The 115,343-nt window shown below is 43.8% G+C and carries 89 protein-coding genes, 2 pseudogenes and 2 other annotated features (1 of these 93 running past the window's edge); of the genes and pseudogenes, 35 read left to right on the forward strand and 56 right to left on the reverse strand.

The window, feature by feature from the left end:
* Nucleotides 1-341: 341 nt before the first annotated feature.
* The 3 genes from clpB to rluD all read right to left on the reverse strand — a co-directional run bounded on the left by clpB (nt 342) and on the right by rluD (nt 4,775).
* The gene (clpB, locus tag AB4249_RS03680; RefSeq protein ID WP_065584733.1) at nt 342-2,915 is read right to left on the reverse strand and encodes an ATP-dependent chaperone ClpB; all 2,574 of its coding nucleotides are present in this window, start codon (nt 2,913-2,915) and stop codon (nt 342-344) included.
* 142 nt (nt 2,916-3,057) lie between these two features.
* A complete protein-coding gene (gene pgeF, locus AB4249_RS03685) occupies nt 3,058-3,798 on the reverse strand; it encodes a peptidoglycan editing factor PgeF (RefSeq protein ID WP_372102329.1) in 741 nt (246 codons plus the stop codon).
* A 2-nt stretch (nt 3,799-3,800) separates the two neighbouring features.
* The gene (rluD, locus tag AB4249_RS03690; RefSeq protein ID WP_017059364.1) at nt 3,801-4,775 is read right to left on the reverse strand and encodes a 23S rRNA pseudouridine(1911/1915/1917) synthase RluD; all 975 of its coding nucleotides are present in this window, start codon (nt 4,773-4,775) and stop codon (nt 3,801-3,803) included.
* 137 nt (nt 4,776-4,912) lie between these two features.
* On the opposite strand from rluD, the gene AB4249_RS03695 reads away from it, so the two are divergent.
* The 6 genes from AB4249_RS03695 (at nt 4,913) to yjjX (ending at nt 12,582) form a co-directional block, all read left to right on the forward strand.
* On the forward strand, nt 4,913-5,641 hold the full coding sequence (locus AB4249_RS03695; RefSeq protein WP_017059363.1) for an outer membrane protein assembly factor BamD: 729 nt from the start codon (nt 4,913-4,915) through the stop codon (nt 5,639-5,641).
* A 140-nt stretch (nt 5,642-5,781) separates the two neighbouring features.
* Nucleotides 5,782-7,206 carry a lytic transglycosylase F gene (locus AB4249_RS03700; RefSeq protein WP_346393666.1) on the forward strand — a complete coding sequence of 475 codons (1,425 nt, stop codon included), beginning with the start codon at nt 5,782-5,784 and terminating at the stop codon, nt 7,204-7,206.
* Nucleotides 7,207-7,630: 424 nt separating this feature from the next.
* Nucleotides 7,631-7,966: a ribosome hibernation-promoting factor, HPF/YfiA family gene (hpf, locus tag AB4249_RS03705; protein ID WP_004735034.1), complete on the forward strand. Its 336-nt coding sequence runs from the start codon at nt 7,631-7,633 to the stop codon at nt 7,964-7,966.
* 110 nt (nt 7,967-8,076) lie between these two features.
* Nucleotides 8,077-8,198: a sequence feature (Phe leader region), on the forward strand.
* Nucleotides 8,199-8,210: 12 nt separating this feature from the next.
* A complete protein-coding gene (gene pheA, locus AB4249_RS03710; RefSeq protein ID WP_017059361.1) occupies nt 8,211-9,386 on the forward strand; it encodes a prephenate dehydratase in 1,176 nt (391 codons plus the stop codon).
* Between the two features lie 333 nt (nt 9,387-9,719).
* Nucleotides 9,720-12,098 (forward strand): putative bifunctional diguanylate cyclase/phosphodiesterase, encoded by a 2,379-nt coding sequence (locus AB4249_RS03715; protein WP_372102331.1) that lies wholly within the window; start codon nt 9,720-9,722, stop codon nt 12,096-12,098.
* Nucleotides 12,061-12,582, forward strand: coding sequence for an inosine/xanthosine triphosphatase (gene yjjX, locus AB4249_RS03720; RefSeq protein WP_017059359.1), 522 nt, complete (start codon nt 12,061-12,063; stop codon nt 12,580-12,582). The genes AB4249_RS03715 and yjjX overlap by 38 nt, the downstream gene beginning before the upstream one ends.
* A gap of 128 nt (nt 12,583-12,710) precedes the next feature.
* Here the strand turns inward: yjjX and trpR are convergent, their stop codons facing one another.
* Nucleotides 12,711-13,004: a trp operon repressor gene (trpR, locus tag AB4249_RS03725; RefSeq protein WP_017059358.1), complete on the reverse strand. Its 294-nt coding sequence runs from the start codon at nt 13,002-13,004 to the stop codon at nt 12,711-12,713.
* A 172-nt stretch (nt 13,005-13,176) separates the two neighbouring features.
* Complete coding sequence (gene sltY / locus AB4249_RS03730) at nt 13,177-15,126, reverse strand: murein transglycosylase (protein ID WP_065584730.1); 1,950 nt, start codon at nt 15,124-15,126, stop codon at nt 13,177-13,179.
* A gap of 263 nt (nt 15,127-15,389) precedes the next feature.
* Here sltY and ettA point away from each other — a divergent pair, with 263 nt between their 5' ends.
* From ettA to AB4249_RS03745, 3 genes are all read left to right on the forward strand, one after another.
* A complete protein-coding gene (gene ettA / locus AB4249_RS03735; protein WP_017056147.1) occupies nt 15,390-17,057 on the forward strand; it encodes an energy-dependent translational throttle protein EttA in 1,668 nt (555 codons plus the stop codon).
* Between the two features lie 90 nt (nt 17,058-17,147).
* Entirely contained in the window at nt 17,148-17,516 is a 369-nt protein-coding gene (locus AB4249_RS03740; RefSeq protein WP_372102333.1) for a PilZ domain-containing protein, read from the forward strand.
* Between the two features lie 49 nt (nt 17,517-17,565).
* Nucleotides 17,566-18,597, forward strand: coding sequence for a M23 family metallopeptidase (locus AB4249_RS03745; RefSeq protein ID WP_065584727.1), 1,032 nt, complete (start codon nt 17,566-17,568; stop codon nt 18,595-18,597).
* Nucleotides 18,598-18,726: 129 nt separating this feature from the next.
* On the opposite strand, the gene tyrA is transcribed toward AB4249_RS03745, so the two are convergent.
* From tyrA to AB4249_RS03765, 4 genes are all read right to left on the reverse strand, one after another.
* Nucleotides 18,727-19,854, reverse strand: a complete 1,128-nt coding sequence (tyrA, locus tag AB4249_RS03750) for a bifunctional chorismate mutase/prephenate dehydrogenase (protein WP_017056144.1) — start codon at nt 19,852-19,854, stop codon at nt 18,727-18,729.
* A gap of 117 nt (nt 19,855-19,971) precedes the next feature.
* Nucleotides 19,972-21,045: a 3-deoxy-7-phosphoheptulonate synthase gene (locus tag AB4249_RS03755; RefSeq protein WP_017059354.1), complete on the reverse strand. Its 1,074-nt coding sequence runs from the start codon at nt 21,043-21,045 to the stop codon at nt 19,972-19,974.
* 246 nt (nt 21,046-21,291) lie between these two features.
* Nucleotides 21,292-22,281 (reverse strand): beta-N-acetylhexosaminidase, encoded by a 990-nt coding sequence (nagZ, locus tag AB4249_RS03760; protein ID WP_372102335.1) that lies wholly within the window; start codon nt 22,279-22,281, stop codon nt 21,292-21,294.
* An 11-nt stretch (nt 22,282-22,292) separates the two neighbouring features.
* On the reverse strand, nt 22,293-23,141 hold the full coding sequence (locus AB4249_RS03765) for a MurR/RpiR family transcriptional regulator (RefSeq protein ID WP_229647447.1): 849 nt from the start codon (nt 23,139-23,141) through the stop codon (nt 22,293-22,295).
* Between the two features lie 247 nt (nt 23,142-23,388).
* Between AB4249_RS03765 and AB4249_RS03770 the strand changes: the two genes are divergently transcribed.
* Genes AB4249_RS03770 through murQ form a run of 4 tightly spaced genes read left to right on the forward strand, consistent with a single transcriptional unit; the run spans nt 23,389 to nt 27,944 of the window.
* Nucleotides 23,389-24,981 carry a sodium:solute symporter gene (locus AB4249_RS03770; RefSeq protein WP_229647448.1) on the forward strand — a complete coding sequence of 531 codons (1,593 nt, stop codon included), beginning with the start codon at nt 23,389-23,391 and terminating at the stop codon, nt 24,979-24,981.
* A 3-nt stretch (nt 24,982-24,984) separates the two neighbouring features.
* Entirely contained in the window at nt 24,985-25,869 is an 885-nt protein-coding gene (locus tag AB4249_RS03775) for a BadF/BadG/BcrA/BcrD ATPase family protein (RefSeq protein ID WP_229647449.1), read from the forward strand.
* Nucleotides 25,866-26,978: an anhydro-N-acetylmuramic acid kinase gene (locus AB4249_RS03780; RefSeq protein WP_372102337.1), complete on the forward strand. Its 1,113-nt coding sequence runs from the start codon at nt 25,866-25,868 to the stop codon at nt 26,976-26,978. The genes AB4249_RS03775 and AB4249_RS03780 overlap by 4 nt, the downstream gene beginning before the upstream one ends.
* Before the next feature lie 45 nt (nt 26,979-27,023).
* Nucleotides 27,024-27,944, forward strand: a complete 921-nt coding sequence (murQ, locus tag AB4249_RS03785; protein WP_032545650.1) for an N-acetylmuramic acid 6-phosphate etherase — start codon at nt 27,024-27,026, stop codon at nt 27,942-27,944.
* A gap of 103 nt (nt 27,945-28,047) precedes the next feature.
* On the opposite strand, the gene AB4249_RS03790 is transcribed toward murQ, so the two are convergent.
* The gene (locus AB4249_RS03790) at nt 28,048-28,398 is read right to left on the reverse strand and encodes a DUF2799 domain-containing protein (protein ID WP_065584724.1); all 351 of its coding nucleotides are present in this window, start codon (nt 28,396-28,398) and stop codon (nt 28,048-28,050) included.
* A 354-nt stretch (nt 28,399-28,752) separates the two neighbouring features.
* Here AB4249_RS03790 and AB4249_RS03795 point away from each other — a divergent pair, with 354 nt between their 5' ends.
* From AB4249_RS03795 to btsR, 3 genes are all read left to right on the forward strand, one after another.
* Nucleotides 28,753-30,243 (forward strand): carbon starvation protein A, encoded by a 1,491-nt coding sequence (locus AB4249_RS03795; RefSeq protein WP_017062863.1) that lies wholly within the window; start codon nt 28,753-28,755, stop codon nt 30,241-30,243.
* A gap of 264 nt (nt 30,244-30,507) precedes the next feature.
* A complete protein-coding gene (locus AB4249_RS03800; protein WP_371724419.1) occupies nt 30,508-32,178 on the forward strand; it encodes a LytS/YhcK type 5TM receptor domain-containing protein in 1,671 nt (556 codons plus the stop codon).
* A gap of 105 nt (nt 32,179-32,283) precedes the next feature.
* Nucleotides 32,284-33,015, forward strand: coding sequence for a two-component system response regulator BtsR (gene btsR / locus AB4249_RS03805; protein WP_055319044.1), 732 nt, complete (start codon nt 32,284-32,286; stop codon nt 33,013-33,015).
* Between the two features lie 139 nt (nt 33,016-33,154).
* On the opposite strand, the gene ispH is transcribed toward btsR, so the two are convergent.
* From ispH to murJ, 6 genes are all read right to left on the reverse strand, one after another.
* Entirely contained in the window at nt 33,155-34,111 is a 957-nt protein-coding gene (ispH, locus tag AB4249_RS03810; protein ID WP_029235087.1) for a 4-hydroxy-3-methylbut-2-enyl diphosphate reductase, read from the reverse strand.
* Between the two features lie 156 nt (nt 34,112-34,267).
* Nucleotides 34,268-34,699, reverse strand: a complete 432-nt coding sequence (gene fkpB / locus AB4249_RS03815) for an FKBP-type peptidyl-prolyl cis-trans isomerase (protein WP_102332782.1) — start codon at nt 34,697-34,699, stop codon at nt 34,268-34,270.
* A gap of 149 nt (nt 34,700-34,848) precedes the next feature.
* On the reverse strand, nt 34,849-35,349 hold the full coding sequence (lspA, locus tag AB4249_RS03820; protein ID WP_004739521.1) for a signal peptidase II: 501 nt from the start codon (nt 35,347-35,349) through the stop codon (nt 34,849-34,851).
* A 157-nt stretch (nt 35,350-35,506) separates the two neighbouring features.
* Complete coding sequence (gene ileS / locus AB4249_RS03825; protein WP_017059344.1) at nt 35,507-38,383, reverse strand: isoleucine--tRNA ligase; 2,877 nt, start codon at nt 38,381-38,383, stop codon at nt 35,507-35,509.
* Nucleotides 38,384-38,446: 63 nt separating this feature from the next.
* Complete coding sequence (gene ribF / locus AB4249_RS03830; RefSeq protein WP_017062867.1) at nt 38,447-39,382, reverse strand: bifunctional riboflavin kinase/FAD synthetase; 936 nt, start codon at nt 39,380-39,382, stop codon at nt 38,447-38,449.
* A gap of 70 nt (nt 39,383-39,452) precedes the next feature.
* Nucleotides 39,453-41,015, reverse strand: coding sequence for a murein biosynthesis integral membrane protein MurJ (murJ, locus tag AB4249_RS03835; protein ID WP_032547643.1), 1,563 nt, complete (start codon nt 41,013-41,015; stop codon nt 39,453-39,455).
* 251 nt (nt 41,016-41,266) lie between these two features.
* Here murJ and rpsT point away from each other — a divergent pair, with 251 nt between their 5' ends.
* A complete protein-coding gene (gene rpsT / locus AB4249_RS03840) occupies nt 41,267-41,527 on the forward strand; it encodes a 30S ribosomal protein S20 (protein WP_004739529.1) in 261 nt (86 codons plus the stop codon).
* Nucleotides 41,528-41,804: 277 nt separating this feature from the next.
* Here the strand turns inward: rpsT and AB4249_RS03845 are convergent, their stop codons facing one another.
* The gene (locus tag AB4249_RS03845; protein ID WP_004735028.1) at nt 41,805-42,098 is read right to left on the reverse strand and encodes a metalloregulator ArsR/SmtB family transcription factor; all 294 of its coding nucleotides are present in this window, start codon (nt 42,096-42,098) and stop codon (nt 41,805-41,807) included.
* Nucleotides 42,099-42,198: 100 nt separating this feature from the next.
* A complete protein-coding gene (nhaR, locus tag AB4249_RS03850; protein ID WP_017059341.1) occupies nt 42,199-43,089 on the reverse strand; it encodes a transcriptional activator NhaR in 891 nt (296 codons plus the stop codon).
* Nucleotides 43,090-43,478: 389 nt separating this feature from the next.
* On the opposite strand from nhaR, the gene AB4249_RS03855 reads away from it, so the two are divergent.
* Entirely contained in the window at nt 43,479-44,624 is a 1,146-nt protein-coding gene (locus AB4249_RS03855; protein WP_372102340.1) for a Na/Pi symporter, read from the forward strand.
* A 555-nt stretch (nt 44,625-45,179) separates the two neighbouring features.
* Here the strand turns inward: AB4249_RS03855 and AB4249_RS03860 are convergent.
* From AB4249_RS03860 to rppH, 5 genes are read right to left on the reverse strand one after another with little or no spacing between them, the layout of a single operon-like run.
* A complete protein-coding gene (locus AB4249_RS03860) occupies nt 45,180-46,031 on the reverse strand; it encodes a thymidylate synthase (protein WP_017059339.1) in 852 nt (283 codons plus the stop codon).
* A 9-nt stretch (nt 46,032-46,040) separates the two neighbouring features.
* On the reverse strand, nt 46,041-46,862 hold the full coding sequence (gene lgt, locus AB4249_RS03865) for a prolipoprotein diacylglyceryl transferase (RefSeq protein WP_017059338.1): 822 nt from the start codon (nt 46,860-46,862) through the stop codon (nt 46,041-46,043).
* Between the two features lie 57 nt (nt 46,863-46,919).
* Nucleotides 46,920-47,711, reverse strand: coding sequence for a sulfite exporter TauE/SafE family protein (locus AB4249_RS03870; RefSeq protein ID WP_017059337.1), 792 nt, complete (start codon nt 47,709-47,711; stop codon nt 46,920-46,922).
* A gap of 8 nt (nt 47,712-47,719) precedes the next feature.
* Nucleotides 47,720-49,969: a phosphoenolpyruvate--protein phosphotransferase gene (ptsP, locus tag AB4249_RS03875; protein WP_372102342.1), complete on the reverse strand. Its 2,250-nt coding sequence runs from the start codon at nt 49,967-49,969 to the stop codon at nt 47,720-47,722.
* 2 nt (nt 49,970-49,971) lie between these two features.
* Entirely contained in the window at nt 49,972-50,490 is a 519-nt protein-coding gene (rppH, locus tag AB4249_RS03880; RefSeq protein WP_017059335.1) for an RNA pyrophosphohydrolase, read from the reverse strand.
* Between the two features lie 616 nt (nt 50,491-51,106).
* On the opposite strand from rppH, the gene mutH reads away from it, so the two are divergent.
* Complete coding sequence (gene mutH / locus AB4249_RS03885; RefSeq protein ID WP_102332791.1) at nt 51,107-51,772, forward strand: DNA mismatch repair endonuclease MutH; 666 nt, start codon at nt 51,107-51,109, stop codon at nt 51,770-51,772.
* A gap of 68 nt (nt 51,773-51,840) precedes the next feature.
* Here the strand turns inward: mutH and AB4249_RS03890 are convergent, their stop codons facing one another.
* The 8 genes from AB4249_RS03890 to xerD all read right to left on the reverse strand — a co-directional run bounded on the left by AB4249_RS03890 (nt 51,841) and on the right by xerD (nt 61,294).
* Nucleotides 51,841-52,152, reverse strand: a complete 312-nt coding sequence (locus AB4249_RS03890; RefSeq protein WP_004735016.1) for a DUF6482 family protein — start codon at nt 52,150-52,152, stop codon at nt 51,841-51,843.
* 214 nt (nt 52,153-52,366) lie between these two features.
* A complete protein-coding gene (locus tag AB4249_RS03895) occupies nt 52,367-52,618 on the reverse strand; it encodes a hypothetical protein (protein WP_004735015.1) in 252 nt (83 codons plus the stop codon).
* 567 nt (nt 52,619-53,185) lie between these two features.
* Nucleotides 53,186-54,520, reverse strand: a complete 1,335-nt coding sequence (gene vpsR, locus AB4249_RS03900) for a cyclic-di-GMP-binding transcriptional regulator VpsR (protein WP_017062873.1) — start codon at nt 54,518-54,520, stop codon at nt 53,186-53,188.
* Between the two features lie 271 nt (nt 54,521-54,791).
* On the reverse strand, nt 54,792-56,324 hold the full coding sequence (gene lysS, locus AB4249_RS03905) for a lysine--tRNA ligase (RefSeq protein WP_017059330.1): 1,533 nt from the start codon (nt 56,322-56,324) through the stop codon (nt 54,792-54,794).
* 98 nt (nt 56,325-56,422) lie between these two features.
* A protein-coding gene (gene prfB / locus AB4249_RS03910; protein WP_100208942.1) for a peptide chain release factor 2 occupies nt 56,423-57,521 on the reverse strand; the annotation gives its coding sequence in 2 pieces (ribosomal slippage) (nt 56,423-57,445 and nt 57,447-57,521; 1,098 coding nt in all).
* A gap of 235 nt (nt 57,522-57,756) precedes the next feature.
* Entirely contained in the window at nt 57,757-59,493 is a 1,737-nt protein-coding gene (recJ, locus tag AB4249_RS03915) for a single-stranded-DNA-specific exonuclease RecJ (protein ID WP_017059329.1), read from the reverse strand.
* A gap of 80 nt (nt 59,494-59,573) precedes the next feature.
* On the reverse strand, nt 59,574-60,353 hold the full coding sequence (locus tag AB4249_RS03920; RefSeq protein ID WP_017062874.1) for a thioredoxin fold domain-containing protein: 780 nt from the start codon (nt 60,351-60,353) through the stop codon (nt 59,574-59,576).
* A 26-nt stretch (nt 60,354-60,379) separates the two neighbouring features.
* Nucleotides 60,380-61,294, reverse strand: coding sequence for a site-specific tyrosine recombinase XerD (xerD, locus tag AB4249_RS03925; RefSeq protein WP_017059327.1), 915 nt, complete (start codon nt 61,292-61,294; stop codon nt 60,380-60,382).
* 150 nt (nt 61,295-61,444) lie between these two features.
* Between xerD and fldB the strand changes: the two genes are divergently transcribed.
* Nucleotides 61,445-61,966: a flavodoxin FldB gene (gene fldB / locus AB4249_RS03930; protein ID WP_017062875.1), complete on the forward strand. Its 522-nt coding sequence runs from the start codon at nt 61,445-61,447 to the stop codon at nt 61,964-61,966.
* Nucleotides 61,967-62,112: 146 nt separating this feature from the next.
* Here the strand turns inward: fldB and brnQ are convergent, their stop codons facing one another.
* Nucleotides 62,113-63,426 carry a branched-chain amino acid transport system II carrier protein gene (gene brnQ / locus AB4249_RS03935; protein ID WP_017059325.1) on the reverse strand — a complete coding sequence of 438 codons (1,314 nt, stop codon included), beginning with the start codon at nt 63,424-63,426 and terminating at the stop codon, nt 62,113-62,115.
* A 314-nt stretch (nt 63,427-63,740) separates the two neighbouring features.
* On the opposite strand from brnQ, the gene AB4249_RS03940 reads away from it, so the two are divergent.
* On the forward strand, nt 63,741-64,469 hold the full coding sequence (locus AB4249_RS03940) for a tRNA1(Val) (adenine(37)-N6)-methyltransferase (RefSeq protein WP_372102344.1): 729 nt from the start codon (nt 63,741-63,743) through the stop codon (nt 64,467-64,469).
* A gap of 107 nt (nt 64,470-64,576) precedes the next feature.
* Nucleotides 64,577-65,842, forward strand: coding sequence for an ATP-dependent RNA helicase SrmB (gene srmB / locus AB4249_RS03945; RefSeq protein ID WP_372102346.1), 1,266 nt, complete (start codon nt 64,577-64,579; stop codon nt 65,840-65,842).
* 115 nt (nt 65,843-65,957) lie between these two features.
* On the opposite strand, the gene yaaA is transcribed toward srmB, so the two are convergent.
* Both yaaA and AB4249_RS03955 read right to left on the reverse strand, forming a co-directional pair.
* Nucleotides 65,958-66,734, reverse strand: coding sequence for a peroxide stress protein YaaA (gene yaaA / locus AB4249_RS03950; RefSeq protein WP_017059322.1), 777 nt, complete (start codon nt 66,732-66,734; stop codon nt 65,958-65,960).
* Nucleotides 66,735-66,942: 208 nt separating this feature from the next.
* Nucleotides 66,943-68,370 carry a sodium:alanine symporter family protein gene (locus tag AB4249_RS03955; RefSeq protein WP_032545312.1) on the reverse strand — a complete coding sequence of 476 codons (1,428 nt, stop codon included), beginning with the start codon at nt 68,368-68,370 and terminating at the stop codon, nt 66,943-66,945.
* A 709-nt stretch (nt 68,371-69,079) separates the two neighbouring features.
* Here AB4249_RS03955 and AB4249_RS03960 point away from each other — a divergent pair.
* Entirely contained in the window at nt 69,080-69,268 is a 189-nt protein-coding gene (locus tag AB4249_RS03960) for a DUF3545 family protein (protein WP_017059319.1), read from the forward strand.
* Nucleotides 69,269-69,419: 151 nt separating this feature from the next.
* On the opposite strand, the gene AB4249_RS03965 is transcribed toward AB4249_RS03960, so the two are convergent.
* From AB4249_RS03965 to nfo, 3 genes are all read right to left on the reverse strand, one after another.
* Nucleotides 69,420-69,971, reverse strand: a complete 552-nt coding sequence (locus AB4249_RS03965) for a hemerythrin domain-containing protein (protein ID WP_017070073.1) — start codon at nt 69,969-69,971, stop codon at nt 69,420-69,422.
* 86 nt (nt 69,972-70,057) lie between these two features.
* Complete coding sequence (gene ung, locus AB4249_RS03970; protein ID WP_102428207.1) at nt 70,058-70,738, reverse strand: uracil-DNA glycosylase; 681 nt, start codon at nt 70,736-70,738, stop codon at nt 70,058-70,060.
* 397 nt (nt 70,739-71,135) lie between these two features.
* A complete protein-coding gene (gene nfo, locus AB4249_RS03975; RefSeq protein ID WP_102319761.1) occupies nt 71,136-72,044 on the reverse strand; it encodes a deoxyribonuclease IV in 909 nt (302 codons plus the stop codon).
* 326 nt (nt 72,045-72,370) lie between these two features.
* On the opposite strand from nfo, the pseudogene AB4249_RS03980 reads away from it, so the two are divergent.
* From AB4249_RS03980 to AB4249_RS03990, 3 genes and pseudogenes are all read left to right on the forward strand, one after another.
* Nucleotides 72,371-72,583, forward strand: a pseudogene (locus AB4249_RS03980) (autonomous glycyl radical cofactor GrcA); the annotation flags it as partial.
* Nucleotides 72,584-72,773: 190 nt separating this feature from the next.
* A complete protein-coding gene (grcA, locus tag AB4249_RS03985) occupies nt 72,774-73,151 on the forward strand; it encodes an autonomous glycyl radical cofactor GrcA (RefSeq protein WP_104216215.1) in 378 nt (125 codons plus the stop codon).
* A gap of 309 nt (nt 73,152-73,460) precedes the next feature.
* On the forward strand, nt 73,461-73,709 hold the full coding sequence (locus AB4249_RS03990) for a plasmid replication protein RepB (protein ID WP_104216214.1): 249 nt from the start codon (nt 73,461-73,463) through the stop codon (nt 73,707-73,709).
* Here the strand turns inward: AB4249_RS03990 and AB4249_RS03995 are convergent.
* From AB4249_RS03995 to AB4249_RS04030, 8 genes are all read right to left on the reverse strand, one after another.
* Entirely contained in the window at nt 73,702-74,190 is a 489-nt protein-coding gene (locus AB4249_RS03995; RefSeq protein WP_104216213.1) for a hypothetical protein, read from the reverse strand. The two genes, AB4249_RS03990 and AB4249_RS03995, sit on opposite strands and share 8 nt — an antisense overlap.
* A gap of 8 nt (nt 74,191-74,198) precedes the next feature.
* Nucleotides 74,199-76,367, reverse strand: coding sequence for a site-specific integrase (locus AB4249_RS04000; protein WP_104216212.1), 2,169 nt, complete (start codon nt 76,365-76,367; stop codon nt 74,199-74,201).
* 17 nt (nt 76,368-76,384) lie between these two features.
* Nucleotides 76,385-78,814, reverse strand: coding sequence for a hypothetical protein (locus tag AB4249_RS04005; protein ID WP_104216211.1), 2,430 nt, complete (start codon nt 78,812-78,814; stop codon nt 76,385-76,387).
* The gene (locus AB4249_RS04010; protein WP_136999106.1) at nt 78,801-80,153 is read right to left on the reverse strand and encodes a site-specific integrase; all 1,353 of its coding nucleotides are present in this window, start codon (nt 80,151-80,153) and stop codon (nt 78,801-78,803) included. Before AB4249_RS04010 ends, AB4249_RS04005 begins: the two co-directional genes overlap by 14 nt.
* 899 nt (nt 80,154-81,052) lie before the next feature.
* Nucleotides 81,053-81,778 (reverse strand): Qat anti-phage system TatD family nuclease QatD, encoded by a 726-nt coding sequence (qatD, locus tag AB4249_RS04015; protein WP_104216209.1) that lies wholly within the window; start codon nt 81,776-81,778, stop codon nt 81,053-81,055.
* Nucleotides 81,778-83,109 carry a Qat anti-phage system QueC-like protein QatC gene (gene qatC / locus AB4249_RS04020; protein ID WP_104216208.1) on the reverse strand — a complete coding sequence of 444 codons (1,332 nt, stop codon included), beginning with the start codon at nt 83,107-83,109 and terminating at the stop codon, nt 81,778-81,780. The genes qatD and qatC overlap by 1 nt, the downstream gene beginning before the upstream one ends.
* Nucleotides 83,102-83,944: a hypothetical protein gene (locus AB4249_RS04025; RefSeq protein ID WP_104216207.1), complete on the reverse strand. Its 843-nt coding sequence runs from the start codon at nt 83,942-83,944 to the stop codon at nt 83,102-83,104. The genes qatC and AB4249_RS04025 overlap by 8 nt, the downstream gene beginning before the upstream one ends.
* Nucleotides 83,944-85,707: a P-loop NTPase fold protein gene (locus tag AB4249_RS04030; protein ID WP_104216206.1), complete on the reverse strand. Its 1,764-nt coding sequence runs from the start codon at nt 85,705-85,707 to the stop codon at nt 83,944-83,946. The genes AB4249_RS04025 and AB4249_RS04030 overlap by 1 nt, the downstream gene beginning before the upstream one ends.
* A gap of 679 nt (nt 85,708-86,386) precedes the next feature.
* Here AB4249_RS04030 and AB4249_RS04035 point away from each other — a divergent pair.
* The gene (locus AB4249_RS04035; RefSeq protein WP_104216205.1) at nt 86,387-87,526 is read left to right on the forward strand and encodes a hypothetical protein; all 1,140 of its coding nucleotides are present in this window, start codon (nt 86,387-86,389) and stop codon (nt 87,524-87,526) included.
* Nucleotides 87,527-88,289: 763 nt separating this feature from the next.
* Here the strand turns inward: AB4249_RS04035 and AB4249_RS04040 are convergent.
* Genes AB4249_RS04040 through AB4249_RS04050 form a run of 3 tightly spaced genes read right to left on the reverse strand, consistent with a single transcriptional unit; the run spans nt 88,290 to nt 90,069 of the window.
* Complete coding sequence (locus AB4249_RS04040; protein ID WP_104216228.1) at nt 88,290-89,201, reverse strand: AbiJ-NTD4 domain-containing protein; 912 nt, start codon at nt 89,199-89,201, stop codon at nt 88,290-88,292.
* A gap of 27 nt (nt 89,202-89,228) precedes the next feature.
* Nucleotides 89,229-89,753, reverse strand: a complete 525-nt coding sequence (locus AB4249_RS04045; protein ID WP_104216229.1) for a hypothetical protein — start codon at nt 89,751-89,753, stop codon at nt 89,229-89,231.
* Nucleotides 89,754-89,778: 25 nt separating this feature from the next.
* Entirely contained in the window at nt 89,779-90,069 is a 291-nt protein-coding gene (locus AB4249_RS04050) for a hypothetical protein (RefSeq protein ID WP_104216230.1), read from the reverse strand.
* Between the two features lie 589 nt (nt 90,070-90,658).
* Between AB4249_RS04050 and AB4249_RS04055 the strand changes: the two genes are divergently transcribed.
* Both AB4249_RS04055 and AB4249_RS04060 read left to right on the forward strand, forming a co-directional pair.
* Complete coding sequence (locus tag AB4249_RS04055; RefSeq protein ID WP_133160489.1) at nt 90,659-91,504, forward strand: hypothetical protein; 846 nt, start codon at nt 90,659-90,661, stop codon at nt 91,502-91,504.
* Between the two features lie 96 nt (nt 91,505-91,600).
* Nucleotides 91,601-91,816, forward strand: coding sequence for an autonomous glycyl radical cofactor GrcA (locus tag AB4249_RS04060; protein ID WP_276605512.1), 216 nt, complete (start codon nt 91,601-91,603; stop codon nt 91,814-91,816).
* A gap of 77 nt (nt 91,817-91,893) precedes the next feature.
* Here AB4249_RS04060 and thrC read toward each other — a convergent pair whose 3' ends face one another.
* Genes thrC through thrA form a run of 3 tightly spaced genes read right to left on the reverse strand, consistent with a single transcriptional unit; the run spans nt 91,894 to nt 96,607 of the window.
* A complete protein-coding gene (gene thrC, locus AB4249_RS04065) occupies nt 91,894-93,177 on the reverse strand; it encodes a threonine synthase (RefSeq protein WP_017059314.1) in 1,284 nt (427 codons plus the stop codon).
* Nucleotides 93,174-94,130, reverse strand: a complete 957-nt coding sequence (gene thrB / locus AB4249_RS04070; protein ID WP_372102420.1) for a homoserine kinase — start codon at nt 94,128-94,130, stop codon at nt 93,174-93,176. The genes thrC and thrB overlap by 4 nt, the downstream gene beginning before the upstream one ends.
* A 17-nt stretch (nt 94,131-94,147) precedes the next feature.
* Nucleotides 94,148-96,607, reverse strand: a complete 2,460-nt coding sequence (gene thrA, locus AB4249_RS04075) for a bifunctional aspartate kinase/homoserine dehydrogenase I (RefSeq protein ID WP_372102349.1) — start codon at nt 96,605-96,607, stop codon at nt 94,148-94,150.
* Between the two features lie 29 nt (nt 96,608-96,636).
* Nucleotides 96,637-96,755 (reverse strand) — a sequence feature (Thr leader region).
* 317 nt (nt 96,756-97,072) lie between these two features.
* Between thrA and AB4249_RS04080 the strand changes: the two genes are divergently transcribed.
* Complete coding sequence (locus AB4249_RS04080) at nt 97,073-97,531, forward strand: hypothetical protein (RefSeq protein ID WP_017070076.1); 459 nt, start codon at nt 97,073-97,075, stop codon at nt 97,529-97,531.
* Nucleotides 97,532-97,643: 112 nt separating this feature from the next.
* Here the strand turns inward: AB4249_RS04080 and AB4249_RS04085 are convergent, their stop codons facing one another.
* The gene (locus AB4249_RS04085) at nt 97,644-98,129 is read right to left on the reverse strand and encodes a putative 4-hydroxy-4-methyl-2-oxoglutarate aldolase (RefSeq protein WP_017059310.1); all 486 of its coding nucleotides are present in this window, start codon (nt 98,127-98,129) and stop codon (nt 97,644-97,646) included.
* Nucleotides 98,130-98,176: 47 nt separating this feature from the next.
* Between AB4249_RS04085 and AB4249_RS04090 the strand changes: the two are divergent.
* Together AB4249_RS04090 and arcA are read left to right on the forward strand one after the other, a co-directional pair.
* Nucleotides 98,177-98,278 (forward strand): annotated as a pseudogene (locus tag AB4249_RS04090) (ribonuclease activity regulator protein RraA); the annotation flags it as partial.
* A gap of 429 nt (nt 98,279-98,707) precedes the next feature.
* Nucleotides 98,708-99,424 (forward strand): two-component system response regulator ArcA, encoded by a 717-nt coding sequence (gene arcA / locus AB4249_RS04095; protein WP_004741534.1) that lies wholly within the window; start codon nt 98,708-98,710, stop codon nt 99,422-99,424.
* 136 nt (nt 99,425-99,560) lie between these two features.
* On the opposite strand, the gene AB4249_RS04100 is transcribed toward arcA, so the two are convergent.
* The 4 genes from AB4249_RS04100 to AB4249_RS04115 all read right to left on the reverse strand — a co-directional run bounded on the left by AB4249_RS04100 (nt 99,561) and on the right by AB4249_RS04115 (nt 105,352).
* On the reverse strand, nt 99,561-100,004 hold the full coding sequence (locus AB4249_RS04100) for a hypothetical protein (RefSeq protein WP_372102351.1): 444 nt from the start codon (nt 100,002-100,004) through the stop codon (nt 99,561-99,563).
* Nucleotides 100,005-100,011: 7 nt separating this feature from the next.
* Nucleotides 100,012-102,381: an aerobic respiration two-component sensor histidine kinase ArcB gene (arcB, locus tag AB4249_RS04105; RefSeq protein WP_017062885.1), complete on the reverse strand. Its 2,370-nt coding sequence runs from the start codon at nt 102,379-102,381 to the stop codon at nt 100,012-100,014.
* 174 nt (nt 102,382-102,555) lie between these two features.
* Nucleotides 102,556-104,307 carry a diguanylate cyclase domain-containing protein gene (locus AB4249_RS04110; protein WP_017059307.1) on the reverse strand — a complete coding sequence of 584 codons (1,752 nt, stop codon included), beginning with the start codon at nt 104,305-104,307 and terminating at the stop codon, nt 102,556-102,558.
* A gap of 91 nt (nt 104,308-104,398) precedes the next feature.
* Nucleotides 104,399-105,352 carry a TIGR01212 family radical SAM protein gene (locus tag AB4249_RS04115; RefSeq protein ID WP_372102353.1) on the reverse strand — a complete coding sequence of 318 codons (954 nt, stop codon included), beginning with the start codon at nt 105,350-105,352 and terminating at the stop codon, nt 104,399-104,401.
* Nucleotides 105,353-105,881: 529 nt separating this feature from the next.
* Here AB4249_RS04115 and gltB (AB4249_RS04120) point away from each other — a divergent pair.
* The 3 genes from gltB (AB4249_RS04120) to gltB (AB4249_RS04130) all read left to right on the forward strand — a co-directional run.
* Entirely contained in the window at nt 105,882-110,429 is a 4,548-nt protein-coding gene (gltB, locus tag AB4249_RS04120) for a glutamate synthase large subunit (protein ID WP_017059305.1), read from the forward strand.
* Nucleotides 110,429-111,898, forward strand: a complete 1,470-nt coding sequence (locus tag AB4249_RS04125; RefSeq protein WP_017066517.1) for a glutamate synthase subunit beta — start codon at nt 110,429-110,431, stop codon at nt 111,896-111,898. The genes gltB (AB4249_RS04120) and AB4249_RS04125 overlap by 1 nt, the downstream gene beginning before the upstream one ends.
* Before the next feature lie 428 nt (nt 111,899-112,326).
* On the forward strand, nt 112,327-115,343 hold the 5' portion of the coding sequence (gltB, locus tag AB4249_RS04130; protein ID WP_372102355.1) for a glutamate synthase large subunit. The gene runs 1,447 nt beyond the window's last position; only the first 3,017 of its 4,464 coding nucleotides appear in the window; the start codon lies at nt 112,327-112,329; its stop codon lies beyond the right edge, outside the window.

The raw sequence follows: 115,343 nt of genomic DNA on the forward strand, positions 1-115,343 counted from the left end.
TTAAATTGTTAAAGAGCTTTACTTGTTGAGCCTTCCTTTTAGTAAGGAGCCTCTCGAAGTGGACGGCCATTCTAGCGGATTAGATTCCAGTGTCAAACACTTTTTCCAGCTAATTTTTCAAAGCATCTTAAATGCTTATCACCGTCTTGTTACTCAGTTCAAACCGCTTGGTTATCCTTGGCAACGGAGGCGCATTATAGAGAGAATAATCCTTTGTACAAGGCTAAAAACGAAAAAAAGCCGCCACCGGCGACCGTTCGAACACTATTCACACAAAGCGTTTAAAATAGGTACGATTAAGCCTTAATTTCGGCCAATCGTACCTACCGTTCTTACTTCAACTATTGGTGAGCAATAATGCGGTCGTTGTTTACTAATAGCTGCACTTTCTTATCTGGATTAATTTTTCCTGCCAGTATCGCTTTCGCTAACGGGTTCTCGACACTTTGTTGAATCGCTCTTTTCAAAGGTCGTGCACCATATACTGGATCAAAACCAACTTGAGAAATTAACTTGAGTGCTTTATCCGAAACTTCAAGCTCATAACCATTGTCTTCCATTCTCTTCTTAAGGTGCTCAAGCTGAATAGCGGCTATCGACTGAATGTGCTCTTGACCCAATGGATGGAACACCACGCTTTCATCAACTCGGTTCAAAAACTCAGGACGGAAATGTTTACCTACCACTTCCATCACTTCATTCTTTATTCCTTGGTAGTCGAGCGTATTGAAGTTCTCTTGAATTCTCGAAGAGCCAAGGTTGGATGTCATGATCACTACCGTGTTTCTAAAATCGACTGTACGACCTTGTCCATCAGTTAAGCGTCCATCATCAAGCACCTGCAATAAGATATTGAAAACATCAGGATGCGCTTTCTCTACTTCATCTAGCAAAATCACTGAATAAGGCTTGCGACGCACTGCTTCTGTTAAGTAACCACCTTCTTCATATCCAACGTAACCCGGAGGAGCACCAACCAAACGAGCAACAGAGTGTTTCTCCATAAACTCAGACATGTCGATACGCACCATTGCATCGTCACTATCAAACATGAAGTTCGCGAGTGTTTTACACAACTCCGTTTTACCAACGCCAGTTGGACCAAGGAATAAGAAAGATCCAATCGGCTTGTTTGGATCAGATAAACCTGCACGGCTACGACGAATCGCATTCGATACCACTTCGACTGCTTCCGCTTGGCCAATAACTCGCTTATGTAGAACACCTTCCATTTTAAGAAGCTTCTCTTTCTCGGCTTCTAGCATTTTAGAAACAGGTATGCCTGTTTGCTTCGATAGCACGTCTGCAATTTCTGCATCAGTGACCTTATTACGCAGCAGCGTCATTTCTTGCATTTCAGCTTGAGTCGCAAGATCTAACTGCTTCTCTAATTCTGGGATTCGACCGTATTGCAATTCAGACATTCGGTTAAGATCACCAGCACGTCTCGCAAAATCCATATCCATACGAGCTTGTTCTAGCTCTGACTTGATGTGTTGCGTGCCAGAAAGCGCGGCTTTCTCTGCATTCCACACTTCTTCAAGCTCTGCGAAATCTCGTTCTTTGTCAGAAAGCTCTTCTTGTAATGTTCGAAGGCGTTTTTCACTGGCTTCATCATTTTCATTGGTAAGAGCTTGCTGCTCGATCTTCAATTGAATGATTTTACGCTCGAGCTTATCTAGCGACTCAGGTTTTGAGTCGATCTGCATACGGATACTCGAAGCCGCTTCATCAATCAGATCAATCGCTTTATCCGGCAGTTGACGATCAGAAACGTATCGATGAGATAGTGTTGCTGCAGCCACGATTGCTGGGTCGGTAATTTCTACATGATGATGAAGTTCATAGCGCTCTTTCAAACCACGAAGAATCGCCACCGTGTCTTCAACCGTTGGTTCATCGACAAGCACTTTTTGGAAGCGGCGCTCTAACGCTGGATCTTTCTCTATGTATTGACGGTATTCATCAAGAGTCGTTGCGCCAACACAGTGGAGTTCACCACGAGCCAACGCTGGTTTTAGCATGTTACCGGCATCCATAGAGCCTTCACCTTTACCAGCGCCGACCATAGTATGAATTTCATCGATGAAGAGAATGATATTGCCCTCTTCTTTAGACAATTCATTGAGGACTGACTTCAAACGCTCTTCAAACTCACCACGATATTTAGCGCCAGCTACCAAAGCACCCATGTCTAATGAAAGTACGCGTCGGCCTCTTAAACCTTCTGGCACTTCATTGTTAATAATGCGCTGAGCCAAACCTTCAACGATAGCTGTCTTACCAACACCAGGTTCACCGATAATGACTGGGTTGTTCTTAGTACGACGCTGAAGTACTTGGATAGTACGGCGGATTTCGTCATCTCGGCCAATTACCGGATCCAGCTTGCCTTGCTCCGCTCTTTCAGTCAGATCGATGGTGAACTTCTCTAACGCTTGGCGTCGGTCTTCGGCATTTGGGTCATCAACTTTTTGACCGCCACGAACCTGCTCGATAGCTTGAGATAATTTTTGCTCAGTAAGACCTAGCTCTTTAAGCAGGTTACCTAAAGGGCCTTTATCTTCAATTGCGGCAAGTAGGAAGACTTCCGAAGAAATGTATGTGTCTTGACGCTTTTGTGCGACCTTGTCACATAGGTTGAACAAAGTACCCATTGCATTCGACAGTTGAACATCACCACCGATACCACTTACTTTCGGTACACGGTCTAATATTTCGCTTAGCTTTGAACGCAATTGAACCACATCAATATTCAGCATGGTGAGCAATGGACGAATTGCACTACCATCTTGATTAAGCAAAGACACCATTAGGTGCACAGGCTCTATATATTGGTGATCACGACCTAATGCGAGCGACTGAGCATCAGATATCGCAATTTGGAATTTACTAGTGAATCGATCGAGACGCATGCCAACCTTCCTACTCTTAGATATGTTTATCTTATGGTTAGAAGATGGATACGGTAACGCGGATTTTCAAGGGATAAGAATGAAGAATAGAGCTGTTATAAAAATATAAATGAGCTGGATGACTGGTTGCACTAGTTAAAGGTTACTCTAACCAAATAAAAGTAGCTTGGCGTCCAGTAATACCATCACGACGATAAGAATAGAACGCATCGGCATCAGCGAAGGTACATAGATTAGAGTCTGTCACAGAAGTTACACCAACTTTGTTCAGTCGTTGCGTTGCAAGCTGAGACATATTCGCTAGCCATTTGCCTGGTTCAGCTTTGGCTTCAAATGCGAGCTTAGCTTGAGAGTCAAAACTAACGAAAGCTTCCAACACATCATCGCCTACTTCAAAAGTTTGTTTGCCTATTGCAGGACCAAGCCAAGCAATGATCTTATTCTCTGAACCTAAGTTTGAAAACTTTGCGACGGCATTTTCAAGAATTCCACCAGCAAGACCACGCCAACCAGCATGAACAGCTGCAACTTGAGTGCCTTTGGTATCAGTAAGGATTACAGGTAAGCAATCGGCTGTCATCGCAGAACAAACAACACCTTTAGCTGTGGTAAACGTACCGTCAGCATCAAGAATATCTGCCGTAGGGTGTAAAACCGTAACGACATCTGTTGAGTGAGTTTGATGTAGCCATACCGGAGCGGCAGGCATATTAGCGTGTTGCTTGAGCCAGGCTCTGTTGTTTTCAACAAGCGAAGTATCATCCCCAACATGCGTACCTAGGTTTAATCCTTGATACGCACCAGTAGAAAAACCATCAAAACGTGTCGAAGCAAATGCTTTCACGTTTTTTGGTGCATTCCAGTTAGGGATGATCATCGACATGATTAAATGTCGTCTTCCAAGTTTTCGCGAGCATCAACACGTAACGCTTCAGCCATCACAACCATGTCATTTGGCACAGGAGCGTGGAACTCAACTTCTTCACCTGTAATTGGGTGAACAAATTTAAGCATAACGGCGTGCAGTGCTTGGCGATCAAAAGAACGAATCATTGTTGTTAGTTCTTCAGATGCACCTTTTGGAATACGAGCACGACCACCGTATGCAACGTCACCTAGCAGCGGATGCTGAAGGTATGACATGTGAACACGAATTTGGTGAGTACGACCCGTTTCTAGGCGTAGACGAATACGAGTATGCTCGCGGAAGTGCTCAGCAACACGGTAGTGAGTTACCGCTGGCTTTCCTAATTCATTTACATCCATCAAGGTACGCTTAGTTGCATGACGGCTAATGCCTTTCTCTACCACACCACCAGCGGTCATTTTGCCAATTGCAATTGCTTCATATTCACGAGTAATACGACGCTTAGCAAGAGCACGCACAAGACGAGTTTGAGCTGGAACCGTTTTAGCCACAACCATAAGACCTGTTGTGTCTTTATCAAGACGGTGCACAATACCTGCACGAGGCACTTCTGCAATCTGTGGGTAATGGAAAAGCAATGCGTTTAGTATGGTTCCATCCGGTGTGCCTGCGCCTGGGTGTACAACCAGATCGCGAGGCTTATTGATAACCAATAAGTCATCATCTTCGTAGACAATGTTTAGAGGAATATCTTGTGCTTCCCAGCGCTCTTCATCTGCAAGTTCAGCTTGCAAGATGATCTCTTCACCGCCCAAAACCTTAACGCGCGGCTTTGTAATAACTTCGCCATCCACTTGGATTTTGCCGTCAAGAAGCCACTCTTTAATGCGAGAGCGAGAAAAATCGGTAAATAGTTCAGCGACAGCTTGGTCTAAACGTTGACCTAACTGGCTGCTTTTTACTGTGTCTGTTAATGTGATCTGCTGAGCCATATCGAACTTTTTTAAAAACCGTGAGACTAATACCCATTAGTATGGATAAAATAGAATAATTGCATCATTGTATCTGTTACTGGTTAGAAAGTAACGGAAGCTTACGAAATATTTAATTCAAGGAATCGACGCCTGACATGAAACACCTTACTTTATCGGGTCTATTAGCCGTATCACTCTTGGTTGGTTGTTCAAGTAGTGAAGAGATAGTGCCAGATGTACCACCATCGGTTCTTTACTCTGACGCTCAAGAATCACTGCAGAGCGGTAGCTGGCTTTCAGCAATAGAAAAGCTAGAAGCCCTAGACTCACGTTACCCATTCGGCGCCTATTCTGAGCAAGTACAGCTCGATCTGATTTACGCTTACTACAAAAATGATGACTTGGCACTTGGCCTCGCTACCATTTCACGTTTCCTACGTTTGAACCCAACGCATGAGAAACAAGACTGGGTTCTTTACATGCGCGGCTTAACGCACATGGCGCAAGACCGAAACTTCATGCACGATATTTTTAATATCGACCGTAGTGACCGAGATCCTGAACCAGTGAAACTTGCGTTTGCTGACTTCAAGCGACTACTCGAACGTTTCCCTAGTAGCCCTTATGCTGAAGATGCACAAAAACGCATGTTCGCACTTAAGAACCGCCTAGCAGAGTATGACTTAGCAACCGCTGATTTCTACCTACGCCGCGAAGCTTGGATTGCTGCGATCAACAGAACGCAAGAGCTGCAAAAAACTTACCCAGACACCATTGCTGCGCGTAAGTCTTTAGATATCCAGCTAAAAGCTTATCAACAACTCGGCCTAGATGACGCTGTGTTAAGAACAGAAAAGTTGATTGAGTTAAACCCACTACCTTAATCAAACCTCTTACATCTCAATCCTAAAAGCGCGCTAATTTACTAGCGCGCTTTTTTTCATCTACATATCGCAAACTTGATGGATCGCATAATACACGGTATCTTCAAAAGATAACTTTTAACAAAACATCAACATGGAGTGTGGATGTGAGTAGGTTGTTATTATTTATCTGGATATCGCTATTTAGCCACTTATCCTACGCATTAGAACTGTCTCCATTAAGCAATAAGCCTTACATGGGTGACTTGGATGTGCTCAAAACCAAAGGAACGGTTAGAGTGCTAGTGTCTGCCGATCTTGGTTTCTATTACATCGAGGATGGCAAGCCAAAAGGCATCGTGGCAGAAATGCTCTACCACTTTGAGAAAAGCCTTCGTAAGAAACATCCCTATCTCAATGTTCAAATCATCCCCGTGCAACGAGATGATCTACTTCCCTCTTTAGAGTCTGGCTATGGTGATGTCGCTGTCGCTAACCTAACGATCACCGATAAACGATTACGAACCATCGATTTTTCGGATCCGATGATTAAAGATGGTAAAGAACTCATTATCACAGGGAAAAAGGCCGAACCTATCACCGAAATCAAGCAATTGAGTGGCAAAGAGGTGTGGATACGAGCAAGCTCGAGTTACTTCGAGAGTGTACAAAGAGTTAATAAGGAGCTTAACGAGCTAGGTTTACCACCACTGCATGTCCACTTTATCGAGGAGTCATTACAAGACTACGAGCTGATAGAACTGGTTAACCAAGGTTATATACAAGGCACAATTCTGGATAACCATAAAGCCAAGCTCTGGATCGATGTAATGGAAAACATTCAAGTCCATAACGACTTACCTTTACGAGAAAATGGTCGTATTGCTTGGGCTTTAAGAAAAGACAGCCCTCAACTGAAGAAAGAGATAAACAAATACGTCAAGACCGCACGAACAGGCACCCTGCTTGGGAATGTCATCTACCAGAAATACATCGACAATACTCGCTGGTTAGGCCGAGCACTCAACCCCAATAAAGTAGACCGAGTAGCTAAACTCTCAGATGTCTTTGAAAAGTATTCGAGCAAGTATGAATTTGATCCTTTGATGATGTCAGCTCAAGGTTTCCAAGAATCAGGACTGGATCAGAGCCGGATTTCTCATCGCGGGGCTATTGGTGTGATGCAGGTATTACCGAGTACCGCCAAAGATAAAAACGTCAACATCAAGAACATCCATAAGGTGGATAACAACATCCATGCGGGTGTGAAGTATATGCGCTTTATCAAAGACCGATATTTTGACGACCCGGCAATATCACCCGACAATCAAATCTACTTTACCTTGGCTTCTTACAACGCTGGTCCTGCTAAGATCAGAAAGATGAGGAGCATTGCCAAGCAGAAAGGTTACAACCCAAACATCTGGTTTAAAAACGTAGAAATCATCACTCGCAAATACGTGAGTAAAGAACCCGTAACCTATGTTGCCAACATCAATCGTTACTTCGTAATCTATAAACAATTACAAGCTATCAATGCTATCCGAGAGGACGGCACAGCGAGATTACTGAACACTAACGACTAGGATCGCCTCCATCCCAGAGCTGGGGAGCCAAAGGTATTAGGTAAAGCTAAAAAACACAAAAGCCGCATAAGAATACTTATGCGGCTTTTGTTTATCTAATTCTGAAGAAGTTTATGTAGCGACCTATATTACAAGACCTATATCACAAAACACTATTGAGTAAATTTCAATCAAGCACTTTCCATAGGCTGTAGGACGCCCCTAAAAACTGATTTAATTTTTAGCGAAGCCTTGCCTCCAAGTTATCGTTTTTCATAAGGATAACAAGCATTTTTCGCCAAAAAGATACTAAGACTTGCGTAAGATCACATTTGATTTTAATGCTTATCCCACCCAACCAAAACAAGATTTAGATCACATTCTTTATTCCTAAAAGTCGTAATCTGAAGTTAACCCATGAGGGATACAACAGAGGAAAACTTCTATGAAAATGAACATCACTGGTAAAAACATCGACATTACCTCTGCAATCCGTGATCACATAGAAAGCAAATTTAAAAAGCTAGATAAATGGCAAGTAGACATCATTGGCTGCCAAGCGAGCTTTAGCGAAGAACCAAACAAGAAGAAGAAATTTGAAGCGGTACTAACCGTACCAAAAGGCCAACTTGTTGCTTCATCAATCCATGACGACCTCTACGTAGCGATCAACGAAGTAGAACAAAAACTAGAGCGTCAACTCAACAAGCTACGCCATAAACCAGAAGCGCGCCGCGCTGAAAAGCCTGAAATCGAAGAGCTAGAAGCTGAAGTAGAATAAGGAAAGAGAACAGATTAAAAAATAGCGCCTCAGGGCGCTATTTTTTTGCTTGACGCTCGTAGCTCGCTTGCTTATTGTGTTTAAACATTCATAAAACAATCACTTTTTATGCACACTCAATCTTTGTTTATTTTTGACTTCTTTTTTCTTCCGTAAATCGGAGGCTAAGTCGTTTTAGAAAAACAAGTCAAAAACGAACAAGAAGCCTCCCACACTAGGGAGGCTTTTTTATAAGGACACATTTATGACTGACCGCTCAATTTCACTGGATGATATCCGCCTTCGTCTTAATGATTTAGACGACGAACTCCTGAAGTTACTTTCAGAGCGTCGCAAGCTAAGTATCGAAGTCGCTAAAAGCAAAGTAGAGACATCAAAACCAGTTCGTGATGCAGTACGAGAACAACAACTATTAGTTAAGCTGATCAACAACGGCAAAGATAAATACGAACTTGATGCGCAGTACATTACCAAGCTGTTTCACACCATCATCGAAGATTCCGTTTTACTACAACAGTCATACTTACAAAACCTAGCGAACCCGCAAAGCCGTAAACCATTGGCTCGCGTTGCATTCTTAGGTTCTAAGGGATCGTATTCTCACCTTGCGAGCCGCGAATACTTCAGCCGCAAGAATATGGAATTGATTGAGCTGAACTGTAATCACTTCAAAGAAGTCGCATCAACAGTAGAGTCTGGCCATGCCGACTACGGTGTCCTGCCGATTGAGAACACCAGTTCAGGGTCAATTAACGAGGTCTACGACCTGTTACAGCATACGACTCTATACATTGTTGGCGAACTTTCTCAACCGATTGAGCACTGCCTTGTTGCTAAAAGTGATATCCGTTTAGAAGACATCAAAACACTCTACTCGCACCCACAACCTCATCAACAATGCAGTGAGTTCTTGAGCCGCCTTAAGGGTGTCAACCTTGAGTCTTGCGCAAGCACCGCTGATGCAATGAAAAAAGTTAAAGAATTGGGTGGTAATGACGTAGCTGCTATTGGTAATGCATCGAGCGGTAAGCTTTATGGACTACAGCCAATCCAGAGCAATATTGCAAACCAAACAGAGAACCACACTCGTTTCATCGTTGTGGCGCGTAAGCCTGTTGAAGTATCGACTCAAATACCAGCGAAAACAACGCTCATCATGTCGACATCTCAAGAGGCGGGTTCTTTGGTAGAAACACTACTGATCCTGCAACGCTTAGGCATCAACATGACTAAGCTAGAATCTCGTCCTATCATGGGTAACCCTTGGGAAGAGATGTTCTATGTCGATTTAGAGGCGCATCTGGATTCAGATAATATGCAACAAGCGATAACGGAACTAACAGCCATTACTCGCCACCTTAAGGTGTTGGGTTGCTACCCAAGTGAGAACATCAAAGCGACTCAAGTTAAGTTGTCATAGCTGAAAGTGAGTATCAGCTTTTAGCTAACATAAGTATTTGGCCTACAGCAGGCCAAATACTTAAATCACCCTCTAGTCGAGTACTATTCTCGCTAAGAAAACTCACCCTAGCATGTCTGAAACACAATTCACTTGTTTCGCACATTCGGCACGCTTACTCTCTCCACTACTTGAGCCTTTCTAACAAAAACTCATTAGTGGCTTTTTTTATCAATAAAGACAAAACCTTACCCCCTTCACAGGAAATCATCGAACTACGTATAATTAATAGCGAGTAAGCATTAAGTAACATAAACTTATGCGCTTAATTTATAAATAGTGTTGTCATTAACTATGAAGCTAAGTACTAAAATCTTACTACTAATAGCCCCTGTGATACTGATCAGTACCGCGGCTTCTAGCTATATTATTTATTCGACGCAAAAAAGCAGTTTCATCAAACGCGAAGACAACGCACTTCAACTGAACATGGAAAAACTAGCCGGATACTTTCGCCAATCTCGTTCGTTCCTCAATAGCTACTCTTACACCTTGACCCAGAGTGATATGGTGAAGCGTTATTTTCTCACTGACCAAAATCTATCTCGCGATCTTGAACTGGTCAGTAACCTTCGAGAAGCCATTCATTTCCTGCAAGATGACGATGAAAGCTATACAGGTTTAGCACTTCTTAATGGTGTTCGAAAACTGCGTTATTACGCGGATAATAGCAATGACTCACGCACTCAGATTGACAGTAAGATATTGGAGTATGTTGACCTGCACTATCAAGACACCTTAGCAACATCGAGTACCAACTATATTCAAAACTCCCAAGGCGAAGGGATGTTGGTTCACTATGACAAGGTAGATAGAAAAGCGATTTTCCCAACCGTTAACAATCAACCCGACGATGTGTTCTTTGTTGTTGTCTCTGTCTCTCTCGACAAATTTAATGCGCTGAGAAAACAGATAGAGTTCGACTACCAAACCAGTTTATTCTTCACATCCATAGCGGTTTCTTTGGAAAATGATGTCACCCACTCAGTCAAGCTTGCTCCAGAACTGTACGCCACAGTCGATCCGGCGCAATTCCTATTAGAAAACAAGCTCGATTCAATTTGGAACAAGCTGAGTTTGTCGTTTGCCCTGTCTGCGTTTGTGACTGTCGCTCTTCTACTCAAGCTTCTGTCTCGCACTGTGATTACTCCAATAACGCGGCTCGATCGACAGCTACAGCAAGTCGAAAAAAAACAACGTAAGAACATCGAACGCTTGGGCACTCGTGATGAGCTTGGCCGCCTATCACAGCGTTTTTATGACATGTACCAAGAGTTAGATAACACCTACCAACAGACCAAGCTCTTGGCCGAAAATGATCAGTTAACCCAAATAGCCAATAGGCATCAGTTTCAAACCTTCGTTCAGCAATCGTTGCCAAAACCGAGTTCGAATACCGAAACCTGGGTTCTCTATTTTGACTTGGACAACTTCAAGTTTGTGAACGACAAATACGGACATCAAATCGGCGACTCGATTCTGGTCTCTTTTGCTCAGCGTATTTCAGATATTTGTCGTCACTATAAAGAGGAGTTCGACGCTCATTGTATGCCAGCCCGACTTTCTGGAGACGAGTTCGTTGTCTACATTAACGCTCCTAGTCACCGAGGAAATGTCGCGCATCGATTCTCGAATGATTTACTGACTCCACTGCAAAAAGGTTTTGTCACCGAATCAGGCAGCTTTCCGATCACGGTCAGTATTGGTATTGCGACCTACCCTAATGATGGCAACTCAATCGAGAAGCTACTGTCCAACGCGGATACTGCGATGTACCAAGCCAAGCGTGCCGGTAAAAACCAATTTGCTGACTATTCACGGGATTTAGACAAAGCCATTCAGCGCCAAGCAGACATTGAACGTGCGCTTAGAGGTAAGAATTTTGATGATGAATTCAGGCTCGTTTACATGCCCTACATGGATTCTACCGGGACTGATGTTATTGGCGTTGAGGTGTTATTACGTTGGAATTCAAAGCAACTTGGTTTGGTTCCACCGGATGAGTTCATTCCAATAGCCGAACAAACCGGGCTGTTCGAACATGTTGACCGCTGGGTAATACAGAATGCGTTTGCTTCATTCCATCGACTTCAGACTCAATTTGATCACTCGATTCAATTGTCGATCAACTTATCTTCTGCTGGCATTGAAACCACTCACCTTGCGGGTTTCATTAAAGAACACGCGGAGTTAAATCGAATTCCACCAAGCCTAATCGATTTTGAAATCACTGAAACCTTTTACTCAAACTCAGAAGGCTTCCCATTGCTGAATGAGCTGTCATGCATGGGTTATCGACTGGCGATTGATGACTTTGGCTCCGGTTACACCTCTATCACTCAACTGGTGCAGTATCCAACTCAGAAAATTAAATTGGATAAAGCGTTTTTGGATACCTTAATTGAAACCGATAACCAGAACATCGTAAAACCAGTTATCGGGTTGTGTCATGCTCAGGGGAAAAAGGTCACCGCCGAAGGGATTGAAACTCAAGACATGCACCAGTGGTTACAGGATGCACAGTGCGATATGCTGCAAGGCTATTACTTTGGTAAACCCATGCCACTAGAAGAGTTGAGTGACTGGTACCGACAACATCAACTCAATCTAATCGACAACAAAAAGAATCCGACACATGAAATCTGTAATCATCGCATCGCTGAACCCAGCTAAAATAAACGCCGTTAAAAGTGCGTTCTTATCTGCTTTTCCTGATACTGAATTTGATTTCAAAGGCATCAGCGTCCCTAGTGGTGTCGCCGATCAACCGATGAGCAATGATGAAACCTATCAAGGTGCCGTGAATCGAGTTCACAACGCAACTCAAGCTCAGCCTGATGCAGACTTCTATGTTGGTCTAGAAGCGGGAATAGAAACAAACGTCACCTTTGCCTGGATGGTGATCGAAACGAATGGCCAACGTGGCGAGTCTCGTTCAGCAAGTCTGATGCTGCCACCAGCCGTGCTTGAGAAACTAGAGCATGCAAACGAGTTAGGGGATGTGATGGATGAAGTGTTTGGTACCGACAATATCAAACAGAAAGGTGGTGCCATTGGCCTACTGACACATAACCAATTGTCACGCAGTTCGGTCTATCATCAAGCTTTAATTTTGGCTCTGATCCCATTTGTGAATCCTGAACACTTTCCTATTTAGTATTTGAGGCTTCCTTAAACTTCAAAAGATTCCAAGAACAATCTTCAGAAACAAAAAACGCTAACATCCAGTTAGCGTTTTTTATCGAATTCGTATTCATACTATCGCGTGATAGCTTAATTCCATTATTACTTTAGCAATAGGTCGGCGATCACGACTTTCTCTTGCTCAGATTTGGCCTTTAGCTCATTTGAGCCTCTGGTTATCGTCGCTACGCCTACGCCCAGCATTTGACTCACCTGTCGTTGAGACATATCGCCTTTCATCAGCTCACAGAAGATATTAATTCGAGCAACCAGAGCATCTCGCTCGTCTGGTGTCATCATCATAGTCAACAACAGCTCGTGCTGATCTTTTTCGACAGCCGTCTTTACCAAGTCCATCAGTTGTTGCCAATTATCATATTCAGGTTGTGATGCCATATCTCTACACTTACTTTTAAATTCTGACTTTAAAGAGTCGCTTAACGATTGAAAGCGTTTAACACTTTATACCGAAACACTTGATGCGATCCAATGTAAAAAGGCAGTAAGTGGAAATGGTTAGCACTCACTGCCTTTATTCTTACTCAGTTTCGGGCCAAATGCCGAAGGCTTAGTATTTCGTTTTTGCCTCATGGGGCGCTAAAAACGTCCCTTTCTCACCCAAGATATCTCGATAGTAGGTCTCAAACATCAAGATATTCTGAACGTAGCCACGTGTCTCTTTGAATGGGATCATTTCGATAAATGCAAAGGCATCGAGCTTTTCATCGCTGCGTGAACGCCACTGTTTCACACGGCTAGGTCCAGCATTATAAGCCGCAAACGCAAAGATACGGTTGTCATCATATTGAGCGAGTAAACCATCTAAGTAGTGACTGCCAATCTCAATGTTTTTGCCGACATCATAAAGATCATCGCTGCCCTGATACTTAATCTTATGTTTGTTCGCTGTGTATTGCGCCGTCTTGGGCATAATTTGCATAATGCCACGCGCGCCAACTGGAGAGCGAGCTTCTGAATCCATCGCACTCTCTTGTCTTGCTAAAGACATCAAAGTGATTGGATCGAGATCGTGCTTTTCAGCGTAGAAGTTAAACCACCACTTATGAGCAACAGGGAAGCGCAGCGCAATGTTATCCCACATCTTCGCAGAGATACTCGCTGTTACGGTAAAGTGATTCCAACGCTGTGTCGCAGCGTAAGCGGCAAGCATCTCTTTTTGCTCTTTATCTGCATTGGTCAGTAACCAGCGCCATTCACTTTTCGCTGCCGCAATTTTGTCTCGGTCAATCAGTTCACCAATACGCACCAAAGAGGTGTCGAATGGCTTCACTGTTTCAGCATTGTATTTAAGTGTCGATGTTGGATATTGAACTGGCTTACCTAACTGCTTAGCCGCAGCCACACTGTAGAAATTACGCTGACCCAAGATATCTGACAGTCGCTTATTGCCTTTGTCAGTATCGCCCGTCGCGATTTCAGCTCTGCCCTGCCAATATTGCCAACGAAGCGAAGCCTGATGTTTATCATCCAAGCGCGCTATCCACTCTTTCAAACCCGTCCAATCGGCATGTTGAATTGCTAAGCGAGCACGTCGTTCCAGCAGAACTTGCTTTGATGAACTCGCGAGCATTTTGTCGCGCCACACCATTAACTCTTCAGAGTCGGTGTTGATCAGACGAAACGTTAGGTAATCAGCGAGCTCTTGAGATTTCTCTTTCGAAAACTTCTGAGCCTTGATGACATCATCAAACACCTTTTGAGCACTGCTTGATGATTTCCTTGCTAGCTTCTCGAAAGCAAACTCGGTTTGAGCTTGGTAGAATTCATTCGCTGGATGTTTTTTAGCAAACGCGAGTACATTTTCAGGCTTGTTGTACAACGCCTTCATCTGCTTCGCTTGAGCAATTGACTCATCATGATCCAATTGCTTAATCAGATAGCTCATTAACTTACCGTTACGGCCCTCGAACGCTAGCAGCATTCTATCCAGAATCAGCTCATCAGTTCTTAGCCCAGCTTGATCCCAGCTTTTAAATAAAGGGTCACAAGCGTCATCAACACCATTACCACTCAACCAAAGTTGTTTAGCTCCTTTAAAGGCAAGCTCTTGGTTACCTTGCTCGTAATGCGCTCGATAATAAATACATTGGTATTTTTCACCGACAGGCTCTTTGGTTTGAAACTCAAGGATCGTCTTCCACTGTTTTTGAGAAGCCAATGAGTCCAAATAAGGTGCGCGCATTCGATTGGAGAAAGACAATGCCTTGTTCTCTTCAATGAAAGCATCGACCTCAGCAGGTGTGCGATCACCTAAGCCAATCAGAAAGGCCCGATAATCGGTGTAAGGTGTTAAAGGGTATGTTTGAATTTTGTTACGCAGCGCGGAGTAAGCTTTTAGATCACGGCTGTCTAAAACCTCTTGCGCTTTGTCATAAACGTCACGCTGCATTTCAAGCTCGGATGCATTGCTAGCCATAGCGACCGGAGCCAGTGAAACCGAAGACAAAATTGCCGATGCAGCCACAGCAATTTTCGTATTACCAATGCGGAAAAACATTCGCTCTTTCCTTAGTGCGTGTATGAATACGTGAAGTCTATTTACGCCCGACATCACATCAAATGTAAAGAATTTGAGTGTAAATATTATTAATATTTAACACTTCGCCTCAGAAGCCCATTAAATATAGTTTTAATGACCAATGTGACAATAATAGGTAAGGATTTGTTCAAGAGTGGCTTTTCTGCCCTAGGAGTAACATCTTTGAGGATATTGGTATAAAATAGCAGACAATTTTGAACAATAATTAGGATCGATCGGCAATGGCTGAATACGTATATACCATGTCTCGGGTGAGCAAAACTGTTCCACCTAAGCGTCAAATTCTTAAAGACATTTCTCTTAGCTTTTTTCCTGGCGCTAAAATCGGTGTTTTGGGTCTAAATGGTTCAGGTAAATCGACCCTACTACGTATCATGGCTGGTATTGATACTGATATTGATGGTGAAGCACGTGCACAACAAGGCCTTAAAGTAGGTTATCTACCACAAGAGCCAGTGCTAGACGAATCAAAAACTGTTCGTGAAATCGTAGAAGAAGCGGTTTCTGACGTTGCTGACGCACTTAAGCGTATTGATGCGGTTTACGCAGCTTACGCAGAACCAGATGCAGACTTCGATGCACTGGCAAAAGAGCAAGGCGAACTAGAAGCTCTGATTCAAGCAAAAGACGGTCACAACTTAGAGACTGCTCTAGAGCGTGCTGCTGATGCACTTCGTCTTCCTGAGTGGGATGCGAAAATTGAATTCCTATCAGGTGGTGAGCGTCGTCGTGTTGCTATCTGTCGTCTACTTCTTGAAAAGCCAGACATGCTGCTTCTTGATGAACCAACCAACCACTTGGATGCAGAATCAGTAGCATGGCTTGAGCACTTCCTTGTTGATTACAGTGGTACTGTTGTGGCGATTACCCACGACCGTTACTTCCTAGACAACGCAGCTGGCTGGATTCTAGAACTTGACCGTGGTGAAGGTATCCCATGGGAAGGTAACTACACGTCTTGGCTAGAGCAAAAAGACGAGCGTCTTAAGCAAGAAAAAGCGGGCGAAAGCGCACGTCAAAAGACAATCGAGAAAGAACTTGAATGGGTTCGTCAAAACCCTAAAGGCCGTCAAGCTAAGTCTAAAGCTCGTATGGCTCGTTTTGAAGAATTGACAACTGGCCAATACCAGAAGCGTAACGAAACCAACGAACTGTTCATCCCGCCAGGTGAGCGTCTAGGTGATAAAGTTCTTGAAGTGAACAACCTGACTAAATCGTTTGGTGATCGCGTTCTTATCGACGACCTATCGTTCAGCATGCCTAAGGGCGCAATCGTCGGTATCGTTGGTGCCAACGGTGCAGGTAAATCAACACTATTCAAGATGCTAAGCGGTGCAGAACAGCCAGATTCAGGTACAGTTGAACTAGGCGAAACCGTTAAGCTTGCTTCTGTTGATCAGTTCCGTGACAGCATGGACGACACTAAGACAGTTTTCCAAGAGATCTCTGAAGGCGCTGATATCATTAAGATCAACAACTTCGAAATCCCTGCGCGTGCTTACTGTTCTCGTTTCAACTTTAAAGGCAACGACCAACAGAAGATCATCGGTGAGCTTTCTGGTGGTGAACGTAACCGTGTTCACTTAGCGAAACTGCTAAAAGCGGGCGGTAACGTACTGCTACTCGATGAGCCTACCAACGACCTTGACGTTGAAACGCTACGTGCTCTTGAAGAAGCACTGCTTGAATTCCCGGGCTGTGCAATGGTTATCTCGCATGACCGTTGGTTCCTTGACCGTATTGCGACCCATATCTTAGACTACCGTGATGAAGGTCAAGTTAACTTCTACGAAGGTAACTATACTGAGTACACTGAGTGGCTTAAGCAGACTCTAGGCGCACAAGCGGCAGAGCCGCACCGTATCAAGTACAAGCGTATAGCTAAGTAAATAAGCTTGTATTTTGAACAAAGGCCGCGATAATAGCGGCCTTTGATATATCTGGCTTACGTGTAATGCATCGATATAGAGAGATTACTTATGGTTGAAAGACGTCAATTTTCACGAGTTATTTATCAAGTCCCGACTGAGATCTCACAAGGACAAGTAAAGGTATCAGGCTCAGTGCAAGACTTATCACTCCATGGTTTACTCATTCAATGCAATGAATCAAAACAACTTAGCCATGATGTCCCTGTTCAAGTGAGCTTTAAACTCGAAAACAGTGATATCAATATTCAGTTAGAAGCAACGATAGTCTCTACCATCAATACCTCAATGCGTTTACGCATAGAGCATTTAGATATTGATAGTATCAGCCACCTTAAGCGCCTTGTTGAGCTTAATGTTGGTGACGATGACCTGCTTTATAGAGAGATTGAACACTTTACCGACTTAGGTAAGGAATAATATCTCCATTACCCTTTTTCTATTAGAAGCATTTAGTTAATACAGAACCATGTCTAAAAAAGTGTCCATTACTATTCCCTCTAGTCAGGGGGAACAGACGTTTTACTTCGGTCGAAAAGCCGTACTCTTATGCATGACAACCCTGCTCTCAGTACCGATGTTGATTGGTGGTGCAACCTACATGCACCTTGAGAGTAAAAACAAGCTAGCTGCACAAGCCGGTGATGCACAACAGTTAATTGAAACTCTGATTGTTGAAAAAGAGCAGACCGAGTTCTTATACGCGGAACAAGTTGAAACCAACCACAACCTATCTCAAGCCTTAACTGAGAAAGAAGGTACGATTCAATTACTGGGTAAGCGTGTATTCGATGTGGAATCCGTTCTAGGCCTGGCTGATGAAGAGTTACACACCGATGAGGTTTCACTAGAAGACCGTATTGATGCTGCAGCCGTCGATTCCGCGGTAAGAGCTACCATGTTCCGCTTAATTCCTAATGATAGTCCGATGGCTTATCAACGCATCTCGTCTTCATACGGTCGCCGTACTAACCCAATTACAGGCAAACGCCACAACCATACTGGTATCGACCTTACTTGTAAGCGTGGTGAAGATATCTTAGCACCGGCAGATGGTGTGATTGAAACCGTACGCCCAAGCAAGAAAGGCTTTGGTAACTTTATCACCATGCGCCATTCATTTGGCTTCATGAGCTCTTACGCGCATCTGCAAAAATTCAAAGTTCGCAGCGGTCAGTTTGTCAGTAAAGGTGATGTGATTGCGAGCTGTGGTAACTCAGGTAACTCAACTGGGCCACATCTGCATTATGAAGTACGCTTCCTTGGTCGCTCATTGAACCCTCAATACTTGATGGATTGGACACCAGAAAACTTCAATTACGTGTTTGAGAAAGAGAAAAAGGTGAAATGGGGCCCACTCGTTCAGCTGATTGATAACGTGGTTCGCTTGCAGATCAACCTAACTAACGTGCCTTACATCAGTTCAACTATCGACACAGTATCCAGCGATGATAACCGAGTATCGAACGAGAATAACAAAGAACCTATCGTGACTAACTAGGTTTGTTCGTTTGGCCCATGATGATCCAAATGCATTTCGCCTACTATAGGCCAGATGCAATATCGGCATTCAACACAAACAAAAAGAGCGACCAAATGGTCGCTCTTTTTTATTTTTCAAACCACACTATTAACCGCGATGAATCGAGTCATGTGCTTGTTTTAACAGGCTTTGGCTCTCTTGTAAAAATTGTTGTGAGTAGTCACCAAACCAATCACTCACTTGGTTGAAGCTCTCAACAAACTTAGCCTTATCTTTGCCATCTAGAATTTCTAACGCTTCTCCGAAACAGCTATGGAAGCGTCGAATCATCTCAATATTCTCATCCGAAGAAAGAATGATATCGCCGTACAAGTTCGGGTCTTGAGCAAACAGACGACCAACCATCGCAATCTCAAGTCGGTAGATTGGCGAGCTTAGTTTCAGAAGTTGATCAATGTTCGGGTTCTCTTTACTCAGGTGCAAGCCGTAAGCAAAAGAGGTGAAGTGACGAAGTGCTTGAATCAAGGTCATGCCGTGATCGTGTTCAGCTGCATCCATCTGGCAAAGGCTCGCGCCCCAAATACCAAATTGATTCAGTAGCCATTGGTAACTTTCAGAACCACGACCATCACTGTAAACAATCACCTGCTTAGCAAGGCTAGGAACATCAGGGCCAAACATTGGGTGCAATCCAACTACTGGGCCTTGATGCATGTTCATCATTGCTTGTAGAGGTTTAGATTTAATTGACGTCAAATCACATAGAATACAATCGCTTGGTAGATTACCTAGCTTCGCAATCACACCTTCCGTTAGGTGAATTGGAACCGTAACAACCACAAGCCCAGCATTATCTAAGATTTCGTCGGCCTTATCCCAATCTTGGCTGCCAAGGATTTTTACTTCGTAGCCAGACAGTTTGAACATACGACCAAACAAGCCACCAAGTTGACCATTACCACCAACGATCACCACTGAACGTAACTCTGGGTTAAGACACTTAAAGCCAGAATCTTTCTCACTGGCATAAGACTCACGCATAGTACGACGCAAAATATCTTCGATTAACTGTGGTGGAACCCCTATTTTCTCGGCTTCTTGACGACGAGATGCCAGCATCGCAGCTTCACGTTCTGGTACATAAATAGGTAAACCATGTTCACTTTTTACTTCGCCTACTTTCTCTACTAGAGCAAGGCGTTGAGCCAGTAAATCCAACATTTGTTTATCGACAGCATCGATTTGGTCGCGTAATTCGTTCAGTTCAACGGCCATTTTATTCCTTACTAATCTATAAGCCCGTGCCAATCTATCATCCCACAATCACGTAGGTTCGCTAGCAACAGATCTTAAAATGCCCCATTAGATGAGGCACTTAAATTTAAACTCTGACTAACCTTTCAAGCGGTTCTCTAAGAACGGGACTAATTCCGTATGTGCATGTTTCAATAGTGCCTCAGTTGAATCCCAATTGATACACGCGTCGGTAATAGAAACGCCGTATTTCATCTCATTGAGAGGTATATCCGAAGATTGATTTCCTTCGTTAATATGGCTTTCAATCATCAGGCCGATAATCGACTTGTTGCCTTCACGAATTTGGTGAATCACATCTTCTGCAACTAAAGGTTGGCGACGGAAATCTTTACGAGAGTTCGCGTGGCTACAGTCGACCATTAGCGCGGCCTCTAAGCCAGATTTACCCAGCTCTTGCTCACATTCGTGTACCGATACTGAATCGTAGTTCGTCTGCTTACCGCCACGTAAAATCACGTGACCATTTGGGTTACCTTGCGTTGTTAGTAGTGCAACTTGACCTTCGCGGCTGATACCCATGAAACGGTGGCTAGAAGAAGCCGCCTGCATTGCATTGATTGCAGTGCCTAGGTTGCCATCGGTACCGTTTTTAAAACCGATTGGCATTGAAAGACCACTTGCCATCTCACGGTGAGTTTGAGATTCAGTCGTACGTGCGCCAATTGCCGCCCAGCTGAAGGTATCTGCTAGGTATTGCGGGCTGATTGGATCTAATGCTTCAGTCGCCAATGGAATTTCCATCTCAGCGAGTTCAACAAGTAGCTCACGACCCACATGCAGACCATGCTCAATATCGAAAGTGCCGTCTAGATGCGGGTCATTGATCAAACCTTTCCAACCTACAGTGGTACGAGGTTTCTCAAAGTAAACACGCATAACAATATACAGTTGATCGCTAAGTTGCTCAGATAAGGCTTTAAGGCGTTTCGCGTACTCTTTCGCAGCTTCAATGTCATGGATAGAACATGGGCCACATACAACAAGCATGCGATGATCTTTCTTATGAATGATGTTTGCGATAGTTTGACGAGACTCTTGAATGAAACGACGAGCATTATCACTCAAAGGCAGTTTTGCTTTTAACTCCTCAGGAGTAATCAGTACCTGTTCGTCGATGATATTGACATTGCTTAATTCACTTTTCTGCATAACTCAACCTGTATATTTATTTTTACACCCAACATTTCCGTTTGGGTTAACAATCTTTAAAAACACAATAACAGCTAAAAAAACGATTGCAAGTGTAAACAATAAAAAACATTAAGTGTAAATTTTATTTTACACATTAGATTTAACTCACTCTAAGAGATAAATAGGTTTAAACCACGGATCACACATACAAAAAAGGCGATATTTATCATATCGCCTTATCTAAAATTATAATGTGTTTATTTATCACTCACTGCCTAGCATTCGCTTAATCGTCTCTGAGGTCTCTTTCCACCTAGCATCCGAGTGAAGTGTCGACAAATCAAAGCTGTGTTTTTTAAGCAATGAGTTGGCTAAAGGCACCTCTTGAATCGCTAAGTGATCCAGAGCTTCAATTTGTGCATCTCGTTTATTACACATCAACACCATGTCACAACCTGCATTCAAGGCCGCTTTCGCTCTGTCGGCTGGTCCGCCCATAATGGCAGCGCCTTCCATCGTTAAATCGTCAGAGAATACCAAGCCTTTAAACCCAAGCTGCTGCTTCAATACTTTCTGTAGCCAATACTGTGAACCACTCGCAGGTTGATCATCATAGTGAGAGAAAACCACGTGAGCTGGCATCACGGCATCCAATATTCCAGCTTCAATTTGCGCCTTGAAGATTGCCATATCTGTTTCGAAGATGTCGTCTCTAGGGTCATATGGCGTCTCTAAGTGTGAGTCAGCAATCACGCCACCATGTCCAGGGAAGTGCTTGCCTGTCGTCGCCATGCCAACCGACTTCATGCCTTTGATGAAAGCGCTGCTATGACGAACAATGGTATCAATATCTTCACCAAACGCTCGGCTACCAATCGCTTTACACTCGTGGCCTTTGTCTAATACTGGCGCAAAGCTCAGATCGATATCATGGGCAATCAATTCTGCCGCCATCAACCAACCCGCTTGTTCTGCTAACTGTTCGCCATTATTCTTAGTCGCGAATTCTTGAGCAGCTGGGATAATTGAAAAGCCATCGCGGAAGCGCTGAACTCGGCCACCTTCTTGATCGACACCAATCAAAATAGGACGTTTCGCTACCTTGCGAATTTCTTTGTTTAACGCCGATAACTGTTTGCTATCGTGATAGTTTCGAGAAAATAAGATGAGACCACCAACAGTTGGGTGCTCTAAAATTTCTCTGTCTTCAGCTGTCAGCTCGTAGCCTGCAACATCAACCCACAACGGTCCCATAAAATTTCCTTCTATTGCTTAAATTCCGCTACTGCAGATTTACTTTGTTCAATTAATTGGTCGGCCTGCTCTTCCTGCTGAGTTAACGCAATGAACAACAAGTCAGTAATAAAAAGTTGGCTATCACGCGCGGTGATAGATGAGCTTCGAATATGATTTTCGTCTGCCGCCGAGATGAGTTTGATATCAGCGTATTTATCTAAAGCAGAAGGGGATAGCTGGCTTACTACAATCACCTTGGCCTTTTTCGATCTAGCTAACTGGGCAACCTTCACCACTTCTCTGGTGTTTCCTGAATAGGAAATTGCAACCAACACATCATTTTCAGAAAGAGACGCAGCATTAGCAATCTGAATGTGAGCATCCTGCTCTGCATTAACAGCATGACCTATTTTCATCAGCTTATAAGCGAAATCTTTCGCAACCAGAGACGATGCTCCCACCCCAGAAATCTGTACTTTATTAGCAAGATGCAGCAAATCAGCAGCATTGCTTAACTGTTCGCCTTCATTTAATAACACGGTACGCTCAAGCGATTGTGTTTTACTTGCAAGAAGTTTGTCCATCACCGTATCTGGCGGATCTTTTCTGGTGATGGTCCCATGGATCCCGCGCTGGGATACAGGCTGATAAGTCATATCACTCTGATAGAGCTTCATCTTCATCTCAGAAAACCCTTTGTAGCCGAGTTTCTGACTAAACTTTACGATCGTCGATTGGCTTACACCTACCGCTTTAGCCAACTCAGGAGAGGAGAGTTGCTTAACTTGTTGTGGGTGATCCAAGACGTAACGAGCCACCAGCGAATCCGATGGAGAGAGTTTTGGTAATAATGCTTTAACTTTCGCAATGCCTTTCATTAAGCGTCCTTCCCCTTCCCTCTGACCGTACCTCGTTATCATAACGAGTTTTGTATTTTCATTGGAATAATTATTCCTTCATATTCTGCTGTTTGGAATAGCTGCCACAACCTTCTGGGATCATTATCAAAGAAAACCATTGGTCACTATTCCACCAAGGAATAGATTTTGAAACTCATTATTCAAACTGACATTCTGAAAAAATAATAATAAACACCCTCTACCCTATTCATGCTACGGAGCTGCTATGAATTCACTATTTACTTTGCTGGACTGGGCGGTATTTGCGGTTTACTTCGCTGTTATCGCTTTTACAGGCTGGCACTTCAGCCGAACCAAAATCACGAGCACCAAAGACTATTTCTTAGGCGGTAACTCGATGCCAATGTGGGTTGTTGCCATCTCGGTATTGGCGACCTCGCAATCAGCAGCGACGTTCTTAGGCGGACCAGAATCTAGCTACCGTGGCGATCTCACTTACCTAGCGACCAACATCGGTGGAATTATTGGTGCTGTCTTTGTCGCATTAGTACTGATACCTCGCTTCTACAAAAACAAAGTCTCTACCGTGTACGAACTGCTGAAAGTTCGTTTTGGCGAGAAAACAAAACAGCGCGCAGGTGTAATGTACTTAGTCGGTCGTGTATTTGCTTCAGGTGCTCGCCTATACATGGCCGCTATCGCAGTCTCCATGATTCTATTTACCAACATTGACCCAAGCAGCGTAGTTACTTCAGTGGTTATTCTCGTTGCTGTTGGCCTTGCTTATACCTACATGGGTGGCATTCGTTCCGTTATCTGGAGCGACCTAATTCAGCTTGTGGTTTATGTCGGTGCAGCCATTGCTGTGATCATCTATTTATTGGGACAAATTCCAGCTGATTTCAACCAAATTGCTCAGGTACTGGCTAACCCTGGTGAAGGCCAAGCTTCGAAACTGACCTTATTAGATTTTAACCTCGACTTTAGCCCTGCTGGCACCTTCAGCTTTTGGGCATGTATCACAGGATTCGTGCTATTAAACATTGGTGCATTTGGCCTTGATCAGGACATGACTCAACGTGTTTTGACTTGTAAAGATGCTAAGCAAGGTTCAAAGGCGATGATTAACTCAATCATCTTCTCTATCCCAGTTGTGCTTGTATTTATGTCAATTGGCCTACTCTTGTATGTCTTCTACCAAAGACCAGAACTGATGGGTGTTGAAGGTAAAGAAGTTGTTCAAAACTTCAATGGCGAAAACGTCACGATCTTCATGTACTACGTGCTAAATGAAATGCCTGCTGGTCTTCGTGGCTTAGTGACAGTTGGTGTTGTTGCTGCAGCGCTATCGACATTAAACTCTGGCTTAAACTCGATGTCTTCAGTTGCGGTACAAGACATTTACAAGCCTTGGTTAGAAGCTCGTAAGGGAGAACAAGATGACTTCCATTATGTAAAAGCAGGCCGCTTCGGTATGGCCGCTGCTGCGCTGGCCTTAGGTAGCATGGGTATCTTGTGTTACTACTGGCAGCAATACACCGACATGCCGTTATTATCGTTCGCTTTGAGTGTGATGGTGTTTGCTTATACCGGGTTATTGGGTGTCTACTTCACGGCCATTTTCACTGAGCGCGGCAACGAGACTTCTGTCGCTTTAGCTCTAGTGGCAGGCTTCTTAACAACATTACTGATGCAAGCTTATGTGTGGGACAGTGTGATGGGCGTGATTAACGCGGATTGGGTGGGTATTCGATTAGCCTTCCCGTATCAACTCTGTGTGGGCACGTTTGTATCATTAATTGTGTGCCTTGCAGGTAAGAAGCAAACTCAAGAAGTTAATAAACTACAAACGGTTTAGCCAATGATTACCCATACTTTGGCAGTCGATGGCGGTGGCACTAAAACCGCCATTAGACTGAAGCGAATATTACCAACACTAAGTGTCATCGAAGAGTGTATTTTACCTGCGACATCATTGACCTTATATGGTGGATCTGCGATCACTCAACTTACTCATTATATTGATGAAATGTTGAGTGTGAATCAGATAAAATCACAACAGTGCTATATTGTGGTTGGCGTTGCGGGCGTAGGAAACTTAGATTTAAAAGCCAAACTGCAATCGGCGTTAACCCATTGCCCGCACCTGTATGTAACAACTGATGCAGAAGCGTCAGTATTTGGTGCTAATTCAGGACAAGGTGTTAACTGTATTGCGATTGGCACAGGTTCCGTTGCGATTCAATTGGACACACAACAAAAGACTCATCAAGTTGGTGGTTGGGGTTTCCCAATTGGTGACCAAGGTGGTGGCGCTTGGCTTGGTTTTCGAGCTGTTCAACAAACTCTCGTTGAATTAGATAACAAGCGCACTTCTTTAACGAATCAACTTGTAATGCGAAAAACAGGCAACGAACGCAGCCAAATTCTACGGTGGATTGGCGAAGCTAACGCGACCGATTACGCCCAATTTGCACGAGAGATCGTTGATATAGAGCAGCGCTGCTCAACGGCAAGTGCCATATTAAAACAAGGTATTGAAGAAATAGAGAAGCTCACACGAGTATGCTCAGACTATAACTCATTACCGATTATTTTCTTAGGCAGTTTAGGGCAGTTCTATCACCCTAGGCTTTCCCAAGAACTCCAAGTTCGTACCTTAAATATTCAAGGTAATGCTCTGGATGGCGCAGAAGTCATCGCAAGCCAAAAGATCCGGCAGCTTAATTTAGGAAGTGAACAATGAAATCAGAGTTATACATTGGCGTGATGTCGGGGACGAGTATGGACGGCGTTGATACGGCACTGGTGTCGATAGAAGACAACCGGATCACATTACTCGCTCATGATGAGTTCCCAATGCCTGACGACCTCAAAGTGCGTCTGCTTGAAGTTTGTATTGGTCAGAAAACCGATTTAATTGCCATTGGAGAACTCGACCACCAGCTTGGCCATCTGTTTGGCGATGCGGTTTTGCAACTTCTCGAAAAGTCAGGTACACCTGCATCTTCTATGACTGCGATTGGTAATCATGGTCAAACGGTATTCCACCAGCCAAGCGGCGAATCTCCATTTACCATGCAGTTGGGTGATGCCAACATCATTGCCGCTAAAACACAGATTCAAACGGTTGCCGATTTCAGGCGTAAAGACATGGCATTAGGCGGACAAGGTGCGCCATTAGTCCCCGCCTTCCACCATACGATTTTCCACCCGCAAGACAGCTCGGTTGTGGTGTTGAATATTGGTGGTATCTCGAATATTTCAGTGCTGCGCCCTAATCAGCCAACGCTTGGTTATGATACAGGTCCGGGCAATATATTGATGGACGCTTGGGTTGATAAACACACGGGTGAGAAGTTTGACCGTGATGCGCAATTTGCGCTTAAAGGTCAACTCAATCAAGCTTTACTCGAACAGTTGTTAAATGAGTCTTATCTATCTCAAATGCCACCGAAAAGTACTGGTAGAGAACTATTCAACCTACCTTGGCTAGAGCAACAATTAACAGAATTTAAAGATCTTGCAGTAGAAGATGTTCAGCGCACGCTTTGTGAATACACCGCATTGACGATAGCCAATGAAGTGGAGACTTATCGCTTGGGTGACCAGCCTGCACTGTATGTGTGTGGCGGTGGTACACGAAATCCATTGTTGATGAAGAGGCTGTCTGAACTGCTTCCAAGTTGGGAGGTTGACTCAACCACCAGTAAAGGCGTGGACGCCGATTACATGGAAGCGATGGCTTTTGCGTGGCTTGCTCAACGTCATATTCATCAACTGCCAAGCAATTTACCAGAAGTGACTGGCGCAAGCAGAGCGGCCTCTCTAGGCGTTCTCTATCGTGCTGACTAAACAACTTTAGAACCATCATTTTAGAATCACCATTTAAGGATCATTATGAGTAACGACGCTCTCATATCAGCGCTCTCGCACCTCGTTTCGGAGGGGAGAAACCCTGACACTATGGATATTGATCTGCTCACCTCTCTCGAAGTGGTTGAAAAGATTAACCAACAAGACAAGCAAGTCCCGCTGGCGATTGAAGCGGAACTGCCACAGATCGCGAAAGCGGTCGATAAAATTGCTCATGTCTTTCAAAACGGTGGTCGACTGATTTATATGGGCGCAGGCACCAGTGGTCGATTAGGTGTGTTAGACGCCTCAGAATGCCCACCGACTTTCGGTGTTTCGGACAAAATGGTTATCGGCTTAATTGCAGGCGGACCAGAGGCGATTTTAAAAGCCAAAGAAGGTGCAGAAGACTCGCTAACTCTCGGCATTGAAGATCTGAAAGCGATTCAGTTTTCAGAAAATGATGTCGTGGTAGGTATAGCTGCGAGCGGTCGCACACCTTACGTGATTGGTGCACTCAACTATGCCAATCAGCTTGGCGCAGTAACGGTTGCATTATCTTGTAACCCTGACTCTCCAATTGCTGAAATCGCTCAAATCGCAATTAGCCCGGTGGTTGGCCCAGAAGCATTGACTGGTTCAACACGACTCAAATCAGGTACAGCACAAAAGCTGGTGCTTAATATGCTGACCACAGCCAGCATGATTCGCATTGGTAAGAGCTACCAAAACCTTATGGTCGACGTAAAAGCGACCAATGAAAAGTTGGTTGCTCGCGCTGCTCGTATCGTTATCCAAGCAACGGAGTGCGACAAAGCACTGGCAGTGTCGACGCTTAAAGCGACTGATTACGATGTGAAGTTATCGATTTTGATGATTCTAACAGGACTAGATTTAGAATTGGCCAAGGCACAGCTTGATAAGCAAAACGGCTTTTTAAGAAAAGCTGTAGAGAATAACCAGTAACCTAGACTCTGCTGTTGAGTATTACTCCGGCTACCGACAAAAAGACCAGTACACACGCGGTACTGGTCTTTTTTAGTTTTAATTTTTCATCGCTAGCTTGGGCTTAGTAGTCGTTTGAGAACTCGTCCCAGCCGCGTTGCCATTCCATACGGAAACGTTGAGCGTCTTCCGTACCAGAACACACGCCTTCATACACCTGACCAGATAAACCAATCTGATAAGCATGGTTCGGATTACAATATTCAGTCACACCTAGGTGATAACCTTCTGTGTAACCCGCTTGATCGACTGCGCCAAGCTCAGTCATCTCTGAATACGAACGCTGAGTGTGGCCTTTGATACCATCACGATAGCCAATCTCTTGCCAATTGCCTTCAGCTGCTAAATCTTGAACATTGGCGCTGCATCCTGCAAGGCTAAATGCCACGGCGAATAGTACGATTATTTTTTTCATTTCAATCCTTTATATTGTTACTTCACCACTTTCTGACGAAGCGCTGCCTTTGTGGTGATTCTCCGCTGAACGCCTATCGATGTCCACTTATTGTCTAATGTTCGCCACTTTAGGTTCATTCCGACCACTCAGAATCAATAGTCGCCGTTAAGCCAACTCAAACAACCTCTCTATAGAGCTAATAGGCCTCTCGATAGAAATATCGGCCACTCAGCACAGTGAACAAACCACTAAATCAGTTATAACACCGCTAAATTGGCTATTCGACCACTCACTCTCGTAGCGGAAGTTTCTTCTCATCGACTCCTTTAATATACACCCTGACTTAATTAATACATTCAGGGATAACAAATTATGATGTGGTTTCTTACCTGTGTCGCAGCACTCATTGGTGGCTACTTTATTTACGGTACCTTTATCGAGAAGATTTTCGGTATCAATGAAAAACGCCAAACACCTGCTCACACTAAGCAAGATGGCGTGGACTACGTTCCAATGTCGACACCAAAGGTTTACCTAGTTCAGCTGCTTAACATCGCAGGTGTAGGTCCAATCTTCGGCCCTATCATGGGTGCCCTTTATGGTCCAGCAGCAATGCTTTGGATCGTTCTAGGTTGTATCTTCGCAGGTGCAGTACACGACTACTTCTCAGGTATGTTATCTATCCGTAATGGCGGAGCTTCGGTTCCAACCATCACTGGACGTTACCTAGGCAATGGCGCAAAACACTTTATGAACATCTTTGCCATTGTTCTACTGCTTCTTGTTGGTGTGGTATTCGTATCTGCTCCAGCAGGTATGATCACTAACCTAGTGAACGACCAAACTGATTTCGCGATGTCTGCAACTACGATGGTTGTTATCATCTTTGCTTACTACATCATCGCAACGATTGTCCCTGTCGATAAAATCATTGGTCGCTTCTACCCACTGTTCGGTGCACTGCTTATCTTTATGTCTGTTGGCCTAATCACTGCGATTGGTCTATCTGACGAACACCAAATCATGGGGGGCTTTGAGATCAGCGACATGTTCACCAACATGAACCCGAATGACCTACCACTTTGGCCTGCTCTCTTCATCACTATCGCATGTGGTGCTATCTCTGGCTTCCACGCCACTCAGTCTCCTCTGATGGCGCGTTGTATGGAAAACGAGAAGAACGGTCGCTTCGTATTCTACGGCGCAATGATTGGTGAAGGCATCATCGCTCTAATCTGGTGTGCACTTGCTCTGTCTTTCTTCGGTTCGGTTGAGTCTCTGTCTGACGCAATTGCAAACGGCGGCCCAGGTAACGTGGTATACAGCGCTTCATTTGGTCTACTGGGTGTATTTGGCGGTATCCTTGCTTTCCTTGGCGTGGTTATCCTACCAATCACTTCTGGTGACACAGCGTTCCGTTCAAGCCGTCTTATCCTTGCTGAATACTTCAACATGGAACAGAAAACACTGCGTAACCGTCTACTAATGGCGTTACCACTGTTCGTTATCGGTGGCATCCTGACTCAAGTTGATTTCGGTATCATCTGGCGCTACTTCGGTTTTGCTAACCAATCAACAGCCGTAATGATGCTGTGGACAGCTTCAGCTTACCTACTTCGCCACAACAAACTGCACTGGGTAACAACAGTTCCAGCTATCTTCATGACGTCTGTGTGTATCACATTCATCCTGAACAACAGCCAACTGGGCTTCGGTCTACCAATGCAAATCTCAACCATCATTGGTGTGGTGAGTGCGCTAGGTGTTGCGGCTTACGTTATTAAAATTTCAAAAGGCAAAGGCGATATCGACCTAGCTGATGAAGAAGAGAAAGAAGCAAAAGGCGTCACCAAAACAGCCTAGTTCTTTAAGGCTCTTGGGAACAAGAGACCAATCTTCATAGAAAGAGATAAAAGAACAGCCAAACACAACTTCGCTTGCTCCCGTAATCACTCAGTGATTCGTGGAATCTAAGACTAAAGCCCGTCCACTGTGATGGGCTTTAGTGTTTTCAGGCGTTAGTGCTTTCGACTCTGGGAAGCGAATATAACCTACGAAAACACAAGCAAAGCTACCGTTACCAAGCAATGAGCTTTACACTTAACAAGCGTCTCAATAGGTGAAAATATGGAACTCATTCTCTCTCTGCTGCAACAAACCTGCGTCTACTTAGTGATTGCTTACATGCTGAGTAAAACCCCACTGATTCTCCCTTTGTTGAGCATCTCTTCACGCTTAGGCCATAAGATCAGCTGCTACGTTCTGTTCTCCCTGTTCTGCATTATGGGTACCTATTTCGGACTGCAGATCAATGATGCCATCGCCAACACGCGTGCGATGGGTGCGGTAATGGGAGGTCTGTTTGGCGGCCCTGTCGTTGGCTTTGCCGTCGGCTTTACTGGTGGAATTCACCGTTACTCATTAGGCGGCTTCACAGACTTGGCTTGTGCGATTTCAACCACAGCAGAAGGCTTGATTGGCGGCCTGTTACACGTTTATCTCGTGAGAAAGAACAAAGCCAGCCAACTGTTTAATCCGTTAGTGGTTTTCTCGGTAACCCTGTTTGCAGAGATCATTCAGATGCTGATTCTGCTGGCGGTCGCAAAACCCTTCGAACAATCCTATGCTCTGGTCTCCGATATTGCGGCGCCAATGATCATCGCTAACTCGGTCGGTGCAGCACTGTTCATGAGCATCATCCAAGACAGAAAAACCATCTTCGAAAAGTACTCGGCTACCTTCTCACGCCGCGCACTGACCATTGCCGAACGTTCGGTGGGTATTTTGCATGGTGGGTTCAATTCCGATAACGCACAAAAAATCGTACGTATCGTTTATGAAGAGACCAACGTAGGGGCGGTAGCGATTACCGACCGAGAGAAAATCCTCGCGTTCGTTGGTATTGGTGATGAACACCATATTCCGAACACCCCGATTTCATCGCAAAGCACGCTCACTTCGATGGAACAGAACGACATCATCTACCTTGATGGCAAAGAGAACCCATACCAATGCTCCTTGTCGCAGGATTGTAAATTGGGTTCTGCGTTGATTATTCCATTGCGCGCGGGTAACGAAGTGGTCGGCACCATCAAGCTCTATGAGCCAAAGCTGAAACTATTCTCAACTATCAATATGTCGATGGGTGAAGGTATCGCTCAACTATTATCGAGCCAGATCCTATTTAGCAACTACCAGCAGCAGCAAACGCTACTGACACAAGCAGAAATCAAACTGCTGCACGCTCAAGTGAACCCGCACTTCTTGTTCAATGCGCTTAATACTATCAGCGCAGTAACACGTCGTGACCCAGATAAAGCTCGAGAGTTGATTCAACACCTGTCTCACTTCTTTAGAAGCAACCTAAAGCAGAACATCAACACCGTGAAGCTCAAAGACGAACTGGCACACGTCAACGCTTACCTGACCATAGAGAAAGCACGCTTTACCGATCGACTAGAAGTGGAATGGGATATCGACCCGCAGTTATATGAATCTCAATTGCCGAGCTTTACCCTGCAACCGCTGGTAGAAAACGCCATCAAACATGGGATATCTAATATGTTGGAAGGCGGTAAAGTAAAGATCTCTAGCGAGGCTTTCGAGGGTGGGTTCAAGTTAACCGTTGAAGACAATGCAGGTAATTATCAGAAGCCATCTCAAGATCATGTAGGATTAGGGATGGAAATTGTTGATAAACGACTCACTAATTTCTTTGGACAAGATTCAGCACTAAAAATAGAATCTCAACCACAGCAATTTACTCGAATGAGCTTTATCATACCTATACTCAAATAATGGTATTTTCGGAGACGGATCGCTCCGAGTTGAAACATTTAGAACCAGACATTTAAAAGATAAGCGTGAACCAAGCAGGGATAGAACCAAGATGAAGATTGTAGGATGTTAAAGGCACTAGTTATCGATGATGAGCTTTTTGCTCGCGAAGAGCTGATTGAGCTGCTGACCGAAACAGGAGAAGTGGAAGTCATTGGCCAAGCGAGTAATGCAATTGAAGGGCTAAAGCAAATCAACCTTCTCAAGCCTGACGTGGTGTATTTGGACATTCAAATGCCTCAGGTTACTGGGATTGAATTGCTGAGCATGCTTGACCCGGAAACCATGCCTTATGTGGTGTTTGTGACCGCCTACGATCAATATGCGATTCAAGCCTTTGAAGACAATGCCTTTGACTACCTACTCAAACCCGTCGAACCTTGTCGATTAAACAAGAGTGTTTGCCGTCTGAATAAGGTCATCAAGCAGAATCAGAAAGCGCCAGCACAAGACATCTCTGCGATTGCTCCCTGCCACTTAGAGCAGATTCCGTGTATTGGTCATAACCGCATTGTGATCATGGCAAGCCAAACGGTTGAATGCGCCTATTCTGATATCAGTGGCGTGCATGTTCGTAGCTCATCACAAACAGCAACCTCGCAACTAACCCTGAAGATCTTGGAAGAAAAGACCGATTTGATCCGCTGTCATCGACAGTATTTGATCAACATAAAATCGATCCAAGAGATCAAACTGCTAGAGAATGGATTAGCCGAGATCATTACCCTGACTGGCTTTGAAGTCCCGGTGAGTCGTCGTTATTTAAAGACTTTAAAAGAGCAACTCGGTCTCCAGTAACGCGTTAGAATTAGACGCCTTGTTCCAAAGCACGATCAAAAAAGCCAACGTATCAACGTTGGCTTCCTGCTGTTTACAAATCAATAGTGTTTGCAAATCGATAGTGTTACGCATCGATCTTGTCACCAATCAATAGAGATTAGTCGACTTGCTTAATCTGTAGCTCTTTTGGTACTTCAAAGAACATGTTCTCTTCACGACCTTGAATCTCTTCAACGTCAGTCGCACCTAGCTCACGAATACGATCTAGAATTTGGTTTACCAGCTCTTCAGGAGCAGAAGCACCGGCTGTTACACCGATTTTCTTTTTCCCTTCAACCCACTCGGTTTGAATGTCTTCAGGACAGTCAGTTAGGTAGCCTGGTGTGCCTAGTTTCTCAGCTAGCTCTTTTAGACGAGTTGAATTCGATGAGTTCTTAGAACCAACCACTATCACCACATCAACGTCATTCGCCATCTCACGCACAGCGTCTTGACGGTTTTGAGTCGCGTAACAGATGTCGTCTTTACGTGGGCCTTGAATCTCAGGGAACACTCGACGTAGCTCTTCAATCACATCTGCAGTTTCATCTACTGATAGCGTAGTTTGGCTAACATAGTGCAGGTTACTTGGATCATTCACCACGAGGTTCTGTACGTCCTCTGGTCTTTCAACCAAGTACATACCACCAGTTTGGCTCGCGTACTGACCCATAGTGCCTTCCACTTCAGGGTGACCTGCGTGGCCAATCAGTACCACTTCCATATGTTTGCGGCTCGCACGAGCAACCTCCATATGAACTTTAGTCACCAAAGGACACGTCGCATCAAATACCGTTAACTCACGCTCTTTCGCTTCTTTACGAACCGCTTGAGAAACACCGTGAGCCGAAAAGATCACGATGTTGTCGTCTGGCACCTCACTCAGTTCTTCGACAAAAATAGCACCACGCTGCTTGAGCCCCTCAACAACAAAGCGGTTGTGTACCACTTCATGGCGAACATAGATCGGTGGCTGATACATTTCGAGTGCACGCTCTACGATGCTGATCGCACGATCGACACCGGCACAAAAGCCACGAGGGTTAGCTAACATTATTTTCATTTCATTGCTCATCATTTACCGCGGTACTAAGGTTGCTTCTATAGAGTTCGCCGTCAGCGAGGTTCGCATTCTACAGTGAAGCGTCTAGACAGTGAAGCTCTGGGTGAGATCACAGCTGTAAGGCTATCTTATTCTAGCGTGAAGACAGCTATTCTAACGTTATGAGAGTTATTCTACCGTTAAGATATTGACGTCAAAGCTAACGTCTTGACCAGCGAGTGGGTGATTAAAATCAACCGTCACTGAATCACCTGCGATCTCAGTAATAATACCTGGAATTTCAATACCGTCAGGACCTGAAAATGCCATGATAGTGCCCACTTCAACTTCAGAGTCGCCAACAAACTTAGCACGATCCATATAGTGAATATGATCTGGGTTTGGCATACCAAACGCGTCTTCCGCCTTCAGTTCGATAGACTTTTCAGTGCCGGCTTCAAGTCCAAGTAAGCACGCTTCAAAGTTCTCACTTAGGCTGCCATCACCCATGACGAACTTCGCTGGTTTGCCCATGTTCTCCGTACTATCGGCAACTGAACCATCCTTCATTTTAATCGTAAAATGTAGAGTTACTGCTGAATCATTTTTAATTGCTGCCACGTTACTTTCCTTAGACTTCTTTATTATTTGAGGATGCGCTGTGCTTTGCTTCCTTGTTGACTGAAGCATAAAAAAAAGCGCCGTCGGAATCAACCGACAGCGCTTAGGGCTATTCTATTCTGTGAGTCATAGACTGACTTTGAAGCAAGCTATTTGCTTTCGTCTTTCTTACGGAAACCATCTAAGATGATCATCGCAGCACCGATACAGATTCCCATATCCGCTAAGTTAAATGCAGGCCAGTGGTAAGTGCCCCAGTAGAAGTCTAAGTAATCGACAACAAAGCCATGTACGACTCGGTCAAACACATTACCTACTGCACCACCAATGATGATCGCATAAGCAATGTTATTCCACTTCTCTGTTGCTGGTAGTTTGCTCATCCAGTACGTCAGCATACCTGTTACCGCAAATGCGATACCCGTAAATAACCAACGCTGCCAACCACTTTGATCACTCAAGAAGCTAAACGCTGCACCGTAGTTATGCACGTACAAAAAGTTAAAGAATGGCAGCACCTCAATACGGTTTGCCCAACCATAACCCATATTGTCCATGACAAAGAGTTTAATGCCGATATCAGCCAAGAAGACCAATAGAGCCAGCCATAACCAACGTACACCAGATTGTTTTAACGAAACTTCACTCATTTCTATTCCTAGTATTTACGAAGTTGGTATTCATTGTTAGTCACCTTACGTGACCTTGATTACCAACTTGGTTAAACACATTTCCTATAACTAAAAATAACCCCAGTTGATACTGGGGCTATGATTTTCACAAAAAGTTCAGTCTTTCTCTGAGTCGTTATGCGAACTTACGCACTTCGCCTTCACCGTCGATGTTCGACACACAACGACCACAAACTTTCTCGTGACCTTCGATAGTGCCTACATCTGGAGTGTGGTGCCAGCAACGGTCACACTTCTCAGCTTCAGTAGCCGCAACTTCAACGAATAGACCAGCAACGTCTGTCGCTTGCGCTGCATCAGACTTCTCGCTCAGTGGCTTAACAACAGCTGCAGAGGTGATAAGTACGAAACGTAGCTCATCTTCTAGCTTGTTGATTTTAGCCGCTAGTGCATCGTCAGCGTATAGAGTAACTTCAGCTTGCAGTGCACCACCGATCGTTTTCTCTTTACGAGCATCTTCAAGAAGCTTGTTCACTGCGCCACGAACAGACTGGATTTCAGTCCAGAATTCGTTGCTTAGCTCTTCGCCTTCTGCAAGACCAAATAGACCTTCGAACCACTCACCTGTGAATACGAACGTGTCGCGCTGCTCTCCAGTTGGTAAAGAGCTTGGCATTTCGTTCCAAATTTCATCTGCAGTGAACGACATGATAGGTGCCATCCAACGAACTAGAGCTTCTACGATGTAGTAAAGCGCCGTTTGACAGCTACGTTGAGCATGGCTGCCCTGCTTCGCTGTGTACTGACGGTCTTTGATTACGTCTAGGTAGAAAGAACCCATTTCGATAGAACAGAACTGCATTAGACGTTGAGTCACACCGTGAGTGTTGTACTCGCCGTATGCTTTAACAATCTCTTCTTGTGCAGCTTGAGCACGGCCAACAGCCCAGCGATCAAGTGCAACCATCTCTTCAGCAGGAACTAGGTCAGTTTCAGGGTTGAAACCGTTCAAGTTCGCTAGGAAGAAACGAGCCGTGTTACGAATACGACGGTAAGCATCCGCTGAACGCTTCAGGATTTCATCAGAAACCGCAACTTCACCCGTGTAGTCTGTAGAAGCAACCCATAGACGCAGGATATCTGCACCTAGCTTGTTGGTTACGTCTTTAGGAGCAACAACGTTACCGATAGATTTAGACATCTTACGGCCGTTACCATCCACTACGAAACCGTGCGTTAGTACTTGCTTGTACGGTGCTTCGTCTTTCATCGCGATAGATGAAATTAGAGAAGACTGGAACCAGCCACGGTGTTGGTCTGAACCTTCAAGGTAAAGATCAGCACTGTGAGTGCGCTCTTCGTTCGGGAAGTTGTACTCTTCACGAGAATCAACAACAGAGAAGTGCGTAACACCTGAGTCGAACCATACGTCTAGCGTATCCATTACTTTTTCGTACTTATCAGCGTCTTCTGCGCCCATAAGTTCAGCAGCGTCTACATCCCACCAAGCTTGAATGCCTTTCTCTTCAACTAGCTTCGCAACTTTTTCAATAAGCGCTGGGCTTTCTGGGTGAAGTTCTGCTGTTTCTTTATGAACAAACAAAGCAATTGGCACACCCCAAGTACGTTGACGAGAGATACACCACTCAGGACGACCTTCAACCATGCCTTCGATACGGCTTTGACCCCATTCAGGCAACCACTCAACACTCTTGATTGACTCTAGTGCTTTAGCACGTAGGCCAGCTTGATCCATAGAGATGAACCATTGTGGTGTTGCGCGGAAGATGATTGGAGTTTTGTGTCTCCAACAGTGTGGGTAGCTGTGCTCGTAAGCGTGGTGATGCAGAAGTGCACCTTTCTCTTTTAGAACTTCTAAAACAGAGTCGTTCGCTTTGAATACGTGCTGACCAGCAAATAGCTCTGTATCTGGCAGGTAAACGCCGTTAGAACCAACTGGGTTAGCGATTTCTAGGTTGTACTTTTTACCAACCACGAAATCTTCTTGACCGTGACCAGGCGCAGTGTGAACCACACCAGTACCTGAATCTGTTGTTACGTGATCGCCAAGAACTGCAGGAACAGTAAAGTCGTAGAACGGGTGGTTGAACTGAGAAAGCTCAAGATCAGCACCTGTAGCAAAACCAAGGTTGTGGAAGTGCTCGATACCTGCACGATCCATTACGTCTTTTGCTAGTTCAGAAGCAACAACGATACGTTGAGCAGGCTGGTCGCCATTCGCTTCAACTTGGATAAGCACGTATTCAAGATCATCACGTAGACATACTGCGCGGTTAGCAGGCAGAGTCCATGGTGTTGTTGTCCAGATAACGATAGAAATTTCGCCTTGACCCGCATGACCTTCAGCTAGAGTAAATTTCTCTAGAAGCGCCGCTTCGTCAGCTGCTGTAAATTTCACATCGATAGATGGAGAAACTTTATCTTTGTATTCAACTTCAGCTTCAGCCAGAGCAGAACCACAATCAGTACACCAGTGAACGGGTTTGAAACCTTTAAGAAGGTGACCTTTGTCTGCGATTTTGCCAAGAGAACGAATGATGTTCGCTTCTGTGCCAAAATCCATAGTGCGATAAGGTTTGTCCCACTCGCCCATGATGCCAAGACGTTTGAAGCTCTCTTTCTGACCTTCAACTTGACCCGCAGCGTACTTTCGACACTCTTCGCGGAATTCAGCCGCCGAAATCTTCTGACCAGGCTTACCTTTCTTCTTCTCAACCATTAGCTCGATTGGAAGACCGTGACAGTCCCAACCAGGGATGTACGGTGCATCAAAACCAGAAAGGGTCTTAGATTTGATAATAATGTCTTTAAGAATCTTATTCAGCGCGTGGCCAATGTGAATATCGCCGTTCGCGTATGGAGGGCCATCATGCAGTACGAAAGATTTTTTACCTTTCTTTGCCTTACGGATTTCGCCGTAAAGATCTTCTTTGTACCAACGCTTCAGCATTTCTGGCTCACGATTTGCCAGATTGCCGCGCATTGGGAACCCTGTTTCTGGTAAGTTCAGGGTATCTTTATAATCACTCATCGATTCTTAATTCCGTTATATTGGGCGAAGTTAGACATTATGTTAATCGGTGGAATCATCCGATTAATTCTTTAGCTGAAGCAGCCACACCCTTGCGGCTTCAGCATCCAATTCTATTTGATTCTTTAGTGCGTCGAACGATTCAAATTTTATCTCGTCGCGCAGTTTGTGCAAAAGTCGTACTTCTAACTGTTTACCATATAAATTGGCTTTAAAGTCAAAAAAATGCACTTCCAATTGCTGCCTTACCCCATTAACTGTTGGTCGTTGTCCAATATTAGCAACGCCACCGACAGGAACACCGTCGATATCCAAAGCTTCAACAACATACACTCCCGATACAGGAGAAACACAACGCTTTAATGGAATATTAGCGGTAGGGAAACCGATAGTTCTCCCTAGTTTTCGACCATGGGACACTCGACCACTAATACTGTAATCACGTCCTAACATGGTAGCACTTGCAGCCAAGTCATCGACCGCTAATGCATTTCGTATCTCAGTACTGCTTACTCGTAATTGGTTTAAGCAATAGCTTTGGGTGCTGACCACCTCAAAACCGTACTTCTCGCCCGCCTCTTTGAGCATAGCGAAATTACCGGTACGACCTTTACCAAAGCAAAAATCGTCACCAACCACCAAGAACTTCACACCAAGCTTATCAACCAAAAGATCCTTAATGAATGCTTCCGCGGATAAACTTGCAAAATACTGATTAAAATTAACACACAATAAGCGACTGATATCTAGCTTACTCAGTTGCACGTATTTGTCTCGTAAACGAGTTAAACGTGCTGGCGCTCTATCTCGGGCAAACAGCTCCATAGGCTGCGGTTCAAACGTCATAACAACAGAAGGTAGCCCTAATGCTGCAGCTTGTTTAGAAACCTGACTCAAAACCTCTTGATGTCCTAAATGAACACCATCGAAGTTACCTATGGTTAATACACAGCCATGATGCTGCGCTTTAATATTGTGTATACCTCGGATCAGTTCCATTATGATCAGCTAAAACCTGTTATTTGCATCATTTATTGTGTGAAACCGACGGATTATATACTAATCAGTATTAATCTGTCGCTGCTTTTAAATGTTTTACTCGGATACCTAAAATCAGTACCGAAACAATATAAACAAAGCCACCAAGTCCAATCAAGCCAGTTAATGTCAGCGCTCTCTGGCTAAAGCTCCATTCAAGCCAATGTTGCATATTATCCAGCTGCCATAAAATAGCCGCTACCATCACCACACCTGAGATAATTAATTTGGCACTGAACAACAAGGTTGTCTTAGTTAATTGATACACACCCGCAAGGTGCAATCCTCGATATAACAAGGCCATATTCACAAAGGCAGACAGTGCCGTCGCAATCGCCAAACCCACATAGCCATAAAAACAAGCAAAGATCGCGTTAAACACCATATTGGTCACCATAGCGATAATGCCGTACTTAACCGGTGTTTTGGTATCTTGGCGAGAGTAATAGCCCGGAGCTAAAACTTTAATCAGCATGAAATTAAGCAAGCCTGATGCGTAAGCTACCAATGACATCGATGCTTGCTGTACATCGTGTGGAGAGAACTCACCACGCATAAATAGCACCATCAACATGGGTTTAGCTAAAACGATAAGACCTAACATCGCAGGAATACCGAGCAGCAACACCATGCGCACGCCCCAATCCATGGTATGCGCGAACCCTTCCCCTTGAGCATCTACGTGTTTACGAGACAAAGCAGGAAGAATCACAGTCGCAATCGCGATACCGAATAAACCGAGAGGAAATTCAAGCAGTCGGTCTGAGTAGTACAACCAACTGATAGAGCCTGTTGCGAGGAAGCTGGCAATAAAGGTATCAAACAATAAGTTGATTTGGCTGACCGATACACCGAACAGAGCAGGGATCATTAATGTGCGGATCTTAACCACACCCGGGTCTCTCCATCCCCACTTCGGCTTAACCAACACACCCGCTTTGATCAAGAAAGGCATTTGGAAAAGGAATTGGACTAAGCCACCAAGAAACACACCAATAGCCAAACCAATTTCTGGTTGTTCTAAATTAGGTGAGATAAACCATGCAGCGCCTATGATCATCACGTTCAAGAACACAGGAGTAAAAGAAGAGACCGCAAATTTACCTAATGTATTAAGAATGGCACCAGATAAAGCGACGAAGGTGATAAACCATAAATAAGGAAAGGTAATCTTGAGCATAAAGCTCGCTAGCTCAAATTTGGGTGCTGATGGGCCATCATTTAGCCAGTCGATAAACCAACCCGCACCAAACATCGCGGTGATCACGCCAGAGCCCAATACCCCGATGACGGTGACAATAGAAACTAAAACCCCGAGCGTCCCCGACACCTTAGCAATTAAATCTCGTGTCTTATCTTTATCACCTGCGGCGTGATATTCCGTTAATACAGGAACAAACGCTTGAGAAAACGCACCTTCTGCAAAAAGTCGACGTAAGAAATTAGGAATTTTATTAGCGAAGAAAAATACGTCGGCACTCGCTCCTGCCCCCATCAAATTTGCTACTACTACATCACGTACTAGCCCCAATACACGGGAAACAAAAGTCATTGCGCTGACAATCAGGCCTGACTTTAATAGTCGTTTACTCACAGAAACCTCTGACACTGGTTGATTACTTTCAAGCGAGGATAAATACTATCCTGTCCTAAGAAGCATATTTATTAGCATTGGTCTAAAAATGCTGTTAGAATCCCCGCCATCTTAACCGCGATGACCTTTCCATACCAAAGTTTGTTTGGCTACGATTGGTTTTTGCACAAATCATTTGACAATTAAGCGCTAATGAGGGATAGTCCTCGCCCTTAAATTGTCACCGAACTAAGTTTTTGGGAGTTAGACCCTTGGCAAACAGTAAATCTGCTAAGAAGCGCGCTATCCAAGCTGAGAAACGTCGCCAGCACAATGCTAGCCGTCGTTCTATGATGCGCACTTACATGAAAAAGACTATCGCAGCTATCGCAGCTGGTGATAAAGAAGCTGCAACTGCTGCTCTTGTAGAAGTTACACCACTTCTTGACCGTATGGCGACTAAAGGCCTTATTCATAAGAATAAAGCTGCACGTCATAAGTCTCGTTTCGCTGCTGCAATCAAAGCTCTTTAATAGAAATTTGATTACAACGCAAAACGAAAAAAACCGGCCTAGGCCGGTTTTTTTATATCTAAATTTTGAGTAACGCTTTTATTTTACGTGCTAACAGCCGTTTTTCTGACCGATAAACAATTTAAGCAGATAGATAAAACAAACAATCAGAAAAATAAATAGAGAAGCAAATTGGTACGTAGATAGATAGGTAAACACTAACGTTCAATGTGAAATGCTAACACTTCCTTGTGTCATTCTATCGCTGATAAGAAATCCCCCTCCCACCAGCAATAAGCTACTTGCAGTAAATACCATGCAGTAGGTTAATCATCGCTTTTACTTCTTCACTACTCAATGTGTAATACACAGTTTGAGCTTCTTTGCGAGTTTCGACCAAACCATCTCTTCTCAACCAAGCAAGATGTTGAGATAAAGCAGACTGACTCAGTTCCAACTTGCCACACAACTCCCCAACCGACAGTTCAGTGCCATGTAATAGGCACAAAATCTGTAAGCGACGCTCGTTAGCCATGGCTTTGAGTAGAATCACAGCTTGTGCTGAGTTCTTCTCCATCTCTTTTAAGTTCATAGTTTGGCTCCCTACAACCTTTACGCCAACTACGGGCTATCAGTATTTCCGGCATATTGCGGAGTTATGATAATCGATATCAATTCATTAACAAACTATCTCACTCGAACAATTTGCTAAAATCTGCGTCACATACGTTTTTTACTGCTGGATGTTGGATCATCCTCTCAGCAAATATGACGTAGTACTCCTCTTTTAACTCTTCAATACCGCCTAATAGTTGCAGTGATGTGTCGTCTTCCACTTCAGACATATAAATCGTCGGTGCTAAAAATATTACGTCATGATGGTAACGAGCAAAAGCCTTCATCAATGCGGCATCATCAAACTCACCTAAAATATCTGGCTTAAGCCCTTGTCTATCAAACCATTGCAGCACTTTACGACCCATTGAGGTTCGGCTGCCAGGGATCAAAAGCTTTCTTTGCTCCAATACAGCAGGGAAATTAACCCCTTCAACCTGACCTGAACTAAAAAAGCTCATTCCACTCTCACCCAGCTTTTTACTGAACAGGCCCGGGCTTTGACTAGAGTCCACCGGACAGTCAGACAAAATCATATCGAGCTTATGTTGAGAGAGTTGCTCAAGTAGCATTTCATGGGTCGATTCAAAACAGCGCAAGTGAATGCTGTTATCTGGAGGGATGGTCGACATCAGTATCTTACTGACGAGTCTTTTAGAGAGCGCATCCGCGACGCCAACATCAAACAGAATATTGGAGTGCTGGCTGTAATTCACGATGTCCAGCATCTCGTAACTCAGGCCAAACATACGATCGGCATATTTAAAGACCAGTTGCCCAAGCTCTGTAGGCTCAACACTTCGGCCATTACGCTTGGTCAACTTGCCATCCATGCGTTCTTCTAAGGCTTTTATCTGCCCCGTTACCGTTTGTGGTGTTAGGAATAGGGCTTCTGCAGCTTTAGTAACAGAGCCTTGCTTGCAAACCATCCAGAAGTAATACAGATGGTTGTAGTTGAGATGCGACATAGATGTGCCGTAATAAAAGAGTAGATACCCTTTTATATCAAATATGACACCGCCACTCAACAAACTCGGAAAAACCTAACCAAACATAGATTTACCACTTATTTTTTCGAAGTGTCTGATTTCATAATGTAATATTTCATCGATTATTTTCAATTTTTTTCTAACTTTTAAGATCTATATCACCTATAGAATTTCCATTAAAAAACAACTTAAAACAACAACTTAAAACAACCACATTAGCAATTGGAATATTTAAAGAGTAAATCATCACAAAAAAGTCGCACCTAAACCAAAATGTAATATTACTGAAATATTTCCCCTCTAACATCACGCTCAGATTAAACAAACAGACCAAACACAGACTTAAACGGTCCAATGGAGAAAACATTATGAACCAAGCTACTACTGCAGCAGCGCCTATCTCGAGCACTACTCGTTGGCTACGCTGGGCTAACTTGGCATTCATGCTTTACCTACTATTACTTTCAGTTTCAATGGTTGGTACAGGCTTCAAATGGGCAACAGGCGAGCAAGCAAAGGTTCTTTTCGAATTTGCTTCACACCCAGTTGCAGGCTTAATGATTGGTTTAGTAGCAACAGCGCTTATTCAATCATCAAGTACAGTTACTTCAATTATCGTTGGCCTTGTGGCAGGTGGTTTACCTGTTGAGCTAGCAATTCCTATGATCATGGGTGCTAACATTGGTACTACGGTAACCAATACGCTAGTTAGCCTTGGTCACGTTCGTTGTAAAGAAGAGTTCAAACGTGCATTCGCAAGTGCGACAATCCACGACTTCTTTAACCTATTAGCCGTTGCTATCTTCCTACCACTAGAGATGGCGTTTGGAATTCTAGAGAAAATTTCTCACTGGTTAGTATCACCGATGCTAGCAACAGGTGATATGAGCATGGGTGGTCTTAACTTCATCAAGCCAATCACTAAGCCTGTTGTAAGTGCGATTAAAGAACCACTATCAACGTTTGGCGACACTGTTGGCGGCATCATGCTTATCGCTCTAGGTATCACAACTATCTTCGTAGCTATTACTGTAATGGGTAAGCTGATGAAGAGCCTAATGGTTGGTCGTGCTCGTGAGATTCTAAAGAACGCAATCGGTCGTGGTCCAATCCACGGTATCGCTTCTGGCTCTATCGTGACTATCCTTGTTCAGTCTTCTTCTACGACAACAAGCTTGATGGTTCCACTAGTAGGTTCAGGTGTTCTTAAAGTACGTGACGTTTACCCATTCACTCTGGGTGCAAACATCGGTACATGTATTACGGCTCTACTTGCAGCTACAGCAGTGTCTGGTGAGTTCGCAGTATTTGCACTACAAATTGCTCTAGTACACTTGGTGTTCAACATCATGTCAACGGTATTCATCTTCGGTATCCCGTTCCTACGTGAACTTCCAGTTAAAGCGGCAGACATGATTTCAGACATGGCTGTGAAGAACAAAGCTGTAGTGGCTGGTTACCTTGTTGCGGTATTCCTTGTACTGCCTGGTAGCGTGTTAGCTCTTACCGCTTAATAGCAAAATAAACATCGCTTATAGCAAAGCCCGCTACCTCCTAGGTTGCGGGCTTTTTCTTTTTAAGAGCAGATACGGGATTCGGGTAAACGAGTAACGAAGAGCTAAAATCAAATTCGAGATATGAGTAAGCTTGTGACAAGAGCTGAAACTGATACGATATAAGAGTAAATCGGTAAGGTAAGCATTACTCACCAAAGAAGTCCGTTCTAGCTCTTCGTATCCCGCATCTCGTTTACCCACATCTATATATTTCCGTCATTCCCTACAGCGAGGAACGAGCGTGATAGGGAATCCCACAAACACACCACGAAAGAGACTCCCAACTCCTTCCTTCGTCAGTCTAGGGAATGATGAATCGAAAAAAGATTCGAGATGCGTGTAAGCGAGTATCGAAGAGAAAGAGCCAATGCGCGTTGAGAGTATACGAGTAACATAAAGCATCACACAGCATATGATTTCTCTGCTCTTCGAATCTCGATTACTCGTCACTGTAACTTAGATACAAAAAAGGCTGCACAGAGGCAGCCTTTCAATCAAACAAAGCGAGTGAGATTAAACCGAGAATGGGTACTTAATCGCTTCGTGGCATTCGTAACCTTCAACCCAGAAGTCATCCATCGTTACCCATGTTTCCAAATCTTCTAGAGACTTAATCTGAGGATTGATATGGAATGTTGGGCCAGCTAACGGCTCACGCTTTAACTGGATATCACGCATAGGTGCAAGTTGATCTTCGTAAATATGAGCATTTACTAGCTTATGGTAAGCCACGCCAGCTTTCTTACCCGTGATTTGCGCCATGATAGCTAGGAAGACATACACTTGAACCATGTTGAAGTTCAGGCCTAGGGGTACATCGCAAGAGCGCTGAGTGCTGTTTAGGTACAGAGTATCACCAAGTAGTGAGAAGTGATGGCTGTACATACACGGACGCAAACATCCCATGTGGAACTCACCTGGGTTGTAGAAGTTTAAGATCTCGCCGCGGTCATCAATACCGTTAGTTAGATCATCAACAATCTTCTTCAGTTGGTCGATATGACCGCCGTCAGGTTTTGCCCATGCACGTCCTTGAACGCCATAAACACGGCCCATGTCATCTTCACCCTTGCGGTAAGGGTTATTCAGCCATGCTTCATTCAGGTTGGAATTCGCATCCCAAGTTTTAGTCCCTAGCTTACGAAAATCTTCAGCATTGTCGTAACCACGGATATAGCCAAGCAGCTCAGCAACTGCGGCTTTCCAAAAACTCTTACGCGTTGTTACCAGTGGGAATTGGTTATTACCAACATCATATTCAAGGTCAGCATTGATCACGGTTAGGCAACGCTTGCCCGTGCGTTCATTTTCAATCCAAGTACCGTCATCAACGATACGCTGACAGAGATCTAAATACTGTTTCACACCAATTCCTTACTTCGTTTGTTGTGGTAATTCGTCTTTGTAGTGACCACGCTTGTATGCCCACACCATCATCAGCACACCGATGATAACCATTGGCAGTGACAAAATTTGTCCCATAGAGATAAACCCACCGAACAAACCTAGGTGAGCATCAGGTTCACGTACGTATTCTACTAAGAAGCGGAATGTACCATATCCAGCTAGGAATAACCCTGATACAGAACCAAGAGGACGCGGCTTTTTGATAAACCAGTTCAAGATGAAGAACAGCACGATACCTTCAAGCGCCATCTCGTAAAGTTGAGATGGGTGACGAGGAAGTGGACCACCGTTAGGGAACACAATCGCCCATGGCACATCAGTCACACGGCCCCAAAGCTCGCTGTTCATGAAGTTACCTAGACGGCCCATACCTAAACCAAATGGGACGAGTGGTGCAATCATGTCTGCCACGCCAAAGAAGGTGCGACCATTCTTTTTCGCATACCAGAACATTGCGGTGATAACACCCAGCAAGCCACCGTGGAAAGACATACCGCCAGTCCATACCTTAAATAGGTACAGTGGGTCTGCTAGGAAAAGGTCAAAGTTGTAGAAAAGTACGTAGCCAATACGACCACCCAACACCACACCTAGAAAGCCAGCAAACAGTAAGTCTGATACTTGCTCTCGAGTCCAACCACTACCCGGTTGATCAGCTCGGCGATTTGCTAACCAAAGAGCAAACATAAAACCGACAAGGTACATTAGGCCGTACCAACGAACTGAGATTGGTCCTAGTTCAATAAGAACAGGATCGATATTTGGGAATTCGATAAAACCCTGAGACATACTTGGCTCTCTATCTAAATTGATTAACGGTTAGCTCAATGACTAACAGAAAAGACACTACAGCAGCATTGTGGCTGCTATAAACATTAAAAATACCGCAAAGAATTTCTTCAGCACAGGGGTTGGCAATTGAGTGGCCAGTTTCGCACCCACTCGAGTGGTCAAAACTGAGGTACAAGATATCGCGATCAAAGCCGGTAGATAAACATAACCCAAGCTATACGCAGGAAGATCATCGACAGAAGATCCATGCCAAATGAAACCTAGCATTCCCGAAATCGCGATAACACAACCGCATACCGAAGATGAGCCGACGGCTTTACGCATTTCCACACCGTGATGGTTAAGGAAAGGTACCGATAAAGACCCACCGCCAATGCCCGCTAAGCTTGATACCAAACCAATCCCGCCGCCACACAACACGGTTTTAGCTGAACCCGGCATCGATTTTTGGCTCTTGGAGCGAATCGACAATAGCATTTGCAACGCCAACACCAAAACAATCACACCAAAGACTTTTGGTAAGTATTGAGCTGGAATTACATCGGCCACGAAAGAGCCGAGGAAGCCACCTATCACCACACCTGGCATCAACCATTTAACGACAAACATCTCTACGTTACCCAACTTTAGATGGTTAATCGCAGACGATCCCGACGTAACGATGATGGTTGATAGCGAAGTAGCCAATGCCATTTGCATCGCAAACTCTTGGGGGATACCCGCTTTAGGAAGCAAAAACAGTAAGGCAGGAACAACCAGCAAACCACCACCAATGCCTAGCAAGCCTGCTAAAACACCAACAATAGCACCAAGGCCCGCTAACAAGCCTATCAGTTCATATGACACGTTAAATCCTATTTTTTACCTGCTCGAATGAAGCCTGTAAATTCACGCTCTTCGAAATAGTTCAGCATCATACTATAGATGTCACTACCATACGGTTTTGAAAGTGCCTTATTTGCCAAATCCTGTAATTCAGCCAAGTTCGATTGACGAATCAAATATTTGGTTCTTGCGACATTCGAGGTATTCATACTTAACGTCTCATACCCCAATCCAATCAATAGCAGCGCGCCCATCGGGTCACCGGCTAACTCGCCACAAATACAAACAGGTAATTGATATTGCTTACAAGTATCATGAATTTGTTTTAATACCATGATCACCGCAGGGTGCATTGATTCATAGACATCGGATACTCGTGAATTGTTCCGATCAACCGCTAATAAATATTGGGTTAAGTCGTTGGTACCGACTGAAACAAAGTCGACCTTATGCGCAATCAGCGGCAGTATGTACAGCATGGATGGCACTTCAATCATGATACCAACGCGAGGCATACGCACTCGGTTATCAAGCTCATGCACTTCATCATACGCTTGTTCAATCAACTGTAGCGCGTCATCCAACTCCTGTGCACCAGAGATCATCGGCAGCAAAATACTCAAGTTATGGCTTTCACAGCTCGCACGTAGCATGGCACGTAACTGAATAATAAAGATGTCAGGATGATCGAGCGTAAACCGAATACCACGCCAACCAAGGAATGGATTGTCCTCTTCGATAGGAAAATACGGTAAGGCCTTATCACCACCGATATCGAGTGTACGCATCACCACTTGTTTCTCTGGGTAGCTTGCCAGTACAGAACGATACTGCTTGAATTGTTCATCCTCTGACGGGAATCTTTGCTGCAACAAGAAAGAAATTTCAGTTCGATACAGCCCTACGCCATCAACGCCTTGGTTGATAGCGATGTTAGTGTCTGCACTTAAACCCGCATTAAGCAGAATCTCGACTTGCTTGTTGTCTTGCGTTTTTGCCGGTAGGTACAGCTCGCGATTGACCATAGAGGAGAGCTCACTCTCTTCTAGAATCAGCCCTTGATATTCTTTGAGCAGGTTTTGAGTCGGCTCAATAAAGATCTCGCCACTATACCCGTCAACAATCGCTTGCTTACCATTAGCTTGAGCAAGATTTAGGTTAACCCCCATAACAGAAGGAATACCCAAAGCTCGAGATAAAATCGCGGCATGTGAGTTCGCCGCCCCTTCCAAAGAAATAACCGCTAAAAGTTTTTCTTTGGGAATAGAGGCCAATACCGAAGCCGTTAGCTCTCGAACCACCAAAATAATTGGCTTATCTAGCGTGCGAAGTTCATGTTCAGAATTGTGAAGAAAATAGAGCAATCTTTGACCAAGCTCTCGGATGTCTTGTGCCCTCTCACGAAGGTACACGTCTGACATACGAGCAAAGCGATTCGAGTAACTCTCAACAACCTGCCTTAATGCCCAATCGGCTTTATCGCCTTTCTGGATTTGGCTTTTTAGATCCTTACGCAGCATAGGATCGTTGAGTAAGTGAGTAAACAGGTCAAAGATCGCCAACGCATCTTTATTGATTTCGCTATCTAAGCGCTTTCGCATGCGCTTAAAGTCATTGAGGGCGTTTTCAACCGCTACCGCCAACAACTCATGCTCTCTCTCTATATTGAGCGTCGAAGCAGGATAAACATCGGTGAGTTCAGGCTGAGTGTTGTCCCACCATAAGTCACCAATCGCCACGCCCGATGAAGCTGCAATACCTTTAGTAGCCGGTAGCTTCTGTTGCTCTAACAGCCAATGGCCTTGAGTTTGGGCGTGCGCCACAATAACGGCAAGTTGTGCAGAGAGCGTGACAAGGAAGGATTCTTCCATCTCACTAAATAAACGTGGGGTCTTCTGTTGAATGACCAATACACCGAGCACTTGCTTGCGGTGGATAATCGGAGTACCGAGAAAAGAGTGATAGACGTTTTCTCCAAGCTCTGGAAAAAACTTATAAGCAGGGTGAGCAGACGCTTGTGCAAGGTTGATAGGTTCAGCACTTCTTTTAACAAGGCCAACCAGACCTTCGTCAAAACCAATGTGAATGCTATTGCCTTTGAAGATCAGGCCTTGAGTTGCCATCAACTCAAGGCGCTGCATATCATTATTTGCCAAATACACGGTGCAACATTCCGTCTGCATCGCACTGCATGTCTCTTTAACCAAAATATCAAGAGCCGTCGACACATCTTCAACTCTTGATACGTGTTCAACTATTTCCCTTAGTTGACTGAGCATGCTTAACCTCTACGCAATTTGCGCTTTCCTTTTATTTTTCGCTCTTTAAACGGCATTGCTAAAGATGCGAACTCTTTCATCGCTCGACGGTAAACATCTCGCTTGAAAGAAACAACTTGTCGAACTGGGTACCAGTAACTCACCCAACGCCAACCATCAAACTCAGGTGTACTTCCACGCTGCATATTGATATGCGATTCATCGCAATCTAAGCGCAAAAGGAACCACTTCTGTTTTTGTCCAATACAGACAGGTTTAGAATCCCACCGAACCAGTCGTTTGGGTAGCTTGTAGCGTAACCAATGACGACTTGTCGCGACGATCTTTACATCCTTTTTAGTAAGGCCAACCTCTTCATACAACTCGCGGTACATTGCCTGTTCCGGAGTCTCACCTTCATCTATTCCCCCTTGAGGGAATTGCCATGAATGTTGCCCGTATCGTTTAGCCCAGAAGACCTGACCATGGTTGTTACAGATTACAATACCAACATTTAATCGGTAACCATCGCCATCTATCACTGGCCAACCTCTATCTAAATTTTTAATTACTCTGATTTTTCCACATATCCCCAATCGGAGCAAACTTAGTGACGTGATAAGCGCTATATTTATGAATAATAACTAGGAATATGGATAAGTTTTGCTCAAATTCTAGTTACCCACACAATAGTGAGACATAGACCACATTTATTCACCTTTTCTGTGAATAACTATGTGAAGAATTACCCGCAATCGTTTTTTTTAATCCATAGATTCATCAACACCAAAAACAACAAATCAGTCAAAATAATTTTATTATTATATAAATCAGTAAATTAAAATAACATTCTAGTTTTAAAAAACATTAGAAATGTAAAAGATCTTTCAGAAACCTGACATGGTTAAAGATCAACCACTCCGATGTTTATCCACACTACTAAGTGAAAGATTCATTTTGAACCCCATTTGGCAAGCATTTTATCCACCATAAACCCCTGTTTATTTATCCACTAAATTAATATTTCAATTAATTACCTTTATGTCCTGTGGATAACCCTGAGTTTGATCCCTTTTCTCGCAAGGAGATCATTTCTTAACCAGTCGTCATTTGGTGATAACTTCTGATAAAATCATTTTTTTGATCATGCCTTTTATTATGAAACCAGAACCACAAACACAACAAGAGCTGTTAGAGCGCGCGTATGCCATCGCCGGAATGACCTTTAAAGAGCTCGCTGACGAAGCTGAGATGGTGATGCCAAACGACCTTAAGCGTGATAAAGGCTGGGTTGGGCAGCTATTGGAATGGCACTTGGGTGCACCTGCAGGCAGTAAGCCAGAACAAGATTTTGCCAAGCTCGGTATCGAGCTAAAAAGCATTCCGATTAGCTACTCTGGCAAGCCACTCGAAACCACCTTTGTGTGTGTTGCTCCTTTGATGGGTGTGCAAGGCATAACTTGGGAAACCAGCCACGTTCGAAACAAGCTGTCTAAGGTGTTGTGGATCCCTGTCGAGGGAGAAAGAGAGATCCCGCTAGCAGAGAGGCATGTAGGATCCCCTTTGCTATGGACACCAAGCGAGGCTGAAAACGAGCTTCTAAAAAGGGATTGGGAAGAACTGATGGAATTGATCGTGTTAGGCAATGTTGAACAAATAACAGCAAGGCACGGTGAAGCGCTGCATCTACGACCAAAAGCCGCCAACAGCCGAGTGTTAACGGAAGCCTACGGTGCAAGTGGAAAGCCCATCAAGACTAAACCGCGTGGTTTTTACCTAAGAACTCAATTCACCCACAAATTGCTGACGACACACTACGCATAGGTCGCTTAACGCACTTCAAAGATAGGATGATCAGTGTGTTATCAACCGTCGGTAGTAAGAAACGAGTTCTAATGAGGTTTGAGCGCCAGTTCAATATCACAGTAGCTTTGGCTTGGCTCATTACCAAACTCATCATAGGCGTTGTGTAAGCGAAGATACGCCTTTTCAAAGCCGAGCCGGAGTAACTCTTCTTTCACTTGATCCAAGGATCCAAAGTGAAGCGGCTCACCGTCTTGCTTTACCGGTTCTAGCTTGTGTTTATATTCCACTGCTAATAGATATTCCGAGATATCGGAACAGCCAATAACGTATACCTTTGGTGTTTGATACGAGTCTTTGTGCTCTCCATGTAACCACATGTCTAATTGATGCTTTTGCATAGCCAGCCTCCCTTGCTCTATAAAGCGTAGTAGAACTCTTTTTCTTTACTAGATAACGACTTAAAAAAGCACACATAACGGCTTAAAAAAGCAAAAAAGAGAAGCAAGTGCTTCTCTTTTTTGGCCAGTTCTAGTTCAAAAGCTTGCACTTCCGACGCCACAACTATCGCTGATATTTATCTTAAGGGGTGAAAGGCGCTATCACCCCACAAGATTACGTCGGTATTCGCGCGCTTAAGACTCGACGAAGGTGACGAACTCGACGTTCAATCGTAACGACTTCAGGTTCAGAAAAACCAATTGGTCGACCATCGGCTTCAAGGCCAATATCTCTCAATAAATGAGTATTGTTCCATGGTAGATCGTATGAACTACGACGAACTTTTCGTTGCCATTCACGTTCTTCACGACGAAGGTCTGCACGGATAAGGACTGTTGCTAGTTTTAAGTATACTGAGTGACGCATAATAACTCTCCAGTTGTAAAATAAACTGAGGAAAAATAGCGTGTTAAATAGTATGAGGGCTTCTCACTTAGCTGCTATTTTTCCGCAGCCAAATAAGGATACGGATCTATTAGTTAGGTTTATCTTGGGTGTTTCGATCGGCTATGGCTGATGTGAGTGACATATCAGTCACCATGTCAGTACACGGATCAAACGACGCGCAAATATGCTGTATAAAATCGAAATGTTTCATTTGCGCCTCCAAGCTAACTAAAAAATCCAAAAAAAATGGGGAAGTAAAAGCAGACAAGTCTTTGTTAAATCGTTGCTTTAACGGTTAAAGTCTAACCAAGTGAGTATATTATTCAACCGCTAATTGATTAACATTTTTAAAACAATGCATTCGCCTGAAATATTAGTTGCATATTCATTTACATATAACATATTCACTATGATTATATAAAATCACAGCATATCTCTCTTAGGGTCTAACTAGAAAACAACGGACTACCCTTCAGAAACAAAAAAGCCACGTAGATACGTGGCCTTTAATTTACGGTGACTGAATAAAGTCATGTAGAGAAGAGTCTAAACAACACCTTCAGAGATTAGGCTGTGTTTATTCAGCAAGCGGTACATCGTCGCTCGTGATACACCGAGCTCCTTAGCCGCCAATGAAACCTGACCACCGTAAGATTCCAATACAATCAGTAACGCATCGCGCTCTGAGCGCTCTCGAATACTCTTCAAGCTTCGGCGTTCATCATTCTGTTTTGGTAAATCCAGTTGGTGATCCTCAATGATCACAGCATCAGACATCAACACAACACGCTTAATCTGATTCATCAGCTCACGCACATTTCCAGGCCAATGGTATCGATTCATCGAACGGATAGCATCGTCTGAGAAGCTCTTCGCTTGAGCATTAAACTCTTTCGAGTACTCACGCAGAAAATGATTCGCCAGTACTGAAATATCGCTCACACGTTCTTTTAAGCTTGGAACATGAATACGCAGAACATTGATATAGTGATAAAGCTCTTCATTGAAGTCGCCCTCGATCAACGCCTTCTCGATATCAGAGGAGTTCGCGGCCAGAATACGCACATCGACAGATTTAGGTCCATTCGCAGTTTCAATCTTACCTTCTTGTAGAAAGCGCAACAGGTTCAGTTGTTGATTGCGTGGCATCGCTAAAACATCATTAAGCAAGATGGTTCCGCCATCGGCTTCTTCCAACATACAAGGCGCAGTCGCTGACTGTGCTGATATGCCAAACACCTCGGCCTCTATTCTCATTTCAGACAAGGCACGACAGTTAACCGTTAAAAATGGTTTCTGTGCTCGCGACGAATTTTGATGAATCGAGCGTGCAATCGTCTCTTTACCAGCCCCACTCTCGCCATAAATCAAGATACTGACATCAGTCGGCCCAATACGCTTTACTTGGTCTCTCAAGCGCTTCACGGCCACAGAATCGCCTAGCAGTCCCATGTTGTTATTGATGCCGTAGTTTGGCCATACCTTCTGCTCAAGCTTAAGCATACCCAGTTGGTGACCAATGGTACTCAGCAATTGAGCATCTGGGATTGGTGCCGTGAAAAAGTCGATACAGAAGTTGACGATAAACTGGCAGATCGTATCAGAGCTTAATTGAGATTCACGGATAAAGGCGAGCCATCTCACCTGCTTGTTATTGCTCACAAGGTTAGCAATACCGTTGAGACTGAACTCATCATGACTAAGATCGACAATACCAATACATGGGCCAATATCAGCAATCAAGGCATCGGCTTTTCGTAAATCTGCACACTGGGTACACTGCCAACCCACTTGTTCTAACACTGATAACCAGGGTTCGTACGCACCACCAACGACGATAAGAGAACCTGGTAAGGAATCCATCTTAAATTGAGTTCCCATCCTTCTTCCTTATTCTATTTTTATTTAAATCAGACTAATACGAGTCACTGCTTCATCGTTCGACAAAATGCCGCGAGAGCGTATTCAGCGCAGAGACGTATAGTAGTGAGACTATCTTAGATTTTATGTCTCAATAGTAAGACTATGTCAGAAATAACGATTTTTCGAATCAAGAGTGCGGTACAGACTAGGTTTTGAAGCCCCAAAACAGAAAAAGCCACCCGAAGGTGGCTTTTTAATTACATAGGCTGTTACGCCCTATAAGCGAGAATTACGCCTGTGGACGCATTGCCGGGAACAAGATCACGTCACGGATTGTGTGCGTGTTTGTAAATAGCATTGCTAGACGGTCGATACCGATACCTTGACCCGCTGTTGGCGGTAGGCCGTGCTCTAGTGCAGTAATGTAGTCTGCATCGTAGTACATCGCTTCGTCATCACCCGCGTCTTTCGCGTTAACTTGCGCTTTGAAACGCTCGTCTTGGTCTTGTGCATCGTTAAGCTCAGAGAAACCATTCGCAACTTCACGGCCACCGATGAAGAACTCAAAACGGTCTGTGAAGAACGGGTTGTCATCGCTACGACGAGCTAGAGGAGAGATGTCCGCTGGGTAGCCAGTGATGAACGTTGGTTGAATTAGCTGAGGCTCAGCCGTTTCACCAAAGATCTCTTCTAGAAGCTGACCACATGTCCAGAACGTTTCTACGTCTACGTGTACAGATTTTGCGATAGCAACCATCTTTTCACGGTCTTGTAGGTCTGCTTCTGTTAGCGCTTGAATCTCAGCGTGCTCAGGGTTGTAGTGTTTGATTGCATCGAACATGCTCATGCGAGCGTAAGTGCCACCGAACTCAACCGTTTCGTCACCGTAAGGCATAGAAGTAGAACCAAGAACGTCCATTGCTGCCGTGCTTAGCATCTCTTCTGTCAGATCCATAAGGTCTTTGTAGTCAGAGTACGCTTGGTAGAATTCCATCATTGTGAATTCTGGGTTGTGACGTGGAGATAGACCTTCGTTACGGAAGTTACGGTTGATCTCGAATACACGGTCAAAACCACCCACCACTAGACGCTTAAGGTAAAGCTCTGGTGCAACACGTAGGTACATGTCGATGTCTAGTGCATTGTGATGAGTGATGAACGGACGTGCAGTTGCGCCACCCGGGATCACGTGCATCATTGGCGTTTCAACTTCTAGGTAGCCTTTCGCGCTCATGAAGTTACGGATTGAAGATACAAGCTTAGAACGCACGATGAATGCATTACGAGAATCTTCGTTCACGATTAGGTCAACGTAACGCTGACGGTAACGCATCTCTTGGTCAGTTAGACCGTGGAACTTCTCTGGTAGAGGACGAAGTGCTTTAGTCAGCAATTCAAACTCTTCCATGTTCACGTAAAGGTCGCCTTTACCTGATTTGTGAAGCGCACCTTTAACACCGATGATGTCACCGATATCTAGGCCTTGGTACTTCTCTTTCAGTACTTTTTGAACGTCTTTCGCTGCGTATGCTTGGATACGACCAGAAGTTTCTTGAATCGCAAGGAATGGACCACGCTTCGCCATAACACGACCAGCGATCGCAACGATGTGGTTAAGCTCTTCTAGCTCTTCCTTAGTCTTCTCACCGAATTCCGCTTGAAGATCGCCAGCTAGGTGCTCACGACGGAAGTCATTTGGGTGACCGTTAGCTTTGCAGTTTTGGCGGATGTGATCCAGCTTGCTGCGGCGCTCAGCGATTAGTTTGTTCTCTTCAGGTGAAGAAGCTTCTTGTGCGTTTTCGTTTTGAACAGCATCAGTCATTAGAGATGTACCCTGCTTTTAAAATTTGGACCGCTATATTTTTGTAAATATAGGCATTTTTACCAATATTATTGGTAAAGCTTAATAGTTGATAAAGCTTACAGACCTGATTTCAGGCTAGCTTCAATAAACTTGTCTAAGTCACCGTCAAGAACCGCTTGAGTATTACGGTTTTCGATGCCGGTGCGTAAATCTTTGATACGAGAATCATCCAGCACGTAAGAGCGGATTTGACTGCCCCAACCGATGTCTGATTTCGTCTCTTCGCTCGCTTGTTTTTCAGCATTTTGTTTTTGAATCTCAAGTTCAAAAAGCTTAGCACGTAGCTGCTTCATCGCTTGATCTTTGTTCTTATGCTGCGAACGGTCATTCTGACACTGAACCACAGTGTTAGTCGGAACGTGAGTAATACGTACCGCTGATTCCGTGGTGTTTACGTGCTGACCACCAGCGCCAGAGGCACGGTATACGTCAATACGTAGGTCAGAAGGATTAATGTCGATCGTAATGTTGTCATCAATCTCAGGATAGATAAACGCAGATGCAAATGAAGTATGACGACGACCACTTGAATCAAATGGTGACTTACGAACTAGACGGTGAACACCAGTCTCTGTGCGTAACCAACCGTAAGCATACTCACCAGAAATACGTACCGTTGCGCCTTTAAGGCCAGCAACATCACCATCCGACACTTCGATAACTTCAGTCTTGAAGCCTTTCGAATCTGCCCAACGTAAGTACATGCGCAACATCATTGAAGTCCAGTCTTGAGCTTCTGTACCGCCCGAACCTGACTGTAAATCGATGTAGCAATCTGATGCATCGTGATCACCAGAGAACATACGACGGAATTCCAGCTTCTCTAGCTTAGCTTCAAGCTCGGCCAGTTCTGGTTCAATTTCATCGAACGTTTCTTGATCTTCTTCTTCAACCGCAAGCTCTAATAGGCCATCAACATCCTCAACACCTTGGTCAAGTTGGTCGATCGTTTCTACTACCGCTTCCAATGCAGAACGTTCTTTACCTAGCGCTTGAGCACGCTCAGGTTCGTTCCATACATCCGGTTGTTCTAATTCTGCGTTTACTTCTTCTAGACGCTCTTTCTTAGCGTCATAGTCAAAGATACCCCCTCAGGATATTTGTGCGCTCAGACACATCCTGCAGACGGTTTTTTATAGGATTGATTTCAAACATTTTAGCTCATCATTTATGAGTAGAATTTAACCGAAGAATTGTACTCAAAAGTGTGACGGAGATACAGAATTTTTTAGAGTGGTGAACCAAGATTCAACAACTTAATGGGATATAAAATTGACAGGCATAAAAAACACGTAAATTTTGTAAGGGCAGGAAGGAAAACAAGCCCTGTTTTTGAACAGAGCTTGTTGAATTTGGCACTATATGATGAGCATTATTGAGCCCAAAATCACTATTTGGCTTCGATATGATCAATCATCAGCTGCAACGATTGGTTGCCGCGAAATTCGTTGATATCGAGCTTAAATGCAAGATGAACGGTTTTTACTGATGCATCAGGCCAGCGACGTAGGTCGACGTTAAAGGCAATACCGTCAATCATCACATTGGTTGGGTGGCCTTTGTAGAGCGGCTCAAGCATCAGCTTAAGGTGCTTTTCACCCACCAGCTTTTGGTGCAGCACTTTAAACTCACCATCGAAGATTGGCTCAGGGAAAGCTTGTCCCCACGGGCCACCTGAACGCAGCGTTTCAGCGGTGTGCATCGAGAACTCTTCTGGTAACAGCTCACCATCAGACAAGATAATGCCCTTCAGTGCTGTTTCTCCAAGTTCATTCTTCACCACATCATTGAACAGCTTGCTGAAGCGTTCAAAGTCCTTTTCCATGATGGTTAAACCGGCCGCCATTGCGTGGCCACCAAATTTAAGAATCAAGCCAGGGTTTTGAGTATCAATTCGGTCCAATGCATCACGCATGTGCAGACCCGGAATTGAACGACATGAACCTTTGATACTGCCTTCGCCGCCATCTGCAAACGCAATCACTGGGCGGTGGTATTTGTCTTTGATACGCGAAGCCAAAATACCAATCACACCTTGGTGCCAATCACGTTGGAACAGGGCTAAGCCAGAAGGTAGGTCGTCTTTACCAAATTCAAGGCGCTCACAAAAAGCCATCGCTTCTTGCTTCATACCCTCTTCGATCTCTTTACGTGTTTGGTTCAAGCCATCTAACTCACTCGCCATTCGACGAGCCGCATGGATGTTGTTACTCATTAGCAGCTCAACACCAAAAGACATGTCGTCTAATCGACCAGCTGCATTGATACGAGGACCAAGAGCAAAGCCAAAGTCAGACGCCACCAAACGCTTAGCGTCTCGCTTAGCAATTTCGATCAAGGCTTGAATGCCCGGACGAGCTTTACCCGCACGAATACGTTGCAAACCTTGATGAACTAAAATTCGGTTGTTTTCATCGAGTGGAACCACGTCGGCAACCGTACCCAGCGCCACAAGGTCAATCAGTTCCATCAACTTAGGTTCTGTCATGCCGCGCTCTGCAAACCAACCCAATTTACGCATGTGAACACACAATGCCATCATCAGGTAAAAAGCGACACCAACCCCCGCTAGGGCTTTCGAAGGAAAAGCACAACTTTCAAGGTTTGGGTTAACCATAGCATCGACCATTGGCAGTTCATTGCCCGGCAAGTGATGATCGGTAACCAGAACCTCTAGCCCTTTCTCTTTAGCAAAGCGAACACCTTCAATTGAAGATACACCGTTGTCGACCGTCATGATCACTTCAGCACCAAGCTCGATTGCCTGTTCAACAACCTCAGGGCTCAAGCCATAACCATCTTCAAAACGGTTTGGTACCAGATAGTCGACGTTAGAGCTGCCGAGCATACGTAACGCTAAAACAGACAGCGCCGAGCTGGTCGCGCCATCGGCATCAAAGTCACCAACAATGATGATGCGTTTTTGCTGCTGAATAGCTTTGAACAACAGCTCAACCGCAGCATCAATGCCGCCCAGTTTTTGATAAGAGTGCAAGCCTTTCGCTGCTGTCTCTAGTTGGTCGGCACTGTCGATTCCACGACTCACATAAATGCGCTTTAACAAGTCAGGTAAGTGAGCAGGTAAGACTGAAATGTCGACCTCAGGACGGCGTTGGATCTCTATCATATAAAAATGGGCCCGATATCAATCAGGCCACTCCTTAAATCAAAAACATGGGGGATAAATTGGCAATACAGAAAACGAGATTATTGCTCTAAACGTTGAAGAAGTTGTGCTGGCGGCAAGTAACCACTCACCAACTCACCACTTGCTAGTACGATAGCCGGTGTACCATTGATGCCAAGCTCACGACCCAATTGGTATTGTTTAGCAATGATCTGCTTCTGCTCTGCTAGGTCTTTACCAGACGCTGGCATTTGACGATTTACTTTAGCGTCATGCATCGCTGTTTTTGGATCATCTGACGCCCAGATTGCTGCCATTTGATCGGCAACTTGCCCTGTCGCACCTTGGCGTGGGTAAGCCATGTAACGAACGGTGATACCCAAATCGTTGTAGCCTTGCATTTGGCTGTGCAGACGAACACAGTAGCCGCACGTAATGTCAGTAAATACCGTCACAACATACTTTTCGTTATCGGCTTTGTATTCAATAACCGTATCCGACATCGCTGCCACTTTTTCAGCATTCAGCGGAGCTTGACGCTCAGCCAAAACATCACTGAACTTTCCGTTTTCATCCAAAGAGTAAAGAGTGCCGGCTAGAAAGTGATCGCCCTCTGGAGAAGAAAAGATAATGCCGCTGTTGGTTTGAACTTCTAAAAGACCATCGATATCCGAAGGCACAATCTTATCGACCTTAATACCGATTTTTTCAAAACGCTTAGTTAACGCAGCTGTATCAATAGCTTGAGCTGGAGCAGCTTCTACGGCTGTTGATGTTGTTTCTACTTTCGCTTCTGATGCATTACATGCAGTAATCATAAGAGGAAGCGCTAGTAGAGGAAGACGGCGTAATACGCTCATTAAGTTCACCTTAAAAATAAATGGATTTAAGCACGTGGGTGATGCTGCGCGTGAATTTGCTTCAGCCTTTCAGTCGCCACGTGAGTATAAATTTGGGTTGTCGATAAGTCACTATGCCCAAGTAACATCTGTACGACCCTGAGATCTGCGCCATAGTTCAGTAAATGCGTCGCAAAAGCGTGTCTCAATACGTGTGGTGACAACAGCTCTGTATCGATCCCAGCGACGACCGAGTAGTGCTTAATACGATACCAGAACGTCTGACGGGTCATTTGCTTGGCGCGTTTACTCGGAAAAACCACATCAGAACTGTTTTCGCCAAGTAGATGTGGACGACCTTGTTCAATAAAAGTCTCTATCCAATCCACCGCATTTTCGCCCATTGGTACTAAGCGCTCTTTGCCACCCTTACCAATAACACGCACCACGCCCTGTCTTAGGCTGATGTTTTCCATCGTCAAGCTAACCAGTTCTGTCACACGCAAACCGGTTGCATAGAGTAACTCAAGCATCGCCTTATCGCGAAGCTCAATCGGATCGTTCGGATCTGGCGCATCGAGCAAAGCATCAACCTGCTCTTCGCTCAAATCTTTCGGCAAGCGTTGCGGCAGCTTCGGGCTGATCAACAAGGCACTTGGATCATCGCCTCTGATTTTCTCGCGGTGCAAATATTGGAACAAGCGACGAATCGCCGACAACATACGGGCACGAGAGGTCTGCTTAAAATCGGCGTCGGCTAACCAGCCTTGATAATCCTGTAAACCTGAAAGGCTAATGAAGTCGAGGCGGTAATTGTTCTTTTCCATCCACGCTAATAACTTGGACAAATCGGTACGGTACGAGACAAGCGTATTCTCCGATAATCCTCGCTCCATCCACATAGCATCTAAAAACTGCTCAACGAGACCGTGGTCTGCGCTCTGCCCTTGAGGCGACTGCATAGTGTTACTCACAATATTGGAAACTGTTTTGAGAGTATGCCAGAGCAAATATGAATGCCATAAAAATTACGACTTGAGCGGATAATCGCTGCAATCGAAGTCGATTTATGGTTAGAATTCGCCATCTGAAATTAAAATCGAACGTTTGCTATGAAAATTGGATTATTTTACGGCTCAACCACCTGCTACACAGAAATGGCAGCAGAGAAAATTCGCGGCATTATTGGTGAAGACCTAGTTGATATCCATAACGTGAAAGAAAGCCCTCTTTCATTGATGGCGGACTACGACCTTTTATTGCTGGGCATCTCGACTTGGGACTTCGGTGAAATCCAAGAAGATTGGAATGAACTGTGGGAAGACATCGCAACCACGCCTATGAAAGGCAAGGTTGTGGCTCTGTTTGGTTTGGGTGACCAAGAAGGCTACGGCGAATGGTTCCTAGATGCGATGGGTCTATTGCATGATGAACTGAAAACCGCGGGTGCAGAGTTTGTTGGCTTCTGGCCAAACGATGACAGCTACGAGTTCGAAGCGTCTAAAGCGTTAACCGAAGACAAATCTCAATTCGTTGGTTTGGCGCTTGATGAAGATTCACAATACGAGCTAAGCGACGACCGTATCGCAAGCTGGGTTGAGCAAGTACTGGTTGAGTACAGCGAAAAGCTATAACCAAACAGAAGTACTCCCGGCTAAGTAGCTAACCAAGTAACTAGCTGGATATAAAAAGACCACAGAATACAAAAAGGCCTCATTACTGCGAAGTAATGAGGCCTTTTCTATTTCATCTCGAAGGACAATCTAATCTCAACGGAAGATTAAACAGTCTCTTCAGCCATCTCTTGTTCTGTTGACTTGCCAACAAAGAACATACAGATGATTGCAGCCGTTGTTGGAAGCAACCAACCCATACCGATCTCAAACAGTGGCAGCATCTTAAGTGCAGACACGTCTACACCCGCTACTTTAGCGCCATCAATAAGAGCAAACAGCAGTGACACTAATACCACTACGCGGTAAGCCGCTTTTGGATTAGGGAAACGGCTACGTAAGAATGTCAGAGCAACCAACGCGATAGCGACTGGGTACAGTGCAAACAGTACTGGAACAGACAGAGAAATCAGTTGAGAAAGACCAACGTTCGCAACGGTTGCACAAGCTACACCATTGATGATTACCCAAGTCTTGTAAGACAGAGGCGTTAGCGAGCTGAAGTAATCAGAACATGCTGACACAAGGCCAATCGCCGTAGTTAGACATGCTAATAGTACGATCACAGAAAGCACTAGCTGACCAGAAGGACCAAACAACGATTGAACGTATAGGCTTAAAATAGCACCGCCATTGTCTGCACCAGCTGCGACTGTTGCACTTGTTGCGCCTAGGAAAAATAGAGAGATGTAAACAAACGCCAGACCCGCTGCGGCAATACAACCCGCGCTAATTAGGTACTTAGTCGTCGCTGCACGGTCAGTAATGCCCTTGCTACGAATCGCATCAACAATCAGCATACCAAACATCAAAGAAGCAAAAGTATCCATGGTGTTGTAGCCTTCAAGGAAACCTTTGGTTAGTGGTTGAGTGATGTACTCACCGTGAGCCGCAAGAATATCGCCTTGAGGGTTAACGAATACAGCAATCGCCAGCACAACCAAACCAACGAACAGTGCAGGTGTTAGCACCTTACCAATGACGTCAATAAGCTTACCTTGCGACCATGAGAAGAACATCGCTACTGCAAAAAATGCAATCGAAAAGAGAGTTAGGTGAGCTTGAGAGGCATCGATGAAGAACGGTTTCACCGCCATCTCATAGGCAACAAGGCCAGTACGCGGTGCAGCAAATGCAGGACCGATAATGATAAAGATCAGTACAGCCATGATGGTTGCTGCTTTCTTAGGAAGATCTTTAGTTAAGTGACCCCAAGAGCCACCAGCCACTGCGACCGCGACGATAGTGATTAACGGCAGACCAACGGCAGTCAGCAGAAAACCAGACATCGCTGGAAGGAAGTGATCACCAGCTAATTGGCCAGCTAGAGGTGGGAAGATGATGTTACCCGCACCCAAGAAAAACGCAAAAAGCATAAAGCCCAATGCCATTATATCTGTTAGTTTTAGACTCTGTTTCACAGATAATCCTTAATTATATTTATGAATTTATGTTGTGCTTACATGAATGTTACAGCTCAAAGCTGCCAATCAATCTATAAAATAGTCGCGCATAATGACGAAACAACTGGCTAGCTGCAAGCCACCACACAAAAACACCATATAAATTTGCATTTGAGAACAAAAAGCAGTGGATTCCACTAGATATGGAAATATTGCCATAATTATAAACTAACCATAATTAACAACAATGAATTCTCAAATAGAACATTGAGCCATACAATTAATTAACATTAGAGCTAATCACTTAAAATATATCGATATCCAGAACATTCATGAAAGACAAAAAAACCGAAACCAAAAGCTTCAATTTCAAAAAATTCTCTATTTACGGAGGACAAAGTGGCATGCCCGTCAGTACCGATGGCGTATTACTTGGCGCGTGGGTAAGCCTGCCACAAAGATCATGTGTACTCGATATTGGAACAGGGACAGGTCTGCTGGCTTTGATGGCTGCGCAGCGTTTTGAAGATGCTTCAATCTCTGCGATAGATATTGATCAACACGCCATTAATGCTGCCACAGTCAATATTGAGCAGTCGCCTTGGCAAGATCGCATCTCCCTTCATCACGGCAGCGTGTTGACAGCCGACTTTCCACAAAGGTTTGATGCGATCATCTGTAACCCGCCCTACTTCAACTCTGGAGAACAGGCGCAGCAAAGCCAAAGAGCCACCGCTAGGCACACCGACAGCTTGGATCATTTAGCGCTTGCCCAGCGTTGTTTCGAGATAACAACCGACGCCGCGACTGCCAGTTTCATCCTACCGACGCCTGAGGGGGAAGGTTTTATCAAGCTTGCCGAGCAATGTGGTTGGTATCTAGCAAAACGCCTTGATGTAAAAACAACAAATAAAAAGCCAGCTAGCCGAATTTTATTCGAGTTATCTAAAGATCCTGCTTGCGAGCAAGATTTGCAGCGCGAATCGCTTACAATTCACCATCAAGGTGGTTATAGCGAAGCATTTATTGCGCTCACTAAAGATTTTTATCTCAAGATGTAGCAAATACCATGTGATCCTAATCACTAATGCTTCTATAATGTCCGACTACTCTTTTTTATCGTCTGCTTTTTGAGGCAGAAACATTTATTGCTTGTGGAGAAACAACAGTGATCAGAACCTTTGCAGAACTCGATCTAAACCAAGAGCTGCTTAAAGCAATTGACGAAATGGGCTACGAACGTCCAACACAGATACAAGCTGAAGCAATCCCACAAGCGTTAGATGGAAGAGACGTTTTGGCTTCTGCGCCAACAGGTACTGGTAAAACAGCATCATTTGTATTGCCAGCACTGCAATACCTACTGGATTTCCCACGTAAGAAATCTGGCCCTGCACGTATACTTATCCTGACGCCAACGCGTGAGCTAGCAATGCAGATCACCGAACAAGCACGTGAGCTTGCTAAATACACCAGCCTAAATATCTTCACGATCACGGGCGGTGTGATGTACCAAGAGCACGCAGATATCTTAAGTACCACTCAAGATATCGTAGTAGCAACACCTGGCCGTTTGATGGAATACATTGAAGGCGAGCGTTTTGACTGTCGTGCGATTGAATGGCTGGTTCTAGATGAAGCCGACCGCATGCTAGACATGGGCTTTGGTCCTGTTGTTGACCGTCTGTCTGCAGAGTGTCGCTGGCGTAAACAAACTTTACTGTTCTCAGCAACGCTAGAAGGTAAAGGCATTGAAGGCTTCACTGAAGATCTACTGAAAAACCCAGCGGAGATCGATGCGAAATCATCACTTCGTGAGCGTAAGAAGATCACTCAGTGGTACCACCGTGCAGACACAGCAGAGCACAAGCTGAACATCCTAAAGCACGTCATCACAGTGCAAGCTGAGCGCAGCATCGTATTCTTGAAGACGCGTGATCGTCTAGGTGATCTACGAGCTCAACTTGAAAGCGCGCAAATTCCATGTGCGTGGATCCAAGGTGAAATGCCTCAAGATCGTCGTAACAACGCGATTGCTCGTTTCCGTGACGGCTCTGTAAACGTACTACTAGCGACTGACGTTGCTGCTCGTGGTATCGACCTTCCAGACGTAAGCCACGTAATCAACTACGACATGCCACGTACTGCTGACGTATACCTACACCGTATTGGCCGTACTGCTCGTGCTGGTAAAAAAGGTAACGCGGTTTCTATCATTGAAGCGCACGATCAACTAATGATTGAGCGTGTGGCTCGTTACACAGACGAACCAATCAAAGAACGCTTTATTGAAGGCATGCGCCCTACGCATAAGAAAGCGGCCGTGACTAAGAAGAAGAAGCCGAAGAAAGAAGATAAGAAAGCGGTAGAGAAACAAAAAATCGCGAAGAAGAAAAAAATCGCGAAGAAAAAGAAAGCAGCAAAGAAGAAGTAATCTACCAGCTTCAACGATTCAATAAAAAAGCCCCATGCAGTTCGCTGCATGGGGCTTTTCTCTATCTGGTCTGTTATCAGGCTAAAACCGAGAGCTACTCGTTAGCCAAGGACTACTAGTTTTGCTCTTCGCGCTTAAAGACAAGCTCTTTCGCGTTCGACTCTTCTTCAACGAAGTAATAGCCCGCCGTATCAAACTGGGTCAGCGCCTCAACCGAGTCGATCTTGTTCTCGATGATGTAGCGAGCCATCATGCCACGCGCTTTCTTCGCGTAGAAACTGATCACCTTGTACTGACCGTTCTTGCAGTCTTTGAATACAGGGGTAATCACTTGGCCATCCAAGTTCTTCGGCTTCACGGCTTTAAAGTATTCGTTAGACGCCAAGTTGATCAACACATTGTCGCCTTGAGCATTCAACGCTTCATTCAGCTTGTCTGTGATTATGTTGCCCCAGAACTGGTACAAGTTAGTACCACGAGCATTGGCTAAGCGTGTACCCATCTCTAGGCGGTATGGCTGCATCAAATCTAATGGCTTAAGCAAGCCATATAACCCAGAAAGCATGCGCAGGTGGTCTTGTGCGTAGTCAAAATCTTCATCCGATAGCGTTTCAGCGTCTAGGCCAGTGTATACATCGCCTTTAAAGGCTAGGATTGCTTGGCGTGCGTTGTCTTGGGTAAAGGTCTCGCTCCACTGCTCAAAGCGCGCTACGTTCAACCCTGCGATTTTATCGCTGACTTTCATCAGTGCAGAAATATCTACTGGCGTCAGTTTGCGGCACTCTTCAATCAGCTCAGCAGAGTGTTCAACAAACTCAGGCTGACTAAAGCGTTCCGTCGCTAATGGTGATTCGTAATCAAGTGTTTTGGCTGGAGAAACGACAACTAACATAACTTTACCCTAATCGGTTATCTAACTGGATGCTGCTAGAGTATAGAAAAAACATCAACTTGTCTTTATGACTCTTCCTATTACTTCGATAGGGAGAATGAGCTTCGATAGACAGAATGAGACAAATGACAGGCAAACAAAAAGGCTAAGGTCGAAACCTTAGCCTTTCTAATCACTTTAGGATGAGCCGTTTATCGCTCCAACAAGATTACTTCTTGTTGTTGTCCCAAATACCGTCTTCCAGCTGAGACTTAAGCTCTGGGAAGTCATTCGAATCGAATGTTGGTACTTTACCCGCGTCTAGTTGGCGGTTGTAGTCTTTCGCTAGCTTAATCACGATACCTGATAGCAGGATAATCGCCACCAAGTTAACAATCGCCATTAGGCCCATCGATACGTCAGCCAGTGCCCATACCGTTGGTAACGTCGCTAGAGAACCGAACATAACCATACCCAGAACAACGATACGGAACAGCACTAGGCCCTTCTTGTTGTTGTGCTCAAGGAAGATAAGGTTCGTTTCAGCGTACGAGTAGTTTGCAATGATTGAAGTGAAAGCGAAGAAGAAAATCGCTACCGCTACAAAAATGCCGCCCCATTCGCCCACTTGTGCTGTTAGTGCACGTTGCGTTAGTTCGATACCCGTTACTTCACCGTGTGGTACATACTCACCAGACATCAGGATGATTGCGACTGTTGCTGAACAGATAACAATGGTATCCATGAACACGCCTAGCATTTGCACGTAACCTTGTGATGCTGGGTGCGGTGGGTAAGGCGTAGCAGAAGCTGCTGCGTTTGGCGCAGAACCCATACCCGCTTCGTTCGAGAACAAACCACGTTTGATGCCGTTAATCATCGCTTGTGCGATTGCGTAACCTAGGCCACCCGCTGCTGCTTCTTGCAGACCGAATGCACTCTTGAAGATAAGAGCCAGTACTTCAGGCACTTTCTCGATGTTCGCGAACATCACGTACATAGCGATCGCTAGGTAAGCCAATGCCATGATTGGAACGATGATTTCTGCTGTGCGTGCAATCTTACGGATACCACCGAAGATAACGAACGCAGAGATGATTACGATACCAACACCAACGTAGCTACGCTCAAGGTCGAATGCCGTATTCATTGCGCTTGCAATCGCGTTCGCTTGAACCGCGTTGAATACAAGACCAAATGCAATGATGAGGAAGATAGAGAATAGAACCCCCATCCAACGCATGCCTAGGCCTTTCTCCATGTAGTATGCAGGGCCGCCGCGGTAGTTACCGTCGTTATCACGCGTTTTGTATAGCTGTGCCAGTGTGCTTTCTGCAAACGATGTTGCCATACCTAGCATTGCGATTAGCCACATCCAGAAGATAGCACCAGGGCCACCAGCGGTTAGTGCTACAGCAACACCTGCCATGTTACCCGTACCTACACGAGCAGCGAGACTAGTACAAAGAGCTTGGAAAGAAGAGATACCAGCACTGTCTGCTTTACGGCTGTTTCTAAGAACAGAGAACATGTGGCCGAAATGGCGGAATTGAATGAAGCCTAGTCGTACAGTGAAGTAGATACCCACACCAACCAGTAAGTAAACTAAGATAGATCCCCAAAGGAGATCGTTCATCAAATTGATTAAGTCTGTCACGTGAACCTCGTAATTGAGTTTAAGCACCGATCATGCTTCCTAGCCTTCCTCTTAATCGCCTATGCCTCTGTCAATGTTGTGTCGGCACTCTTGTTATATTCTTGCGGCGATTGAGACTGTAAATGTCGCTTCATGCATCCATTTTACGTATCAGTGTATTTTTTGACGGGCGGATAATGCAGCGAGACGGCCTAAAAATCAATATGCAAATACACTTATATTAAAATGACATTTCACTAATAACACACCTTTTGTTAACACAACTTTCAACAATGCAGCCCAATAAAAGTCACATTATCGGGACATAATATCAACAACAGCCACGGCACTACCCCAACAAGAACACCATCCTATAAAAATGACGTCAGCCTAGGTTTTACAAGGTATAGTGAAGATCTTCGTTTTTTTCTAGGCCAATGAGATCCCTATACCGCACGGTACCATGTGCACTTCAATGCATTGTAGTCAAAACGCTATTCCATTCGCACAATGAATTAACATTCAATAACCCCCAATTTAATCGTTTACTTAGGTTTGTTTGCCTATTTTTTATACATAATAATTATCACAATGTGTGAGCATGCATAAGAAAATAGAACAAAAGCTTCATGGATTTGAAACAAATGAGAAACAAATCAAAGTTATTGTGAACCTAAATATGATATTTATTGGTTCGTAAGAACTAGTCCCACGGAAGGAGATATGGCTTATGGATAGCTTTCAATTCGATGAAGTATCAGAACTAGAAATGCCTCGTGTAACTCAAAAATCACGCTCGAAACCACTCAAGCGTAAGTGGCGTGAAATCGAAGCCATCAACGATCGTAGGCAGCTTGAGAAAGAGCTGAGAGAGATGAACCTAGGTCTTGATTTTAGCCTTGACGATATAAAACTTTAATCAGCACGATAAGAAATCAGATAGCAAAAGGCACCTATATAGGTGCCTTTTTTATTTTTTGAGGTAGTTAATCCGCTCAAAGCGCCATTTGGAAACCAACCCTCTAATATAGAGGACACCTAAAATAGGTGCACCTCAACATTACAACGGGCTAAACACACTCTTGTTCATTTTGTCGAACCCGAGCCGCGAGTTGGCGATATTGATCGGCGATGGTCTCTCCAAAAACAGGGTCATCTTCCGGTTGAAGCCATTGAGACTCCACTTCTTGCCAATCTTTCACCGTGAACGCCTCAACAATCATGGGTAGCACATGCTTCTCTTCATATTCCATGTGCTTTCGCTGAGCCTTAACAAACGCTTCAAGCTGCTCAATAAAGACTTGCTGAGGAACCACCGCATCTTGAAGGATCATATCGACCAAACCTAAAAAGTCCGCCGTTTTCTCAGAAAGCAATTGATGCTCTAACTCCAAGTCTTCAATCGCTTGCTCGCTGCCATATTGCTTAAGATAGTAGCGATAAATGACGTCTTCTTTAGGGTGATGCACTTTGTCTGAATGGTTCATAAGGTAATGAACCACCTCTGCGATCAGGCTATAGTTTATTTCTCGCTCCTGTTTCAGAAACTCTAACTTACTGTTGAGTATCGCGAGTAAACGAGCCATATAGCCATGCTCTCGTCTTATCCTTTCAATCATCATAGTATTGCACTCCATTACACCTACTATTTATAAGTGTATACGAATATGCTGATTTATGATTTGACCCTGCTCAGAAAACCACCAACCTACACTTCTGTTGGTAAACGCCAGTCAATAGGTTGTTGATCCATAGAAGAAAGCAGCTTGTTGGTTGTAGAGAAATGCTGACAACCGAAGAATCCACGGCGTGCCGATAATGGCGATGGGTGAGGTGCAACCAACACATGATGCTTGTCGTCATCAATCGCTTGACCTTTCTTCTGGGCGTGTGCGCCCCACAACAAAAAGATGATCGGTTCAGAGCGCTGATTGAGCTCAGCAATAATGGCATCGGTAAAGGTTTCCCAGCCACACTTAGCATGTGAGTGTGCTTTTGCCTCTTCGACTGTAAGGACTGTGTTCAACATCAACACCCCTTGCGATGCCCAAGAATCGAGATAACCATGACTAGGAATCTCAAAGCCCTCTATATCTTGTGCAAGCTCTTTGTACATATTGCGTAGAGAAGGTGGGATTTTCACACCAGGAAGCACTGAGAATGCTAAGCCGTGAGCTTGGTTAGCACCGTGATAAGGATCTTGCCCTAAGATAACCACTCGCACGGATTCGAAAGGCGTCATATCAAAGGCACTGAACACCTGTTCTTGTGGCGGGTAGACGGTTTTACCACTATTACGTTGCTGTTCAACAAACGCGAGGACACTCTGAAAGTACTCTTTATCACGTTCATCATTAATAATGGATTCCCAAGTCTTTGGTGCGCTCATCGTTTTACTTCCCAATCATCAAGGTTTCTAGCGGCTTTCGCCAGACAAAAAAATAGCTGTATCGGCTAACTGTCCTAAATAAGGCTCTAGTTATACCTCATACAGCTATCAATAAACATGATGTGTAGGGTTCACTTGTTGATGAATCATAATAATCAGTTCAAGTTGTGCTTATCTCGATTAACCACTTTTCTGCTGTGTACGATGGTGGCCGTGGTTATGCACGTGACGGTTTGGTGTAGGTAAACGGCGTGCGACAGCAATAGTTGAAGTTTGGGTGATTGAATACATAAAAGCACCTCCTCTAAGACATCGTGAACTACATATTCACTTTAATACTATGAAAGAAAGGTGCCAATTTTTAGAAATAGACGGAAATAAATTTCCCCCTCTATTATTACGCTTGTTCGCTCGCTAGCGTTGCTGAGCGATGAAACATTCTAAGTTGTTGAATTTCCTCTTTCCAGATCGTCGAATCAATGGTTTCCAAGATAAGAGGGATACCATTAAAGCGAGAATCAGAGGCAATATACTCAAAACAATCCCAGCCAATTTCGCCTTTTCCTAAAGAATGGTGTCGATCGACTCGGCTCGCGAACTCAGCTTTTGAATCATTGATGTGCATTGCTCTTAGATAGTGCATACCCACGATGCGGTCGAACTCAGCAAAAGTATGCTCACACGCCTCTTTTGTACGTAAGTCATAGCCAGCAGTAAACGTATGGCAGGTGTCTAAGCACACACCCACACGTGACTTATCTTCTACCTGCTCGATAATCTCGGCTAGATGTTCAAACTTCCAACCCAGATTAGTGCCCTGCCCAGACGTATTCTCGATCACTGCGATTACGTCAGGTACCGCTTGATGAGCTAGGTTGATCGATTCAGCGATCTTCGCCAAACATTCGCTTTCTGAGATTTTCTTTAAATGACTCCCAGGATGAAAATTCAAAAGCGTTAGTCCAAGTTGATTACAACGCTCCATTTCATCAATAAAAGCCGCGCGTGATTTCTCTAGCTTCTCTTCTTCTGGCGCTCCTAGGTTAATCAGGTAGGAGTCATGAGGAAGAATGTGCTCAGCACCGTAGCCCAACATTTTGCAATTGGCTTTAAAGGCACTAATGGTTTTCGCTTCTAGTGGTTTTGCCGCCCACTGTCTCTGGTTCTTGGTAAACAGTGCAAACGCATTGGCACCTATTTCACGTGCACGCATAGGCGCCTGATCAACACCACCAGCAGCCGACACATGAGCGCCAATAAACTTAATATTTGTTTCCGGTTTTGAGGATGAATTATTGTTTGTCATTAAATCACTTTACACTTTCAGAATGCTTAATAAATAAAGGGTCGTATCGGTTGTAGTTCAATAAAAACACAACAAATGTAGTAAACTTACAACAAATATGGCTGTTAAATATTTTTTATACTTTAAAATATTTTGTAATTACTTTGTTTTCAAAGGTTTTATTGATTTACCTCAATATAATCACCTTTGTAAAAATATGGTTTTTGGTTGTTTTTTGACTTAAATCAATGTTAACCTTACTAATATTAGGTATATATTACCCAGCTCAATAAAAATCGAAAGTTAACACCATAATCAAACCACATTCAGTGGACTAGGAGATAGTTATGATCCAAGGTATTCAAATTACTAAAGCAGCAAACGATGACCTACTAAACTCAATCTGGCTACTAGATAGCGAGAAGAATGAAGCTCGTTGTGTTGTTGCTACTGCAGGTTTCGAAGCTGACCAAGTTATCTCAGCTGCAGACCTAGGCGAGTACGAAAGCCGTGAAGTTGCAATCGAAGCAGCACCACGCATCGAAGGTGGTCAACACCTTTAATATTGGAAAGCCTAACTACTAAAAAGTATGACTTAATCGCATCAAGCCCTTTATCAGCAATGGATTTGATAGTCATAAAGAGAGAAAAATCTCATATTTTTTATTAGTCATGTTTTTTTAAGAAGTCAGCACTTAGAGTCATGCTTTAAGTCATAAAAATCAAATCAAAAATTAAAAGGAAATCCATATGATCCAAGGTATCCAAATCACTAAAGCAGCTAACGATTCTCTACTTAACTCAATCTGGTTGCTAGATACAGAAAAGAACGAAGCACGTTGTGTTGTTGCAGTTGAAGGCTACGAAGCAGACCAAGTAGTTCCATCAGCAGATCTAGGCGAATACGAGTCTCGTGACGTTGCTATTGAAGTCCCAGCGAAGATCGAAGGCGGCCAGCATTTGAACGTGAACGTCTTAAAACGTGAGACTTTAGAAGATGCAGTAGCTAACCCTGAGAACTACCCTCAGCTAACAATCCGTGTATCGGGTTACGCTGTTCGCTTCAACTCTCTAACTCAAGAACAACAACGTGACGTTATCGCACGTACTTTCACAGAGTCTCTATAAGAGCTAAGTACAATAAATGATAAAGGCGCAATTAGCGCCTTTTTCTATTGATCGATTTTGCTAACACCATTACTAAACAACTTATTTAATCCACACCAATTTAATATGCACTCCTACATACATTGAAACCTACTACCTTCTTCTGTCCAGTCGCTTAAATCCACATCAATTCCCAATCTTGATACTTCGTTATAGATAAACGACACCGAAATCAAATTTAGCTTTTGATGACTCACAACTCCGTATTGATGAATTCCAATCTTTGTCGTATTATAGTGATATTCATTGAATTATTTGGATGCACTCGATATGCAACAAGCTGAGCTAGAAATCAGATTTCAAGCAGGTGAATTAACCAAAGCCATTGTAGTTCCAGAAGCATTTGGCACAGATTGGAATCTAATGCTACAAGGGAAGAACAAGTCAACACAATACACCGTTACTCCACAACGTGGAGATGATGCTAGAAAATTCAAAACCATTGATGCAGCAGCGAAAGTTGCACGCAAAATTGGCTTTATTGAAGTGTCAGTAAAGTTTCCAGAGCTAGTTAGATAGGCGCTACACGCCTATATTCATTTATATTCGTTACTTCTCCGTTCAAAGAGGAGTCATCAAGTGACTTTATTGCCTCCTCTCTTTCATTGATCGGTATTTTAAAGAACAAAGCTGTTACTGTTTGATGATACTCAGACTGATACTCTTTTAGGGTCTGTTTTGCTTGCTCTGCATCCTTTTTATCACGGGCACTCTCGGCTTTTAGCTCTCCATTTAAAGCCTTCAGTTTATCAACCTTTTTAGTCAAGCTCGCTACATCATCACTATGATTCTTGTTAGGGCTAGGGTTCTCTATCAACTTAACAATATCAGGGTGATGACGAAGAGCGCCAACAGATAGTCCAGCTTCCTTTTCGACATTTGACTTGTTTAGTTTTACAACATTTTTCTTTTTCAGATCTTTATGCGTGTAGGTCTGCTCTTTAATTCTAGAGATTGCATCGAGTAGTGCCTTACGAGAAGCATCCTTGTTACGAGCCATAGTTACCTCTATATGTTTTGTACAGGGATTAACTGAGAGACATCATCTGGTATCTCAAAGACTTCATGTGGGAAGTTTAGATCAGACATGATTTTCTCTGCCGAGCGTATGTCCATCACATACTTCGAAGCTGAACTGCCATTAAGCTCCCCCGATTCCTGTAAAATTAGTAGGTCTCTCATAGCCGTCATTCGTATAGATTCAGCCTCGCTTGCATCTTCAATAATATCCCAGCCACAATCAGTACATTCTGAAAGATCAATAGCAGCTCTCATTGCGCACTGCCTCTTTGTGCAGTACATACCCTTCCCAATCACATGGACATGCACCTTACCAGTTCTGATTTCCTCTTTCCAAAATCTAGGTAAAAGTTTTCTGCCATTAACGCCTTGGTCAAAAAAGTTAGCGTTATCAATAACTTCCTTCAAAAGATTTTTACCTAACCCTCCAGCCAAGCGCTCTTTGTTTGCTAACTTGTTATAGGTGCGAGACATTACTCTAGCTGAACGCTCCTCTCTTTCCTCTTTAATTTCACCAAAAATTTTCTTCAATGAGTGTGCATTTTTTGCGTACCAACGTGTCATAGCAATAGATATATGACCCAATTGTTGCTTTAACTGTGGGAAGTCCATTAACTCTAGACCAATCAGGTAGAACGCAAAACTTCTTCGGCATTGGTGGTTTGTATAAGGAAAACTATCACCAACTTCAAGGAGTCTGCTATGTTCTGGATTAGATGCCCTAAGGGCATCTAAATCATGAGAGTTCAAAACAAATGTATCTTTGTATAAACGCTTTATGGTCTCTCTAATTGTTTGTCCTAATCCGACCTTTTCAATAGGTCTTGGGTGGTACACCTCTGTTAAGGCTGCAAAGAAGGTACTGTTGGAACCTTCTTCAAAGCGCTTTCGATAAGGTCGATGGATAGCGTTGAGAACATGAAAAGCCCTAAAGCCTGTCCGATTTGTTATATAGACGTCATCGGCAGTCTGAGAATCTAGAGTCAACTTCTCCTGCTTTGTTGTAAGCGCATAAATAGTATTAATTCCTATTTTAATATGATCCCGAGCACCATACACGGGAGATATCCCAAAAAGCTCACCAATTCTCATACCACTTAATGCCATCACTAAAAATGCCGCATTGGAATTAAGAGCACGAAGATACTCTGAAAACTCAGACCTAACTCGAAAAGACTTCGAGCCAATTTTAACCTGAAAATCTTCCCAAATACCTCTAGCTTTAGAGCCATTCCAGTTTGCGCCAACACAACTTGCCCAAACATCCTCCCACAACGGCTCTTGCTCATTGTCAATGATTGGAATGCCTTCACTTTCAAACACCTCACGGATACTGTTAGCTTTAGAATCACTTGGAATGGCGCTTTCCAGTGACAACTCACCTCTTCTAACTTTTCTCATTAGTTCAGACTTTACTGAACTCGAATGAGTCAGGAAAACTTCAACTGCATTTTCAAGCTCTACTCTATTTTTGTATGCTTCACTGATTTCAGAAATAGCACAATTCACCATTTCAAAGTAAATCCTGAATGGGATAACAAAGTGTTGATCAGGCGGTAACACTGGCAAGCTAAAATGTTTCGGCTCCAACGATTTATTTATCTCAATCTGGATAGGCAATGACTCTTGGCACTGAACCAACCTGTTAATCGCAGATAAGACTTTATTCCCCTTAACGTTAATGTTCAGACCGCTCTCTTGAAGTCGAAATATGGTATCTTCATCGATATCAGAAAAGCTAGTAATCCCAATTTCTGTAGCATGTTTGGCTATTACTGTGAGCTTGCTAACCGTATCAACAATCGATGTATATGAATATTTACCGTAATCTGTCAGCAGCTCTACAGCAGCAAAGCACTTGATTTCATTGCGTATATTTCTTGGTAAAATATAACCATCAAAGCCTTTCCTTGTTGAGTGGTTAAATAGCAGGCGATTTGTTTGATAGCCGTCACCAATCTGGCTTAGATCCCATACATTTTGCTCAAACAGCACAGGAAATTCAGAATTACTAATTACCGCAAGTGATTCCAACTCATCCCAACTTCCACGTTCAATTGCTGGCAAAAGTACATCATCAACATGGTCGGTATCGATATCGTCAACAAACTCTTCAAAGCTAACCTTTGCGCCACTTGCTGCTTTAATAGTTTTCATAGTGCTCCCCAGTTAGTCTATGCATACAAAAAATAGCGACCATTCGCCTCTAGTAAAGCCTCAGCTTCTTTAAGAACATTTTCTGATATGTTTTGAGATACGATTTCTTCATATGACTCGATTCGATTATCCAACTCCTCATTTTCAGGATGAAGATCAGCAGTATCAATTAGTGACTCTATAAATGACAAAAGTTTATAGACCTGATTAGGTTCATCGACCAGTTTGGCATTGAGGCACTCATGGCATTTATCAAATTGGTAGCAATGGAGTTTTGATGAATCATCTATGACTCCCATTTTTTTTGCTGCTGCCTGAGCTAGCTTATCCTCTTGGCCTTCGAACTCTGGCTTACCATCACAACATGTGCCATTGGGATTACTAGGCTTGCCTCTTTTCTTGTATTCGTCAAAAGAGAGCACTTCAACCCTCCAAGTATCCCTAACCTTTTGCTTTGCCTCTTCAAGCTCCACACCTTTAATAACCAGCTCAATTACATCTAATGCTTGTGCAATAATCTCATTATTTAGCCCCTGATGACCGTTGGCATAATGTTCTTCGAACACTTTTTTAGAGTTCTGGAGGACAGTCATAGCTGTGAGTTCAGAACCATGTCGATACTCGTTATCCGCTACGGTTTTGCGGAATCGTGTAGAATTTAACGTGCAAAAGAAATGGCTAGGTGTAAGCCCTATCCTCGATAGAAAAGGAGCAGTAACGGGGTACGAGTTAAAGAAGCTAGTTTCACCGCTCCGTCCTTGTGGAAATAGATAAGACGCACCCTTGGTAGGCTCAATATTATAGTTTGAGCCATCAATACTTGATTTTGAAGTGTGCTGATTACCCTTTTTACGTTTTCTAAACAGAGGGTTTCTTGCTGTTGCCCAGTCTTCTATTTTCTTAACAACTGGCAAAAACACCTCATCAAGGTAAAAGGTAATCACAGCGTTCTGAGCATCTTCTGATTCTGAGCTTATCAATGCAGAAGTACATGTCACGGTGATCTTCCCATTCTCATCAGGTGCTGAATAAAACAGTGGCAATTGAGCATGTCTTAATGATTGAGCCGTGAAGCATTGCATGAACGCAACTGAAAGACGGAGCATCAATGAAGTATGTTGATTACTGGTAGGCTGGTAATACTCTTTAGACTTTGAAATACGCCGAACACCCTCATCATCAACAACCCTTTTTACCTGCTCAACATAACTGTGCTCACAAAGCGAATTAATGCTCTCCGCCAACCTTTCCGCTAACCCGACACGCTTATCCGCAAATAGCTCTAACTTTCGTGGAACGTTATCATTTTTAAAATCAGTTTTAAGTTCTGTAGGCAAACCTTCATTATCTAGCTGATATAGCAACAAGCCGTGCTCATCAGGGTTAAAAGTAGATGATAGCTTCAGCAGCATGTTCAGAAATGCAGCCCCTGTACGTTTATCTACTCGTGCAGAGACTTCCTCTAATTCAGATTCGCCAATAACCCCTGTAACTTCCTTCGCAGCTCGACCTTTAAAGCCTTTAATAATGGCGTATTTTGAAACTTTTCCTTCGGATTTTTCCTTTATGAATTCAATTGGTCTTCGAACAGATGTAACTACAGAGTCATTGAAGGCCGTATAATGGCAAAAGAGGTGATAACCAATTTCCATTGTAAAATTAAATACTGCATTGAGCGTCATACCTTCTAGAAACAGTAATTCCACATCAAGGGTTTGTTTTTTCGAGCTAAGTGTATTCTTAGCTATGCTATAGGCGATGTCTTTTGAATCATCTGAAAAACGCCCCAACTCTTGCTCTGCAATTAAGATAGGGGTAAGTAAGAAAAACTTGTCATGCAAGCGCCTGAGTGTAGTGTCATGTTCATTTTTACTGAAATTTTCTAGCGCCTTTTTAGGCTTCCCTGCGACTGAAAAGTCTTTTAAGCCTTTGTCCCAATCAAAAACATCTAAACCAATTTCAGAGAGGGCATACTTCAGAAGTCTCTTTTTACCAGCGGCAGTTTTTTCTGCAATGCCCTCTACCTGCCCGTCGTCGTACATGTAAGAGTGGCTATGCTGACGCTCTGCGGATTCAACCAACCTCCACATATACCCCTTTGCACCAAAATATGACTTCCATGATTCTTTAGAGAATGTTTCAAGTTGTTGCCTATCAGCGTGTCGAATCAATGATCGTAAGACATGGTATAATTGTTGCCCCGTACTGACTCTATCTAACTCAAAGTGCTGTTTTATTGTTCGTTTCAGCTTATCAACCAAGGTTAGTCTTACACCGCATTCAACCTTCAGTTGCTCAATGTCAGCAAATACATAGTCTAGGCATGTAAGGTCAATCTCCCTAGTAACACCTTGCTTTGTGTATTTTAAAACATCATTGTCATATGGAGATTCTTTTCTATTCTCAAGGTCAGAAACGTACAAATCCGAAATGTTACTTTTCGCCATCAGCAGCCTCCTGTGCTTCCTGATTCCGTCTCAACGCAGCTTCCTTGTTGAGCTTTAGGTCTTTTAAAAAATTGATATAAACCATAGTGTCTGTTGATTCGCTGTGTCCCATAAGGCTTTTCAGTTCGCTGAAAAAGAAGTCCAATGGCAAGTCCGAATCTCTCACTTTTTGCAGTAGAAAATCTGTTGCAAAAGTTGCTCGTAAATCATGGAACTTGTAGTACCAAGTTGTGTGAACAAGTCGAATTTCAGATCTCAGATCTGACCAAATTCCTTGAATTGTATTTGGGTGAATTGACCCTAGGAGAGTTCTATTACTGAGAAATAAGCGGGGCTCAAACTGGCTCCCCTCGGACAGCGTGCCTAACGAATCAACTATGCTTTGTCTACCTTCTGAAATCTTATAGTCATAGAGTAATGTCATTAGAGATGCTGGTATTTTAGTGACTCTTGAAAGGTCATTCTTAGTTTGGACACCATTTGATGTATTTAGCGCTAGTTCGCACTCGACCTCGCCTAAAGATGGTTGATAGATTGCCCCTTCGTTCAATGAGGCAACTTCTTTAATTCTAAGCCCTCCTTTGTAAGCCAACTCAATCATTAGTCGATTACGCACCGAAAACTCAACTCGATTTATATAAGTGTCGAGAACCTCTAATTCATACTCTGGTAATGGCTTCAGTTTCTTATGTGGTGGGACTTTTGCGGAGCGAGGGAACTTATTCATGACACTAGTTGTTTGAACCACAATCTCATAATTTCTTTTTGTGTGGCTCAACATATCTACATTCTTGTTAGATTTACGAGGTATTCGCTTCAGTGTGAATTCAAACGGTTTTACTTTATCAGACCAAACTAGTACACCTTCTCGATTCATCCATTTGTAAAAATCGACAACAAATCGCATGTACGTCTTCGCTGTAGACAAGGCGAGCTTTAACCCTGCTTCATGATCACCGATAACACACCGAACAAGAAAATCAGCAAATTCACACCCAACACCATCAGAAGGATCTGCAAATACATCCCTGTAAGACTTATCTGTTAAATCAAGCCATCGAGTAAACATCAGCAGGGCTTGGGCACGAGTAGCAATAGACTGGGTCTTACGAGCGTAGACTGTTAGATAGAGGTTTTGTGGGTATACCAATTTACCTAGAGAAGTAACGATCTGAGGAAGTTTGTTTTCTTTTTTCTTAGAGCGAGATGGAGCATAAGGCTCAATCTCACCTTCACCATTAACTCTAACTTTTAATTCTGGGTATAAATCACAGTTAAGAGTAGTGAGAGCATAGGAATAATATCCTTTACTATCGGCCCCCTCATTTCTATTAATCAAAAGTTGTTTACCACAGGAGTGGGAAAGTCATTGACCAATGGCAGCGGTAAAAAGGTTGTACTACACCAGCTTGAATTTTGGATAAGGGGGGCTTGAATATTAATCACTCGAAAACTCATTAGATATGAAATTACAACTAACATATCATAAAGCAGCTTCAGCAGCAATATTTCCAATTGTACAGCACACAAAGACCACTGGTCAAGTGTTTTATTGCGTAAACATCAAACTAGAGCGTAATCGACTAAAGAAAGCTACTTACTCACTTACAATAGAGTAGGACAAAGGTATGGCGTAAGCCCATTAACAAAATAAAACAACCACCGAATGGTGGCTGTTTTATTGGCTACAACAGCCCGCTCACTAACAAACATTGTAAATATTTAAAGAGGTCTATCTTCTTTGTTGTATTGGCGTAAGACCGATTTAACGTGATATCTCACTGCAACCAATACACTAACACTTAGGGTTAAACATAAACCAAAATTAGCATTAACAAATTCAATCATGTGTGAAGCTTCCTTATGGTGCATTTCACTACTATACATAGTTAGCCATTTACCACAATGTTGATGAGGATAGCTCAAGATAAACGGATGAATTGGAGTTAAACTCAGAGATAATCAAGCAGTCCAATCCTAAATAAATAAGTAACTCAATCCTAAATAAATAAGTAACTGTGGTTGATAGTTTGTTGGCACTGTAGATTTGGATCTTGTTGATAAGAAAGAACTTGGCTACGAGGATGCGTCCTAACATCACATATCTACCGGAAATACAAACTCGCTTTTGTCCCAAAGCATGGCGGCATAACACGCCTCTGAACATAAACGAGTTTGAGTCAGCTACCACATTGCGTCTTCGGATAAGCTGAATTAAGTAAAACCAAGTAAGCGAGCCTAACTAACAAGGCCTTTCAAATTAGCTTTGAGTATATCTCTTACTTCATCAGGAGAAATACCCCACAACTCTGCCATATACGGAATAACACTGGCCGCATCGGATGGATATAGAATTTTTCCTTTCACCTTGGCAAATGGACCATCTGTTTCCAATAAAATTCGATCTCTTGGTAGCCAAGAAATGACATTCTTCGCTCTTATCGAGAACAACATGGCTGGTCCTATAGAAAAATAACAACCAAGATCGATTGCTTTCAATACTTGTCTTTTTGTTGCAAGAAACCAATGAAGAATAGGAGTGCCCGCTTTGGGGTGCTCTCTTAAGCATTCTAAAACTGCGTCAACTGCATTTAGGCTATGAATAGTTAATATCTTATCTTTTTGAGATTCACATTTTTGAAGAATATGATTAAAAACAATCAACTGGTCGTCAAAATGTTCTTTATAGCCCTTTGAACCATCAAGTCCAATCTCTCCAATATACCGTGTTTCTTCTATCAATGTATCAAACAGGGCAAGCTCGTTTTTTCTCTGATGAGCTAACTGGGGATGCAATCCAAGTGCCGTCCGACAGTTTTTAATATCACGCGTTAAATTAACAGTACCTTTGAAAGCCGAAGGTACTGTCGTAACGGATAATAGATAGCAACCAGTATCACTGATGTCTTTTAAAACCATGTCATAATCGGGGTAAAGATCGACATGACAATGCATATCCATCATTATATTTTATTCGTCTCAAGAAACGTTTCCACTTCTTTGAGTCCACGTCTAATTGTAGACTCTAATTTTTCTCTTGTAGTTTGTTCATTCGGTAACGAGCCACTTTGTCTAATCCATCCCTTGTAGTCTTGAGATTTATTAAGCCTAATAATTGCAGTCTGCACCGCATGCAAATCATCTCTAGTATCTTTATCGTTATGAACAAATTTTAAGTTCTTACTAACGTATGGTGCATCTTGTTTGAACCCCGCATGATGGACAGATGAACGTCTAATTAAGCAAGGAACACAATGACCACACTGCATATGTTTTCGATGCCAATGACTACAGGACACGCTCAACGGAATGGCCTTAGCAATTGCAACTTGATCAACACATTCCTCTAACATTTCACCCTTTGTTTGAAATTGGTATGGGTTAACAAATGTCACGTTAAATCCAGCATCTTTTAAGAGTTCTTCAAGACGATTCAAGAAATATGGGTGAGTAGTCCGTGTACTGTGGCTACCAATTCGTCGCCTTGTGAGTGGAGGGTTGATTGAAATATACCCATTCTCGGGAACAATAATTGTAGAAATACTACTATCTTCGTTAGCATTTCTCAGAGCAGAAATCCCCAACACAGCCATAGCTAAAAAGTTAAAGCTTCTTCCACGCATCGTGACATCAGTTTTACCTTTCAATCCAGCCATTAAACTAGGTGAAATGCTATAAGAAAGCTCACCATACTTAGACTTTAAAAGCCTCTTGATGTTCTCTTGTTTAACACCATCTCCACGGTAAGCATGACTAAGCAAAAGCGGTTTATAATTGGATTTACCATTTAGTATATCTATTGCGCCAACAGCACTATCTAACCCACCAGAGAAAAGACAAACTGAGTTTAGTCCTTTGAAGCTATTCAACCTTGCTTTTGATTTGTTACTAACAATAGGTTTAGGCACCTCAAGCAAAGTTTTCGTAAACGTAAACTTCCACTGGTCACCAGTTAAGAAGCTCAAGATAGAACTAAGACGCTCCGATAAATTTCCCCATAATTTTTCGTTAATAACCGGAATATGCAAGTGCATAACCCTTGACCACGCATCTGCCGCATTACCTCGAAGTTCAAATGTCTCAGCAGCAGTAACGGCACTAGCTATGGTTATCAAATCTAAAGCATCCGCATCAATACTAACCCCAAGCTCACGTACTTTCTTTAGTAAGCTACCCGAAGCTCTACTGTGCTTAGAGCTATCGTGTGGGTGCGTACCGAAGAGTTGCACTGGGTGGCAAGTCTCGGAATACTCGGGAAGCAAAGAAGGATTATGGTTAAAGTAGAAATTAATCATTAAAAGACTCCCATTCATCTACAGTCTGCGATATCGCGTCAATTTGAATTTTAGTGATATTAGCCTGCGATAAATGCCCTCCATTATCACTCGTGATCTTTTCTACTTTAGATTGAGTTATCACTTTTATTAGATCCCTTAATTCTTCTTCCATTTTGTGATGTTTACTAGCGTGTTCAGCATGGAACCAAGCCTTGCCCATTCCATCAACAACATCCTGAAAAATCAGATCAGTTAAATAGCAAGATATAGCTTCTGTTACCACATCATCTGTAAACATGGACTCATCAAACTTTTCTTCATCAGGCAATACTTCCGCTAATGCAAAATCTATTGCTAAACGCACAGATTCAGCATCACCGTTATCAGGTGTTAGATGATCGCTAATACGATCTATAGCTTGGTCAGTAGTTAATCCATTTAACTCAGATAGAGAAAGGGTTCTATCGTTATACTTAACGCTGTCACCTTGCATCATCCCCAATAGACCGGAGCCAGCAGTGATACCGCTCGCTAGCCTGCGGCTCACTCCAGAACCTCCACCGGAGCTTCTAGAGTATTTCTTAAGAGAGCCTCTCAAATTAGAGCTGTCACTTCCTGACTTTGCGTAATCCCCAAATGCCCTTCTTGCCCCTGTCAGTCGATTTGGTGACGGAATATTAGGAACTGAGCCCGGAATCTGCTCTTGTACTTTTCCATTATCAACTTCCTGTGGTGGTACGCTAACGTCAGCTCCATTATCAGAACCAACTTCCACTGAACCGCCTTGCTCTGCCCATGGTGGTAACAACGGGCTCTTATTATTAGGTCCGGTACTTGATGCTGAAGTTCCCATTATTTAGTTGCCTCTAGTTCTTTAATCAATGATTCTAGCCATCGTTTCTTGGGAGCTTTCTTCACGAAAGCTAAAAAATTAGCCTTACACCTATCATCATGTGCTGCCAATTGCCTTGCTCCATATATTCCGGAGGTTTTTAGGCCCCATTCTTCAACTTTACGCAACTCTTCGATGAGGCTATCCATCACAGATATGTACTCTTCACTAGCTGTAAGTTCAATCAGTTCAGAGCTCGCTTTACTGGATCTAGTTTTCTGTTTCAACAATCCTTCGAGCATTTTTTGTGCTGCGCCTGACATGACGCTATTAACAGAGCCCATCGGGATATTTTGTCTACTCAAGTATGCTGCCGCTGTTAGATCTACACCTGTAAACAAAGGTTTTAATCGAGCCCATTTTTCTAGGAAATGAACTTCTTTCTTCCATTCATCAGGTAGCCTTTCGATATCAAACTCTTTATCTGTTCGTTCGAGTTCTTCAATGAGTTCTGGTTTACCACTCTCTGAATCAATGAGCTCATACAGCCTATTTGTTGCTTGAATACCCATGCAGCGTTCAAAAATTACTAGCTTAGTTATTGTTCGCTCATCTAGCTGCATACCTCTACGATGTGCAGTTTTTTTCCTCATCTTAACTTGATTAAGTAAGCGCTTTACGATTCTTGGGTTGCCGTTTATGTTCGCAGACTCTGCCAATATTGGAGCCATCTGTTCTGCTATCTTAAACTCTTCTCTAAGCTCAGCGTCATCAAGCTCACACCTTTCGAGTAAATCATCTACCGAAATCTGTCCCTGTTTCCAAGAAAACCTGAGTGATTCTTCCAACCCTAGCCTCAAGCGGTCGAACTCTTTTATTGGGATACCTCTGTCTTGGGCAATTAGCATTATCAGATAGGCTCTAACCTCAGCAAAACCGGGCTTTGGAACATGTACAGGGATTTGAATCAGTTTATCTAGATAGTCAGTTTGGTGACGTACAGAAGCTCCCTTATGGAAATGAGGAATTGCCAAGCGAATCATGTCAGGGTCAGCCGCAACAACAAATGCAGTATTTGGCATGAACAAAAACAATCTAATTGCTTCTAGTGTGGATATCGTATTCTCAGGTAAACATCTATCTAAGTTATCAACATAAACAATTACAGGTTTATCAAAAGCCTTTAGCAACGATATATAGGATTTTCTAAACTCTCTAATTTCTTTTGGAGGAGAGAATTTCTTCTTAGCTTTTACAAGTCCTTTAGCCTTTTTACCAACCTGACCTATTGCTTTAGCATCTTTCTGAGCTGCTTCGAAATCCAAATCATCATCTTCATCAAAGGCATCTCCAGCCCAACCAAAAAAGTTCTGAATTGCACCGAATGTCGGCATTCCAGAAATAGCAGCAGCACCTTCAGCCATAAGCCCCATAAACCTTACTTTGTCGATGCGCTTAGCAAAATCAAGTGCCTTTTCAAGTAGCTTTTCATCCTCAGCGGCAGCTTCAACCAATTGTGCTGCTATAGTCTCCAACAGTGCAGCTTTTGCATCGTCGTATCCTTGAAATGTCCATGCATCAAAATGAATCTGGATGTACTCTTGTTCTTCCTTCTCAAGCGCTTTAGCGGTCAACTCTAAAATTGTTGACTTACCAGCACCCCAATCACCAAATACGCCAATAGATATTGGCATTAACTCTTTCTCTGTAATGAGATCTTTGATTGATTCAGCAATCTCATTGAAATTTAAAAAATCGATCTTAGATTCTTTATCTGACCACATGTTTATGTCCTGACAGTACTAATAACAACCGCGTCAGTATTGACTCAGCTGACTGATCCTCAAGTTAAATAAGATTCTATTGAAGGCGTTACTTCTCTGATATCACAAGTAAAAACAAATATGTGCTTTGTTTCTTAATAATTTTATCATTCTAATCTGTGAATTTAGCAATTCAAAGATAATAAAACTCAGTTTGTGAGGTAAGAGTATGAGTCAGAGACTTGCCAGATCAGTTTGACAAGAGGCTATGAGAAATTGTGCACCAGCGGCTGAACAAATAGGAAGTAACTCCTTTAACAAATTGGAAAGCAACTTGCTGACTAAATTATTCTAGTGAAGGTTTACTGCTAAAAAAACACGTTTGGGGGCATTTTCGAGCTAAAAAATGCCACATGTTAAAATTCAGATTGTGACGTTTTTGGACAGAAATCATTTAAATTCGATCGCCTAAATACCAACCACGACATTAGTTTATGTATGCTAACTTGCGACACCCAACACCACCTTAAGTACGAAAGAGTTTCGCAATCTACAGTCTCTAGCCACACCTTTAATTCCACCTAAATATCTGTGATAATTACAAAAATCTAGTTTTACTAAGGCTTGGGGAAAGTCCCAAAATAAATTGCTCACCTACCAATTTGGGGCCTTGTAATTTGAGTAAAGGTACGAAGACAGTATGGATAAGGACACAAACTTTTTTACGGCATCGCAAATAGCTAGGTCTATTTCGATTCCATTCGCTGATATAGAAGAGATGCTAGACCCCTACATATACTTCAAAGGCCTAATTTTTAAAGGTGACAAAATCAGTTATGTTGACGGTTATTTTATAGTCCACAAAACTGAAGTCGTTGGTCCCAAATTTACCCTAGAGGAAATCGAAAGTGGCTATGCGATCTGTGATCCGGATATGCCAGTTTTTAATTTCGTAGTTGAGGTTAAAGGCACAAAATACAGCAATAACGAGGAATTAATTGGGAATGTTTACCTACTAAAAACTAAGACCGAGGTAGAAGATGAAGCGTTATTCTCATATGAACAGCTTTGCAAAATAGCATCAGAAATTGGATACCCTAAGCCAATCGAAAAACTTCAACTTCTCGCAAAAGACCATGCTTATGATGTGAAGGTTATCAACCAAAAAAGTAACTTTACTTTAAGTGCCGCCGCAAAAATAGCTGCGAATATTGAACCTATGGCATCAATAGAAATGCCATCACAGAGGTACTCATACAATCACTACCTTGAACTATTAAGCGACTGTATAAAAGGAACAAATCAACATGGATTTAAATTGCATACAGTAGAGCTTTGGACATCATGTAATGATGAGTTCGGTGAAAGGTATTCTAAAAATTACAAGAATGGAACGTTACTAAAACAGCGAGCAGTATTGGATTACGAGCTTACAATAATCTCAAAGCAAGAATTTTTAAGATGGTCTGAATATCAAAGATTAGATATTGGTTTGGATTATCAACCTGAAAGCATAAGCAAGTCAGTTGAATTACTAGAGATGAGACTTTCTGAATCAGAAGAGGAAATTTCACGATTAAGAGATTTACTCATTAATGAAGATTCGATGACTCCAGAAACCACAAATAACTCATACCCGCCTGAATTACAAATAGCTATTGATGCTTATGAAGAGCTATGTTTAAACGAAGCTACTCCTCCAACAAACAAAGTAATACAACACTGGCTGAAAGCAGAAAGCAAACAGAGAGGAATCACCCACAAGGATGGTTCTGATCAAGTTCAGGGATTGAGCCAAGTAAAGCTAGAGCGAATAGCTTCAATGATCAAATCTAGGTAGGAGAAAAACTAGGGGTAACCTAGGTAACCCCTAGCCTTTTAACAGGTAACCCCACTTGCCTAACCTCCCCTCTAATAAGTTTTAATTTACCTAAATCGACCCACAACCGGCAAAGGTAACTTATGATTGATTTGATAAAGGTTTTAGCCGATCTACCTACAGAAAACCTTCTGCTAATAACACTGATAATTTATATTCTCAGTGAACGGAAGAACTCATAGAACTGTAACCGTTGAGTCGTAAGAATCAACATATACGCAACGTAAAGTAGTAGCCTCTGTATTGGGGATAAATGGTTAAAAGGATTGCTAGATTCGTTATTTATGTATTAGCTCACGTATTGAAAATTTTCACTCACAAGAAGTTCGGCTTTTGATTGACTGCAATCAACTGATTTATATAATGTGCAAATCAGTGCAGTCAGGTTGCCATCACCATTGCGACTGCTCGTAAACAAAATAGATGGCAAAGTCTGAACTCCTCTTCCTGACTCTTCATGAGACTGAGAGGAACGTATTTGAGGAGTAGCCTATGGTGAAACGAGATAATGCGGGTTCAGCATCCTTACCAAAGCTCATCACTGCTTTTGGGGGATTGTTTGTAATTTTGGTTGCAAGCTTTGAACCCGTTACAGCTTTTGTGTGTGCATTGAGTGCGACAGGATTTCTGTCACGCTTATAGGGTTGGTAAGGTAAACCCGCTCGCTAGCTCAACAGCTAGCGGGTAGCCCTCTCCTTACTATACTTACTTAGACTGCCCTGATTTACTCTAGATTTTTAGCCAGCAACAACATTAAACTTGCAAGTCGATGAAAGAGATATTCAATATGACTGCTATCAGTAAGTTTAATCTGGCTTATCTCTGAGTGACGAATGAAGAATGCGTTTCCTATATTTGTCAAAGCCTTAGCTTCTGCTTCTAGTTCTGCTCGAAAATCAGGGTCAGATGAACAGTTGTCTAGTAAGGTGGCCAATGATTGCTTTTTTCTTTTCTCTGGTTCAGCGACTGTCTTTATGCGTTCAAAAGCGTCCCAAAGCTCTTTTAAAGCTTCATACCTAACTCGTACGTCAGTATTACAAATTTTTCTATTTGCATGCTCAAGTAGGTCATTTAGCTCCTGCTCAGATGTTTTCGGGGCTTGTTGAATAACAGAACTTAGAGCCCCACTCATAACCCTTTTAATTTGGCCGTCAGCTAGTAGCTCATAAGCCAAACCATTTCGAGTGAAAATGGTATTAACCTTCTCTAAGAAATCGGCTCGTCCAGTTGTACGATCAAACGAATCTATATGGTGATGCCTATAGTACGAATGATAACTTCCTTGTGTAGGCTTAGATACATTTGCGTAGCAAAACTGTACTAAATCTAGTGCGTCCAAATAGTTAGGAACAAACGGGACTTTTTTATGCGACCAACCATCAGGATTTTCGTCTTTTTCTGTAACAAGTGGGTATTCAATTCCCAATATTTCAGCTTTTAGAGCAAAGGTAAACCCTGTCTCATCAGTACCACAGCACCCTTGTCCATCAAGGCAAAGCTCTGGAAAATTTTCTCCAAAATATCCCGTATTGATTAGCTTTTGAATTAAAGCAACGAGCCCACACCAAACATTGTGCGGGATCTCATTGTTTGTTCGAGGCGTAGTACCTCTTTCTTGATCACTAAAGTACTTCATAATTGCCTCAATTTAGTTGACGCCTTGTTAGCTTTCATTTTTCGATTGATCAATTAGATCATTTCTCCACTCTGAAACTAAGTCGGAAAGTGTTTTATAACCATATTCTGAGTCAATTAACCCCTGAAATTCATTTATCAGAAATTCACAGTCCATTGAGAATGCTGTTAGAACACGTGTAGTGTAATTATCAGGCCAAGTATCGCTCCACTCATCTCGGTGCTTGAAATAATTGGCAGTACAATTAACCATCTCTATTAGAGAATAACCCTGAACTTTTACACGGTGATTTTGATATGCTTTTTCTTTGGTCAATTTATTGAGCCCTAAGCTGACTCGGATTTCGTTAATATCTCGTAAGCTACTGATGCAGTAAGCTTGAGCTGAAACAAGCAAAGAGCCGTAAAGAACTTCACCGTATTCGTTCATCCACACCCCATCGAACCAAGGTTCAGTGCGGTTCCTCTCAAACAACTTTGCGATACCTGCTTGGATCGTTTCCTCTACATCGATTAATGGGCCAAGGCCATAGTCAACCTCAAAAATATTCATATTGCTCCTGAATGCTAACGCCTTGTTAGATACTCTGGCTCAGTCCGATGTTACGCCTCAACACAGAACCAGACTTTATAAGGCTTTTCTTGGAAAGTAACTTAGGATGTAGTTGGTCTTCCAAATAGTCTGTAGGTAAACCCGTGTCTTCACGAACAACCCAAGAAGCATATGGTCGCTTTTCACCTAAAAACTGCTGTCCAACAGAGCGAGGTAATACTCCCAACACCTCAGCAACAGCGCCATAAGTAGCACGCACTTCAATTTCATTTAGGTAATCCAGTATTTTCAATACTACTTCTTCTTTTTCACTCATAATGCTTGCCTATATTTATGATTTTTTCGACTCTAAATCATTGTATATATTTCAAGAGTACTTGCTGTTTTTGGAGTGTTTTAACGCAAATGCCTAACAGCTCAATATGTCGATGTTGGATGTTTATCACATCCTTTTCCCCCCAAGCATACCTAAATACTGGATTGAATATACGAAGGTTTTTGTGTTTGTTCTGTGTGCCATGTTGAAACATTAGCATAGATAGGGATAAATCAAGCTAGCAGTTTTCTTATTGAAAAAGGTCTAACAAGCTTTGGGGGGAAAGTGTGCTAGGAATCATTAATAGAGGTAACTCCAGATGCCCAATATTGATGAGTAAATACAGCTGCGCTACTAGGCATTGTATGTCATCTACGACGCTACTAAAGTTTGGGTCATTTATAAGCTCTGAATCGAAAACTCACGCAACCAAGGTTTGGTGACCAAACTTTGGTTGCGTAATAAGTGTATGATTCAAAATATTTATTATACACCTGATCGGGTAAAGAGATGATAGTACTCTCATCCACGAACAACAATTGACAATACCATCAACAAGTGGAAGTATTGGCCGCTTTTTGAGGGCAAAATGTCGATCCCAACGAAAAATCATCTCCTATCTTCAACGAATGAACCTATTAGTGAACTATTGTCCGTTAAAGCTACAGATCCAAATTTAACTCCTTATAAACAGTCTGCTCTGAACTCAACTTGCCCACAGAAGCTGATTCATGGATCTAGAGTCACGCATCGTCATCTAGCTAGTAATATGACCACAGTGCCTTCAGTTTTAGAAGAATTGGCGTGGCGATTACCAAATGAGCCCATCTCAAAAGCCTTCAACGAATTGATTTATGACGTATCGCATCCCAACGAGGATGAGTTAAAGTTTCGTTTTGAATACACAGCTCTTAGTTCTGCCGAGAAGTATCAAATTATGATGTTCTCAGATCTACCTATATTGATCGCGCTGCTTTTATTTTTGGACAAAAAGCAAGCATATCGTGGTGGTCTAATTATGTTTACCACAGAGGAGATCCTTATGTTGACTAACCCACGTATAACCAAAAATTTTGAACCTAGATATCAAACAATCAATGACAGTTTGTTGCGTATTTTGAATACCAAAGTTGAGTTAATCACTTCAAGGTTGAGCAGAGATCATTTAAAGCTAAATTTTATAAGATATCAAACTAGTGAGGGCTCTCCTCAGTCTCTAATGACATTTACTTTAGTAGCCGACCTAGATGTTTTCCATCAACTGCTAAAATCAATATTCACATACGTATCGAGCTGGAATAGTTTGACTGGTAGTCAACGTCATAACCTGAGCCTCGACTATGGCGAATCATTTTATGATAGAGAGTTCTCGCAGGAAACGTCATCGATGAATCGTAAGATCAACAATATTTATCGCGCATATATTAGATCATAATTTGGGAGCACGGACACTCAATCAACTAAAATGAATAAAACTTAAAATCTCTATATGGCTATCTTCTTCAAGAGAACATAAGTCATGATTTTATAGATCTATATAAACAATATTTTAAGTCATACTGGAGTCGCAACGTTACACCTAAACGTTAACGTTCTTAAGCGTGAAACGCTAGAAGACGCAGTTGCTCACCCAGAGAACTACCCACAGCTAACTATCCGTGTATCGGGTTACGCTGTACGTTTCAACTCTCTAACAACTGAACAGCAACGTGACGTTATCGCACGTACGTTCACTGAGTCTCTATAATTTTTAGAGCTTAAATTAGAATACAAAAACGGCGCTCATTGAGCGCCGTTTTTATTTGTTCGAAAAACAAATGGACGTTACGGTTGAACTCGACGAAGCACAGCTTTTAGCGCTTCAAAATCGTTATCAAGATCTTCAGACAACAATTCCATCGCCGCGTGTTTTGCTAGCGGGCCAGGCAGTTCGATATCAGAACCTAGGATGTCATCAACCACTTCTTTGAATTTCGCTGGGTGTGCTGTACACAGGAACAAGCCAGTTTCGTTCTCTTGCAGTTGCTCTTCCAGTAGACGGTAAGCAATCGCACCATGTGGTTCACATAGGTAACCTTGTGCTTTTAGGTCGCGAACTGACTCAGCGCTCTGCTCGTCAGATACTTTACCTTTGCCTAGTGTATCTAAGCCCCAACCTTTCAGTTGGCAAAGCTCTTCGATACGAGGCCAGTTGTTTGGTTGGCTTACGTCCATCGCGTTCGATGTTGTCGCAACAGTCGGTTTTGGATCCCATTGACCTGTTTCTAGGTAACGAGGAACAGTGTCATTTTCGTTAGTTGCTGCGATAAAACGCTTAACAGGTAGACCTAGCGCTTTAGCCAATAGACCAGCAGTTAGGTTACCAAAGTTACCACTTGGTACAGAGATAACGAGGTTTTCACGTTGCTCTTTAGTCAGCTGAGAAGCCGCCTCAAAGTAGTAACAGATCTGAGCCATTAAACGGCTGATGTTGATCGAGTTTGCCGAATTAAGACCGATCTCTTTACGCAGTTCAGCGTCATCAAATGAGTCTTTAACTAGAGCCTGACACGCATCAAAGTCACCATCAATCGCCACAGTGTGGATGTTCTTGCCAAGCGTACAGAACAGCTTCTCTTGCAGTGGGCTGATCTTGCCTTTCGGGTAAAGAATCACAACATTGATGTCTTCCATGCCGTAGAAAGCATGCGCAACCGCCGCACCAGTATCACCTGATGTTGCCGTTAAGATAGTGATTTGACCACCATCAGAAACAGCTGCTAAAGATTGAGCCATAAAGCGGCCACCGAAATCTTTAAACGCCAGTGTTGGACCGTGGAAAAGCTCAAGCGCGTAAACGCCGTCTTTTACTTGGTTGATTGGTGCAGGGAATTGGAACGCTGCATCCACCATTTGGTCGATCTGTTCTTTTGGTAATTCATCACCAATCAATGCTGACAGAATCTTTGAGCTACGAGGGACAAAGTCCTCTGCTAGCAGCGCATCGATATCATCAAACTTTGGCAGTTCAGATGGGAAAAATAGACCTTGATTACGGCCTAAGCCTTGACGAACGGCTTGGCCAAAAGAGACTTGTTCATCATTTTCTTTGATGTTGTACAGTTTCATAACTCACTTCCTGTAACGATCGAACCCTGCTTATCTAGGCGACAAACGTGAACGAATCCTTCTTCATTTTGTACGTAATTTTGTTCTAACCAGCGTGCAACACGCTCGGCGACATCTTGTTCTTTGCAAATGCTAAATAGAGTTGGACCACTACCAGAAATACCAGTAGCCAGTGCCCCAGCTGACAGCGCGTATTTACGAGCATCAGCAAACCCTGGAAGCAGTTTCTCACGATATGGTTCAGCGATCACGTCTTTGATCATCTTCGCCGCCAGTTCAGGTTGACCTGAATGACACGCGTGGATAAAGCCCGCTAAGTGACGACCATGAGCAATAATATCCTGACGACGATATTGAGATGGTAGGATCTCTCTCGCTTCAGCCGTTGAAACCTTAATACCCGGATAAGCCATTACCCAGTACCAGTCGTCAAAACACGGTACTTCTTGGCTGATGATGCCTAGCTCTTCAAGCATGAGCTGCACACCACCAAGGTAACATGGCGCAACGTTATCGTAGTGGATACCACCTGAAATCTTGCCTTCCATTTCACCCATCAGAGCAAGCAGTTCAGTTTCATTCAGGGGCTCACCGTGAAAACGGTTTAGCGCATCCAGTGCCGCGACGATTGAACATGCACTAGAACCCAAACCTGAACCGATAGGCATGTTCTTTTCTAGTGTCATTTCTAAAGGCTTTAGCGTAACGCCTTTTTTATCAAGCTCTCTCGAGAACACCACCCAGCAGTCGTAAACGATGTTTTCTTTTGCTTCAGTTGGCAGCTTAGAAACAAAGCTGCCTGCAGTTTTAAGTGAGAATGGTTCATCACCGGCCTTAACCATAACTCGGTCACCTAGCAGCGAGCCATCCACTGGAGACACAGCGGCCCCCAGCACATCAAACCCTACACTGACATTACCGATTGATGCAGGAGCATAAACGACAACATCCATATCACTTGAACTCATTCTTAAACTCCTAATTTCCAACCAAGAGTACGCATCACATCAGAGAATACGCCAGCAGCTGTTACTTCAGTACCCGCGCCGTAGCCACGCAGTACTAGAGGGATTGGTTGGTAGTAACGGCTGTAGAATGCTAATGCGTTCTCGCCATCTTTAATCTTGAACATTGGGTCGTCGCCATCAACAGCAGCGATACGAACCTTACACTTACCTTCAGCGATTTCACCCACATAACGAAGTACTTTACCTTCTTCTGCTGCGATAGCTGACTGCTCTTTGAAGTAAGCATCCGCTTCTGGTAGGCGAGCCATGAACTCTTCAACCGTACCTGAATCATCAAAACCCGGTGGCAGAGCTTGGTCTACTTCAACATCTTCAAGTTCAAGCGCCATGCCTGCTTCACGAGCAAGAATAAGCAACTTACGCGCCACATCCATACCAGATAGATCATCTCGAGGATCCGGTTCAGTGAAGCCGCTATCTTTTGCAATATTGGTTGCCTGGCTCAGTGTCATACCTTCATCAAGCTTGCCGAAGATGTAAGACAGTGAACCTGAAAGAATGCCGTTGAACTTATCAAGTTCATCACCTGCAGAGATAAGATTCTGTAGGTTTTCGATGACCGGTAGACCTGCACCTACTGTTGTCTCGTACATCAGCTTACGACGTGAGTTGCGTGCAACTTCACGAAGCTGATGGTAGTAAGCCATGCTTGCTGTGTTTGCTTTCTTGTTTGGTGTTACTACGTGGAAACCAGCCGCTAGGAAATCAGCGTACTGCGCCGCAATACCTTCGCTAGACGTACAATCAACCAATACTGGGTTGATGATGTGGTTACGTTGAACCAAAGCCGCTAAACGCGCTAGGCTGAACTCTTCAGTCGCACTCGACATACGGTCACGCCACTGCTCTAACGGTAGACCATCGCTGTCTAGCAACAAACCTTTACTGTTTGCTAAACCACATACGCGAATCACGATGCCTTTTTCAGCCAGTTTGCCTTGCTGACGTTGGATCTGGTCAACAAGCTCGCCACCAACACCGCCGACACCCACAACGAATACATCTAGGAAGTGCTTAGAGTTAAATAGGTTCTCGTGACACGCTTTGATTGCTTCAGAGATTTTGTCTTCAGGGATAACCGCTGAAATAGCGCGCTCTGAAGAACCTTGAGCAATAGCAACAATGTTGACGTTCACTTCAGCTAAAGAAGAGAAGAACTGAGATGCTACGCCACGTGAAGTGCGCATACCGTCACCCACCAGCGTTACAATCGCAACGTCATCCATGAACTCAACTGGCTCTAACAGGCCATCTTTAAGTTCAAGTTCAAACGCGTCTGACAACACTTGTTTCGCTTTCACCTTATCAGCCGATTCAATACAGAAGCTGATGCTGTACTCAGAAGAAGATTGAGTAATAAGGACAATAGAAACGCCAGCAGAAGACATCGCGCCGAATACACGACTCGCCATACCTACCATGCCCTTCATGCCTGGGCCTGATACGTTAACCATGGTTAGGTCACTTAGCGTCGTAATACCTTTGATTGCTAGGTTATCTTCGCCAGTGTCTTGGCCAATCAAAGTACCTGCGCCTTGTGGGTTGAAGCTGTTTTTGATCAGACAAGGAATGTGGAATTGCGCAATAGGAGCAATGGTTTTCGGGTGTAGAACCGAAGCACCAAAGTAAGAAAGCTCCATCGCCTCTTGGTAGCTAAGAGACTTGAGCAGACGAGCATCATCAACTAAGCGTGGGTCACAGTTGTAAACGCCATCGACATCAGTCCAGATTTCACAGCAATCAGCACGTAGACACGCCGCTAACACAGCCGCTGAGTAGTCAGAACCATTACGACCTAGTGTGACTAGCTCACCTTTTTCATTACCCGCAGTAAAGCCAGGCATGATGTTAACGTGACCTTTAGGAAGTGGAGATTGTTGGAAGTTCTGAGTAGAGACATCCACATCGACCATAGCTTCAAGGTGATCGCCTTTAGCGTATAGGTATTGGACAGGGTCAATCAGGCTTGCTGGTTGGCCTTTCGCTTCCAGTACCGCTTTCATTAACTGGATAGAGATTCGCTCACCTTTACTGATGATGCGAGCATTAACGTGGTTCGGGCACATACCAAGTAGGTTGATGCCATTCACGAACTGCTTTAGCTGAGCAAGAGAGGTATCCACCTGCTCTTGAAACGCGGCACCATCGATAGAAGGCACGACCGCTTTGATCTCTGCAAACAGTGTGTTAAATGAAGATTCGATCTCTGTAATCTGTGCGTCAGCTTCACCATTTTTCAGTGCAGCTTCAATAACAGCGACCAACTTATTGGTTGTTTTTCCTGGAGCCGATAGTACAACGGCTAGCTCTTCTTGCTGGGCATTATTAGCGATGATATCAGCCGCTCGTAAAAAACGATCTGCATCAGCTAATGATGAACCTCCAAACTTTAAAACGCGCATCCCTTTCTCCATAAGTCATAAAAATGGTACAAAAAAAGGCCTGTATCTTGTTGGATACAGGCCTTTTTTTTAAAATCCGTTACTTAGCAGCCTGCCCCAACAATGTTAATGTCGGTAATAATAATGGTTGTGGTCATTACTAGGTGGCTTACGTGCTGCATATCAAATTCTCTGCTTGTGCTTTACTCTACGTGTATCAATTTTTACCACTGGACGTCAATGAAAAGTTGCGTTTTTTTTACATTCGCACCGTTTTTCAGAGCAAACCGTCATTTAAGGGATAAAACACCCTGTATAAACCTTCACTTAAGATACTGGATTTACTCATTGAACAGGCAAGAGTGATCAATTGCATATATAGTCATAACAAAATGCTATATCGATTGTGCAGCGAACGTACAAGTTCTGTGCTTTAATTGAACGATAACGTTCGAAGAACAATAATAATGACATCAGGAGTGGGAAATGAAGAGATTACTTATTCTTTTGGCTTTTGCTATGCCTGTTGTTTGTTCAGCGAATAGCTTGCCTCTACTACCCAGCCAGATCGATAGTTCTTCTCATAAATTCTTTATCTCCACACAAAACGCGTCGAGTGAAAGCTTCGATACTTGGAAGATAGACAGTGGCTACTCTTATAGCTTGTTTTCAGATGTGGATCTTTACGTCGGTACACGTATCAATAGTGCGGCACTGAAACAGGAAAGTGGATTCTTGAGTGGTGTCAGTTATCAGTTCTCAGAAAGAGTCTCTTTTAACAGTTCTCTACACACCTATAAAGACGAGACCGAAGACAATGAGAAATCGGTAGCCGCAGAGGTTTCCAGCCGAGTGCAACTAACAGATAACCTAGATTTGCATGCCACCCTTGATTATGAAGAGTGGCAGCAAGGTGTTGAAGTGGGACTAGGGTTTCGCTTTTAGTCTCTTTAGCTTGTTCTTTATTAACAGATTAGTGCGGATTGAGATCCAAACTTTTAGTACATCACAAACCATTCCCCGTTCTAATCTATCAACGGCATTCAATTTGAGTCAGTTACGATTCAATTAACAGCTCAGATGAAATTAACACGCCATTCCAATCGGCATAAATATAGTCACCAGGCTGAATCAGTTGATTATGTATAGAGAGTGTCACATTCACTTGGCCGACACCGCGTTTCTCTGTTTTGAATGGCGATGCACCTAACGCCTGAACGCCAAGGTCCATTTGCGACATCATGCCTACATCACGCACCGCACCGTTTACAATCACGCCTTCCCAACCGTTTTCTATCGCGAGAATAGCGAGTTGATCGCCAAGCAGCGCCTTCTGGCATGAGCCATTTCCGTCAACGACAAGCACTTTGCCACAGCCGTCGGTCTCTAAAACCTCGCGAACCTTGGAATTATCGTGATAACAACGAACTGTTACAATTTTTCCAAAGAACGCACCACGTTGGCCGAAGTTCTGCAATGGCATGTTCAGTAGGGTGACTTCGCTTTCAAACTCATCACACAAGTCGGGTGTTATATCGTGCATATATCCTCCGTGAGTAAGGCGTTACCGGTTATGTCAGGCTAGCCTCTATGCTTTTATATGTTATTAAAATTAATCCTTTGTTTTCATTGTTCTATGCTCAATTTATTACTCAATAAAAGTTGATTGAGCATATTTATCTACTAGACTCTTAAGACAGCTTTCAGCTTCCTTGGTTCATAATCCGGTCTTTAGCAGGCAAGATGTGCGAAGCATCTCGAATAATCATTCTTGTTTTGGTGCTAAATAGTCACCATAACATTGGTTAAGTTGTAGCCATACTATTAAAGTTTGTTGCGATACGGCAATTGATGTAAATCAACAAAGTGAATGGAATTAACATTCTCGCGTTGTTAGCATGCTGTTAACATTATAGAATCCACTCCAATCACTAAAAGAATGATTGAAAGGCGTACTGGATCTACGTTATTGGGCAATACTTCAAGGAAGGCAGATAGCTGGAAGTAAGTGTTTTTTTGAAAACTTTAAGTTATCATCAAAAATACATTACCTGTATGTTATGTTTTTGCCTAGAATTTATTCTATTAGCACAGTTTCGTCACAAATTTAGGTACCGCCAAATGCAAACCCCGCAGATTCTTATCGTTGAAGATGAGCAAGTAACTCGTAACACTCTAAAGAGTATTTTTGAAGCAGAGGGATATGCTGTTTTTGAGGCTAGCGACGGTGAAGAGATGCACCAAGTGCTATCTGACAACCAAGTTAACCTTGTAATTATGGACATCAACCTTCCAGGTAAGAATGGCCTACTACTTGCGCGTGAACTACGTGAGCAAGCAAACGTAGCGCTTATGTTCTTAACTGGTCGTGATAATGAAGTTGATAAGATCCTTGGCCTAGAGATCGGCGCTGATGACTACATCACTAAGCCTTTCAACCCTCGTGAACTGACTATCCGTGCACGCAACCTTCTGAACCGTTCAATGAGCACAAGCTCTGTTCAAGAAGAGAAGCGTAGCGTTGAGAAGTATGAGTTCAACGGTTGGGTACTAGATATCAACAGTCGTTCTCTGGTTAGCCCAGATGGCGAAGGCTACAAGCTACCTCGTTCAGAGTTCCGTGCTCTACTTCACTTCTGTGAGAACCCAGGTAAGATCCAAACACGTGCTGACCTTCTTAAGAAGATGACTGGCCGTGAGCTTAAGCCACACGATCGTACTGTAGACGTAACAATCCGTCGTATTCGTAAGCACTTTGAATCTGTTTCTGGTACGCCAGAAATCATCGCAACGATTCACGGTGAAGGCTACCGCTTTTGTGGTGACCTAGAAGACTAATTCGATTCGCGCCTCTTACCATTTAGCACTACTCACCAGTAAGTGTTTTGAACACTAGAAGCGTCATCAATAGTTATTAAAAAGGGAGAATGCCAACGCATTCTCCCTTTTTTATTGTTCTTAATTGGATAAGATTTTAGTAAACCGTATCCACCTTAACGTCTTTCTCTACTAACCACTTCACGGTTTCGCCATCTTTAAGTTCCACCGCCACATCAACAGGCTTGTCACTGTCGATTTCTAGCTGCCATACAAACGCGACTTCCCATTGAGTTTCACTGTGTGTTCTTAAATCAAGATCGTCAGCCGTTACCAACAAGGTGTCTGCACCCTGTTTAACCGTAACACTTTCAACCGCAAGCGTTGCTGGCAGTTGTGAGTCTGACTCTAGGTAGATAGCACCATGTAGGGTCTTATCTTGAGTCTCGCCAATCGTTGGCATCTTGTTGTGCCAAAGGTTGCTTTTCATGGTAACTGTTACCGCAGATACTTCGACTTGATTATCTTGCTGCCATTCTACTTGTGGCGCAGAACAACCCGCTAATGCCACTACACATGCGGCGAATGCTAATTTTTTCATTATTCTTCTACCTTTGATTTAACCAACTCTTTAAAACTTCAATGTCATTCTGGTATTCGTTATTTATCTCATCAACCCAATCTGAAATGTTCTCCCACCACGCAGGCAAATCTGGAGATTGAGCTTTCTGGGCAACTTGTTGGATGCGTTTCAGACCAATAGAACCTGCAGCACCTTTAATCTTATGTGCCTCAGAAACGATACTGGCTTTATCTTTCGCGACCATGTTGGAGTTCAATATTTCCATATACTCCGGCATCATATCTTCGAACATCGCGATGCTATCCAAAACCGGTTTCGGTCCAACAATATCAACATAAGACTCTAGCATATCAATATCAAGCAAAGTGGTATCAATTTCTGAAAGAACAGGCTTACTCGCGTCGACTTTATCAATGCTCTCAACCTTATCGGTGCCCGCTACCTTCTCAATTACCTCTGGTGCATCTTCGATAAGTTCACTGATGACATCTTGGATAGCTCGAACCGACAAAGGTTTACTGATCGCTTCGTCCATGCCTTTCTGGAAGTACTCTTGCTTGTTGTTTAATACGTTCGCAGTTAACGCCACCAAAGGCGGTAGCTGGCTGTATTTCTCGCGGTAGTATTGAGCAATATCGAAACCCGTCATATCTGGCAGTTGGATATCCAACAACACCAAATCATAGTCTTCAGGATTGAAAGCAATTTGCGCCTCTTTACCCGTCATCACGACTGTCACTTCATGGCCAAGGCTTTCAAGTAGAGAGCGAGCCACTGTGATATTGAGTTCAATGTCTTCGACCATAAAGATCTTAAGATTCGACTGTTTTCTTGGCGTTTTGATCAGAGCCTGAGTATCGTGATTCACTGGAACTCGAATCGAAACCGTAAAGGTACTGCCAAAGCCCTCTTCACTGATGACTTCAATGTGGCCATCCATCATATTAATTAGCTGTTGAGAGACAGCGAGACCAATACCCGTGCCGACAGCGTGCAAGTTGTCCGTGCCCGATTTCACCTGATAGTACATCGCGAAGATCTTCTCGATTTCACTTTCAGGGATACCAATACCAGTATCTTCCACTTCCATCGTAATGTTGGCAAAGTCACCATCAATGTCGGCGCTGACTGTCATCACCACTCCACCATCTTTGGTGAACTTCATCGCGTTACTAACAAGGTTCCACAGTACCTGTCTAAGACGAGTACCATCCACCTCAACAGCAGCTGGAAGATCAGACAATCTTTCTAGATCGAACCTTAACCCTTTCTGCTCAGCCATCAACGCAGAGATACTTTCGATCTCGACAACGAAATCTTCAAAGTTAATAGGCGTAGGGAAGAGTTCAAGCTTACGGCGGTCGAACTTATCCATATCAATAATATCGTTGAAGATATTACCCAGTGTCACCGCGCTCACCTTGATGGTTTGCATCTGCTTGCGCTGTTCGGTGGTCAGTTGGCTATCAAGCAGCATGCGGCTCAAGCCAATGATGCCGTTGAGCGGCGTTCTTAACTCGTGGCTAATAGTTGAGATAAAGGTGGTCTTATCGCGGCTGGCTTTTTCTAACGACTCTTGATGCTCTTTACGTTCAGTAATATCGCGGCCAAAACCAACCAAGCCCAAGTGACGACCATCTTTGCTGTAGAAAGGCACTTTACGCAGTTCGAAGTAACTCTTGCGGCCATCTGGGTATTCAAGCCATTGGTCATAAGTCAGTGCTTGGTTGTCAGCAAATACTTTCTTATCGGTTTCAACAACTTGCTGAGCGACCTCTTTACTGTAAACATCCCAAGGAGTTAAACCAACTAGCTCTTTTTCTGTTTTACCAGTGAGCTCTTCAACCGCACGGTTACAACCAGAGAACACACCATCTTCATTACGGTAGTAAATAAGGTCAGGCGAGGCATCGATAAACGAGCGTAACAGTGCAGTACGTTCTGCGAGTTCAAGCTGAGTACGCTCGCGCTGGAACACCTCGTTTTCGAGATCTTGCATTGCTTCTGCGCGCGCTTCTTCCGCTTTTTCACGCTCTTCAATTTCTTGATTAAGCTTCTCGATATTGAGCTGCATTTTATTGTTGAGTTCTTGGTCTCGCTCACGCATGTCGCCAAGTTTAGAGACCAATTTCGCTAACCTTTGACGTGATTCTTCCAACTGGTCCACGACCACTGACAGAAAATAAACCGCCCAAGGCGTGATCACTAAACCGAAGAAAACTGAACGGACAATGTCGATGTCATCAACATTGCCTTTGAGTGCAAGGGTGATACCGACTTGCACAACAACAGCGAGGGCAACAAGCGCTAGGGCGAGTAAGATAGAAAAGCGGACAATCCCCAGTTTTACGAGTAGATCCACGTAATACTGGGCAAGATTTTTCATGGGTTTCATTTAGCGCTCCATGCGATAAGACTAGCAACATTCTACCCTGTTTGAAGATGGGAGGTAAGCTAGCTACATCACACGCAGCAAGTGTTCAGCGGTAATTTCGAAGGTTAATTAACCAATACAAATACTAACTAAGCAAAAATAGCCGGGGATAATCAAATTGCCAATTTTATAGCGTTAGCGAATTGAGTATGGATGCACCATTGAACGGTTGCGACCGTCTGATTTCGCTTGATACAACGCACTATCAGCCAAGGCAACAGCCGATTCCATTTCATCATCAGGTGTAGGAATGTAAGAGATAATACCAATACTCACCGTGATGAATTCAGAGACTGTCGACTTCTCATGCGCAAGTTCCAATTTTAGGACTTCATCATGAATACGCTGCGCCACCAGCTGAGCACCTTCGGTCGTTGTATTTGGCAGAATAAAGCCGAACTCTTCACCACCATAACGAGCCACACAATCAGATGAACGATTCAACACCTGCTTAAATGCCTGAGAAACCTGAATCAAAGCATCATCGCCTTGTTGGTGTCCGTAAAAGTCGTTGTAGCCTTTAAAGAAGTCGATATCACATAGCATGATCGTCAGTGGCAGCTTCTCACGCACATGATAATGCCACAGTGTAGAGAGCTGTTCATCGAAACGACGTCGGTTAGACACTTTAGTCAGGCTATCCATAAAGCTGAGGCGTTCAAGTTCAAGGTTGGCTTCTTCAAGCTTTTGTTCTGCTAGATAACGCTCTGTAATATCACGCGCCATGATCAACACACCATTAGTGCTCGATGCTGGATCTCTAAACGGTGATTTGACTACATCATACCAAGTAAATGTTCCATCACTTGAGACCACTTTGTCGATATAACGCAGTGATTTACTTTGATGAAGCACTTGATGATCGGTTTCTGATATTCGCGTATAGATGCTATGTGGCACCACATCTTGTAAACGTTTACCGATCAAGTCACTGACTTCAGAGATACCCAGCGCAGCCACAAATGGTTTATTACACGCTTGATAAACCATGTTTTCATTAAAGATACCAATCGAGTCTGGGCTGGCCTCCAGGAGGTTTTGCAAGATGGTGTCACGCTGCGCAAGTGCCACTTCGGTATCTTTTCGCTTCTCCATCTCGCCACGCAGTTTCTGCTGCATGTCATGCCAATCGGTCACATCATGACTAATAGAGAGCGTGCCGATGGTTTCTCCATCTTGGGAAAGCAGCACACTTTGGTAGGTTTCAAGCAAGCAGCTTTTTCCATCTTGATCTGTAGTCCAAGAGCGTTCACTTACACGACCTTTTAATACTCCACCAGAAACACTCAGGGTGCCCTCTTCAGCACGACCATGCCAAAACTTTTTAAACGAGCGATTACTCGTCACTAACTGACCTTTCTGATCTTTCACGTAGATCAGCTCAGACAAAGAATCCAAAGCGGTACGAGCAACATTCAGTTCTCGAACTTCTTGGGACAGTTCTTCGTTAGTGTTTTTATAAGGTGAGGCGTGAATCATCCAAGCCTGCTTATTTCTAAAATGGATCTTACGACCGATCAAGTTGATCTTGAACGACTCAAATTCAGAAAGCGCCCACAGGGAGACCTGCTCGAAGGCTCGAGAGTTGATGTGGTTGGTTAAGTAGTGACGAAAGCTGTTCTCGCTTTCCACAGTAGGAAAGCGAAAATTAACACCGATTTGGCGGATACCAAGCAACTGCATGGCTTGGCGATTGGCATAGAGTATTTCGCCACTTCGAACATCAACAAAGTAGAGTGGCGACGGGGTAGCAAGTAGAAGCGTTTCGATATGCGACTGATAACGAGAATAGAGATGCCAGCAGATGAGAGCAATCAGCAATACAACAACGATATAAATACCGTAGCCATACGCCCTGTCCCACAACCAAGTCATTACCAGTTCCATTTACTCTCAATCTATACCATAAAATCTATTAGGGAAATGTTACCACTATTTATTGGTTTTATCTGCTGTTACCGACAGTCACCATTTTCTATCAATTAACTGCGTTTAAAACGGGCAGTGTGTACTCGAATGCAGAGCCAGTTTTGATGCCTTGTGCGCCAGTTTTATCAAGCGAACGGCCAATCTCAGTCATCGCTAACCAGCGGTTCTCACACCATAAAGGAGAAAGTAAGGTTGGGCGTCTCGCCGCTGAAGAAACACGGTGATAAACCACGTCCGCAGGAGTGCGTTGAATGATCTCACTCGCGATATCGATGTACTCTTCAAGGCTTGGGGCTTCTAGCTTTCCTGCCTTCCACGCCTTAGCCATGGTACTGCCCTCTACTATATGAAGGCCGTGCAGCTTAATACCATCGGTGCCAACGGCTAATACCTTGTCTAAGGTTTCAAGGTTATCCGCTTTGGTTTCTTTTGGTAGACCAACAATCAGGTGAGTACACACCTTGATACCTAAAGCGCGTGCGCGTTGGGTGATCGTTTCATACACCGCAAAATCGTGGCCGCGGTTAATTCGCTTGAGGGTTTTATCATTGGCGGTTTGCAGGCCAAGCTCGAGCCAAATCTCATAGCCTTGTTTAACGTAGCCCGCTAACAGATCCAACACCGCATCAGGCACACAGTCTGGTCGCGTACCAACACAAAGGCCGACGATCTCTGCACCGGGTGCTTTTAGCGCCTCTTCATACATATTCTTGAGCACTTGCACCTCAGCATAAGTGCTGGTGTACGCCTGAAAGTAAGCCAGGTACTTCTTGGCACGAGCAATTTCACCCGCACGATCTTTTAGTTGTTCTGCAATACTCTGAACCTGAGTTTGTTCATCGGCAAAAGACGCCACATTACAAAAAGTGCAGCCTCCACGGCCAATGGTTCCATCTCGGTTTGGACAACTGAAACCACCATGCAGTGTTAGTTTGTGAACCTTCTCGCCATAACGGCGTTGAAGGTCTTGGCCGATAGTATTGACCAACTCGTGTAATTGCATATTTTCAAAGCACTCAAGTAAATAAGAATGAATATCAGTCTTTTTTGAAAAAAAATTACATCCCTGCAAAATTCGACCAATTAGTTTACTCAAGGCTTTTTGCGAGCAACCTAACAAATATCAATAAACATGCAAAAAATCGGCTCTATTTGCCTAATGTTGCACATTTGTTGGGCATTAAATTCAAAATAAAACGAAAAAAATGGTCTACATGGGTCAACTTTCATTGCAATTCGCCTAGACAAAATTGTAGGATACTTACACATATTGGCTATTTTTGAGTATTTACTTACAACGAAAACTTGCTAATAAGTCGGTGATATCTAACTCCCACCTATATAAACCACTAGTTTGTGGTTAAAAATAAACAGGTATCACTAAGGATTGTTTTTCTCGCAATACTTTTCCTGCGAGATACGGAAAGGATTCAAACCGCCAGCATAGGCAGGTTTAGACCCATAAATATAAAAGGACAAGGCTGACTTTATACAAATAAGTTGCGCCTAGATTTAACTGGAAGGATGTATCTATGGTAGATCAAGAGCAGAACTCACAGGGTCTGTATACTCCTGAATTGGAGCATGACGCTTGTGGTATCGGTTTTGTTGCGCATCTAAAGAATCGCAAATCTCATGATGTAGTAACTCAAGCACTCGATATGCTTGCACGTATGGAACACCGTGGCGGCCAAGGCTGCGATCCGTGTTCTGGTGATGGTGCAGGTATCCTGCTACAGAAGCCGCACGAATTCTTACTAGAAGAAGCCGTAAAGCTTGGAATTAAGCTGCCATCTTTTGAAAAATATGGTGTTGGTGTTGTACTTTTCCCTAAAGATGAACACAAACGTGCACAGTGTCGTGACATTCTAGAACGCAATGCACAACGCCTTGAGTTAGAAGTTATCGGTTACCGTGAACTTCCAACGGACAATTCAATGATTGGTGCTGACCCACTAAGCACTGAACCTCAATTTGAACACGTATTTATTTCTGGCGGCCCTGGTATCACACCAGAAGAGCTTGAGCGTAAACTGTATGTTCTACGTAACTACACGGTTCGTGTATGCCTAGAAAGCGTTTCAAATATCGGTGATGACTTCTACATCAACTCTATGTCTTACAAGACATTGGTGTACAAAGGTCAGCTAACAACTGAACAAGTTCCTCAGTACTTCCTAGATCTGCAAAACCCAACCATGGTAACAGCTCTAGCACTAGTACACTCTCGCTTCTCTACCAATACATTCCCACGTTGGCGTCTAGCTCAGCCTTTCCGTTACATCGCGCACAATGGCGAAATCAATACGGTTCGCGGCAACCTGAACTGGATGAAAGCACGTGAAGCAATCCTAGAATCGGATCTGTTTACACAAGCTGAAATCGACATGCTGCTTCCTATCTGTCAGGAAGGTAGTTCGGATTCATCAAACTTCGATATGGCACTTGAGCTACTTGTTCTTTCAGGTCGTACTCTGCCACACGCGTTGATGATGATGATCCCGGAAGCATGGCAAGAAAACAAAAACATGGATCCAACTCGTCGTGCGTTCTACCAGTACCACGCGAACGTAATGGAACCATGGGATGGCCCAGCATCAGTATGTTTCACCGATGGTGTTCAAGTAGGTGCAACACTTGACCGTAACGGTCTGCGTCCTTCTCGCTACACAGTAACTAAAGACGACTTCCTAGTAATGGCGTCTGAGTCTGGTGTTGTTGAGATTGCACCTGAAAACGTTGAGTACCGTGGTCGTCTACAACCAGGTCGTATCTTCGTTGCTGACCTTGAGCAAGGCCGCATCATTTCTGATGAAGAAGTGAAAGACAGCATTGCTAAAGCACAACCTTACGAAAAGTGGGTTGAAGAGAACCTTCTGAGCCTGAAAAAGCTACCGGATGCGAGCAACGAATTTAGCCAACCTTCTCCAGAGAAACTACTACACAAACAACAATCGTTTGGCGTGAGTTCTGAAGAAGTAAACGAAATCATTCTACCTCTTGCGAAAACAGGCTACGAGCCACTTTCTGCAATGGGTGCTGACTGGCCGCTAGCGATTCTTTCTCACCAATCGCAGCACCTTTCAAACTACTTCAAACAGTTGTTTGCACAAGTAACTAACCCGCCGATCGACCCGATTCGTGAGCGCATGGTTATGTCTCTGAACACTTACCTAGGTAAAGACCAGAACTTACTTGCTGAAACACCTGAGCACTGTCAAAAAGTAGAACTTGAGTCTCCAGTACTGTCTAACTCTGAGTTAGAAAAACTGCGTGCAATCGATAACGAGCACCTTCAGGCGAAGACGCTGGATATCGTATTCCAAGCAAATGGCGACCAAGGTAAGTTAGAGCGCGCACTTAAGCGTATCTGCCAATACGCAGAAGACGCAGTGATTGATGGCTACTCTATCATCCTACTGACAGACCGTGCGGTTAACTCTAACCATGCCGCTATTCCAGCAATGCTGGCGGTTGGCGCGGTTCACCACCACCTAATCCGTAAAGGTCTACGTGCTAAGTGTGACATCGTTGTTGAAACGGGCGACGCTCGTGAGACACACCACTTTGCAACGCTTATCGGTTATGGTGCAAACGCAGTTAACCCATACCTAGTTATTGAAACGATTGTTGAACTGCAACGTACTAAGAAGCTAGATCCAAACGTACACCCACGTGAGTTATTCGATAACTACCGTAAAGGTGTTAACGGCGGTCTACTTAAGATCTTCTCTAAGATGGGGATCTCTACGCTGCAGTCTTACCACGGTGCACAAATCTTTGAAGCACTTGGTGTTAGCAAATCAGTGGTTGAAAAATACTTCACAGGTACTGTTTCTCGTATCCAAGGTCTAACGATCGACGATATCGCGCGAGAAGTATTGGTTCGTCACCGTGTTGGTTACCCAGCTCGTGAAATTCCAGCTCAGATCCTTGATGTTGGTGGTGTTTACCAGTGGAAACAACGTGGTGAGAAACACTTATTCAACCCAGAAACGATTTCTCTACTTCAAGAATCGACGCGTAACAAAGATTACGGTCAGTTCAAGAAGTACGCAAAAGCAGTTGATGACCAAGGCGACAACGCAGCAACGCTACGTAGCCAACTGGACTTCATCAAGAACCCTGCAGGCTCTATTCCTCTAGCAGAAGTAGAACCAATCGAGAACATTCTTAAGCGTTTCGCAACCGGCGCAATGAGCTTTGGTTCAATCTCGCATGAGGCTCACTCAACACTGGCTGTTGCGATGAACCGCATTGGCGCGAAATCAAACTCAGGTGAAGGTGGTGAAGATCCAGCACGTTTCGAACGTAAAGAAAACGGCGACTGGGAACGTTCAGCAATCAAACAGGTGGCTTCTGGTCGCTTTGGTGTAACGTCTTACTACCTATCTAACGCTGATGAGCTACAAATCAAGATGGCTCAAGGTGCGAAACCGGGCGAAGGTGGTCAACTACCTGGTGATAAGGTTGATGACTGGATCGGCGCAACGCGTCACTCGACTCCGGGCGTAGGTCTTATCTCGCCACCGCCACACCACGATATCTACTCAATCGAAGATTTGGCTCAGCTGATCTACGATCTGAAAAACGCGAACCGTAACGGTCGTGTCAACGTGAAGCTAGTATCAGAAGCTGGCGTAGGTACGATTGCATCGGGTGTAGCGAAAGCGAAAGCTGACGTGGTACTTATCGCAGGTTTTGATGGTGGTACGGGTGCATCTCCGATGTCTTCTATCCGTCATACCGGTCTGCCTTGGGAGCTGGGTCTAGCGGAAACGCACCAAACACTACTGAAAAACGGCCTACGTAACCGTATCGTTGTTCAGTCTGATGGTCAGATGAAAACACCACGTGACCTTGCAGTAGCAACGTTACTTGGCGCGGAAGAATGGGGCGTAGCAACAGCAGCATTGGTTGTTGAAGGCTGTATCATGATGCGTAAGTGTCACAAGAATACCTGTCCTGTTGGTATCGCAACACAAAACAAAACTCTGCGTGAGCGTTTCGACGGCCGCGTAGAAGACGTAGTGACTTTCTTCCAATACATGGCTGAAGGTCTGCGTGAGGTAATGGCTGAACTTGGCTTCCGCTCTATCGATGAGATGGTAGGTCAATCGCACAAACTTAAAGTTCGTGACGACATCGGCCACTGGAAGTACAAGAACCTAGATCTAACACCTGTACTGCACATTGAGCAGGCACGTGAAGAAGATGGTATCTACAACCAGACGCAACAAAACCACAACCTAGAAGACGTTCTAGACCGCAAGTTGATTCAAGCTGCGATTCCAGCTCTTGAGAAAGGCGAAGCCGTGAATGCGAGCTTCCCTATCATCAACACGGACCGCTCTGCTGGTACCATGCTGTCGAACGAAATCTCGAAGGTTTACAAAGACCAAGGTTTACCACAACCAATGAACGTTAAGTTCCACGGTAGTGCTGGCCAATCTTTCGGTGCGTTCCTTGCGAAAGGCGTTAAGTTCGAAGTAGAAGGCGACGCGAACGATTACTGGGGTAAAGGTCTGTCTGGCGGTACTTTGGTACTGTACCCAGATGCGAAATCTTCTATCGTTGCTGAAGATAACATCGTGGTTGGTAACGTATGTTTCTACGGTGCGACCTCAGGTGAATCTTTCATTCGCGGTATGGCAGGCGAACGTTTCTGTGTTCGTAACTCAGGTGCGAAGGTTGTTGTTGAGGGCGTTGGTGACCACGGTTGTGAATACATGACTGGTGGTGTTGCCATTATCCTTGGTTCAACAGGTCGTAACTTTGCTGCGGGCATGAGTGGCGGTGTTGCTTATGTTTGGGACAAAGCGGGTGACTTCGAAACCAAGCTCAACCCTGAACTTGTAGACCTAGATCCAATTGAACAAGAAGATAAAGATCTTCTACTGGATATGCTAACTAAGCATGTTGAATTCACAGGAAGTGAAGTTGCTCAATCTTTCCTAGACAACTTTGAAGCAAGTGTTGCATCGCTAGTTAAAGTAATGCCACGCGACTACAAAGCTGTTCTTGAAAAGCGTAAAGCTGAAGCACAACAGGCACAAACGGAAGAAGTGGAGGCAGTATAATGGGTAAGCCTACTGGATTTTTAGAACACGGTCGTGAGCTTCCAAAGAAGCTCGACCCGTCAGTTCGAATTGAAGACAACAAAGAGTTCGTACTTAACGAAGAGTTTGGTGAAAAGATCAATACTCAAGCCTCTCGTTGTATGGACTGTGGCGTACCTTTCTGTCACAACGGCTGTCCGATTGGTAACATCATCCCAGAATTCAATGATGCGGTTTACCGTGACAGCTGGGAAGAGGCTTGGAATATCCTAAGCTCTACCAACAACTTCCCTGAGTTTACCGGTCGTGTTTGTCCTGCTCCTTGTGAAAGTGCCTGTGTTCTTGGTATCAACCAAGACCCAATCACTATCTGTAATATCGAGAAAACGATTGTTGAAACTGCGTACCGTGAAGGGTACGCAAAACCTAAAACACCACGCTCTCGCACAGGTAAAACTGTCGCAGTTATCGGTTCAGGTCCTGCTGGCTTAGCCGCAGCGGAGCAGCTAAACAGCGCTGGTCACTCGGTAACGGTATTTGAACGTGACGAGAAAGTCGGTGGTCTACTTCGCTTCGGTATCCCAGATTTCAAACTGGGTATGGACGTGATTGATCGTAAGATCAACTTAATGGCTGAAGCGGGTGTTGAGTTTAAAGTTAACCAACACATCGGTGTTGATGTTAATGCTCAACAGTTACGCCAAGAGTTTGATGTGGTATTGCTAACGGGTGGTTCTACGGTTCCACGCGACTTGCCAATCCCTGGTCGTGAGTTGAAAGGCGTTCACTTTGCCATGGAATTCCTTGGTCAAAACAACCGCCGTGCTAACAACCTAGATCTTAAAACAGAAGAGATTCACGCTAAAGATAAGCACGTTGTGGTTATCGGTGGTGGTGATACTGGCTCTGACTGTGTGGGTACATCAAACCGTCATAAGGCAGCGAGCATTACTCAGGTTGAGATCATGCCGATCCCACCAGAGAAGCGCCCTGCAAACATGCCTTGGCCTCAATACCCAATGATCATGAAAACCACCACTTCTCACGAAGAAGGTTGTGAACGTCACTGGAACATCTTAACCAAAGAGTTCATCGGTAACGAGCAAGGTCAAGTGACGGGTCTACGTATTGCTGACATCGTTTGGCAAGATGCGAAACCAGGTGAGCGTCCAGGCTTTGATGAAGTCGCGAACTCTGAACGTGTTATTCCTTGTGACATGGCATTCCTAGCAATGGGCTTCTTACACCCGGAGCCAACCGGCGTGCTTGCTCAACTAGACATTAAACTGGACGAGCGCGGTAACGTCGCTTCTGAAGGTTTTGCAACGAACCAGAAAGGCGTTTTCGCTGCTGGTGATATGCGTACTGGTCAATCTCTAGTTGTACGTTGTATTAATGAAGGTCGTGAATGTGCAATTGCCATTGATGACTTCTTAATGGGTAACTCAAACTTAGAAGCGAAAGCTGATTCACTCATGCTTTCCGCATAATATTTCTCGGGCTAACGTCAATTACGTTAGCCTAGAGGAAAAGCAATACCCTTCCTAACTTTTATATTTGGCTAGCACTCGATGCTAGCCTTTTTTCTATCTGGCATTTGTCGTTTTCAAAATCATCCTGTTGTATATGTTAAATCTCGTTAACATTCACCTTATATATCTCATTGATATCCATCGACTATTTTAGATTATTAAGTGGCTAATCGCGTTTATGCATGATAATTAACCATGAACTTGACCTTAAACACAATTAGCTATACGTTGTAAAGCTGATGAAAATAAAATCAATCGGTTTTGTTAACACAACCAATAACGTTTTAACTGGCTAAAGCAAACTATCAGTTTATAAAAAACAACAAGTATATGAATAGTTAGTCATTTACTGTCTGGATGACAGAGAAGCAAAAGGGAGAATTGCAATGGCTCTATATGATCCTAGTCTTGAAAAAGACAACTGTGGATTTGGTTTAATAGCGCAAATGGAAGGCCAACCTAGTCATAAGTTGGTAAGAACTGCTATTTCAGCCCTCGATCGCATGACACACCGTGGTGGTATCGCTGCGGATGGTAAAACCGGGGATGGCTGTGGCTTATTACTACAGAAGCCTGACTCTTATCTCAGAATTATTGCTGAAGAGAATAACTTCAAGCTCGGCAAGCAATACGCTGTCGGCATGATTTTCTTCAGCCAAGATCCAATCAAAGCGCAATCCGCGCAAGACATCGTCAATAAAGAGCTCGCTCAAGAGACCTTAACGGTTGCAGGTTGGCGCGTAGTACCGACCAACACCGACGTATTAGGTCCGATTGCCAAAGATTCAGTTCCCAATATTCAGCAAGTGTTTATCTCGGCCCCCGCGGGTTGGCGTGAACGCGATATTGAACGACGCCTTTATATCGCTCGTCGCAGAATTGAAAAACAGATCACCGAAGACAAAGATTTCTATATTTGTAGCCTTTCAACACAAGTAATGGTCTACAAAGGTCTGTGTATGCCAGCCGATCTTCCGCGATTTTACCTCGATCTTGCTGACTTACGTATGGAATCGGCGATATGTCTGTTCCACCAGCGTTTCTCAACCAATACTCAACCACGTTGGCCACTGGCTCAACCATTCCGCTATTTGGCGCACAATGGTGAGATCAATACCATAGAAGGTAACCGACAGTGGGCTAAGGCTCGTGCCTATAAATTCTCTTCACCACTGCTGCCCGATTTGCAAACCGCAGCGCCCTTTGTGAATGAGACAGGATCTGACTCTTCAAGCTTAGATAACATGCTCGACCTATTCCTAGCTGGTGGTATGGATGTGTTCCGAGCAATGCGTATGCTTGTTCCGCCCGCATGGCAAAATCACCCAGACATGGACCCAGATCTGCGTGCCTTTTACGACTTCAACTCCAAGCACATGGAACCGTGGGATGGCCCTGCTGGCATCGTACTTTCAGATGGTCGTTACGCTGCATGTAACCTCGATAGAAATGGCCTGCGTCCTGCGCGTTATGTGATTACCAAAGACAATCTAATCACGCTCGCATCAGAAGTCGGTATCTGGAACTACGCACCGGATGAAGTGGCAGAGAAAGGCCGTGTTGGCCCGGGCGAACTGTTGGTAATAGATACTCGCCGCGGCAAGCTATGGCAATCTAATGAGATCGACAATGACCTCAAAGGTCGCCATCCTTATAAAGAGTGGATGGAAAAGAACGTTCACAAACTCACACCGTTTTCCGATCTGCCCGATGAGCAAGTCGGTAAGCGCAGCTTTGACGATGACACGCTCAAGACCTACCAAAAACAGTTTGCGATGAGCAACGAAGAGTCCGACCAAGTGCTGCGTGTGCTTGGTGATATGGGGCAAGAAGCAGTAGGCTCAATGGGCGACGACACGCCAATGGCTGTGCTCTCTTCAAAAGAACGCTTGGTCACTGATTACTTCCGTCAAAAGTTTGCACAAGTCACCAACCCACCGATTGATCCATTGCGTGAAAAACACGTGATGTCTTTGACGACCAGTATTGGGAAAGAGATGAACGTGTTCTGTGAAACAGACGGTCACGCCTATCGTGTCACGTTTGATTCACCAGTACTGCTTTACTCAGACATGCAGCAGCTTCTGCAGTTGAGTCAAAAACATTATCGTCATGTCATTCTCAGCATGCACTACGACCCGAATAACCAAGATCTAGAACAAGCAATCAAAGCAGTATGTGATAGCGCCGAACAAGAAGTCAGCGAAGGTGCGGTTTTAGTTGTGCTGTCGGACAAAGGTTTAGAGAAAGGAAAACTACCGATCCCTGCAGCCATGTTGGTTGGTGCGGTGCAAACAAGGCTTGCTGACACCAACCTGCGTTGTGATGCCAACATCGTTGTTGAGACAGCAACTGCGCGCGACCCACACCAATTTGCTGTGCTGCTTGGCTTCGGTGCAACCGCGGTTTACCCATACCTCGCTTATGAAGCGTTAGGTAAAATGTTGGATGATGGCTCTTTAGATAAAGATTATCGTGCCGCAATGCAAAATTACCAAAACGGCATCAACAAAGGTCTGTACAAGATCATGTCGAAGATGGGAATTTCAACCATTGCCTCTTATCGCTGTTCACAGCTTTTCGAAGCCGTTGGCCTTCATTCCGATGTTGTTGAGCTCTGTTTCCGCGGAGTTACCACTCGAATCCAAGGCGCAAGCTTTAGCGATTTCCAACAAGATATCTATAACTTATCGCGTAAAGCCTGGACTAAGCGTAAGCCAATCGAGCACGGTGGTTTACTCAAATACGTACACGGCGGCGAATATCACGCCTATAACCCTGATGTGGTTGGCACTCTGCAAACTGCAGTAAAAACAGGTGAGACATCGGATTATCTCTCTTTTGCTAAGCAAGTAAATGCTCGTCCAGCTGCGATGTTACGCGACTTAATGAGCCTCAAAAAAGCAGCTCAGCCTCTACCACTAGAGCAAGTCGAGCCTAACAGCGATCTGTTTAAACGCTTCGACTCTGCGGCAATGTCGATCGGTGCTTTGAGCCCAGAAGCGCATGAAGCATTAGCAATGGCGATGAACCGCTTGGGTGGTTACTCAAACTCTGGTGAAGGTGGTGAAGACCCTCGACGCTTTGGTACTGACCGTAACTCTCGTATCAAGCAGATAGCTTCCGGTCGTTTTGGTGTGACGCCACATTACTTAACCAATGCGGATGTTTTGCAGATCAAGGTCGCGCAAGGTGCGAAGCCTGGAGAAGGTGGTCAACTGCCCGGCCATAAAGTTACCGCAGAAATCGCTAAGCTGAGATATTCAGTTCAAGGGGTGACACTGATCTCCCCTCCTCCACATCACGATATTTATTCTATCGAGGATCTAGCGCAGCTGATTTTCGACCTTAAACAAGTGAACCCTAAAGCCTTGGTTTCAGTAAAGTTAGTATCGGAACCGGG

The sequence above is a fragment of the Vibrio sp. 10N.261.55.F4 genome (assembly GCF_041470465.1).
Taxonomy (GTDB): Bacteria; Pseudomonadota; Gammaproteobacteria; order Enterobacterales; family Vibrionaceae; genus Vibrio; species Vibrio crassostreae_C.

Bases quoted from the DNA above. Each gene is read 5' to 3' on its own strand.
- clpB (WP_065584733.1), bottom strand. From the start codon at position 2,915: ATGCGTCTCGATCGATTCACTAGTAAATTCCAAATTGCGATATCTGAT.
- pgeF (WP_372102329.1), bottom strand. From the start codon at position 3,798: ATGTCGATGATCATCCCTAACTGGAATGCACCAAAAAACGTGAAAGCA.
- rluD (WP_017059364.1), bottom strand. From the start codon at position 4,775: ATGGCTCAGCAGATCACATTAACAGACACAGTAAAAAGCAGCCAGTTA.
- AB4249_RS03695 (WP_017059363.1), top strand. From the start codon at position 4,913: ATGAAACACCTTACTTTATCGGGTCTATTAGCCGTATCACTCTTGGTT.
- hpf (WP_004735034.1), top strand. From the start codon at position 7,631: ATGAAAATGAACATCACTGGTAAAAACATCGACATTACCTCTGCAATC.
- pheA (WP_017059361.1), top strand. From the start codon at position 8,211: ATGACTGACCGCTCAATTTCACTGGATGATATCCGCCTTCGTCTTAAT.
- AB4249_RS03715 (WP_372102331.1), top strand. From the start codon at position 9,720: ATGAAGCTAAGTACTAAAATCTTACTACTAATAGCCCCTGTGATACTG.
- yjjX (WP_017059359.1), top strand. From the start codon at position 12,061: ATGAAATCTGTAATCATCGCATCGCTGAACCCAGCTAAAATAAACGCC.
- trpR (WP_017059358.1), bottom strand. From the start codon at position 13,004: ATGGCATCACAACCTGAATATGATAATTGGCAACAACTGATGGACTTG.
- sltY (WP_065584730.1), bottom strand. From the start codon at position 15,126: ATGTTTTTCCGCATTGGTAATACGAAAATTGCTGTGGCTGCATCGGCA.
- ettA (WP_017056147.1), top strand. From the start codon at position 15,390: ATGGCTGAATACGTATATACCATGTCTCGGGTGAGCAAAACTGTTCCA.
- AB4249_RS03740 (WP_372102333.1), top strand. From the start codon at position 17,148: ATGGTTGAAAGACGTCAATTTTCACGAGTTATTTATCAAGTCCCGACT.
- AB4249_RS03745 (WP_065584727.1), top strand. From the start codon at position 17,566: ATGTCTAAAAAAGTGTCCATTACTATTCCCTCTAGTCAGGGGGAACAG.
- tyrA (WP_017056144.1), bottom strand. From the start codon at position 19,854: ATGGCCGTTGAACTGAACGAATTACGCGACCAAATCGATGCTGTCGAT.
- AB4249_RS03755 (WP_017059354.1), bottom strand. From the start codon at position 21,045: ATGCAGAAAAGTGAATTAAGCAATGTCAATATCATCGACGAACAGGTA.
- nagZ (WP_372102335.1), bottom strand. From the start codon at position 22,281: ATGGGACCGTTGTGGGTTGATGTTGCAGGCTACGAGCTGACAGCTGAA.
- AB4249_RS03765 (WP_229647447.1), bottom strand. From the start codon at position 23,141: ATGAAAGGCATTGCGAAAGTTAAAGCATTATTACCAAAACTCTCTCCA.
- AB4249_RS03770 (WP_229647448.1), top strand. From the start codon at position 23,389: ATGAATTCACTATTTACTTTGCTGGACTGGGCGGTATTTGCGGTTTAC.
- AB4249_RS03775 (WP_229647449.1), top strand. From the start codon at position 24,985: ATGATTACCCATACTTTGGCAGTCGATGGCGGTGGCACTAAAACCGCC.
- AB4249_RS03780 (WP_372102337.1), top strand. From the start codon at position 25,866: ATGAAATCAGAGTTATACATTGGCGTGATGTCGGGGACGAGTATGGAC.
- murQ (WP_032545650.1), top strand. From the start codon at position 27,024: ATGAGTAACGACGCTCTCATATCAGCGCTCTCGCACCTCGTTTCGGAG.
- AB4249_RS03790 (WP_065584724.1), bottom strand. From the start codon at position 28,398: ATGAAAAAAATAATCGTACTATTCGCCGTGGCATTTAGCCTTGCAGGA.
- AB4249_RS03795 (WP_017062863.1), top strand. From the start codon at position 28,753: ATGATGTGGTTTCTTACCTGTGTCGCAGCACTCATTGGTGGCTACTTT.
- AB4249_RS03800 (WP_371724419.1), top strand. From the start codon at position 30,508: ATGGAACTCATTCTCTCTCTGCTGCAACAAACCTGCGTCTACTTAGTG.
- btsR (WP_055319044.1), top strand. From the start codon at position 32,284: ATGTTAAAGGCACTAGTTATCGATGATGAGCTTTTTGCTCGCGAAGAG.
- ispH (WP_029235087.1), bottom strand. From the start codon at position 34,111: ATGAGCAATGAAATGAAAATAATGTTAGCTAACCCTCGTGGCTTTTGT.
- lspA (WP_004739521.1), bottom strand. From the start codon at position 35,349: ATGAGTGAAGTTTCGTTAAAACAATCTGGTGTACGTTGGTTATGGCTG.
- ileS (WP_017059344.1), bottom strand. From the start codon at position 38,383: ATGAGTGATTATAAAGATACCCTGAACTTACCAGAAACAGGGTTCCCA.
- ribF (WP_017062867.1), bottom strand. From the start codon at position 39,382: ATGGAACTGATCCGAGGTATACACAATATTAAAGCGCAGCATCATGGC.
- AB4249_RS03845 (WP_004735028.1), bottom strand. From the start codon at position 42,098: ATGAACTTAAAAGAGATGGAGAAGAACTCAGCACAAGCTGTGATTCTA.
- nhaR (WP_017059341.1), bottom strand. From the start codon at position 43,089: ATGTCGCATCTCAACTACAACCATCTGTATTACTTCTGGATGGTTTGC.
- AB4249_RS03855 (WP_372102340.1), top strand. From the start codon at position 43,479: ATGAACCAAGCTACTACTGCAGCAGCGCCTATCTCGAGCACTACTCGT.
- lgt (WP_017059338.1), bottom strand. From the start codon at position 46,862: ATGTCTCAGGGTTTTATCGAATTCCCAAATATCGATCCTGTTCTTATT.
- ptsP (WP_372102342.1), bottom strand. From the start codon at position 49,969: ATGCTCAGTCAACTAAGGGAAATAGTTGAACACGTATCAAGAGTTGAA.
- mutH (WP_102332791.1), top strand. From the start codon at position 51,107: ATGAAACCAGAACCACAAACACAACAAGAGCTGTTAGAGCGCGCGTAT.
- AB4249_RS03890 (WP_004735016.1), bottom strand. From the start codon at position 52,152: ATGCAAAAGCATCAATTAGACATGTGGTTACATGGAGAGCACAAAGAC.
- AB4249_RS03895 (WP_004735015.1), bottom strand. From the start codon at position 52,618: ATGCGTCACTCAGTATACTTAAAACTAGCAACAGTCCTTATCCGTGCA.
- vpsR (WP_017062873.1), bottom strand. From the start codon at position 54,520: ATGGGAACTCAATTTAAGATGGATTCCTTACCAGGTTCTCTTATCGTC.
- lysS (WP_017059330.1), bottom strand. From the start codon at position 56,324: ATGACTGATGCTGTTCAAAACGAAAACGCACAAGAAGCTTCTTCACCT.
- recJ (WP_017059329.1), bottom strand. From the start codon at position 59,493: ATGATAGAGATCCAACGCCGTCCTGAGGTCGACATTTCAGTCTTACCT.
- AB4249_RS03920 (WP_017062874.1), bottom strand. From the start codon at position 60,353: ATGAGCGTATTACGCCGTCTTCCTCTACTAGCGCTTCCTCTTATGATT.
- xerD (WP_017059327.1), bottom strand. From the start codon at position 61,294: ATGCAGTCGCCTCAAGGGCAGAGCGCAGACCACGGTCTCGTTGAGCAG.
- fldB (WP_017062875.1), top strand. From the start codon at position 61,445: ATGAAAATTGGATTATTTTACGGCTCAACCACCTGCTACACAGAAATG.
- AB4249_RS03940 (WP_372102344.1), top strand. From the start codon at position 63,741: ATGAAAGACAAAAAAACCGAAACCAAAAGCTTCAATTTCAAAAAATTC.
- yaaA (WP_017059322.1), bottom strand. From the start codon at position 66,734: ATGTTAGTTGTCGTTTCTCCAGCCAAAACACTTGATTACGAATCACCA.
- AB4249_RS03960 (WP_017059319.1), top strand. From the start codon at position 69,080: ATGGATAGCTTTCAATTCGATGAAGTATCAGAACTAGAAATGCCTCGT.
- AB4249_RS03965 (WP_017070073.1), bottom strand. From the start codon at position 69,971: ATGATGATTGAAAGGATAAGACGAGAGCATGGCTATATGGCTCGTTTA.
- ung (WP_102428207.1), bottom strand. From the start codon at position 70,738: ATGAGCGCACCAAAGACTTGGGAATCCATTATTAATGATGAACGTGAT.
- nfo (WP_102319761.1), bottom strand. From the start codon at position 72,044: ATGACAAACAATAATTCATCCTCAAAACCGGAAACAAATATTAAGTTT.
- grcA (WP_104216215.1), top strand. From the start codon at position 72,774: ATGATCCAAGGTATCCAAATCACTAAAGCAGCTAACGATTCTCTACTT.
- AB4249_RS03990 (WP_104216214.1), top strand. From the start codon at position 73,461: ATGCAACAAGCTGAGCTAGAAATCAGATTTCAAGCAGGTGAATTAACC.
- AB4249_RS03995 (WP_104216213.1), bottom strand. From the start codon at position 74,190: ATGGCTCGTAACAAGGATGCTTCTCGTAAGGCACTACTCGATGCAATC.
- AB4249_RS04000 (WP_104216212.1), bottom strand. From the start codon at position 76,367: ATGAAAACTATTAAAGCAGCAAGTGGCGCAAAGGTTAGCTTTGAAGAG.
- AB4249_RS04005 (WP_104216211.1), bottom strand. From the start codon at position 78,814: ATGGCGAAAAGTAACATTTCGGATTTGTACGTTTCTGACCTTGAGAAT.
- qatD (WP_104216209.1), bottom strand. From the start codon at position 81,778: ATGATGGATATGCATTGTCATGTCGATCTTTACCCCGATTATGACATG.
- qatC (WP_104216208.1), bottom strand. From the start codon at position 83,109: ATGATTAATTTCTACTTTAACCATAATCCTTCTTTGCTTCCCGAGTAT.
- AB4249_RS04025 (WP_104216207.1), bottom strand. From the start codon at position 83,944: ATGGGAACTTCAGCATCAAGTACCGGACCTAATAATAAGAGCCCGTTG.
- AB4249_RS04030 (WP_104216206.1), bottom strand. From the start codon at position 85,707: ATGTGGTCAGATAAAGAATCTAAGATCGATTTTTTAAATTTCAATGAG.
- AB4249_RS04035 (WP_104216205.1), top strand. From the start codon at position 86,387: ATGGATAAGGACACAAACTTTTTTACGGCATCGCAAATAGCTAGGTCT.
- AB4249_RS04040 (WP_104216228.1), bottom strand. From the start codon at position 89,201: ATGAAGTACTTTAGTGATCAAGAAAGAGGTACTACGCCTCGAACAAAC.
- AB4249_RS04045 (WP_104216229.1), bottom strand. From the start codon at position 89,753: ATGAATATTTTTGAGGTTGACTATGGCCTTGGCCCATTAATCGATGTA.
- AB4249_RS04050 (WP_104216230.1), bottom strand. From the start codon at position 90,069: ATGAGTGAAAAAGAAGAAGTAGTATTGAAAATACTGGATTACCTAAAT.
- AB4249_RS04055 (WP_133160489.1), top strand. From the start codon at position 90,659: ATGTCGATCCCAACGAAAAATCATCTCCTATCTTCAACGAATGAACCT.
- thrC (WP_017059314.1), bottom strand. From the start codon at position 93,177: ATGAAACTGTACAACATCAAAGAAAATGATGAACAAGTCTCTTTTGGC.
- thrB (WP_372102420.1), bottom strand. From the start codon at position 94,130: ATGGATGTTGTCGTTTATGCTCCTGCATCAATCGGTAATGTCAGTGTA.
- thrA (WP_372102349.1), bottom strand. From the start codon at position 96,607: ATGCGCGTTTTAAAGTTTGGAGGTTCATCATTAGCTGATGCAGATCGT.
- AB4249_RS04080 (WP_017070076.1), top strand. From the start codon at position 97,073: ATGAAGAGATTACTTATTCTTTTGGCTTTTGCTATGCCTGTTGTTTGT.
- AB4249_RS04085 (WP_017059310.1), bottom strand. From the start codon at position 98,129: ATGCACGATATAACACCCGACTTGTGTGATGAGTTTGAAAGCGAAGTC.
- arcA (WP_004741534.1), top strand. From the start codon at position 98,708: ATGCAAACCCCGCAGATTCTTATCGTTGAAGATGAGCAAGTAACTCGT.
- AB4249_RS04100 (WP_372102351.1), bottom strand. From the start codon at position 100,004: ATGAAAAAATTAGCATTCGCCGCATGTGTAGTGGCATTAGCGGGTTGT.
- arcB (WP_017062885.1), bottom strand. From the start codon at position 102,381: ATGAAACCCATGAAAAATCTTGCCCAGTATTACGTGGATCTACTCGTA.
- AB4249_RS04110 (WP_017059307.1), bottom strand. From the start codon at position 104,307: ATGGAACTGGTAATGACTTGGTTGTGGGACAGGGCGTATGGCTACGGT.
- AB4249_RS04115 (WP_372102353.1), bottom strand. From the start codon at position 105,352: ATGCAATTACACGAGTTGGTCAATACTATCGGCCAAGACCTTCAACGC.
- gltB (WP_017059305.1), top strand. From the start codon at position 105,882: ATGGTAGATCAAGAGCAGAACTCACAGGGTCTGTATACTCCTGAATTG.
- AB4249_RS04125 (WP_017066517.1), top strand. From the start codon at position 110,429: ATGGGTAAGCCTACTGGATTTTTAGAACACGGTCGTGAGCTTCCAAAG.